This window comes from Pseudomonas sp. GW822-FHT06B12 (assembly GCF_058799675.1).
In genome coordinates this window covers 54,708-167,727 of the sequence record NZ_JBXALR010000010.1, presented here as the reverse complement: position 1 = coordinate 167,727, position 113,020 = coordinate 54,708, and the positions used below count along the sequence as shown (strand labels likewise).

100 protein-coding genes, 4 tRNA genes, 1 pseudogene and 1 riboswitch (2 of these 106 only partly in view) are annotated in these 113,020 nt (G+C 58.4%); of the genes and pseudogenes, 61 read left to right on the top strand and 44 right to left on the bottom strand.

The annotated features are described in order from the left end of the window. Window positions 1–1,398 carry the 5' portion of an IucA/IucC family protein gene (locus AC1RKH_RS21635; RefSeq protein ID WP_493063126.1) on the bottom strand. Its footprint begins 513 nt before the window's first position, so the window shows 1,398 of its 1,911 coding nt (coding positions 1–1,398); the start codon lies at window positions 1,396–1,398; the stop codon falls past the left edge of the window. Between the two features lie 182 nt (window positions 1,399–1,580). Then, window positions 1,581–2,612 (bottom strand): HTH-type transcriptional regulator GntR, encoded by a 1,032-nt coding sequence (gntR, locus tag AC1RKH_RS21630; RefSeq protein WP_123426730.1) that lies wholly within the window; start codon window positions 2,610–2,612, stop codon window positions 1,581–1,583. 215 nt (window positions 2,613–2,827) lie between these two features. Between gntR and AC1RKH_RS21625 the strand changes: the two genes are divergently transcribed. From AC1RKH_RS21625 to AC1RKH_RS21615, 3 genes are all read left to right on the top strand, one after another. Beyond that, complete coding sequence (locus AC1RKH_RS21625; RefSeq protein WP_493063125.1) at window positions 2,828–3,361, top strand: gluconokinase; 534 nt, start codon at window positions 2,828–2,830, stop codon at window positions 3,359–3,361. Window positions 3,362–3,446: 85 nt separating this feature from the next. Further along, entirely contained in the window at window positions 3,447–4,799 is a 1,353-nt protein-coding gene (locus tag AC1RKH_RS21620) for a GntP family permease (protein WP_493063124.1), read from the top strand. A gap of 220 nt (window positions 4,800–5,019) precedes the next feature. Beyond that, window positions 5,020–6,684: a glycosyl hydrolase family 18 protein gene (locus AC1RKH_RS21615; protein WP_493063123.1), complete on the top strand. Its 1,665-nt coding sequence runs from the start codon at window positions 5,020–5,022 to the stop codon at window positions 6,682–6,684. Between the two features lie 86 nt (window positions 6,685–6,770). Here AC1RKH_RS21615 and alaC read toward each other — a convergent pair whose 3' ends face one another. Then, window positions 6,771–7,976 carry an alanine transaminase gene (alaC, locus tag AC1RKH_RS21610; RefSeq protein WP_493063122.1) on the bottom strand — a complete coding sequence of 402 codons (1,206 nt, stop codon included), beginning with the start codon at window positions 7,974–7,976 and terminating at the stop codon, window positions 6,771–6,773. 229 nt (window positions 7,977–8,205) lie between these two features. Between alaC and AC1RKH_RS21605 the strand changes: the two genes are divergently transcribed. The 3 genes from AC1RKH_RS21605 to AC1RKH_RS21595 all read left to right on the top strand — a co-directional run bounded on the left by AC1RKH_RS21605 (window position 8,206) and on the right by AC1RKH_RS21595 (window position 10,246). Beyond that, entirely contained in the window at window positions 8,206–8,868 is a 663-nt protein-coding gene (locus tag AC1RKH_RS21605; RefSeq protein WP_493063121.1) for a LysE family translocator, read from the top strand. A gap of 66 nt (window positions 8,869–8,934) precedes the next feature. After that, window positions 8,935–9,423: a GyrI-like domain-containing protein gene (locus tag AC1RKH_RS21600; RefSeq protein ID WP_493063120.1), complete on the top strand. Its 489-nt coding sequence runs from the start codon at window positions 8,935–8,937 to the stop codon at window positions 9,421–9,423. Between the two features lie 325 nt (window positions 9,424–9,748). Then, window positions 9,749–10,246 carry a GNAT family N-acetyltransferase gene (locus tag AC1RKH_RS21595; RefSeq protein WP_493063119.1) on the top strand — a complete coding sequence of 166 codons (498 nt, stop codon included), beginning with the start codon at window positions 9,749–9,751 and terminating at the stop codon, window positions 10,244–10,246. Window positions 10,247–10,378: 132 nt separating this feature from the next. On the opposite strand, the gene AC1RKH_RS21590 is transcribed toward AC1RKH_RS21595, so the two are convergent. Further along, window positions 10,379–10,984: a pyridoxamine 5'-phosphate oxidase family protein gene (locus tag AC1RKH_RS21590; protein ID WP_493063118.1), complete on the bottom strand. Its 606-nt coding sequence runs from the start codon at window positions 10,982–10,984 to the stop codon at window positions 10,379–10,381. A 33-nt stretch (window positions 10,985–11,017) separates the two neighbouring features. Next, a complete protein-coding gene (locus AC1RKH_RS21585; protein WP_493063117.1) occupies window positions 11,018–11,503 on the bottom strand; it encodes a GNAT family N-acetyltransferase in 486 nt (161 codons plus the stop codon). A gap of 220 nt (window positions 11,504–11,723) precedes the next feature. Between AC1RKH_RS21585 and AC1RKH_RS21580 the strand changes: the two genes are divergently transcribed. The 3 genes from AC1RKH_RS21580 to AC1RKH_RS21570 are packed head-to-tail and all read left to right on the top strand — an operon-like array spanning window position 11,724 to window position 13,820. Continuing rightward, window positions 11,724–12,068, top strand: a complete 345-nt coding sequence (locus tag AC1RKH_RS21580; protein WP_493063116.1) for a YciI family protein — start codon at window positions 11,724–11,726, stop codon at window positions 12,066–12,068. A gap of 25 nt (window positions 12,069–12,093) precedes the next feature. Beyond that, window positions 12,094–12,585, top strand: a complete 492-nt coding sequence (locus AC1RKH_RS21575; protein WP_493063115.1) for an SRPBCC family protein — start codon at window positions 12,094–12,096, stop codon at window positions 12,583–12,585. After that, on the top strand, window positions 12,585–13,820 hold the full coding sequence (locus AC1RKH_RS21570; RefSeq protein ID WP_493063114.1) for an RNA polymerase sigma factor: 1,236 nt from the start codon (window positions 12,585–12,587) through the stop codon (window positions 13,818–13,820). The genes AC1RKH_RS21575 and AC1RKH_RS21570 overlap by 1 nt, the downstream gene beginning before the upstream one ends. A 158-nt stretch (window positions 13,821–13,978) precedes the next feature. Here the strand turns inward: AC1RKH_RS21570 and AC1RKH_RS21565 are convergent, their stop codons facing one another. Further along, on the bottom strand, window positions 13,979–14,833 hold the full coding sequence (locus AC1RKH_RS21565) for a LysR family transcriptional regulator (protein WP_493063113.1): 855 nt from the start codon (window positions 14,831–14,833) through the stop codon (window positions 13,979–13,981). Between the two features lie 89 nt (window positions 14,834–14,922). On the opposite strand from AC1RKH_RS21565, the gene AC1RKH_RS21560 reads away from it, so the two are divergent. Further along, window positions 14,923–15,360, top strand: a complete 438-nt coding sequence (locus AC1RKH_RS21560) for a multidrug/biocide efflux PACE transporter (RefSeq protein WP_493063112.1) — start codon at window positions 14,923–14,925, stop codon at window positions 15,358–15,360. 114 nt (window positions 15,361–15,474) lie between these two features. Here the strand turns inward: AC1RKH_RS21560 and AC1RKH_RS21555 are convergent, their stop codons facing one another. Further along, entirely contained in the window at window positions 15,475–16,233 is a 759-nt protein-coding gene (locus AC1RKH_RS21555) for an SDR family NAD(P)-dependent oxidoreductase (RefSeq protein WP_123426744.1), read from the bottom strand. A gap of 121 nt (window positions 16,234–16,354) precedes the next feature. On the opposite strand from AC1RKH_RS21555, the gene AC1RKH_RS21550 reads away from it, so the two are divergent. Then, the gene (locus AC1RKH_RS21550) at window positions 16,355–17,251 is read left to right on the top strand and encodes a LysR family transcriptional regulator (protein ID WP_493063111.1); all 897 of its coding nucleotides are present in this window, start codon (window positions 16,355–16,357) and stop codon (window positions 17,249–17,251) included. A 118-nt stretch (window positions 17,252–17,369) separates the two neighbouring features. Here AC1RKH_RS21550 and AC1RKH_RS21545 read toward each other — a convergent pair whose 3' ends face one another. The 3 genes from AC1RKH_RS21545 to AC1RKH_RS21535 all read right to left on the bottom strand — a co-directional run bounded on the left by AC1RKH_RS21545 (window position 17,370) and on the right by AC1RKH_RS21535 (window position 20,187). Next, on the bottom strand, window positions 17,370–18,092 hold the full coding sequence (locus AC1RKH_RS21545) for a TylF/MycF/NovP-related O-methyltransferase (RefSeq protein WP_071553741.1): 723 nt from the start codon (window positions 18,090–18,092) through the stop codon (window positions 17,370–17,372). Beyond that, window positions 18,092–18,955 (bottom strand): hypothetical protein, encoded by an 864-nt coding sequence (locus AC1RKH_RS21540; RefSeq protein WP_493063110.1) that lies wholly within the window; start codon window positions 18,953–18,955, stop codon window positions 18,092–18,094. Before AC1RKH_RS21540 ends, AC1RKH_RS21545 begins: the two co-directional genes overlap by 1 nt. A gap of 209 nt (window positions 18,956–19,164) precedes the next feature. Then, window positions 19,165–20,187 (bottom strand): transporter, encoded by a 1,023-nt coding sequence (locus AC1RKH_RS21535; protein ID WP_493063109.1) that lies wholly within the window; start codon window positions 20,185–20,187, stop codon window positions 19,165–19,167. 279 nt (window positions 20,188–20,466) lie between these two features. Between AC1RKH_RS21535 and AC1RKH_RS21530 the strand changes: the two genes are divergently transcribed. The 3 genes from AC1RKH_RS21530 (at window position 20,467) to AC1RKH_RS21520 (ending at window position 23,205) form a co-directional block, all read left to right on the top strand. Beyond that, window positions 20,467–22,092 carry a methyl-accepting chemotaxis protein gene (locus AC1RKH_RS21530; RefSeq protein ID WP_493184050.1) on the top strand — a complete coding sequence of 542 codons (1,626 nt, stop codon included), beginning with the start codon at window positions 20,467–20,469 and terminating at the stop codon, window positions 22,090–22,092. A 112-nt stretch (window positions 22,093–22,204) separates the two neighbouring features. Beyond that, a complete protein-coding gene (locus AC1RKH_RS21525) occupies window positions 22,205–22,645 on the top strand; it encodes a hypothetical protein (protein ID WP_493063108.1) in 441 nt (146 codons plus the stop codon). A gap of 182 nt (window positions 22,646–22,827) precedes the next feature. Continuing rightward, window positions 22,828–23,205 (top strand): hypothetical protein, encoded by a 378-nt coding sequence (locus tag AC1RKH_RS21520; RefSeq protein WP_493063107.1) that lies wholly within the window; start codon window positions 22,828–22,830, stop codon window positions 23,203–23,205. Window positions 23,206–23,300: 95 nt separating this feature from the next. On the opposite strand, the gene AC1RKH_RS21515 is transcribed toward AC1RKH_RS21520, so the two are convergent. Both AC1RKH_RS21515 and AC1RKH_RS21510 read right to left on the bottom strand, forming a co-directional pair. Continuing rightward, entirely contained in the window at window positions 23,301–23,621 is a 321-nt protein-coding gene (locus AC1RKH_RS21515; RefSeq protein ID WP_493063106.1) for a PepSY domain-containing protein, read from the bottom strand. A gap of 214 nt (window positions 23,622–23,835) precedes the next feature. Next, on the bottom strand, window positions 23,836–24,963 hold the full coding sequence (locus tag AC1RKH_RS21510; protein WP_493063105.1) for a glycerophosphodiester phosphodiesterase: 1,128 nt from the start codon (window positions 24,961–24,963) through the stop codon (window positions 23,836–23,838). Window positions 24,964–25,212: 249 nt separating this feature from the next. Here AC1RKH_RS21510 and AC1RKH_RS21505 point away from each other — a divergent pair, with 249 nt between their 5' ends. Beyond that, entirely contained in the window at window positions 25,213–25,542 is a 330-nt protein-coding gene (locus tag AC1RKH_RS21505) for a DUF2025 family protein (RefSeq protein ID WP_493063104.1), read from the top strand. Here the strand turns inward: AC1RKH_RS21505 and AC1RKH_RS21500 are convergent. Both AC1RKH_RS21500 and AC1RKH_RS21495 read right to left on the bottom strand, forming a co-directional pair. After that, window positions 25,530–25,862, bottom strand: coding sequence for an antibiotic biosynthesis monooxygenase family protein (locus tag AC1RKH_RS21500; protein ID WP_493063103.1), 333 nt, complete (start codon window positions 25,860–25,862; stop codon window positions 25,530–25,532). The two genes, AC1RKH_RS21505 and AC1RKH_RS21500, sit on opposite strands and share 13 nt — an antisense overlap. Beyond that, entirely contained in the window at window positions 25,859–26,569 is a 711-nt protein-coding gene (locus AC1RKH_RS21495; protein ID WP_493063102.1) for a CTP synthase C-terminal region-related (seleno)protein, read from the bottom strand. The genes AC1RKH_RS21500 and AC1RKH_RS21495 overlap by 4 nt, the downstream gene beginning before the upstream one ends. A 15-nt stretch (window positions 26,570–26,584) precedes the next feature. Here AC1RKH_RS21495 and AC1RKH_RS21490 point away from each other — a divergent pair, with 15 nt between their 5' ends. Next, window positions 26,585–27,547 (top strand): LysR family transcriptional regulator, encoded by a 963-nt coding sequence (locus tag AC1RKH_RS21490; RefSeq protein ID WP_493063101.1) that lies wholly within the window; start codon window positions 26,585–26,587, stop codon window positions 27,545–27,547. Here the strand turns inward: AC1RKH_RS21490 and AC1RKH_RS21485 are convergent. After that, window positions 27,532–28,062 (bottom strand): DUF1003 domain-containing protein, encoded by a 531-nt coding sequence (locus AC1RKH_RS21485; RefSeq protein WP_493063100.1) that lies wholly within the window; start codon window positions 28,060–28,062, stop codon window positions 27,532–27,534. The genes AC1RKH_RS21490 and AC1RKH_RS21485 overlap by 16 nt on opposite strands. 212 nt (window positions 28,063–28,274) lie before the next feature. Then, entirely contained in the window at window positions 28,275–28,883 is a 609-nt protein-coding gene (locus tag AC1RKH_RS21480) for a TetR/AcrR family transcriptional regulator (protein ID WP_493063099.1), read from the bottom strand. A gap of 203 nt (window positions 28,884–29,086) precedes the next feature. Here AC1RKH_RS21480 and AC1RKH_RS21475 point away from each other — a divergent pair, with 203 nt between their 5' ends. Continuing rightward, entirely contained in the window at window positions 29,087–30,142 is a 1,056-nt protein-coding gene (locus AC1RKH_RS21475; protein WP_493063098.1) for an MBL fold metallo-hydrolase, read from the top strand. An 81-nt stretch (window positions 30,143–30,223) separates the two neighbouring features. On the opposite strand, the gene AC1RKH_RS21470 is transcribed toward AC1RKH_RS21475, so the two are convergent. The 3 genes from AC1RKH_RS21470 to AC1RKH_RS21460 all read right to left on the bottom strand — a co-directional run bounded on the left by AC1RKH_RS21470 (window position 30,224) and on the right by AC1RKH_RS21460 (window position 31,945). Then, window positions 30,224–30,544: a helix-turn-helix domain-containing protein gene (locus AC1RKH_RS21470; protein WP_493063097.1), complete on the bottom strand. Its 321-nt coding sequence runs from the start codon at window positions 30,542–30,544 to the stop codon at window positions 30,224–30,226. Between the two features lie 29 nt (window positions 30,545–30,573). After that, complete coding sequence (locus tag AC1RKH_RS21465; RefSeq protein ID WP_054593632.1) at window positions 30,574–30,891, bottom strand: helix-turn-helix domain-containing protein; 318 nt, start codon at window positions 30,889–30,891, stop codon at window positions 30,574–30,576. 94 nt (window positions 30,892–30,985) lie between these two features. Beyond that, a complete protein-coding gene (locus tag AC1RKH_RS21460; RefSeq protein ID WP_493063096.1) occupies window positions 30,986–31,945 on the bottom strand; it encodes a hypothetical protein in 960 nt (319 codons plus the stop codon). A 214-nt stretch (window positions 31,946–32,159) separates the two neighbouring features. Here AC1RKH_RS21460 and AC1RKH_RS21455 point away from each other — a divergent pair, with 214 nt between their 5' ends. Continuing rightward, window positions 32,160–33,137, top strand: a complete 978-nt coding sequence (locus AC1RKH_RS21455) for a hypothetical protein (protein WP_493063095.1) — start codon at window positions 32,160–32,162, stop codon at window positions 33,135–33,137. Window positions 33,138–33,171: 34 nt separating this feature from the next. Beyond that, on the top strand, window positions 33,172–36,678 hold the full coding sequence (locus AC1RKH_RS21450) for an alkaline phosphatase family protein (protein ID WP_493063094.1): 3,507 nt from the start codon (window positions 33,172–33,174) through the stop codon (window positions 36,676–36,678). Window positions 36,679–36,998: 320 nt separating this feature from the next. On the opposite strand, the gene AC1RKH_RS21445 is transcribed toward AC1RKH_RS21450, so the two are convergent. The 8 genes and pseudogenes from AC1RKH_RS21445 to AC1RKH_RS21410 form a co-directional block, all read right to left on the bottom strand. Continuing rightward, entirely contained in the window at window positions 36,999–37,712 is a 714-nt protein-coding gene (locus AC1RKH_RS21445; RefSeq protein WP_493063093.1) for an HNH endonuclease, read from the bottom strand. A 134-nt stretch (window positions 37,713–37,846) separates the two neighbouring features. Then, window positions 37,847–38,404: a BRO family protein gene (locus AC1RKH_RS21440; protein WP_493063092.1), complete on the bottom strand. Its 558-nt coding sequence runs from the start codon at window positions 38,402–38,404 to the stop codon at window positions 37,847–37,849. A 350-nt stretch (window positions 38,405–38,754) separates the two neighbouring features. Beyond that, window positions 38,755–39,417 (bottom strand): annotated as a pseudogene (locus AC1RKH_RS21435) (ribonucleotide-diphosphate reductase subunit beta); the annotation flags it as partial. Window positions 39,418–39,539: 122 nt separating this feature from the next. Continuing rightward, window positions 39,540–40,610 carry a hypothetical protein gene (locus AC1RKH_RS21430; RefSeq protein ID WP_493063091.1) on the bottom strand — a complete coding sequence of 357 codons (1,071 nt, stop codon included), beginning with the start codon at window positions 40,608–40,610 and terminating at the stop codon, window positions 39,540–39,542. Between the two features lie 20 nt (window positions 40,611–40,630). After that, window positions 40,631–41,821 carry a hypothetical protein gene (locus tag AC1RKH_RS21425; protein WP_493063090.1) on the bottom strand — a complete coding sequence of 397 codons (1,191 nt, stop codon included), beginning with the start codon at window positions 41,819–41,821 and terminating at the stop codon, window positions 40,631–40,633. Window positions 41,822–41,838: 17 nt separating this feature from the next. Next, on the bottom strand, window positions 41,839–45,354 hold the full coding sequence (locus AC1RKH_RS21420; RefSeq protein WP_493063089.1) for a phage tail family protein: 3,516 nt from the start codon (window positions 45,352–45,354) through the stop codon (window positions 41,839–41,841). Between the two features lie 344 nt (window positions 45,355–45,698). Next, window positions 45,699–46,946 carry a ribonucleotide-diphosphate reductase subunit beta gene (locus tag AC1RKH_RS21415; RefSeq protein ID WP_019693172.1) on the bottom strand — a complete coding sequence of 416 codons (1,248 nt, stop codon included), beginning with the start codon at window positions 46,944–46,946 and terminating at the stop codon, window positions 45,699–45,701. A gap of 664 nt (window positions 46,947–47,610) precedes the next feature. Further along, complete coding sequence (locus AC1RKH_RS21410; protein WP_493063088.1) at window positions 47,611–47,874, bottom strand: DUF2790 domain-containing protein; 264 nt, start codon at window positions 47,872–47,874, stop codon at window positions 47,611–47,613. A 415-nt stretch (window positions 47,875–48,289) separates the two neighbouring features. Between AC1RKH_RS21410 and acs the strand changes: the two genes are divergently transcribed. The 6 genes from acs to argR all read left to right on the top strand — a co-directional run bounded on the left by acs (window position 48,290) and on the right by argR (window position 55,089). After that, on the top strand, window positions 48,290–50,245 hold the full coding sequence (gene acs / locus AC1RKH_RS21405; RefSeq protein ID WP_493063087.1) for an acetate--CoA ligase: 1,956 nt from the start codon (window positions 48,290–48,292) through the stop codon (window positions 50,243–50,245). Window positions 50,246–50,943: 698 nt separating this feature from the next. Continuing rightward, window positions 50,944–51,720, top strand: a complete 777-nt coding sequence (locus AC1RKH_RS21400) for an ABC transporter substrate-binding protein (RefSeq protein WP_493063086.1) — start codon at window positions 50,944–50,946, stop codon at window positions 51,718–51,720. A 90-nt stretch (window positions 51,721–51,810) separates the two neighbouring features. Further along, window positions 51,811–52,500 (top strand): ABC transporter permease, encoded by a 690-nt coding sequence (locus AC1RKH_RS21395; protein WP_123426773.1) that lies wholly within the window; start codon window positions 51,811–51,813, stop codon window positions 52,498–52,500. Continuing rightward, window positions 52,497–53,195, top strand: a complete 699-nt coding sequence (locus AC1RKH_RS21390; protein ID WP_493063085.1) for an ABC transporter permease — start codon at window positions 52,497–52,499, stop codon at window positions 53,193–53,195. The genes AC1RKH_RS21395 and AC1RKH_RS21390 overlap by 4 nt, the downstream gene beginning before the upstream one ends. 36 nt (window positions 53,196–53,231) lie before the next feature. Next, window positions 53,232–53,996, top strand: coding sequence for an ABC transporter ATP-binding protein (locus AC1RKH_RS21385; protein ID WP_123426775.1), 765 nt, complete (start codon window positions 53,232–53,234; stop codon window positions 53,994–53,996). Window positions 53,997–54,108: 112 nt separating this feature from the next. After that, the gene (gene argR / locus AC1RKH_RS21380; protein WP_123426776.1) at window positions 54,109–55,089 is read left to right on the top strand and encodes a transcriptional regulator ArgR; all 981 of its coding nucleotides are present in this window, start codon (window positions 54,109–54,111) and stop codon (window positions 55,087–55,089) included. Window positions 55,090–55,130: 41 nt separating this feature from the next. Here argR and AC1RKH_RS21375 read toward each other — a convergent pair whose 3' ends face one another. After that, the gene (locus tag AC1RKH_RS21375) at window positions 55,131–60,182 is read right to left on the bottom strand and encodes a dermonecrotic toxin domain-containing protein (protein ID WP_493063084.1); all 5,052 of its coding nucleotides are present in this window, start codon (window positions 60,180–60,182) and stop codon (window positions 55,131–55,133) included. Between the two features lie 297 nt (window positions 60,183–60,479). Between AC1RKH_RS21375 and AC1RKH_RS21370 the strand changes: the two genes are divergently transcribed. The 7 genes from AC1RKH_RS21370 (at window position 60,480) to astE (ending at window position 68,371) form a co-directional block, all read left to right on the top strand. Then, entirely contained in the window at window positions 60,480–61,700 is a 1,221-nt protein-coding gene (locus AC1RKH_RS21370; protein ID WP_123426777.1) for an aspartate aminotransferase family protein, read from the top strand. 214 nt (window positions 61,701–61,914) lie between these two features. Then, window positions 61,915–62,934 (top strand): arginine/ornithine succinyltransferase subunit alpha, encoded by a 1,020-nt coding sequence (aruF, locus tag AC1RKH_RS21365; RefSeq protein ID WP_123426778.1) that lies wholly within the window; start codon window positions 61,915–61,917, stop codon window positions 62,932–62,934. An 82-nt stretch (window positions 62,935–63,016) separates the two neighbouring features. Next, complete coding sequence (gene astA, locus AC1RKH_RS21360) at window positions 63,017–64,042, top strand: arginine N-succinyltransferase (RefSeq protein WP_493063083.1); 1,026 nt, start codon at window positions 63,017–63,019, stop codon at window positions 64,040–64,042. Next, window positions 64,039–65,508, top strand: a complete 1,470-nt coding sequence (gene astD, locus AC1RKH_RS21355; protein WP_493063178.1) for a succinylglutamate-semialdehyde dehydrogenase — start codon at window positions 64,039–64,041, stop codon at window positions 65,506–65,508. Before astA ends, astD begins: the two co-directional genes overlap by 4 nt. A gap of 142 nt (window positions 65,509–65,650) precedes the next feature. Next, window positions 65,651–66,997 carry an N-succinylarginine dihydrolase gene (astB, locus tag AC1RKH_RS21350; RefSeq protein ID WP_123426781.1) on the top strand — a complete coding sequence of 449 codons (1,347 nt, stop codon included), beginning with the start codon at window positions 65,651–65,653 and terminating at the stop codon, window positions 66,995–66,997. A 63-nt stretch (window positions 66,998–67,060) separates the two neighbouring features. Then, window positions 67,061–67,348, top strand: coding sequence for a topoisomerase II (locus tag AC1RKH_RS21345; RefSeq protein WP_123426782.1), 288 nt, complete (start codon window positions 67,061–67,063; stop codon window positions 67,346–67,348). 12 nt (window positions 67,349–67,360) lie between these two features. Continuing rightward, complete coding sequence (gene astE / locus AC1RKH_RS21340) at window positions 67,361–68,371, top strand: succinylglutamate desuccinylase (protein WP_493063082.1); 1,011 nt, start codon at window positions 67,361–67,363, stop codon at window positions 68,369–68,371. A 133-nt stretch (window positions 68,372–68,504) separates the two neighbouring features. Here astE and AC1RKH_RS21335 read toward each other — a convergent pair whose 3' ends face one another. After that, complete coding sequence (locus AC1RKH_RS21335) at window positions 68,505–69,014, bottom strand: 6,7-dimethyl-8-ribityllumazine synthase (protein WP_019693156.1); 510 nt, start codon at window positions 69,012–69,014, stop codon at window positions 68,505–68,507. 120 nt (window positions 69,015–69,134) lie between these two features. Further along, window positions 69,135–69,305, bottom strand: a riboswitch (FMN riboswitch). A 216-nt stretch (window positions 69,306–69,521) separates the two neighbouring features. Here AC1RKH_RS21335 and ltaE point away from each other — a divergent pair. From ltaE to AC1RKH_RS21300, 7 genes are all read left to right on the top strand, one after another. After that, window positions 69,522–70,526 (top strand): low-specificity L-threonine aldolase, encoded by a 1,005-nt coding sequence (gene ltaE / locus AC1RKH_RS21330; protein WP_493063081.1) that lies wholly within the window; start codon window positions 69,522–69,524, stop codon window positions 70,524–70,526. A gap of 146 nt (window positions 70,527–70,672) precedes the next feature. After that, on the top strand, window positions 70,673–73,294 hold the full coding sequence (alaS, locus tag AC1RKH_RS21325; protein ID WP_493063080.1) for an alanine--tRNA ligase: 2,622 nt from the start codon (window positions 70,673–70,675) through the stop codon (window positions 73,292–73,294). An 89-nt stretch (window positions 73,295–73,383) separates the two neighbouring features. Further along, window positions 73,384–74,625 carry an aspartate kinase gene (locus AC1RKH_RS21320; RefSeq protein ID WP_123426787.1) on the top strand — a complete coding sequence of 414 codons (1,242 nt, stop codon included), beginning with the start codon at window positions 73,384–73,386 and terminating at the stop codon, window positions 74,623–74,625. Between the two features lie 186 nt (window positions 74,626–74,811). After that, window positions 74,812–75,000 (top strand): carbon storage regulator CsrA, encoded by a 189-nt coding sequence (gene csrA, locus AC1RKH_RS21315; RefSeq protein WP_003178872.1) that lies wholly within the window; start codon window positions 74,812–74,814, stop codon window positions 74,998–75,000. Window positions 75,001–75,062: 62 nt separating this feature from the next. Beyond that, window positions 75,063–75,153: transfer RNA gene (locus tag AC1RKH_RS21310), tRNA-Ser, on the top strand. A gap of 108 nt (window positions 75,154–75,261) precedes the next feature. Beyond that, window positions 75,262–75,338, top strand: a tRNA-Arg gene (locus AC1RKH_RS21305). Between the two features lie 72 nt (window positions 75,339–75,410). After that, window positions 75,411–75,487, top strand: a tRNA-Arg gene (locus AC1RKH_RS21300). A 19-nt stretch (window positions 75,488–75,506) separates the two neighbouring features. Here the strand turns inward: AC1RKH_RS21300 and AC1RKH_RS21295 are convergent. Then, on the bottom strand, window positions 75,507–76,019 hold the full coding sequence (locus AC1RKH_RS21295; protein WP_493063079.1) for a DUF4124 domain-containing protein: 513 nt from the start codon (window positions 76,017–76,019) through the stop codon (window positions 75,507–75,509). A gap of 320 nt (window positions 76,020–76,339) precedes the next feature. Here AC1RKH_RS21295 and mgtE point away from each other — a divergent pair, with 320 nt between their 5' ends. Next, window positions 76,340–77,782, top strand: a complete 1,443-nt coding sequence (gene mgtE, locus AC1RKH_RS21290) for a magnesium transporter (RefSeq protein WP_493063078.1) — start codon at window positions 76,340–76,342, stop codon at window positions 77,780–77,782. 165 nt (window positions 77,783–77,947) lie between these two features. On the opposite strand, the gene AC1RKH_RS21285 is transcribed toward mgtE, so the two are convergent. Next, window positions 77,948–78,274: an Arc family DNA-binding protein gene (locus AC1RKH_RS21285; RefSeq protein WP_003178899.1), complete on the bottom strand. Its 327-nt coding sequence runs from the start codon at window positions 78,272–78,274 to the stop codon at window positions 77,948–77,950. Between the two features lie 370 nt (window positions 78,275–78,644). Between AC1RKH_RS21285 and phnN the strand changes: the two genes are divergently transcribed. The 3 genes from phnN to AC1RKH_RS21270 all read left to right on the top strand — a co-directional run bounded on the left by phnN (window position 78,645) and on the right by AC1RKH_RS21270 (window position 80,056). Beyond that, window positions 78,645–79,253 carry a phosphonate metabolism protein/1,5-bisphosphokinase (PRPP-forming) PhnN gene (phnN, locus tag AC1RKH_RS21280; RefSeq protein WP_493063077.1) on the top strand — a complete coding sequence of 203 codons (609 nt, stop codon included), beginning with the start codon at window positions 78,645–78,647 and terminating at the stop codon, window positions 79,251–79,253. A 114-nt stretch (window positions 79,254–79,367) separates the two neighbouring features. Beyond that, window positions 79,368–79,444: transfer RNA gene (locus AC1RKH_RS21275), tRNA-Arg, on the top strand. A 375-nt stretch (window positions 79,445–79,819) separates the two neighbouring features. Continuing rightward, entirely contained in the window at window positions 79,820–80,056 is a 237-nt protein-coding gene (locus tag AC1RKH_RS21270; protein WP_493063076.1) for a hypothetical protein, read from the top strand. A gap of 54 nt (window positions 80,057–80,110) precedes the next feature. Here AC1RKH_RS21270 and AC1RKH_RS21265 read toward each other — a convergent pair whose 3' ends face one another. Then, window positions 80,111–80,842, bottom strand: coding sequence for a hypothetical protein (locus AC1RKH_RS21265; RefSeq protein WP_493063075.1), 732 nt, complete (start codon window positions 80,840–80,842; stop codon window positions 80,111–80,113). Window positions 80,843–81,248: 406 nt separating this feature from the next. On the opposite strand from AC1RKH_RS21265, the gene AC1RKH_RS21260 reads away from it, so the two are divergent. The 4 genes from AC1RKH_RS21260 (at window position 81,249) to AC1RKH_RS21245 (ending at window position 86,537) form a co-directional block, all read left to right on the top strand. Beyond that, entirely contained in the window at window positions 81,249–82,853 is a 1,605-nt protein-coding gene (locus AC1RKH_RS21260; RefSeq protein ID WP_493063074.1) for a response regulator, read from the top strand. Further along, window positions 82,850–83,542 (top strand): sensor histidine kinase, encoded by a 693-nt coding sequence (locus tag AC1RKH_RS21255; protein ID WP_493063073.1) that lies wholly within the window; start codon window positions 82,850–82,852, stop codon window positions 83,540–83,542. Before AC1RKH_RS21260 ends, AC1RKH_RS21255 begins: the two co-directional genes overlap by 4 nt. A gap of 299 nt (window positions 83,543–83,841) precedes the next feature. After that, window positions 83,842–85,083 carry a glutamine synthetase family protein gene (locus AC1RKH_RS21250; RefSeq protein WP_493063177.1) on the top strand — a complete coding sequence of 414 codons (1,242 nt, stop codon included), beginning with the start codon at window positions 83,842–83,844 and terminating at the stop codon, window positions 85,081–85,083. A gap of 71 nt (window positions 85,084–85,154) precedes the next feature. After that, window positions 85,155–86,537, top strand: coding sequence for an MFS transporter (locus AC1RKH_RS21245; RefSeq protein ID WP_493063072.1), 1,383 nt, complete (start codon window positions 85,155–85,157; stop codon window positions 86,535–86,537). A gap of 57 nt (window positions 86,538–86,594) precedes the next feature. Here AC1RKH_RS21245 and AC1RKH_RS21240 read toward each other — a convergent pair whose 3' ends face one another. The 4 genes from AC1RKH_RS21240 to flgA all read right to left on the bottom strand — a co-directional run bounded on the left by AC1RKH_RS21240 (window position 86,595) and on the right by flgA (window position 89,192). Beyond that, a complete protein-coding gene (locus tag AC1RKH_RS21240) occupies window positions 86,595–87,341 on the bottom strand; it encodes a flagellar brake protein (protein ID WP_493063071.1) in 747 nt (248 codons plus the stop codon). A gap of 95 nt (window positions 87,342–87,436) precedes the next feature. Continuing rightward, the gene (locus tag AC1RKH_RS21235; protein ID WP_123426798.1) at window positions 87,437–87,904 is read right to left on the bottom strand and encodes a flagella synthesis protein FlgN; all 468 of its coding nucleotides are present in this window, start codon (window positions 87,902–87,904) and stop codon (window positions 87,437–87,439) included. Between the two features lie 48 nt (window positions 87,905–87,952). After that, entirely contained in the window at window positions 87,953–88,279 is a 327-nt protein-coding gene (gene flgM / locus AC1RKH_RS21230; RefSeq protein ID WP_493063070.1) for a flagellar biosynthesis anti-sigma factor FlgM, read from the bottom strand. Window positions 88,280–88,430: 151 nt separating this feature from the next. Then, window positions 88,431–89,192, bottom strand: a complete 762-nt coding sequence (flgA, locus tag AC1RKH_RS21225; RefSeq protein ID WP_493063069.1) for a flagellar basal body P-ring formation chaperone FlgA — start codon at window positions 89,190–89,192, stop codon at window positions 88,431–88,433. A gap of 84 nt (window positions 89,193–89,276) precedes the next feature. Between flgA and AC1RKH_RS21220 the strand changes: the two genes are divergently transcribed. From AC1RKH_RS21220 to flgE, 6 genes are all read left to right on the top strand, one after another. Beyond that, window positions 89,277–90,209 (top strand): chemotaxis protein CheV, encoded by a 933-nt coding sequence (locus AC1RKH_RS21220; protein WP_123426800.1) that lies wholly within the window; start codon window positions 89,277–89,279, stop codon window positions 90,207–90,209. A gap of 45 nt (window positions 90,210–90,254) precedes the next feature. Beyond that, a complete protein-coding gene (gene cheR, locus AC1RKH_RS21215) occupies window positions 90,255–91,082 on the top strand; it encodes a protein-glutamate O-methyltransferase CheR (RefSeq protein WP_123426801.1) in 828 nt (275 codons plus the stop codon). 388 nt (window positions 91,083–91,470) lie between these two features. After that, on the top strand, window positions 91,471–91,878 hold the full coding sequence (flgB, locus tag AC1RKH_RS21210) for a flagellar basal body rod protein FlgB (RefSeq protein ID WP_123426802.1): 408 nt from the start codon (window positions 91,471–91,473) through the stop codon (window positions 91,876–91,878). Window positions 91,879–91,881: 3 nt separating this feature from the next. Then, window positions 91,882–92,325: a flagellar basal body rod protein FlgC gene (flgC, locus tag AC1RKH_RS21205; protein WP_007937507.1), complete on the top strand. Its 444-nt coding sequence runs from the start codon at window positions 91,882–91,884 to the stop codon at window positions 92,323–92,325. A gap of 15 nt (window positions 92,326–92,340) precedes the next feature. After that, entirely contained in the window at window positions 92,341–93,069 is a 729-nt protein-coding gene (flgD, locus tag AC1RKH_RS21200) for a flagellar hook assembly protein FlgD (RefSeq protein ID WP_493063068.1), read from the top strand. Window positions 93,070–93,100: 31 nt separating this feature from the next. After that, window positions 93,101–94,429: a flagellar hook protein FlgE gene (flgE, locus tag AC1RKH_RS21195; protein WP_493063067.1), complete on the top strand. Its 1,329-nt coding sequence runs from the start codon at window positions 93,101–93,103 to the stop codon at window positions 94,427–94,429. A gap of 308 nt (window positions 94,430–94,737) precedes the next feature. On the opposite strand, the gene AC1RKH_RS21190 is transcribed toward flgE, so the two are convergent. Next, the gene (locus AC1RKH_RS21190) at window positions 94,738–97,632 is read right to left on the bottom strand and encodes a ribonucleoside-diphosphate reductase subunit alpha (protein ID WP_493063066.1); all 2,895 of its coding nucleotides are present in this window, start codon (window positions 97,630–97,632) and stop codon (window positions 94,738–94,740) included. Between the two features lie 732 nt (window positions 97,633–98,364). Here AC1RKH_RS21190 and AC1RKH_RS21185 point away from each other — a divergent pair. Together AC1RKH_RS21185 and AC1RKH_RS21180 are read left to right on the top strand one after the other, a co-directional pair. Next, window positions 98,365–99,090 carry a response regulator gene (locus tag AC1RKH_RS21185; protein ID WP_493063065.1) on the top strand — a complete coding sequence of 242 codons (726 nt, stop codon included), beginning with the start codon at window positions 98,365–98,367 and terminating at the stop codon, window positions 99,088–99,090. Continuing rightward, a complete protein-coding gene (locus AC1RKH_RS21180; protein WP_493063064.1) occupies window positions 99,087–100,697 on the top strand; it encodes an ATP-binding protein in 1,611 nt (536 codons plus the stop codon). The genes AC1RKH_RS21185 and AC1RKH_RS21180 overlap by 4 nt, the downstream gene beginning before the upstream one ends. 144 nt (window positions 100,698–100,841) lie before the next feature. Here the strand turns inward: AC1RKH_RS21180 and AC1RKH_RS21175 are convergent, their stop codons facing one another. Together AC1RKH_RS21175 and AC1RKH_RS21170 are read right to left on the bottom strand one after the other, a co-directional pair. Further along, entirely contained in the window at window positions 100,842–101,567 is a 726-nt protein-coding gene (locus AC1RKH_RS21175; RefSeq protein ID WP_493063063.1) for a 4'-phosphopantetheinyl transferase family protein, read from the bottom strand. A gap of 142 nt (window positions 101,568–101,709) precedes the next feature. After that, complete coding sequence (locus AC1RKH_RS21170; RefSeq protein ID WP_123426809.1) at window positions 101,710–102,501, bottom strand: dienelactone hydrolase family protein; 792 nt, start codon at window positions 102,499–102,501, stop codon at window positions 101,710–101,712. Window positions 102,502–102,740: 239 nt separating this feature from the next. On the opposite strand from AC1RKH_RS21170, the gene AC1RKH_RS21165 reads away from it, so the two are divergent. Then, the gene (locus tag AC1RKH_RS21165; protein WP_493063062.1) at window positions 102,741–103,418 is read left to right on the top strand and encodes a response regulator; all 678 of its coding nucleotides are present in this window, start codon (window positions 102,741–102,743) and stop codon (window positions 103,416–103,418) included. Continuing rightward, entirely contained in the window at window positions 103,415–104,761 is a 1,347-nt protein-coding gene (locus AC1RKH_RS21160) for an ATP-binding protein (RefSeq protein ID WP_493063061.1), read from the top strand. Before AC1RKH_RS21165 ends, AC1RKH_RS21160 begins: the two co-directional genes overlap by 4 nt. Window positions 104,762–104,922: 161 nt before the next feature. Here the strand turns inward: AC1RKH_RS21160 and AC1RKH_RS21155 are convergent, their stop codons facing one another. Beyond that, window positions 104,923–105,921: an AraC family transcriptional regulator gene (locus AC1RKH_RS21155; RefSeq protein WP_493063060.1), complete on the bottom strand. Its 999-nt coding sequence runs from the start codon at window positions 105,919–105,921 to the stop codon at window positions 104,923–104,925. A gap of 320 nt (window positions 105,922–106,241) precedes the next feature. Here AC1RKH_RS21155 and AC1RKH_RS21150 point away from each other — a divergent pair, with 320 nt between their 5' ends. Together AC1RKH_RS21150 and AC1RKH_RS21145 are read left to right on the top strand one after the other, a co-directional pair. After that, complete coding sequence (locus AC1RKH_RS21150) at window positions 106,242–107,576, top strand: dicarboxylate/amino acid:cation symporter (RefSeq protein WP_493063059.1); 1,335 nt, start codon at window positions 106,242–106,244, stop codon at window positions 107,574–107,576. Window positions 107,577–107,721: 145 nt separating this feature from the next. Next, the gene (locus tag AC1RKH_RS21145) at window positions 107,722–108,903 is read left to right on the top strand and encodes a CaiB/BaiF CoA transferase family protein (RefSeq protein WP_493063058.1); all 1,182 of its coding nucleotides are present in this window, start codon (window positions 107,722–107,724) and stop codon (window positions 108,901–108,903) included. Window positions 108,904–109,022: 119 nt separating this feature from the next. Here the strand turns inward: AC1RKH_RS21145 and AC1RKH_RS21140 are convergent, their stop codons facing one another. Both AC1RKH_RS21140 and AC1RKH_RS21135 read right to left on the bottom strand, forming a co-directional pair. Further along, window positions 109,023–109,517: a SprT family zinc-dependent metalloprotease gene (locus tag AC1RKH_RS21140; protein ID WP_123426816.1), complete on the bottom strand. Its 495-nt coding sequence runs from the start codon at window positions 109,515–109,517 to the stop codon at window positions 109,023–109,025. 216 nt (window positions 109,518–109,733) lie between these two features. After that, window positions 109,734–110,336, bottom strand: a complete 603-nt coding sequence (locus tag AC1RKH_RS21135; protein ID WP_054593582.1) for a Yip1 family protein — start codon at window positions 110,334–110,336, stop codon at window positions 109,734–109,736. Between the two features lie 332 nt (window positions 110,337–110,668). On the opposite strand from AC1RKH_RS21135, the gene ttcA reads away from it, so the two are divergent. Both ttcA and AC1RKH_RS21125 read left to right on the top strand, forming a co-directional pair. Further along, window positions 110,669–111,493, top strand: coding sequence for a tRNA 2-thiocytidine(32) synthetase TtcA (gene ttcA / locus AC1RKH_RS21130; protein WP_123426817.1), 825 nt, complete (start codon window positions 110,669–110,671; stop codon window positions 111,491–111,493). Between the two features lie 141 nt (window positions 111,494–111,634). Next, window positions 111,635–112,306, top strand: coding sequence for a DNA-3-methyladenine glycosylase I (locus tag AC1RKH_RS21125; protein ID WP_123426818.1), 672 nt, complete (start codon window positions 111,635–111,637; stop codon window positions 112,304–112,306). A gap of 112 nt (window positions 112,307–112,418) precedes the next feature. Here AC1RKH_RS21125 and AC1RKH_RS21120 read toward each other — a convergent pair whose 3' ends face one another. Further along, the gene (locus AC1RKH_RS21120; protein WP_493063057.1) at window positions 112,419–112,844 is read right to left on the bottom strand and encodes a DUF2069 domain-containing protein; all 426 of its coding nucleotides are present in this window, start codon (window positions 112,842–112,844) and stop codon (window positions 112,419–112,421) included. A 1-nt stretch (window position 112,845) separates the two neighbouring features. After that, on the bottom strand, window positions 112,846–113,020 hold the 3' portion of the coding sequence (wrbA, locus tag AC1RKH_RS21115) for an NAD(P)H:quinone oxidoreductase (RefSeq protein ID WP_019693120.1). Its footprint extends 422 nt past the window's final position; only the last 175 of its 597 coding nucleotides appear in the window; the start codon falls outside the window, past its right edge — the gene reads right to left on this strand; its stop codon occupies window positions 112,846–112,848.

Below are 113,020 nucleotides of genomic sequence, written 5' to 3'. Positions count from 1 at the left end.
GATCGATAGATAGTCACGGAAAAAACGCAGCAGGTCCGGTCTGCTGTCGTCCCCTTGGGCCAACCTGACCCACTGGCGCAGCAAAGGTTGTCCGTGTTCATCGAGGGCGAACAGGCTGCCAACGGGAACGGCCATTTCGCCCGGCTGCAACAAGCTCGACGGGTTGTCCCGGTAAAGCACCGCCAGGTGTCGGGAGCGTTGGTCATCCGTCGGTTGCGGCGCGAAATGCACGCCGATACGTTCCGGCACGATGTTCAACACGGCACGAATCTGTGGCTCCTGCTTGAGCATTCGCAGCAATAAACCGCTGACCCTTGGCCCCATGCGCGCCGAGCGTGGCGAAAGGGTGCGTTGCACGCTGGTCAGTCGCAGCGCCACCGGAAGTTTGACCATCGGTGAACAGCGGTCCGCATCGGGCACCACGGTGCGAAACGACATGGTGGGCTGGCCGTTGAACGCAATGATGGTGGTCATTATCAGCAGGCGGTCGGCAATCTCGCGAGCAAACGAGCGCGGTAGTTCCTCAGCGGCTTGCCACGGATGGACGGGGATGGGCAGGTAGTCATCCGGGTCCAGACCTTTGGCCAGAAGGTGCTGGATCAGTTGTTCGGCCGCGAGCGGGAAATGCCCTTGCCACCAGTTGCGGTAATGCTCAGGTTCGTTCAACGATTCAACGTGAGCCCATTGCCGATGCAAAGCGCACAGGACGACTGGCACGCAGGCTTCGAATTCCGGTGATAAAGCAATGACCTCAGTAGTGCTCAAGCCGAGCTTGGTTTTGTAGTTCGGGTGCCAGGGATGGCCCAGCGTGCCCCACTGTTCAAGCACCGATGTCGGGTTCTGCCGGGAGGGTGTGCCCTTGAGCCAGGTCAGCAGATTATCGTCATCGGCGAGTTTGAACTGTTCACGCAGTTGCCGGCTCCAGCCGTGGTGAAAGGCCTGACACAAGGTGGCGTTGCAGAAGCTGTCATCAAGCTCTTCAGTCAGACGATCGAGCACTTCGGGCGATGCTAAAGGCTCAAGTTGCGCGCAGAGCAGGTTTAGCAACTGCGAAGGAAACAGCAGTTTTTGTGCTGGGCATTCAGAGCGATGCAACGTGATGTCGCCCTGTATGTCCCAGCTGTTCATCCGCGCCGGGATGAGCCCTTCGAAACACAGTCGGGCACCATCGAGCAGCGTAAGCCAATACACCGAACCTTCGGCGTGCAGGTTTTTTGGATTCAGCAGGCCTTCGCGTAGCAGCGCCTGCAACAAGCGCTGAAAGCTTGTGCGGGCGCTGAGTTCGAGCGTATCGGCCAGATGGCCGAGGTTTATCCGGCGAGACTTGAACGCCTCGGTCGCCAGGGCTTCGCTCCAGCGTGAGAGTAACCATTGCTGTTTTTGCGGGTCCGTGTGCATGACATACGACTCCTTGGGGCGATTAAAAGCAGCTCCAAAAAGCCTACGGCAGGCGCAAAAAAAATGATGGCAAGCATTTCCGTCAAGTGTGTAAGACGCATCCTATGGTGATGGCGGGAAGGTCCGAGAGCAGGATTCCAGGGCGTAGGAACTGCCGCAGGCTGCGATCTTTATCCCGACACCTACGTACTTTCGCGCACCTTCAACTCAAAACCCATGTCGACCACCGGTTTGGCGATCGAGTTGCCGGCCATCAAGGTCAGCATGTGCTCGGCAGCGCGGCGGCCAATGGCTTCACGCGGGGTGCTGATGCTGCTCAGGCGCGGCACCATGTGCGCCGAGGCTGGCAGGTCGTTGAAGCCGAGGATGGCCACTTGCTCGGGGATCTTGATCCCGTGGCGCAGGGCTTCGAGCAGGGCGCCCTGGGCCAGGTCGTCGTTGCCGAAGAAGATCGCGTCGACCTGCGGGTGGCTCGTCATCATCTGCAGGAACAGTTCGCCGCCAAGGCCCACCGATGAAGGTCGCGGTGTCAGCAATTCAAGGTCCGGGTCGTACAGACCCGCTTGCTGCAAGGCACGCCGGAAGCCTTCACCACGCAATAACGTGCGTTGGTCGAGTTGTGCGCCGATGTAGGCCAGGTGCCGACGGCCGCGAGAGATCAAGTGTTGTGCGGCGGTTTCGCCAGCGCTCAATTGCGAGAAACCGACGCAGTTCAGGCCGGCGCCCGGGTCCAGGTCCATCATGTAGACGCAGGGGATGTTGCTGGCTTCGATCATCCGGCGGGCACTTTCGGTGCGATCAAAACCGGTCAGCAGCAGGCCGCGAGGCTGATAGGCCATGTAGTTGCGCAGCAGGTTTTCTTCTTCATCGCGGGAATAGTGATAGTTGCCGATCAGCACTTCGAAGCCTTTGGGGCGCAGCACCTGATGGATGGCTTCGAGGGTTTCGATAAACAGCAGGTTCGACAGCGATGGCACCAATACCACCACCGAATGGCTCTGGGCCGAGGCCAGGGCGCGGGCGGCCGGGTTGACCACGTAGTTCAGTTCGAGCGCGGCCTGCTGGACCTTTTCCACCAGTTCGGTGGCAACCGTGCTGATACCGCGCAAGGCTCTGGACGCGGTGATCGGACTGACGCCCGCCAGACGGGCGACTTCGTTGAGGGTAGGGCGGCCAGTGGTGCGAGTATTTTTATCGTTTTTAGTCGAGGTCATCGGGCAGCTTGCCAAACAAAATTCAAGGCACTAAGGTAGCGCTGTCTCGATGCGGCTGCAAATGCTTGAGCAGGGTTTGCCTGATCCCTGCTTTTTGGCGTTGGGAAAGAACGTGCTGCAACCCATAAAAATGACAAGAAGGCGTCGGCAATGCCTGCTTTTGCACTAGAGTTTTACCTGGCAAAGGTAGCGCTGTCTGCGCGCTGAGGTGTTACATGAGTCAACCAATCACCGCCCTGGTCATCATGGGCGTGGCCGGCTGCGGCAAGTCCAGCGTCAGCGAGGCCTTGTGCCTGCTCAGCGGCGCGACCGGCATTGAAGGCGATACCTTTCACCCTGCCGCCAATATCGAAAAGATGAGCGCGGGCATTCCGCTGAACGACGACGACCGTGCCGGCTGGCTCGACAGCCTGTGCGATGAGTTGCGTCGCGTCGATGCCACGGGCCAGCGCCCGGTGCTGACCTGCTCGGCGCTCAAGCACAGTTACCGCGAACGCTTGCGCAGCGCTTTGCCGGGCCTGGGTTTCGTGTTTCTTGAATTGACCCCTGAAGTCGCCGCCGATCGTGTGGCCCATCGTCCGGGTCATTTCATGCCTTCGACCTTGATCGCCAGCCAGTTCGCCACCCTTGAATCACCGGTGGGCGAGCCACTGACCCTGGCGCTCGACGCTTCCACGCAGACTGTCGAACAGCTGGCCGAACAGGCCAATGGCTGGTGGATCGAACACGGGTTGAAACGCCCGGTTTGAGTTTTGTTCCAAGAGATAGCGCTGTCCTATTCGCAGACGGTTTAAACCCGCTTTAATAACAACAACAAACAGGAGATACCCCCCCATGTTTGGCATGTCCCACGAGTCGTTTTTGCTGCTTGATGCAGTGATCACCGTGATCGGATTGATCGTCCTGATCACCAAGTTCAAGCTTCACCCCTTCATTGCACTGATCATCGCCGCCGCTTTTCTCGGGCTGACCTCGGGCATGCCGATTGGCACCATCATCAAGGCGTTCCAGGACGGCTTCGGTGGGGTGCTCGGGTTTGTCGGGATCATCCTCGCGCTGGGCACCATGCTCGGCAAAATGATGGCCGAATCGGGCGGGGCGGATCAGATCGCCCAGACCCTGATTCGCGCGTTCGGTAAAGAGCGCGTGCAGTGGGCCATGATGTTTGCGGCCTTCCTGGTCGGCATTCCGTTGTTCTTCGAAATTGGCTTTGTGCTGCTGATTCCGCTGGTGTTCATCGTTGCCCGGCGCACTGGCGTTTCAATCATCAAGATCGGTATCCCGTTGCTGGCCGGCCTTTCTGCCGTGCACGGTCTGGTTCCTCCACACCCTGGTCCGTTGCTGGCCATTGGGGTGTTCGGTGCGGACATCGGTAAAACCATTCTCTACGGTCTGATCGTTGCGCTGCCGACGGCCATTATTGCCGGCCCGATCTACGGTACGTTCATTGCCAAATACATCCCCGGCCATCCTAATCAGGAACTGGTCGATCAACTGGCCCGCGAGCCTCAGTCCAGCACCTTGCCGAGCTTCAGCATTACCTTGATCACTGTGCTGCTGCCGGTGTTCCTGATGCTGCTTAAAACCTTTGCCGACATCGCGCTGCCGGACGGGCATTTCTTCCGCACATGGATGGACATGATCGGTCACCCGATCTCGGCCTTGCTGCTGGCATTGCTGCTGTCGCTGTACACCTTCGGACATCGTCAGGGCATCGATTCCAAGCGGATCCTCAAACTGCTCGACACCAGCCTGGCGCCAACCGCCGCGATCATTCTGATCATCGGTGCCGGCGGTGGCTTCAAGCAGATGCTGGTGACCAGCGGTGTGGGTGATGTGATTGGCCACATGGCGGTGAGCGCGCAGATCTCGCCGATTCTGCTGGCCTGGCTGGTTGCGGCGGTGATCCGCGTGGCCACCGGTTCGGCGACTGTGGCAACCATTACCGGTGCCGGCATCGTGGTGCCGGTGGTGGGGATGATTCCGGGGGTTAACCGCGAGTTGCTGGTGCTGGCCACCGGCGCGGGTTCGTTGATCCTGTCGCACGTCAACGATGCAGGCTTCTGGCTGGTCAAGCAGTACTTCAACATGACCGTGGCCGAAACCTTCAAGACCTGGACCGCGATGGAAACCATCCTGTCCGTCGTCGCGCTGGGCTTCATCATGTTGTTGTCGCTGGTGGTTTAAGTTTCCCCGGTGCCTGCACGTTGTGCGGGTACTGCATACAGCCTGTCACCCGAGCCGCGAGAGGACACTCAGTCCTGTCGCGGCTTTCTTTTTGCCACCCTCAATCCCTGAGCGCCGTTCGTCGGCACTGTCAACTTTGACAGGTAGGCGCTGTGTCGTGCCCCGCGTAAAAGTTGTTCATGAATTCGTGACTCATTTACGCGTGCAGGGAGAAAACATCATGACCGCAAAAGAAACTGGGTTAACACACGTAGGTCGGGAAGGCAGGGAGAGCAAACTTGTTTTTCCATCGGATCCGGGGACTCTGATTAAACCGGGGGATACTCGAGGGGTTGGTGCTGCTGAAGACACTTATAAAGAAAATACCTACACACCCGAGACCAGAGATGATCAGCTTTCCTTTACTCCAGGGCGAGTGGCAAGAAATGTGTTCAATCAATATGACAAAAATGAGTTCGAGTGCTTTTGTTATTACAGCGATTGGGGGACTTATGACGAACGTTATGAAGATCCGCCTTCCTATAAAGTAGGAGGACGTGGTACCGACTTCATGAGGCTCGAGGGCAAGACGGGAACCTTTGACAAGATCGTTCTTGGTTTTGCAGCGATTGTCGGAGACTTGGGAGTCAAGAGGAATTCTATCGCTACGGCAGCACACTACTGGGACCATATCCCGAGGCCAGGCTTCCCCCCGACTCAGCAACAGCTGGACGCAGCAGAAAGACTCTGGATGTCCAAGGCGATGCTCACCGATCCCTACGGGGACGTTGCGAACTATATCAATTGTGGGTTTCCGAGTTACATCAGCGATGATTACAAAAAGCTCTATGATCCCGACGAGGCACAAGGTGCATTGGGCGCATTACGTAAACTCAAAGCGGCCAACCCGGACCTGCAAATATCCCTCAGCCTGGGCGGCTGGTCGATGAGTGAAGCCTTTTACGATCTCGTCCGTGACTCGGCCAAGAGAGCCATTTGTGTCGATAGCATTGTTGCTATCTTTCAAAAGTTCCCCATGTTCACTGGTATCGATATCGATTGGGAGTACCCAGGGGCTCCCGGCAGCCAGCCTGCGGATTGGGAAACCTGGGAGCCCAATAGGTACGATGACGATGACCCCGCGTATTTTGCGGTGCTGATACGAGAGGTAAAGGCCAGGTTGCCAAATATCAAAATCAGCATTGCTTCGATTGCCGACCCGGTGAAGTTGGCGAAGTCCAATATTCCGGCGTTGATCGAGGCTGGCGTCGAAGGTATCAACCTGATGTGTTACGACTTCTTTGGCACGCCATGGGCCACAAAGCTTCAGCACCATTGCAACCTGAAGCGCAGCAACCCCGCTGATCTTACTGAGAACTCCGTACATTCCGCGGTGCAGTACTTGTTGGGACTGGGTGTGGATTCGAAAAAGATCTTCTTGGGATATGCGGGTTACAGTCGAAATGCTCAACAGGCAGAACTGAAGAGCGTTTCACCGTTGATAGGAACGTACACGCCCCGTCCCGGGACTGTCACGGGTGGCTCATTTGAAAGTGGCGTCACCGAATGGCCAGACATGATTTACAACTATCTGAACCTGGAGACGCAGCAGCCACTCAATGGCTTTATCCTATACACCGACGACGAGGCCGATGCAGACTTTCTCTACAATCCGACGACTGAATTGTTCATCTCCCTCGATACGCCTCGCACGATCAAGGCCAAAGGCGAGTATGTGAAAAAAATGAAGTTGGGCGGCCTGTTCAGCTGGATGGGCGATTATGACAACGGCCTGCTGAACAACGCTGCATGTGAAGGGGTGGGTCGTAAGGTGAAAACCGAGGTGATCGACATGGCACCTTTCTACTACAAAGGCGCGACTGAATTGTTGCCACCATCGCGCTAACGATCAGCTACCCGAAACGAAAAATGCCCCTGTGAGCGCAATCCACTCACAGGGGCATTTTATGTTCCGTTCAGAAATCCGCGAAATCAACCCGCCGCCGCATCCGCCCGGAACATCCCGCGAATGCCACGTACCGCCTGACGAATCCGGTCCTGGTTTTCGATCAGTGCGAAGCGCACATGATCATCCCCGTATTCACCAAAGCCCACGCCCGGCGAGACACAGACCTTGGCTTCGGCCAGCAGTTTCTTGGCGAACTCCAGCGAGCCGAGGTGCGCGTAGGCGTCAGGAATCTTGGCCCAGACGTACATCGAGGCTTTCGGGTTTTCGACCATCCAGCCCAGTTCATGCAGGCCTTTGACCAGCACGTTGCGACGCTGCCGGTACTGCTCGGCGATGTCTTTGACGCACTGTTGATCACCTTCCAGCGCGGCGATGGCCGCCACTTGCAGCGGGGTGAACGTGCCGTAGTCGTGGTAGCTCTTGATCCGCGCCAGGGCGTTGACCAGTTCCGGGTTGCCGACCATGAAACCGATCCGCCAGCCGGCCATGTTGTAGCTCTTGGACAGGGTGAAAAACTCCACCGCAATGTCCTTGGCGCCCGGCACCTGCATGATCGACGGGGCTTTCCAGCCGTCGTAGACGATGTCGGCGTAGGCCAGGTCGTGTACCACCAGTACGTCGTACTGCTTGGCGAGGGCGATCACCCGTTCGAAGAAGTCCAGCTCGACGCACTGCGCGGTCGGGTTGGACGGGAAGCCGAGAATCATCATCTTCGGTTTCGGGATCGAACCGCGAATGGCTCGTTCCAGCTCCGCGAAAAAGTCCACGCCCGGAATCAGCGGCACCGAGCGCACCTGGGCGCCGGCAATCACCGCGCCGTAGATGTGGATCGGGTAGCTCGGGTTGGGCACCAATACCGTGTCGCCCTGATCGAGGGTGGCGAGCATCAAGTGCGCCAGGCCTTCCTTGGAACCGATAGTGACGATGGCTTCGCTTTCCGGGTCGATGTCGACCTGGTAGCGATCCTTGTACCAATTGGAAATCGCCCGGCGCAGGCGCGGAATACCCTTGGACGTGGAGTAGCCGTGGGTGTCTTCGCGCTGGGCGACGGTCACCAGTTTTTCGACGATGTGCGGCGGAGTGGGGCCGTCGGGGTTGCCCATGCTCAAGTCGATGATGTCTTCGCCACGACGACGGGCGGCCATCTTCAGCTCGGCAGTAATATTGAATACGTAAGGGGGGAGTCGATCTATGCGCGCAAAGCGGCGCGGCGAACCTTGTTCGGCCATTGTTGCCTCGAATAACGTAAGCGCCCGGAACCGTCCGAGCGACGCTGGCCACTGCGGTGGCCTGTGGCGGAAGATAAGGGCGTCGATGGCCGATTGTCTAGTGGTGAGGGTCAACTATTTTCGACGACACTGCTGACTGAACACGCAAACTTTTGCCGTGCGTCTGTGTGCGCACGCTTCTTGCAAAAGACCGTACTCACTCAAAAAACACCACCAGACAGGATGAAAAATGGAGTTTTCCAGCGGCTTTTTGCTGAGTCTTTCACTGTGCCTGGATATCGGCGTGGCCAACATTGCGATGATCACACTGGCCATGCAACGCGGGTATTTTCAGGGCTTTGCGCTGGGGCTTGGCACCTGTGTCGGCGACCTGGTTTACGCGGTGCTGGCGCTGGCGGGCATGACGGTGCTGTTGCAGTATTCGGCCGTGCGCTGGGCGCTGTGGATCGGTGGCTCGGCGTTGCTGCTGTACTTCGCGGCGAAGATGATTTACTCGGCCATTCATCACAGTGCGGTGTTGGCAGAGGCGGGTGAGGTCAGTGCGGGTTCCCATCGCCGAGAGTTTTTCCGTGGGATATTCCTGGCGATGTCGTCGCCCAGTGCGATTCTCTGGTTCGCTGCGGTGGGCGGTACGCTGATTGCCCGTTCCGGGGGCGGCAGCGTGACCAGTGCCGCACTGTTTCTGGCAGGGTTCTTTTGCGCCGGGCTGCTCTGGTGCGTTGCCCTGTGCCTGGCGGCGACCCAGGGCGGCAAGCTCTTGGGGGACAAGCTACTGCGCTATTCTTATATGGCATCTGCAGCGATCTTCTGTTATTTCGCAGTCTACGTGATCGTTTCTGGTTATCAGGAATTTATCGTCTCGACGGCTGTTGCAGAACTTCCGGGCCTTTGACTGGGGGAATCCGGTTTGGCTTCTATACTTGATGCCAAACCCATCTTCAGTTGCAGGAGTTGATTCATGGACGATCCAAAAAAGGGCGTGGTCGCTGAGCCGCGCTTCGAAACGGGGCATTTCCTGCTGATCGCCGGGCTGGGCGGGCGGTTTAGTGCGGACACCACCGAAGGCATCCCCAAACTCTGGAAGAAATTCGAACCGCATATCGGCAATGTTCCAGGGCAAATAGGCGAGGTAACCTACGGCATCTGCTGCAACCCGGATGACAAAGGTGGTTTCGAGTACATCGCCGGTGTCGAGATCAGCAAGCTCGATGATCTGCCAGAACTCTACCGCTGGATCGAAATACAGCCCCAGCACTATGCGGTGTTCAAGCACGAAGGTGCGCTGGACACCCTGCCGCAAACCTTTCAGTACATCTGGAAAACCTGGTTGCCACAGTCGGGTCATGAGGCTGCCGATGCTCCGGAGTTCGAGCGCTACAGCGACGACTTCAACCCGAAGCTCAATACCGGTGTGCTGGAAATCTGGGTGCCGCTCAAAACTGCCTGAATGGGTTGAGAGGCGGCGCAGGTTCGCGCTGTCCGCCTCTTCACGTCTGCACTATTTGCCTTTGCTGATTCGGCGCGCTCGCAGCACGTCGATCGACAGCGTGATAAAGCCAAAGGCGCTGATGGTGAACAGCATAAGCAGACCGATCTGAACGCTACTCATGGTGAGTTTCCCTATTTATGGTCAGTGACAGGGACAACAAATAGTCCGAACCTTAAGCGAAAGAAAGCCGCTATACGAAGGCTTTACGGGCTTGCAGATGATCGATATGCAGTCCTTATTAATTTATGATTCGCTCCCTCTTTTTCGCTGACCGGGCCACGCCATGAACTCACCCACGACTGTCATTCGCCAGGTCACGCCGGCTGATCTTGACCGCTGCTTCGCCATCGAAATCGAAGCGTATGAGGGCGATGAAGCGGCCACTCACGAGAAAATCGCCACGCGGATTGCCACCTGGCCACAAGGTTTTATCGTGGCCGAGGTCGACGGTGTCGTCGCCGGGTTTATCAATTCGGGGGCGGCGTATCAGGTAGAAATGGCTGATGAGGCCTTCAAGGAGATGATCGGCCATGACCCGGATGGCCCGCAGGTGGTGATCATGTCGGTGGTGGTGCACCCGGACTTTCAAGGGCTGGGGTTGGCGAAGCGTTTGATGAGCGAGTTCATTGTTCGCATGCGTGATTTGGGCAAAATCCGCATCAACCTGATGTGCAAGGAGCGGCACATTCCGCTGTATGCCGGGTTTGGTTTCGCCTACCTCAAGGCGTCCGCGTCCGACCACGGCGGCATGGCCTGGCATGAAATGGCGCTGGATTTGTAACCCACGACTCCTTATCAGAACAATGGAGATCCAAGGTGGGAGCGGGCTTGCTCGCGAATGCGGTTTATCATTCAACAGCTATGTGGACTGACCCACCGCTTTCGCGAGCAAGCCCGCTCCCACACGGAGTGGTCAGTAGAGGCTGTTGAGTACCCGAGCAGGCGCTTCCAGATCATACGTTTCGGCATCGAACTGGCCATCGTTCAAGCGCTTGTGAAAGGCACCTGCGGTGGGCAGGGCCGAGCGGTCCAGGTACTTTTCCGGGTTCCACAAATCCGAACGGACGATCGCCTTGGAGCAGTGGAAATACGCCGCTTCGACCTCCACCAGAATCACCGTGCGCGCCGGTTTGCCGTTTACCGCAAAGCTTTCCAGCAACTCGGGCTCGGCGCTGATCCGCGCGCGGCCATTGACCCGCAATGTCTCGCCAATCCCCGGAATGATGAACAGCAACGAGATCCGCGAATCAAGGACGATGTTGCGCAAGGTGTCGATGCGGTTATTGCCCGGGCGGTCGGGAATCGCCAGCGTTCGCTCATCGATAATCCGCACAAAACCCGGTGTATCGCCGCGAGGCGAACCATCCATGCCGTCGGGGCCGGCCGAGCTTACGATGACCAGCGGCGAGGCGCGCACCATCGCCTGGTAATCGAGATTGAGGAAGGGGATTTCCTTGCGCACGGCGCGGTCGTGGGGCAGGCCGTAAATCGCTTCAAGTTGTTCGATAGTCGTCAGCATTGTTCATATCATCCATGACAGGTTGTCGGGTGTTCAGAAAGCCAGGGCCATGCGCCGCTCATAGCCGATCCGGCCTTTGTAGGCGTTGCCGCTGTCGACCCAGCCCTGCTTGAGATAGAGCCCGAGCGCCGATTCATTCTGCGCATCCACCGAAAGCTCCAGACCTTTGATTTCCGGCCAGGCCTGACGCGCTACCTGTGGCAGGGCTTGCAGGCAGGCTTTGCCGAAACCCTTGCCTTGGTGGCGGTGATCGACCTGTAGCGCGTGCACGGTTGCGGTGTCGCCATTGGCCCAGTGCGGCAAGAACGGCGGGCGCTTGAGCAGCAGGAAAGCCACGGGAGTCTCGTCAGCCAGCAGGGCGAAGCCTTTGATGCCGTCGCCCGGTGCGGACAACAACGTATGCAAGGCCATATCGATATCGCCAGAGAATTGCTGCTGCTGCGCAGGGATCTCAATGGCTTCCAGTTGCTGGCGCTGAGCAGGTGTCAGCTGTTCGTAGGGAACAAGTTGGGTAGTCACTGGCGGTGTCCGTGTTGCGACAAATTCAAAGCCCGGATTCTAGCCAGTTTACCTCTTCGAAATTTATTTTATTTGAGCTGTCGAATTGGCTTTTGGCCAGACGACTAAGGGTGTCCTCACACAAAAAACACGTTATTCGAGCTGCAACCCTGATCGTCGGGATGTTCGCCAAATGCCCGATCTGCAGCCATAGTTGATCAGCCCGATGATGGAGAGCCTTATGAAATACCTATGCCTGGTCTATAGCGACGAACGGGTTCTGCATACCTCGCCCGACAGCCCGCATGATGCCGAATGCATGGCCTACGCCGAGTCGGTTCAGGGCAGCGGCCGGATGCTCGCCGCCGAGGCGCTGGAATCCGTTCAGACCGCTACCACGGTGCGTATGCGCGGCGGCAAGTTGTCGATCACCGACGGTCCGTTCGCCGAAACCAAGGAGCAATTGGCCGGCTTTTATCTGATCGATGCGAAGGACCTGAACGAAGCCATTCAGGTCGCCGGCAATATCCCGGCGGCCCGGGTCGGCAGCATTGAAGTGCGTCCTGTACGTGAGTTGAATCCCTGATAACAATCAAAAACAGGAGTTTTCCATGAGCATTCCCGAAGCAGGCGGTCAGCCTGCCGAATACGAGTTGTGCATCAGTCGCTTGATTGATGCGCCACGCAGCAAGGTGTTCCGTGCCTGGACCGAGCCGCAGTTGCTCGCCCAGTGGTGGGGGCCTCACGGCATGACCACGCCGGAGTGTGAAATGGACCTGTGGGTCGGTGGTCAATTCCGCACGCTGATGCGCGCACCGGATGGCAGCGAGTACCCGACGTCGGGGGTGTACCTGGAAATCGTAGCGCCGCAGCGGATTGTCTTCACCGATGCCTTCAAACCTGGTTGGATCCCCTCGGGCAAACCGTTCATGACCGCCGAAGTGACGTTCGATGAGGTCGACGGCAAAACGCTCTACACGGCCCGCGCCATGCACTGGTCCGAAGAGGATCGAGAGAGCCATGAAGCCATGGGGTTTCATGACGGCTGGGGGCAGAGTCTGGACCGGTTGGTGACCCTGGTGACCACGGGCATGTCGGACTGATGCCGGGCGAGTCGGTCAAGGCGCTGGTCGAGACGGTTTACCGCAGTGAATCGCGGCGCATCCTCGCTACATTGATTCGCCTGCTGGGCGATTTCGACCTCGCCGAAGAGGCTTTGCATGAAGCCTTCTTCGTCGCGGTCGAACGCTGGCAGCGCGATGGCGTGCCTGACAATCCGCGTGCCTGGCTGGTGTCGACCGGGCGCTTCAAGGCCATCGACGGTTTGCGCCGTCGGGCACGATTTGCCGCCTCGCAAGCGGCATTGGTCGCACAGCTGGAAGAACTCGAAGAGGCCGACTGGAGTGCTGAAGATGTGGAAGACGATCGCTTGCGGCTGATCTTCACCTGTTGCCACCCGGCCCTGGCAGCGGATGCGCAGGTACCGTTGACGCTACGCGAAGTCTGCGACCTGACCACTGAGGAAATCGCCCGGGCCTTTCTCGTTGCACCGTCCACTATCGCTCAGCGCATCGTGCGTGCCAAAAGTAAAATTCGTGACGCAAAAATCCCTTATCAAGTGCCTTCCATTGCCGAGTTGCCCGAGCGTCTGGACAGCGTGTTACGGGTGATTTATCTGGTGTTCAACGAAGGGTATTCGGCGTCGGTCGGCAGCGAGCTGACTCGCGAAGACCTGACCCGCGAAGCGATCCGTCTCGGTCGTTTGCTGATGGAACTGTTGCCGGAGCCCGAGGTGATGGGGCTGTTGGCGCTGATGCTGCTCAATGAATCGCGGCGCCCGGCCAGAACCTCGGCGTCGGGCGAGTTGATCGTGCTCGATGAACAGGACCGTTCGCTGTGGGATGCCCGGATGATTGCCGAAGGTTGCGCGTTGATCGAGCAGGCGCTGAGCACTCGCGGCTTCGGACCGTATTGCCTGCAAGCAGCGATCTCGGCGGTGCATGCCGAAGCCTCGACGCCCGAGCAAACCGACTGGCCGCAGATTGTCGGGCTGTATGACGTGTTGCTGCAGGTGCAGCCTTCGCCGGTGATTGAGCTCAATCGCGCGGCGGCATTGTCCAGGCGCGATGGACCGCTGGCGGGGCTGACACTGATTGAAGGGATTCTGCAGCGAGGCGAGCTGCTCGACTATCACCTGGCCCATTCGGCACGCGCAGAGTTTTGCCGGCAACTGGGGCGTGTTGAAGAGGCGAGGGCGGCTTATTTACGTGCCCTTGAGCTGACTCGGCAAGTGCCGGAACGACGGTTCATCGAGCGGCGGTTGAGTGAGCTCAATTGATTGCAGCGCCTCATCAGCCGTAGGAGCTGCCGAAGGCTGCGATCTTTTGATCTTCAGCACTCTTGCAGACGCCAAAAGATCGCAGGCTACGCCAGCTCCTACGCCGACCGTGTATTCCCGGGATTGATGGATGCACGTCGATCCCCGAGACCCTTTGATCACTCCAGCATCTTGGTCAGCAACCAGCTCCCCGCCGGCCCCGGCGGATGCAGGCGTGACCAGAGCGCGTCGACCGCCACCGGTTTCGGCCAGCCGCGGACCTTGAGCTCCTGCAACGAACCCGCACCAAAGCGCCCGACCAGCCAGCGCGGCAAGGGCGCCCAACCAAAACCGCCTTGGGCCATTTCCAGCAGCATCAGATAACTGGGCGCCGACCAGACCCGGCCTTGGGCGCGGGTTTCGTACGGATTGATGATCGTCGCCAGACGCAACTCGCGGTGCTGCTGCAGGATGTTTTTGTCGACCTTTTGCAGTGTCGCCAGCGGATGTTCGCGCGACACGAACAAGGCAATTTCCGTGCGCTCGTCGAGCGTCGCGCTGTTCAGGTCTGCCGGGTAGTCGGACTGCATTTCGGCGAAGGCAATATTCGCGCGACCGCGTTGCACCAACGCGATCAAATCGTCGCACTCGGCAATCAGGCATTCGAGTTCCAGATCGGGATAACGCTGCTCGAAGTCGCTCAACGCGGCTTCAAATCGGTCGGACTGCCAGGTGTCGGAAATCGCCACCGTCAGTTTCGCCTCAACGCCCTGGGACAGCTGCGCGGCGGTCATTTCCAGACGGCTGGTGGCGGCCAGAATGTCCTCGGCGCGTTGCAGCATGACATGCCCGGCCGAGGTCAGGCTGGGCTTGCGACTGCTGCGATCGAAGAGCATCACGTTCAGGTCGATTTCAAGGCTCGCGACGGCCGCGCTGATGGTCGACTGGCTCTTGCCGAGTTTGCGTGCCGCTGCGGAAAACGAACCTTGGGTCGCCGCCTGGACGAACGCCAGCAGCACTTCATGTGAGGCCATGAACTATCGCCCTGATCGATGGTTAATGGTTATGAAGTATCGGTGTGGTGGTAGATGATGGCAACCACATTCACCCAGGGAGCTTGATGATGAGCACCAATAAATCCTTTATCGAACGTGTTTTTCAGGCCATTGGTTTCGAACTGTTGGCGGTCATGCTGTGTACACCGTTGCTGGCGTGGCTGATGGACAAACCGATGCTCGAGATGGGCGCCGTGACCATTGCCATCGGTCTGATCGCCTTGGCCTGGAACGTGCTGTTCAACGGTCTGTTCGACCGTCTGCTCAAGCGCCTGGCGCTTGTCCCGAGTGCCGCAACCCGGGTCTTGCACGCCTTGTTGTTTGAGGGCGGTCTGGTGGCGGTCAGTGTGCCGCTGATTGCCTGGTGGCTGAACGTCAGCCTGATGCAGGCGTTGATTCTGGACATCGGCGTGTTGCTGTTTTTCCTGCCGTACACCTACATCTACCACTGGGCTTACGACGTGGTTCGTGAGCGGTGGGTGATGCGCCAGTCTTGCGAGGGATAAAAGCAAAGATCGCAGCCTGCGGCAGCTCCTACACCGATCGAGTACAGCCACAATTTTTGCGGATGTATTCAACCTGTGTAGGAGCTGCCGAAGGCTGCGATCTTTTGATCCTGATTACAAAAACATCCCGCCCGAAGCTTCGATACGCTGCCCATTGATCCACTGACTACCCGGCGCCAGCAACAGCGCAATTGCGGCGCCAATGTCGTCGGGTTTGCCGGTGCGCCCCAGCGCCGTATTGCTTGCCACCAGTTGGTTCACCTCCGCGTTATCACGCACCGTACCGCCGCCAAAGTCGGTTTCGATGGCGCCCGGTGCGAGGATATTCACCGCAATGTTCCGTGCCCCAAGTTCCTTGGCCTGGTAGCGGGTCAGCACTTCCATCGCCCCCTTCATCGCTGCATAGGCACCGTACCCCGGCAGGCTGAAACGGGCCAGACCGCTGGAGATATTGATGATCCGGCCACCGTCATTCAGCAGCGGCAACAGGTTCTGGGTGAGGAAAAACGGCCCCTTCAGATGGACGTTCATCAGCAAATCGAACTGGGCGACCGTGGTGTCGGCGAAGTTCGCATGCACGCCGACCCCGGCGTTGTTGATCAGAAAGTCGAAGTGCTGGCGGTCGAAGTGGTTTTTCAGGACATTCCCGACCTCTGTGGTGAAGGCGCCGAAACCTTCGCTCTGACCGACGTCGAGTTGCAGCATGGCGGCGCGACCGCCAAGGCTTTCGATTTGCGTGACTAGCGCCTGGGCTTCGTCGGCGCGGCTGTTGTAGGTGCCGATAATGTCGATGCCCTGGGCTGCCAGATGCAGGGCGGTGCTTTTGCCGAGGCCACGGCTGGCGCCGGTGATCAATGCGATTTTGCGGTTCATGGGACGTTCTCCAGAGCAGTGAGTGATGATGGGAGAAAGTTTATTTATCCGCCTTTAGGTGATAAACAGGCTGAAATCGGAATCACTGGTCGGATAACCCGAACAATAAAGAGTCGGCCTCATGAACAAACTGGAACTGTTGCGCACCTTCGTCCGGGTCAGCGAAATGTCGAGTTTCACGCTCGCGGGCGAAAGTCTCGGCTTGCCTCGTTCCACCGTTTCCGAGCACGTCCAGGCCCTGGAGACCCTGCTCGGCACACGCTTGCTGCAACGCACCACGCGCAAGGTTCAGGCAACTCAGGACGGTCTGGTGTTATACGAACGCAGCAAGGACTTACTGTCGCACATGGATGAAATCGAAGGACTGTTTCGCCAGGACGAAGCCTCGCTGACCGGGCGTATTCGAATCGATATGCCCAACATTCTGGCCCGGCGGGTGGTGATGCCGCGCCTGCCGGAATTCATGGCGCTGCACCCCAACCTGGCGCTGGAAATCAGCAGCACCGATCGTCGGGTCGATTTGCTCAGTGAAGGATTTGATTGCGTGGTACGGGTCGGCGCGCAACCGGATCAATCGGTGGTCGCTCGTCACCTGTGTGACTTTGCCATGGTCAACTGCGCTAGTCCTGCCTATCTACAGCGCTATGGTGTGCCACAACGGCTGGAAGATCTGGCGCAGCATCGGCTGGTTCATTATGTCGGCGTACTGGGTTCACGGTCGGAAGGTTTTTTGTACGAGGAGGAGGGCAAGCTGCATCGAATGCCGATGACCGGCAGTGTGACGGTTAATAATACCGACGCTTACGAGTCAGCATGTCTGGGTGGTTTCGGGTTGATCCAGGCGCCGCTGATGGGGATGCAGCCGTACCTGCTCAGTGGTGAATTGGTGGCGGTCTTGCCGCAGCTGAACGCACCGTCCTTGGAGGTTTCGCTACTCTATGCCCGGCAACGGCATTTGCCATTGCGAGTGCGGGCGTTCATGGACTGGCTGGGGCACGTTATCCAGCCCATGGCCTGAAGAACGACAAATCCCTTGTGGGAGCGAGCTTGCTCGCGATGAGGCCATAACATCCAACATCTATGTCGACTGTTCTGCCGCCATCGCGAGCAAGCTCGCTCCCACAGGAAGTGATGCGTCAGACGTGGAAGTAACCCACGCAGGAGTCGAACGGCAGGCGCTTGAGTTCGATCTTGTTCAGGTCGAAGACTTCGCGCAGGGCTTTGGTTTCGCCCGGGAAGTTGCGATAGGCGACTTCGTCCAGCACCACGATGGCGCCTTTTGGCATGTACGGCAGGAAGGTTTCCAGCGCGACCTTGGTCGACTCGTACAGGTCGGTGTCGAGGATCAGCATCGCCACGACCAGGTCCGGACGGGTCTTGACCCACTCAGGTGCAGTCTTGCAGATGTCGCCCTTGACCAGCTCGCAACGCGGGATGCGGTTGACCGGACGCAGCAGGTCGTTGGCGTCGATCATGTCCTGGATCAGCGACTGGTCGGTGTCGGAGAACATGGTCTCGTTGACGTCGGCCGGGTCTTCGTCCTTGTTGATGCTCTGGAAGCCTTCGAAGGTGTCGAAGCCAACGATCGAACGGTTGATCGCGTAAGGCTCCAGGATCATCGACAGGTGCATGTAAAGCATCAGCGAGTTGCCCTTGTACACGCCGCACTCGACGATCGCGCCCGGGATTTCGGCGACCTTCTTGAACAGTTCCATGCGCGACAATGCAGCGGTCACGCCGATGCGGTTGGCGAACACGAAGGGGGCATCGGCCACGTACTCGGCGTCGACGCGCTTGAGGACACCCGCGCGGGTTTCGTTGTATTGGGCCTCGGCAGGCGTAATGCGACGCTTGGTCATTATTGGATTCCTTGGAAATTCGAGAAGTCGTGGGCGTGGAAATAGTCTTTGAAGCCGGCGCCGACATCCGGGCACGCGCTGTCGACGTTGATCGCGCCGCGCTTGTGCTTCAGGTCGCCTAGGTGCATCAGGCGGAAATCCACGCTGAAGCGGGTTTGTTCGGTGTAATTGGGAACCGTGCCGTGCAGGTGTGAACCGGAGAAAATCAGCATTTCGGCGGTGTTGCCGGCAATGCGGATTTCGGACGCCGCGTCGATGTCCTCGGTCGGTACCGGGTGCTGACGGGCTTCTTCCTTGACGTTGTCCTTGGCGCGCTGGCGTTGCACGCCGATCCAGTCGGAGAGGCTCCACTGTGCCGAAGTGTTCTTCACCGGCTTATCGAAGTACGCCGGGTTGATCATCATGGTCTGGTCCGGCTGGATCGTATAGACCGGCATCCAGGTGTTGATCTGGCAGTCGACGCCGCCGTACCAGGTGTCGCGATGAGGTTTGTACGCATAGCTGACGCCGGCGTGCAGGTAATCGTAGTTGGGCACAACGCGAATCCGCGGCACGTCGAAGATGAACTCTTCGGGGGCTGCACCGATTTCTTCGGTGAAACCACGGATCAACTCTTTGGCCCGCAGACTATTGGTGAACTGGCCTTTGAGCCGGGTTACCAGCACCACGAACTCTTCCACCGGCATCAGGCGGTGCAGGGCCTGGTGGTCAGTCTCGCCGTCAAACGCGGCGGTGATGCTTTCCTGAGCAAAAGCACAGAGTTCTTTTGCTGCATTGAGCTGGGTGTTCAGGAAGATATCGCCAGCGTAGATGGCGCTTTTGAAGTCAGCTTTCTTCTGAAGCTGATTGATGTACAGATTCACGGTTCCCCCTCCTGAATGCATCGGGTCTCTTAAGAGTCGGCACCAAGGTAACAAACTGAAGCCCGAACCAGCGGGTGCTGAACCAAATAGTGCTTAATCCACTGATTTTGCGACGAAATGCCTGAGGCGAAAAGATCGCAGCCTTCGGCAGCTCCTGCAGGTGTACGCAATCCAATGCAGGAGCTGCCGCAGGCTGCGATCTTTTGATCTTAATAATCCGCCCGCTTGCGAAACGCCCAGCGCCCGGCCAGTACGGTAAACGTCGCGACCAGTGCCACCAGAATCCAGAACCCTTCGGGGTCGCCGGAAAGCGGTATCCCGCCGACGTTCATGCCGAAGAAACCGGCAATGATGTTGATCGGCAACGCCAGCACCGTGACCACGGTCAGGGTGAACAGCGTGCGGTTGCTCTGTTCGTTGAGGTTGGCGGCAATTTCTTCCTGCAACAGTTTGATCCGTTCACCCAGCGCCGTGAGATCGTTGATGATCAGCGCGAACTCCTCGGTGGATTTGCGCAGTTCCTTGACGTCCTCTTTCTGCAACCACTGCGGCGGACGATTGAGCAGACGCAGCAACGAACCCGGCTCCAGCGCCAGCAGCCGTTGCAAACGCACCAGCACTCGACGATTGACGCCCAGTTCGGCGCGGTTGGTGGACAGTCGCGATGACAGTAACTCATCCTCGATCTGGTCGACGCTCTGGCTGGTCTTGCGCACGATCTGCGTCAGCACTTCACCCTGGTCGCGCAGTAAATGCACGAGCAGTTCCAGTGGCGAGCGAAAGCATTCGCCAGCCTTGACCGAGGAACGCAGCTTGTCCACCGAGTGCAGAGGTTGCAGGCGCGCGCTGATGATCAACCGACTGCGGGCGCAGACCCAGAGGGTCGAGACGTCCGAAGAAACCATACTGCTGAGGTTGAACACCACGTCGTTGACCACCGCCAGCAGCGCCGAATCGACGTGTTCAATGCGAGTCGAGCGCGAGCCTTCGTGCAAGGCTTCGAAGAATTCCTCCGGCAACTCCAGATGCGCTTTCATCCAGCGCTCGCACGCGGCGTGGGCGAGGTTCAGGTGCAGCCAGAGGAACTCGTCTTCAGCGCCCGGTTGTTGCAGCAGTTGCAGCGCCTTGGCCGAGTCGATCTCGCGGCCGCGTTCGCCGGGGCGAAAGCTGAAACCATAGAGCAGGCCGAACAGGTCGGAATCGCGGTGGCGTTGGTCGATGCTGTGGTTCATGGAGTCTCGCTGAAGGGAGGCGCCTGTCGTACGTTTCACAGGCTCACATGAGCGGCATCATGGCAACGCTGTTTGACGGTTTTGTGACAATTTGATTCGGCTTGTAACCGGGGCTTCTACCGGCGGTCGGGTCGGTTTCAAGAAACCATGGCCTGCGCCGATGACGCCTAGGCAGGATCAGGCACTTTGGTGCCTGGCCCGCATGTTGTTGACAGGGAGGTCCGGACATCCTGCGTGCCCCTTCGGGGCGTGTCTTATCCCTGTCATGAGTATCACTCGATGTTTTTGCAAAAATCCCTGAGAGCGCAAATCCTCGCACTGCTGAGCGGCAGCCTGATCGCGATGTTGCTGATCGCCTTGGCCTGTTTTCACTTTCTCTCCAGCGGGGTGCAGAACTATCGCAACCTGATCGAAGGTCCGCTGCATACCTCGCAACTGATCGATGAAGCCAATCTGCAATTCAAGGCCCAGGTGCAGGAATGGAAAAACGTCCTGTTGCGCGGCAAGCAACCGGCTGACCTGGACAAATACTGGAAGCAGTTCGAGGATCGTCAGGGAGACGTACAGAACATTCTCGGTGAGCTGACCCGCCAACCGGGCATCGAAGCGTCGCTCAAGGCTCGCCTTGAAAGCCTGCGCGATGCGCACCGTGCTCTCGGAGGCGCTTATCAGAAGGGGCGGGAGGCTTTCCTGGCGGCTGGTGCTGACCCTACGGCGGGAGATAGTGCGGTCAAAGGCGTGGACCGCGCCACCAGTGAACAGATGAGCGAGTTGGTCAATGAGCTGCGCAAGCAGGGTCGCGAGCAGTCGACGTTGATCAGCGCCAGTGCCGATCGCACGGTGTTGCTGGGAATCCTGGTGATGCTGGCTTCGGGTCTGTTGATTGGCTTGTTCAGCCTGTGGCTGGTCAACCGCAATCTGGTGGAACCCATCCGCAAGTTGATTGAATACGTTGCGCAATTGAGCCAGGGCCGTTTCGCTGAGCGGGTGGCGAGCGATCGTCAGGATGAGCTGGGCAAGCTGGCGGTCGCGGCCAACACGTTGCGCGATTTCCTTGCGGAAACCTTCAGCCGTTTGCAGCGCAGCGCGTCGGATCTGGACAGCGCCAGCGGCGAGTTGAACTCGATTGCGACGTTGATGGCCCATGGCACCAACGAACAGTTCAATCGTACCGATCAAGTCGCCACGGCAATGAATGAAATGTCCGCCACCGCCCAGGAAGTCGCTCGTCATGCGGCCGACGCGGCGCGGGCCGCCGATGATGCCGATCAGTCGGCACAACAGGGCGAGAAGGTCATGCAGGGCACGATTCACACCATCACCCGGATGCGCGGCGAAATCGCCAACACCGCTACGGTTATCCGCCAACTGGAAACCGACAGCGGACGCATCGGCAAGGTGCTGGAAGTGATTCGCGGCATCGCCGAGCAAACTAACTTGCTGGCGCTGAACGCCGCCATCGAAGCCGCTCGAGCCGGTGAAGCCGGACGCGGGTTTGCCGTGGTGGCCGATGAAGTTCGCAGCCTGGCCCAGCGCACGGCGGCGTCGATCATCGAAATCAACCAGATCATCCAGAGCGTGCAGACCGGCGCGGTGGACGCGGCGCAGGCCATCGAAAGCGGCCAGTCGCGCAGCGAGGAGAGTGTCGAGCAGGTCACCCAGGCCGGGGCCATGCTTGAGCGCATCACCGCCTCGGTGGAGGCGATTCGCGATATGAACCGCCAGATCGCCACGGCAGCCGAAGAGCAGACCTCGGTGGCCGAAGACATTTCGCGCAATCTGACCGAGATCACCAGCATCGCCAGTACCAATCTGGACAACGTGCAGCGCACTGAAGCCGCGAGCAACAACCTGCACGGTTTGTCGGGGCAATTGAGTGCGGTGACGGCGCGCCTGAGCGCCTAGGCAACAAACAGTGTATCGGCACGCTAACCGTGTCGGTACACGATCCCTCTCAAGTGTGGGCGTTGCGCGTCGATGATGGGGCTATCCCTGAACCGCATTGAAGGAAACGCCCATGGTCAGCATCACTTCGGTCTCGATCAATCAGACTCTGTCCACTACCACCAGCAAGACGGCTATCAGCGACAGCACTGACACCACTCAAAGCACCACCGCGACGGGCAGTTCGACTGCCGACAGTGGCAAAGTCGCAGCCGGTGGTGCGCCTGCGTCAGGTGACAGTAGTTCGAGCAGCAGTAGTGAGTCGGATGCGGTAAAAACGCTGCGCAAGCAGATTGCCGAACTGCAAAAGCAATTGCAGGAGCAACTGCAACAACTGCAAGCCGCTCAGGCCAGTCAGGAAAGCGCGGATGCCAAAGCGGCGAAAGTCGCGGCGGCCCAGTCGCAGATCGCAACCACCTCGGGTTCATTGCAGACCGCTACGGCGGCGTTGACGCAAGCGCTGCAAGCGTCAGGCAGCAGTACGTCGGGGTCGTTGGTCAGCACGACGGCGTGATAGTTCGTGCGCCTTTGATGTTCGTACCCCACGAAATTCGTGCCGCTGGTCGGATTCAGGGGTAGAAAAGGCCTTGATTTACCGCTTACCTGTTAGTTCTGACAGTAGACGGGGTGGCGTCCTGAGGGTTGTATGGAATGGTCAGCGCAGCCTGCGCTAGTTTTTCTGTCAGGAGCGATCCCATGTCTTTGAGCAAATCGGAAAAATTGGAAAAGTCGGTGAAATTGGACGTGTGGGAAAAGTTGAAAATCCTAAGCATGACCCCGGCGCCCGGTTACGACGGGCAAGTCGATGAGCCGTCTGGAGCAGGTCTGCCAGCTAAAGTGTCAGGTGGGCAAGGCTATGAAGCAAAAGATCATCTACAGGTGTTCTTCAACACAGTGCGCGTGGTTAGTCGCGATATCACTGACGATGAAGCAGAAAAAGGCGTCAGCTTTAATATAGAGAAAAAATTCGTTACAGAGGGTGTTTACACGGTCAAATATCGCATTATCAACAGTCAGACTGGAGACATCTCCGACTCACTTGAATTGAAGCTCAAGGTTAATTCGGCTACGTAGTACTTGCGCCCTAACTAGCAGGTCCGGCCACCCTCACGTTCAAAACGCAGAAAAGCCGCGGAACCCAAAGGTCACGCGGCTTTGTGTTGGGCGATTTACTTCTCTTGTTTGTTGCTCAGCACCTGGCCGCTTTTTGCATCAAGTTTCACATTCCACTCGACGTTTTTGGCGTCGCGGATTTCGACCTTGTACTCATAAGCGCCGGTTTTGGCGTTGTGCTCAAGCTCGGTGTCCTTGATGTTCGCCGCAGTAGCGCCTGGGTGTTCGGCGAGCGCGGCCTGATTGAGCTTCTCCATGTCCATCACGGTGCCGTCCTTGAGCAGGCCCGGGATCAGGTCCGGGCGCACATCGGCCATGGCGAAACCGGCCGTCAGGGTCAGGGCAACGGCAGTGAAAAGGGCAGTCAGCGTTTTCATGGGGTCATTCCTTGGGTGAGCTGTTCAAGTGGCGTCAGGTTAGCCCGCGCAACTTAATTCACCCTTAAAATTCACTTGAGCCCAATGCAATCCTTAAGGATCAAAATGCGAACCGGCGTAGGAGCTGGCGCAGCCTGCGATCTTTTGATTTTTCGTATTGAATAGAGGATCAAAAGATCGTCCGAACGCGGCCCGAACCTTCGGCAGCTCCTATCTAGAAGCCGTTGTTCTCAAGCAACTGTTCAACGCTGGCTGCTGCCGGGCGCTTGTAATACTTGAGCAGTTCGCTGGCGCGATTGGTGAAGATGCCATCGACACCGGCGTCCATGACCTTCTTGTAGTCCACGGCATCGTCGATGGTGTAAGCGTGCACCAACATGCCTTTGTCGTGGGTGTACTGGTTCATCCATGGCTGCACCAGGTCGGAATAGCTTTGATCGCCGCCGTTGGTCAGCGCCGCCGAAGGTCCGGTGCCGATGGCGCCCTGAGCCTTGGCGTAGTCGATCCATTGCTCGAATTCGGCTTTGTCCTTGGGTTCCTGTTTGGCGTAGTAAGTGGCTTTATCCATGTCACCGGATTCGGCGAAGGTCACCTTCGACTTGGGCTCGATGCTGCCTTCACCCACCCACAGCAGAAGAATCTTCGGCACTTGCGGCATTTCTTTTTGCAGCAGTTCGAGGCTGCTCTTCTCGAAGGTTTGCAGGATCACTTTGCCTTTACCCTGGCCGACGCTCAGCTCACTTTTGGCCAGCTTGGAACCGGCCGGGCTCAGCCAGCCGCGGTCCTGAAGCTTGTCCTTGAGATCACGCTCAATGCCGGGAAACTGCTTTGGTTCTTTGGTTTCGATGTACAGGCCAGGCTTGTGCAGCGGGTTGCCCTGGGCGATATCGATGATTTCGTCCAGGGTCAGGATTTTCAGGCCGGCGTAAGCGGGGCGAGCGCGATCCGGGTGGGCGGTGTTGAACCAGCTGCCGGCGTCGAGGGTTTTAAGTTCAGCGAGGGTGAACGCGTTGGCCGGGCTGTCCTTGCGCTCAGGAAATTTGGTTGCAACATCGGTGGTGCGTTGCAGGTTGTTGTCATGCAAGGCGAACAGCACGCCGTCCTTGCTCCGTTGAAGGTCCATTTCCAGGTAGTCGGCACCCAGGTCACGCGCCAGTTTGTAGGAGGCGGCGGTGGATTCGGGGGCATCGAAAGAGGCGCCACGGTGGGCGATTACCGCCGGGTGCGGGATCCCGGTGGCGGTGGCCAGAGCCGTCGGGCTCTGTTGGCTGGAAGCCTGTGCCTGGCCAAGGCCGAGCATCAGGCTCAGCAACAGGGCACTTTTGGTGTAGGTAACAGGCATAGTCGAGGTCCTTTCGTAAGAAGCGATTTCAAAGAAGTACCTTTTAACAATTGAGCGCCGGATGTGCTATCGCCAAACCGACATAAACGTGTGTGAGGCGTGTTTTTTCCGCGCTTTTGTGCAGCCCTTTGCAGTACGATCGGCCTCGGCAGTTTCCCCGTCAGAGGGAAATCCCGGAACATTCGTCATCCCGCCCTGCGTGTAAACCATCGTTCAGCTGTCCTTCGGGACGCATCCATGAGGTTTACCATGCGCATCACGTCCGAGTTCATCTGCCAGGCCGCCGACCAGCTCAAAGGCTTCGTCGGTTTCAATCGCAAGACTGCTCACTACATCGTCCGCTTCAGCGAAGACTCCTTTGGCATGGACGTCGCCGACGACGCAATCATTCCCGCCAGCGAGTTCGTTTGGGCACCGGCGCAGGGCCAGACCATGACCCTCAAGCGCGAGTTGATCCGGTTACTGCTGGAGCAGAACATCGACGACCGGATCAACATCACCGAACCGCTGCGGGTCTACATGCGGCGTGAGGACTTACCGGAGATCACCGCGCTGCGCAGTCTGGTTCAGGCCGGCTGACGCTCGAAGGCATAAGCGCGTTCGACCTTGCACACCCTTGTCTGAAACGTTTCATACCAGGTCGAGCGCCCACGCTCGCGGGTCGCGCTGTGCTCGGCGTGCTGTTTCCAGGCGAGAATCGCCTCTTCGCTGGACCAGTAGGAAACGGTGATGCCGAGCCCGTCTTCACCGCGAGCCGACTCCACTCCGAGAAACCCTGGTTGGTCGCGGGCGAGTTCGACCATGCGTTGCGCTGCTTGCTGATAACCCTGGTCCACGGTGGTGCGCAGCGACGTGAAAATCACCGCGTAGTAAGGGGGCGACGGTGTGTTGGCGATCATCTGCGGTTCCTCGCGCAGGCCTTGATAAAGGCGTTGATCAAAGGTGGCGGGGTGCCGGCGAGCGCCGCACGTTCAGGTTGAAACAAGGTGGCGACAAAGAACGGATGATCGCTGAGTTCTACGGCCCGTAGATCTCCTGCCGAATCGTGGCCGCTGGCGTTGAGGTTGTGTGTCAGAAGTTGCGCTTCGAACTCGGGATTGACCCCGTAGCGGCAATGGTAGCCTTCTTCAATTTCTTTGGCTGCGTAGGCATTGGCGATCAGCGATCCTTCCATCAACCGGATGCGGTCTACCGCCTCGACCAACGAACAGACAAGTGGCGTGAGCAATGCGCGGGCCGCGTCTGGCGAGGTTTCCCCGTGTTCGGCATCGGCCCAGCCCAGGACGTTGCGCGCGTATTCGAGCACCGCGTGTTGAAAACCACCGCAGGTGCCGAGGAACGGTCGCTGCTGTTCGCGAGCAAAGCGGATCGCCAACAGCGCACCGTCTATGTTGCGGTACGGGCTGGCAGGCACGCACCAGAAGCCGTCGAAACCCGCGAGTTGAGTGCTTGCATCAATACTGTCGGTGGCTAACCACTGAAACCGAACATCAAGTTCAGCGTGTTGTGCGGCCATGTTCAGCGCCAGGGGAATTGCCTGATGGGCGGTGACCTGTGGGTCGTAGTCACCGATCAGTGCAATACGTAGTTGAGGGCTTGTTTCCATGGGGTCTCCCAAGACTTGTTGATTCCTGGAACCCACTATAGATTGGCGTTCACGCAACCAATATTGGCGTTTACCCAAGTGTTCAATGCACCGACGCACTATCGGCTGGATTACCCGGACCTCGCCTTGATTCTCGCTCTGGTGCGCGGCGGCTCTCTGGCCCGGGCAGCGGCACTGCTGAAGGTCGACGTTTCGACGGTGTTTCGTGCAGTTCGGCGCCTGGAAGCTGCGTTGGGCCAGGCGTTGTTCGAGAAAAGTCGCGCCGGTTACTTGCCGACCACACTGGCCCGAACCCTTGCCGAGCAAGCCGAGCGCGCCGAACAGGCGCTGGAAGCGGCGCGGATTGGCGTGGAGCAGGGCGGTGAAATCATCAGCGGTACCGTACGCCTGACCTGCACCGACTCGGTTTTGCATGCGCTGCTGTTGCCGGCGCTGGCGCAGTTCATGCCGACGTATCCGGCGCTGACGCTGGAGCTGAGCACCTCCAACGATTTCGCCAACCTCAGCCGCCGCGATGCCGATATTGCCTTGCGCTTGACCCGCTCACCGCCGGAGCATTTGGTGGGGCGGCGATTGGGCGCGGTGTCGTACCGGGTTTGCGCCAGTACGGCGTATCTGAAATCGGTCGACTCAAGTGATCTGACGCGGCTGAACTGGATCGCCCCGGATGACTTCCTGCCTGACCATCCGACGGTCATCTGGCGTCGTCAGCAATTTCCCGGTGTGCTGCCGAGCTATCGCTGCAACAGCATGCACTCGGTCACCGAGTTGGTGCGTGCCGGGCTTGGCATTGCCGCGTTGCCGGACTTTCTGGTCGAACCAACGCAGGGGTTGCGCGCATTGAGCGAACCCCTGCTCGATTACGACACCAGCCTGTGGCTGCTGACCCGTCCGGACTGTCGCGCATTGCGCTCGGTGGTGACGCTGTTCGACGAGTTGGCGCGTTGGGTGCGATTACCCGATCAGGAGCGTTGCTGATCCTTCAGAACGTGTTGATGCATCTGCAACGTCAGGTTCTCGATGCGCTCGGTCAGCTCTTTGGTCATCTCGGTCAGTCGGGTGTTTTGTTCAAGCAACGCCAGTAACTGCGCGGAGGTCTGCGCGGCTTGCGCTTGCCGTTCGCTGTTGGCAATCGCCAAGGTCTCGCGGTGTAGCGCGTCGGCTTCGGATTGGGCTTTGTCGCGAGCGGCCTGACGGGTTTGCGCGAGCAAAATAAGCGGTGCGGCGTAGGCCGCCTGCAGGCTGAACGCAAGGTTGAGCAGGATGAACGGGTAGACGTCGAACGTCGTTACCCCGGTGACGTTCAGCATGATCCAGACCGCGACGATGAGGGTTTGCGCACCGAGAAAGGTCGGGGTGCCGAAGAAGCGTGCAAAGGCTTCGGCCTTCAAGGCAAAGGTGTCATTGCCGAAGGTCGACGCCAAATGGGCGTGCGGCCGGTGGAAGCGCAAGTGATCGACGGGGACTTTTTCTTCGGGTTTGGTTGAATTCATGATGCTCTCTGCAATGCCATGGGACTGAGGCTCACTATAGCCCGGCAAGCCCTTGGCTGACGCGATCACTTTTTTGCGCCGATCCTGGTACCGGATACTCCTTGAAACACTTTGTTGTGTTTTATTCAGAGCTTCTGTCCATCGGGTAAAACACGTGAATAGTGTCATTTATTCCACATGTACTTATCCGTGCCCTTCAAAGCCACTAATGCCTACCGTTGATAGCAGGCCAGAAACATGTCCAGCGTCGACTCTACGACAGTGGTCTGCATTTCGGGCGACAACGGCGGCAGGTTCAGGGATATCTGCGGCCAGAAGGCAAATGCCTTGAGCATTCCCTGTAGTTGCTGGGCCGCAAAGCCAGGGTCTACAGGCTTGAGGCGACCATCAACTTGTGCGGCGCGAATCCAGGTGGTCAGCCCCTCTTCATGTTCGCCAATTCGCGCCACCATGTCCTGGCCCCGTTCTGGCGAATGGATGGTGGCGGCGATGGCAACCCGCGCCAGATCAAGGAAATTGTTGTCACCCAACAGCTGCAATTTGCAGTGCAGTAACTGGCCGAGCTGTTCGCGCAGCGGCAGGTCTGCGCGATAGCAGTTGTCCTGTTGCGCGGTGACGTTGGCCCACAATCTTTGCAGGATTTCGGCGAACAGCTCTTCTTTACTGGGGAAGTGGTTGTACACCGTGCGCTTCGACACGCCCGCGGTGGCGGCAATCGTGTCCATGCTGGTGATGTCGAAACCGTTGGCACGGAATTCGGCAATCGCCGCCTGAACGATGGCTTCGCGTTTACGGTCGGTAAGGCGCTGTGGAGCTGTCATAAATACGCTTCGGCAGAGAAAAGGGGGGAATTACACTTGGCAGTTTACTTATTCCCGGCTTTGTTGCAATCTTGAAACTACACTGTGCAGTGTAGTTTGTGCAGTTAAAAATAGAGTTTGCGGCTGACGCGTGCGTGCATTGGCCATTTATCGTCCGAAAAAGAAAAGCCGTACCTCGTCGGTTTTTCTGGAGTCACTTGAACATGGCCACTTTCTCTTCCCAAGCTGATAGCGCCACTGAACCGAAAACGTCCCGGCAGGAACAGGGGCACTACAGCAATCATGCGACCGTACCGCGAGAAGGTTTTCGCAAGACCTTACGAATTTTCTGGAACATGCTTTTCCACAAACCGCGTAACACACGACCGGCTGGTGTGATTCCGGTTCAAGCGCTGACTCGCGAACAACTGCTCAGCGCGCCGAATCACAGTGTTTTTCGCCTGGGCCATTCCACTGTGCTGCTGAAACTGCGCGATAAATTCTGGCTGACGGACCCGGTCTTCGCCGAACGCGCATCGCCGGTGCAATGGGCCGGCCCCAAGCGCTTTCATCAGCCACCGATCAGCCTTGAGGAGCTGCCTCCGATCGAGGCGGTAATTTTGTCCCACGACCATTACGACCACCTCGACCATCAGTCGATCCTCAAGCTGGCAGACAAAACCAAACACTTCCTCGCGCCACTGGGTGTGGGTGAGACGCTGATCAAATGGGGCGTCGATGCCAGCAAAGTACGTCAACTGGATTGGTGGGAGGGGACTCAGGTCAGCGGCATTCATTTTATCGCGACGCCTTCGCAGCACTTTTCCGGGCGCGGGTTGTTCGATGGCAACAGCACGCTCTGGGCCTCGTGGGTAATGATCGACGGGGACAAACGGATTTTCTTCAGCGGCGACACCGGCTACTTCGACGGTTTTAAAGCGATCGGCGAACAGTTCGGTCCCTTTGATCTAACACTGATGGAAACCGGCGCGTACAACGTCGACTGGCCGCACGTTCACATGCAACCCGAACAAACCCTGCAAGCACACATCGACCTCAAGGGCCGTTGGCTGCTGCCGATTCACAACGGCACTTTCGACTTGGCGATGCACGCCTGGCATGAACCCTTCGACCGTATCCTGGCCTTGGCCTGGGAACGCAATGTTTCCATCACCACGCCGCAAATGGGCGAAGCGTTCAGCCTCAGCCAACCACAGTGTGGACAGGCTTGGTGGCTGGAGGTTGAGGAGACGACAGATCAGTTGGTCGTTAACAGCTAGGTACGTACGCCTATTCCACGGATTGTTCTGCGCAGATGCTGGTACAGCAGACTCTGCCAGTGTTGGGGGAGGGAACCCCCATCAGGAAAAAACCACTTCAATCCGACCTTCGCGCCTCGATCTCGGCGCTGGTTTGACGATGATCTGTACATCGCGTCCGAGCCGTGAGAGACACTCCATCATCTTGGCTTCACTGATGCCCCGAAATTTCCCGCGCAGCATTTCGGAGAGTTTGGGCTGTGATAACCCCAGGATCTCGGAAGCCTGAACTTGGGTCAGGTGACGGGCCTTTATGATTTCGCCGATCTTTGCCGCGAGCTGGGCTTTAAGGCGCATTTCGATGGGGTTTCGACTTTCCAGGTCGTCATAAATATTTCCGGTGCTTTCTTCGATCTCAATCATGTCTAGATCCTTGATAAGTTTTGCGGGGATCACTCAATCATCGCGTAATCCGCCCGCCCCACCGGGTCAGGTGTAGAGCCTCTGACACTCATGCCTCTGCCCGGTGCAAAGCCCGGGAAGAACACCAGACCTTCGGCTTCAAACCGATAGGCGAGGGCCAGGCGGGTAACGTCGAGCACTTCACCGCCCGCCTCGAACCGTCGGATAGCTTCAACGGTAACCCCGGACTCCCTGGAAAACTCCTCCAGCGACCAGCCCAGCATCGCACGGGCTTGTGCGCTGTGTGCGGGGGTGAATTGGAAAAGGGCGATACGTTCCAGGGTGATTTTCATCGCAAGAGAGGCCATGGTTTTCTCCGGGTTCGAAATGGGTTATTCAATAAGTACTGTGTTTTTGTACAGTTGTTTTCAGCCCGGATCAAACTCAATTTTTTGATTGGTTCTACTTCGCCTCCAACCCCGGCACCTCCCGAATAATGAAGTGATCCAGATTCTCGATATCGCCACTGAACACCCCGAACGTCTGCTCGGGGTTTTTCTTGCTCGGCACTTGTTTCAACTCCGGCGTCACGCCATAGAAAAAGCAATAAAGCTCCTGCTCGCTGCCGATGGCGCCTTTGATTTCCTCCAGGAAGGCTGCGCGTTTGCGGTAGTTCTCGATCAGGTTTTTGCTCAGGTAAACGTTCACCGAGTAGGGCTTTTTGTCGAGCCAGACCTTCTTCTCGAAATCGATGCGGAAGCTGGTGTTGTAGTCCTTGATCGCTTTGATCTTGCCCCAGTAAATCAGCCCCTTGTTGTCCTGCAGGTATTCGATCTTCTTGAAGAACGCGCCGTAAGACGCCGTGTGTTCGCCAATCTTCAGCGGCATGCGTTTGAGCAAGTCCTTGTCATCGAAATTCGACACGAAGCACTCCACCGGGTGAGCGAAGACGCTGGTTTTGTCCGGTACCGATTCGCGGGGCGGGTGCTCGGTGGTGCTGGTCGTGGCAGAAGGTTTCGGCTGATCCCGAGGCGCATCGACATCCGGCACTGGGGTGGACGGCTTGCGCACATACTGACGTCGGGTCAGCAGCAGCTCTGACGGAAAATGCTCCTCTGGTCCGTCGTCCGTTTCTGCACCTTCTGACGTAGGCGTTCTGAGGCTGACATAAGGACAGCCCTCGATATGCCGGGTGCCGGGCAGATTCTTGAAGTGTGGTGTCCGGATGTAATTGACGTTTTTCGCGTTGAACGTTCCCAGCCCGTTCGCCGCATCGAACGCCGCCCGACAGGCATCGTTAGGGCACTGGAAGCGCTCCTTGGCCGAGTCGAAGTCCATGGTTTCGTCGAAGTTCAGATCGCGCACGTCATAGATCGACAGTTTGTCGTCGAGGCTGATGCAGTAGGCGGTGTCGAATTTCATGGGCGCTCGGGTCCTTGAGAGGTGGGTGGCGTATTAATAGCGGGTGGCGCGTGATGGCGCACCTGTTGATTCACGTTCGTCGCATCAACGTCCTCCGCAATTGGACAAGACCCCGTAGCCTGACTAGCGTTGTGAGATGGGTCGCATTGCTCCTTACCTCATCCTGAGGTCTTGTTTCGAGCCGACTGTCTGCTGCATCTACAAGGAGGTTTGGATGTTTGGGTCGGTCGTTCTGGATGCGATTCTCGGGATGTTGGCGCTGTTCACGCTGCTGGGTATTTTCGTCACCACCCTCACTGAAATCATTCAATCGTTCTTCCAGAAGGTCCGGGCGAAGTACCTCTATGACGCTCTGAAGCTGTTGTTTACCGGCAAATTGAAGGGGCTGAACGACAGCGACCTGGCGTTCTTCCAGCAGGTACTCGATCACCCGGTGATCCAGTCCATGGCGCCACCGGGCCAACGCCCCAGTTACCTGGACCCGGCGATGCTGGCGCAGGTGGTGATCACTCTGCTACTGCACAAAGACGACACCACGACCCTCGATATTCCCCTCGACGACCTCAATGCAGCCCTGACCAAAGGCATTGCGCAGGTTCCCTCCGAGCACTTGCGCCGCGCACTGTCGACGTTGCTCGCGGCGGCCCAGGCCAAGGTCACCACGGCCCAGGAACTGCTGTGTTCGTTCAAGACCCGGCTGGAGCACTGGATCAATGCGGTCATGGACCGCGCCGAAGGCTGGATGCGGCGTAATGCCAAAGTCGTGTCGCTGAGCTGTTCGCTGGTGATTTGCCTGGTGCTCAACGTCAACGCGTTCGACCTCATGCAGGGCCTGGTGCGCAATGACACGTTGCGCGCGGCGGGCATGCAGATGGCCAACAATCTGGTGACGAACAACTCGTCTGCGGCGCTCGATCAGCTCTGTGCAAATCGGGACGACAAGGCCCAGTGCCAGTTTGAGTCGGCATTGGGCAGTTTGCAGGCGCTGCCTCAGGGCGCTATCGGCTGGAATAACCAGCCGGCGTTTTTGCATCACGATCAGAAAAACAAAACCGCCTGGTTCGCCTACTGGTTGCTTGGGGTCATGACGGCGGCGTTGGCTGCCTCGTTGGGCGGTGACTTCTGGTTCAAGATGTTGAGCCAGATGATTCGCCTGACGGGCAGCAAAACTGTCCCACAGCCCAAGCCCTGAGCGCGATCGGGCACATCAACTCAGGGAGAGCAGCATGTCGAACAACTGGCCCGACGAGATTAAGCACGTCGTTGTGCTGATGATGGAAAACCGCTCGTTCGATCATCTGCTGGGGGATTACACCAGCATCAACCCTGCGTGCGACGGCATCGACCGTAAAGCGCCCAGCACCAACCCGCTGAAGGACGCCAGTGGCAACTCAGCGATGATCACTCAAACGGCGGAAACTCCAGAGTACTTCGCCCTGTGGGCGCCGCCCGCGCCTTCGCCACCGGCGTTACCGGCCAAGGACAGCGAAGGTTTCGATCTCGGTCACGAGTTCGTCGATGTGGTGAAGCAGCTGGACGTAACGCTCAAGACCAGCCTGACCGCCCCCAAGCTCGACGGCTTTGCGCAAGACGCCTACGACAAGGCCCGCAACGATCTGAAGGTGTACAAAACTTACTCGCAATCCATGGCTCAGCGGGCGATGAACTACATCCCGTTTGGCGCCACGCCCGCCGCCGATCCGCTGCCGGCGATCCAGGGGCTGGCGCGCAACTTCACCGTGTGCGACCGCTGGTTTGCCTCAGTGCCGGGCCCGACCTGGCCGAACCGTTTTTTCGCCATGCTCGGCAGTTGTAACGGCCACTTGCTGATGCCGTCCACGGGCACCGTGCTGGCCGGTATCAAAAGCCTGATAGCGCAGTTCGGCGGCGACAGTATTTTTTCGCTGCTGCGCGACAAGGGCCACGATGTGCGCATTTATTCCGACGGCGCCATTCCGCTGGCGGCGCTGGTCAAAGGTGGTTTGCAGCACATGAGCATCGACGACTTCAAGTCGGATGTCGCTGGTAACAAACTCCCCGAGCTGTCGTGGATAGAGCCGAGTTATGGCCTGCTCAACGGCAAGCTCGGGCCCAACGTGTCGCACCATCCACCGGAAGACCTGCGTTTTGGTGATCAGTTTGTCGGCGAGGTGTTCAATGCCTTGTCGGCCAACACCGACCTCTGGAGCAAAACCCTGTTCGTGCTGCTGTACGACGAGCACGGCGGTTTCCATGACCATGTGGTGCCACCGACCTGCGTGCCGACGGGTTCAACGGTTGATGTCGACTGGCCCAATCCCTTCACCCGACTGGGTATTCGTGTGCCGGCGATCCTCGCCTCGCCATGGCTCAATCCGGGTCTGATTCCGTGGACCGACAGCCTCCAGGCGCAACATTACGATCACACCAGTTTGCTGGCCTTTCTCTGCGATCATTTCCAACTGCCGCGCAGCGCCCTCGGCCCACGGGTGGTGGCGGCCCAGCACTTCGGCAACGCGCCGATCTGGCGCACTGCTGCAAACGTTGCTCCGGCGCCGAAACTGGCAGCCACCGCCGTGCCAAGCCGCGTCGGGCTGCCCTTGATCGAGTCCCAACTGGCGACCCAAAGCCGGCAGGTGGTGGACAGTGCCACCGGTTACCTCGACGGCCTTGATCCAGAGCAGATCTGGAAAAACAGCGCGCAGGGCGTCAGCAGTTTCCTCGACAGCCGCACCCGTGCACTGGTTGATCCCGGTCAGGCCGCCCTCACGTCCGCTGCGCCCAGTGCGGACAGCCTGGAAGCGAAACTGCGGCGTCTGCAGGATTTGATGGCCACCGCCCACGGTCAAACCGTTTCTCCCGTTGCGGCGCCAGCCACCAAAGCCTTGCTGGCTGGGGCAGCGCCGGGTGTTGTGCCCGCGCAACTGCGGGTCTTGTGCCTGCCCGGTGTGGGATTTACCCAGGCCGCCAACGGGCAGGGCAGCACCGACTCGAACTGGCAGGAGCAATGGCGCACGCTGATCCGCAGCCAACTGGCGCAGAACGGTCGCGTCATCGACGACCAGGACATCGACTTTCTATCTTTCGATGACCAACTCAAGGATGGGCCGGACTTCGCCCAGATCACCCGCGGCCTGGCCATGCTGCGGGACGACGCCAGGGGCAAGGCCGACGAGGATTTCGGCAGTTGGGGCCTGCCGGTCAATCAGATGCTGCGCACCAGCGTGGGCGCCATCGTGCAATGGATCGAAGACGCCGAATTGCGCACCGCACTGACCCGGTATCTACTGGACAAAATCGACGCGTTCGCCCCACAGATCATCTTCGCCCAAGGGCTGGGCAGCCTGATTGGCTACGACGCCTTGCGCCGTTCGGTGGCGAAGAAAGGCCCGGCGCTGAAACTCATCGATGGCCGGGTGTTCGTCAGCTTCGGCTCGCCGATCGCGCTGCCGTTGGTGATGCGCGAAGTGTGGGGCGGGCGGGTCATGCGCCTGAGCGAAAACGGCCGAGGCATTCGCCGTTGGTTCCACCTCTACAACCCCAACGACGGCTTGCTGACCCGGCCGATCACCTCGCCAGACTCGGCGCGCGTCGACCTGCAAACCGAGTTCAGCGTGCCGCTGCGTGATGACCTGCTCGACCTCAATCACGCAGCCCAGGCCTACTTGTCGTCCGCCACCAGCCAGACCGGCCTCTGGCCACAACTGGCCCGCGACGTGGTGGCGGCAGGCGTTCTGGAAGTGCCGGCGTTCCTGTCCCGCAGCGGCCAACGCAAACGCCGCGCCCTGGTGGTCGGCATCAACGATTACCCCGAACCGGGCGCACGCCTCGACGGCTGTATCAACGACACCTACCTGATCAGCCGCATGCTCCAGGAAAGCGGCTATGACGCCGGCGACATTCGTTTGCTGCACGACGCCCGAGCGACGCGGGCGAACTTCGTCGAGCGCCTCGAATGGCTGGTGGAAGGCGCCCGTGCCGGCGACGAGCGCGTGCTGTTCTACTCCGGCCACGGCACCCAACTGCCGGCTTACAGCAGCAGCGGCGAAGCCGACCGCATGGACGAAACCCTGGTGCTCTACGACTTCGACTGGGACGACGAAAACACCCACTTCACCGACAAACTGTTCCGCCAGTTCTACAGCCACCTGCCGTTCGACCCGAACGGCCACGGCGCCAAACTCACCGTCATGTTCGACTGCTGCTACGCCGGCGGCATGACCCGCGGCACCGGCCGCGTACGCGGCATCACCCCACCCAGCGACATTCGCCACCGCATGCTGCGCTGGGACCCCTACGCCGGCGACTGGGACCGCCGGGTGTACGCCGCCGACAGCGACGGCCGCGACTTCAGCGAACACGACCACACATCCCGCGGACTCACCCGCACCCGCAGCACCCAAGGCGCCGCCACCGGCCTGCGCCCCGAGAAAAAAGCCCAACTACAGCGCCAAGGCAAACTCTACGGCCACCACGGCCCCTACATGCCCCTGATGCTCTACGCCGCCCGAGAAAACGAAAAAGCCAACGAATACGAAGTAGGCTCCACCAGCTACGGCGCCTTCACCTACGCCGTGGTCGAACAACTGCGCAAGTTGCAGCAGGAGAATGCGACGTTGGGCTTTGATCAGCTGATTGCACAGGTGGGCAAAGTGCTGAGCGCAAGGTCGCTGGGGCAGACACCGGAGATCGTCGGGCCGAGCGGGGTGAGGGAAGCACCGTGCCCATGGCGGATTAGTGGGTTGGGGAAATGACCTCGTAACCCTTGTGACAGTCAAAGAAAAGGGCCGCAGGATAATCCTGCGGCCCTAATAACACCGAATCCAAAACCCACCGCCAATCCCCTGTGGGAGCGAGCCTGCTCGCGATTCGCAAGATCAACGCAGCAATTAAGCCGGCCACCAACCTTGTGGTGAGGGGGCTTGCCCCCGTTGGGCCGCGAAGCGGCCCCAAATTCTGTAACTCGGGAGCATCAGACAAACTGAATTGTGCGGATTGATGACTGCTGCGCAGCCGAACGGGGCGGTGCGGCGTTCCGACAAGCCCCCTCGCCACGGTTTTTTGTTCTGCTCGATTAATCGGGTTTCAACCGTTTCACCTTTGTATAAAGCGAAGCGGTGAAGTCCTCCCGATCACTTGAATGGTGACAACGTCGATGACAGTTCGGGCATAGTGCTACAGCATTGTTAGCTTCATCAGAGCCATGATTAGCCAAGTGCTTGACGTGGTGGACCTCGAGATACGGCAACCCATCAGGTCTCAGGAAAGGGGCTGCTTGATCGCATCCTTCACAGACACCTCTAGATTGCTTCAGCACCCAATTTTTGATCCTCAACGTTCGCGCAAGCTTTGTGCTAGCAGAGCTGGTCCTACTAGGATTCAAGATTCCTTCGGGCACATCGTTGAGTTTGGATGGTTTGAGCTCTACCGGCCAAAAAGTGGTAGCGGGGCTAGTTTGCTTGGTGCTTTTACGAAAAGCCTCAGCATTCCTATCGATAAGGATTTCTCGAATTCGGCCACCCATCTTAGTGCCAATATTTTTTGCGGAGACGTAGCCAACTATTCGCGGCAAATCCATTTGCTCCATTACGGCGGAAATGTTCTGCATACGATACTCAACCGAGGAAGCACTACGTTTGTTTAATGGCCCCTCACGTAGGAGGCGATTTTCCTCAGCCTTCTTAAACGTCTGGCCGCTTTGCTCAAGGCCCAACATCCTCAGATAAGCCTCGACCGAAGCCTCAAGCTCCTGATCACTCCAGCCACTTTTTTCCTTTGGGGTATCCATACAATCGCCGAGGGTTGAAAACCCTCGGACGATACTGAGTGGGCATTACGACGTCTACGAAATTTCCTACGACATGATCAGAAGTAACTCTCAAATTGTCTGAGGAAATCCCATAACCCCATGTCGATGGTCCACTAAAAAACCTTGAATAACCGCGACGCCTTTCGCCACCAAGACGTCTGCGGTTGCAGCTGACCTCCCAGCAACACACAAGGCATATCCCGCAACCGAATCCACGGTTCATCCTGCCAATGCAACAGGCTCAACTGCATCTGTGGCCAATCCATCATACTCAAGGTCGGCCGCTCCACCGCCCGCAACGGCCGCGCATCCCGCAAGGCAGGCACTACCTGATGGGTCAGCCATTCGCGTAGCGAGCGGTACTCCGGGCAATAGTGATAGACCAGCAACGCATACACACCGGATTCACTGAGCATCAACCGCTCTTCTGCGGTGCCATGGGCTTGCACAAGCAGCATCCGCCGCTGATCCGTATCGAGCTTGCGGGACATGCGTTCGTCTAGGTATTTGCCCATCAACCGTCCGATATCGCGTGCGTAAAACCAGGCTTGGTTTTCCAAGAGCAGGGCGTGGAGGTGAATGTTGTGGCGGGTGAAGAGGGTGGAGGTGATGGGCTCCGTTACGTCGTCTGTTAACGAGGAAAAAACATGGGGTAAGACTCGAGTCGTCATATTCCGTGACCTCTACGTATGAATTGGGCAGGGCTAGAACCCAACGTAGAGCGGGCTTAAGAAATCCCAACGAGCTAAGCCTTCCACCGATATCAAATGACGAGCACTCAGGGGCTGTCATTTTCAAATCTGTGCGATGGGCTTGCTTCTACGTTGGGTGTTTCTTAGGCACCTGTCATGGAGCTTAGACGTGATATCGCTGAGCATATATGCGGCATGCTCCCTACTTCGTGTAGGAATTAAGTGTTTTCTATCGGCCACAAAAAAGCCCTGAACACGTTCAGGGCTTTTTAGTTTTTTCAATCCGCCGATTCAGATCATGACCGGCAAATCGCGGCAAGCGCCAGAAATCAATCCCAGCTCAAAGCCCCTCCAGTCTGATACTCAATAACCCGAGTCTCAAAGAAATTCTTCTCTTTCTTCAAGTCCATGATCTCGCTCATCCAAGGGAACGGGTTAGTCGTCCCCGGATACTCTTCTTTCAAACCAATCTGGCTCAAACGACGGTTAGCGATGAACTTCAGATAATCCTCCATCATCGCCGCGTTCATGCCCAAAACCCCACGAGGCATGGTGTCACGAGCGTATTCAATCTCCAGCTGAGTCCCTTGCAGAATCATCTGCGAAGCCTCTTCCTTCATTTCAGCATCCCACAAATGCGGGTTTTCGATTTTGATCTGGTTGATCACGTCGATGCCGAAGTTCAGGTGCATGGATTCGTCGCGCAGGATGTACTGGAACTGCTCGGCGACACCGGTCATTTTGTTGCGACGGCCCATGGAGAGGATCTGGGTGACGCCGCAGTAGAAGAAGATGCCTTCCAGCACGCAGTAGTAGGCGATCAGGTTGCGCAGCAACTCTTTGTCGGTTTCGACGGTGCCGGTTTCGAACTTCGGATCGGAGATCGAACGGGTGTACTTCAGGCCCCAGGTGGCTTTTTTAGCGACCGATGGGATCTCGTGGTACATGTTGAAGATCTCGCCTTCATCCATGGCCAACGATTCGATGCAGTAATGCTATAAAAAAGCCCTGAGCGTATTACATGCTCAGGGCCTCTTTTAGTTCTTTATAGATTACTTGGAAAGGTACTGTTGATACTCATGAAAAAGAATTCGCTGTCCAGGTAAGCCGCCCCTTACGAGTGTTGGTTCAATGGATTCTCCGCGCTGAAGGTAAACGTGAGCTGGCTGACGACTGCCATGGCCTTGGGCTGGAGAGAAGCCACGATCGGCTGATTCAACTCATCATTCCAGGTGTGGTTGACCAACTGCTCTTGCACCGCCCGTTCAAACTCGGCGCCGGTGTTGATCGGATAGCCGAATGTCACTTGCAAGGTGGCGCCCGGCGCGATCTTGATGTTGTCGGGGTTCCAGAACTGGACGGCCAGGTTGGCGCTGTAGCCCGGTGGTAGCGTGAACTTTGCACCGGTCACGATACCATCGTCTGGGATCGTCAATGGGCCGAGTATGATCGGATCCTGGTTGGGCGCTACAGTGTCGCACAACAGGCTGATCTTGGTTCCGGTCAGCCCGCTGGCCGAGATGGAAATGCTTATAAGCGCCGACTTGAAGTTGGTCGGAACATGCAACTGCTGGCGGCGCACCCACTGATTGCCTTCCACCATGGATTGATTGCGAAATCCGAAGGTTGGGGTCTGGCCAATCAGCTTCGCCAGGTCCAACCAATCACTGACCCTGGGCACAGGGTTCGGCTGGCTGCCACTGTTGACCTGGGCGATCAGGTTGAAATAGCTGTCGAGATGGATCGGTGGCGGCGTCCATAGAAACGCTTCCTGGCCGACCCCTATATGCCCGGGGGACGCTGTTACCTCCGATGCCTCGCAGCCCGAGGTGGTACTGAGCAGGTTGCCCTTCCAGCTGGCCGGCAGCATGAAGACTTGCGCCGGGGCGTAGTACAGAGAAAGCGAGTCCGTTGGCGTTGATTTGCCACCATTCATGCCGCGCACGTAATAGTAGTTTTGCCGCGCCCCGGTGGGCTCGACATTGTAGGTTTTTTGCCAACTGTCTACGGAGCTGAACTCGTTCTGAAAATCCTTGACCGGTACATCGCTCTGAATGATGTCGGGGCAGAGCCCCAACGGTGGTGAAAAGGGCACTGCTCCTTTGGAACCCAGGTTGTTACGCAGATAAATGTCTTCGACGCTCTGGGCATTACGGCTGAATAAGTTGACGACGGCTTCGCTCATGACGTGAACTCCTTGTTCGGTTATTTGATACGCAGACCATCGGCACCCAACAACACAAGGGGGCGCGGGCGGACGCTGGCATTAGTAGCGCCGCGATAAGCACTGTGCAAAGCGTGGGACAGCGCAAAGTCCACCAGTCCCCTTTGCAAAGCCTCTTCAGTTTCTTTAACGGTGCCATCCGAGTAGTAAGCAGGGGCGATATCCAACGAAGCCCCCGGGAGGGCTACGGGACCGTTGTTGCGATGCAGGTTGAGGGTGAGGGTTGCGTTATAGCCCGGTTCGAGCCAGCAACGCACGCCGACGAAGTGATTGAGCCCAGGCATGGCGGTGTTGACGATCGAAATGGGGTTGCCTTTGGAGTCAGTTTGGCTGCAAGAGAGGCTGAACGTCCAGCCGTTGTTGTCTGTGTTAGGCGCGAACCCGGTGTTTGTGACCTGCAAGGAATACTCCCGGCTTCCCGGCGTGACATCGTCTGGAATGATCAGTTGAGTATTGATCTGTATCGTCGGCGACTGGGCGGAAATCATGGCCACGTTTCGCCAGCCAAATTGCAGGTTGTTCGTCACCAGAGCGGACATGTCCAGTTGCGTCAGCACATCGGGGAATGCGTTGCCATCATTGTTGAGCCAGGTAATCAAGCAGTAATGGCTACTCCCATTTGTTGGGGGTTGCGGGTTGGCCCAGACAAAGGTGTTAGCAGCCACGCCAATGTTGCCGGGTGCCAGGTTGACAATGGACGACGTGTAGGTCGGCGGTGTGCCGTCCTGGAACTCGATATCGGTGGGGATGGCGAAGTTGGCCCAGTTTCCTGGCCACTGGATGGCGGCGTTAGGCACGCCGTAGAGCTGGACTTGGGTCGTGCGTGGAATAGCCGTGCCGTTCTTGCCACGGACATAGAGGTAGTTGGGGCTACCCTGAGTGATGGAATCGATGGACTGGGTCGCGTAACTGGCGGCAGTGGCCAGTGCGCTCTGGAAATTGGCCACCGGGGTACTTCCGGCGATCCAGATATCAGGACAGCTGCACAGCGGCGAGCCCGCAGGCACCGTCCCCTGGTTGCCCTGATTGGGGCGCATGTAGATACCCTTGTTATAGTTAGTGGTTGCGGCGACGTTGAGCAGTTCGGCGTGCGGTAGAACTGCCGGGCCGCGCAGCAAGCGCGCGTGATATCCATGACCAACGGTGGCTGACTCTTTAGAGACTATTAACATGTCAAACTCCTTTTGACTCAGGCTGGGAGGATGGTGGTACGCGTCGGCGCAGCATCCTTGGTGGGGTGGGTGGTTGCATCACTGACTGCCACCACGTTGAGCACTGTGGTGGCGGTGTAACAAATGGCATCCAGGGCGGCTTGCCCTGCGAGCGAGTAGCCCCCGGTGGTGGCGACCACTTGGGTTAGGCGCAATGGCTTGCAGATTTCCGGGATGCACGGCACGACGTTCAACGCCACAGTCGTGCCGCTCTGGCCAATGCTCGCCGGGATGGCCGCTCCGAGATGGCCCAGGCCATAGATGAAGGTGGCGACCACGCCCAGGTCGTCCTTGTTCTCGGGCATGCGTTTCCATTGCGCGAGAAACACCATGTCCAGCACCAGGCCGACCCAGGTGTAGATCCACAGCGTGCGACCGGCACCATCAGCGGTCGCGCACCCTGGCGTACCGGCGGATAGGAACCACGGGCAGCTGCAAATCTGCGCGGACAACTCGAGCATATAAGCGACGTAGCCGACGATGTCAGGCGGTGCCTGCTCCGGCGGTAGCCCATCGCCCAGGGCCGTAAGGGAACCATAGAAGAAGTAGGAAACGGACCCCAGCACACCCGTCACCAACGCCAGTTCCCTAGGCAGGAAACCCGTCCAGACATCGTCGTTGATCCGATTGCGTACCCGGCCCTTGGCCGATCCCAGTCCGGTAGCGACCAGCAGTCGCTGAGCATTGAGAGCCGTCTTGAACTGCGCGACGCTGTCACTATCGGGGAACGGTGCGACGCTTTTCAGGGTTTTGTAGAGAATCGTGCCCGGTACGGCCAGCACTAGCGCCACCAGGTCCAGGGTGGTCAACGCCGACCCATTGGTAACCAGTCGATAGAGATCGCTGACAAACGGAATCTTCCATTCGGCGTTCAGCAAGCCCTTGATGCTGGTCACCAACGACTGGACCAATTGCAGGAGGGCATCGACCACTGCCCTTACGCCGGACAGTACAGTCTGCAGTACCCCCTCAACCACGCTCATCAAAGCGGCCAGCAATTTGCGGAAAATCTGATCCGGGTTGGTGCCCAGGTCCGACAGGTAGGCCAGGGCATCGGCAAAGGCCTGGGAAGCCTTGGTGACGTCCACCAGGGCCGTCAGCTTGGAGATGAAGTCACTGATTGGCTCGCCAAGTTCGTTGGCCAACACGAAAGTTCCCTGGGCCGATGTGGCGGATGATGCGTTGTTGATCAGGCCGTTGTAGACGATGTTGTTGGCCACCGATTTGCTGGTGGCCGGGTCGTCCGGGGTGTTGGCCTGCTCATAACCCCCCAGGCTGTGGCCACCTGCAATGGTGGTTTTGGCCTGGTTGAACCATTGCTGCAACTGGCTCTGCAAGGTATTGATGCCGGTATCCACCTTGTTCTGGATACCGCCGGCTGCGCCGGCGAGAAAGTCGAAACCGGTATTGACGATGTGCGCCAGTGCCTCATGGGTGCGCAAAATGTCATTCCAGTTGAACAGGAATGCCAGCCATTCATAGAGCTCCTGGAAGAATACCTTGACCGCCGCGAACACCGATTCGGCAAGGTCAAAGGCCTTCTCTACTGTATCGATCAAGGTTTCGAACAGATACTGCACGCCATCGACGATGAAGTGGAAAGCTGCCTGGATCCCACCTACCACCGTGCTGATGACGTAATCGACGACTTCGATTATGCCTTGGGCGATTCCGCTAATGAAGTCACCGATATCTTCCAGCCAGTCAAACAAACCTGCCGATATCGCGCTGCTGCGCAAATACAGAAGCTCGCTATGGGCGGTTTCCGCAGACAGATCGGTAAACAACAGTTGACCGTTGCGCACTGACAGTTGCCAATGTTGACCCTGCACCGTTGCGGAACTCTCAGGTTGAACTGGTTGCGCAGCGTCCGACCGTAGCGAGACACCCGCCCTCGGACGGCGAGGATCAAGGTAAGGAGTGCCCCTCTGCGCCAACATGAACGCCGAATCGGTCATATTCATGCAGCGGCCGATTGCCTCGGCTACCGCGTCGGCGGTCTCCTGTTTGTGGTATTGGCCGGTCAACAAGGGGGAGCCATTCGCCAGCTTGGCATTCATCAGCGCGTTTCCATCAGCCTTGCGCAATGACTCCTGCACATCGGCATTTTGCCGTATTTCGATGGACTCGCCCGACGACATCAGACTGGGAACATTGATCCTTATCGCGGGAATTGCCAGCGCATCGGTTTGCTGGGCAATGGACAGGACGCCGGCGCTGTTGGTGAGCACCCGAACCGGACGCCGGGGCGTGACGTAGTAAACACTGCCGTTGATCGCCAGACGCGAAGCCTCGGCTGTCCACACCTGGACCGGCGTTTCCACCAGTGGTGCTCCGAGCTGATTGAACAATGCCACATCAGTGCTGTAAGACGCGAAGTCCTCGATACTGCCGCTGGCCTGAATCTCCAGTGCTGCGATTTCCCAGTTGCTGCTCTGGGTTTCATGGGTCAGATGTACGACAGTATTCTGTTGCGCCTTGAGGGCGAAGACTTCAATACCGTCACCATTCAGCGTCGCGCAAAACGACTGAGCACCCTTGAAAATCGGTGCCGGAGCCAACCAGCCGGTAGTCGCTTGGGTTGATTGGATCGTGTGGTGCAGGGTGCTGTCGGTCCCCAGCAACAGGCCATTGATCTGTGGGTGGGAGGGCAGCAAACAGACTTGCTTGAATGAAGCACCGATGCTCATCTGTGCCCAGCTATAGGGCTGCGCACCCCCTCCGACCAGGGTGTAGGCATTGCCATCGGCGAGGATCGCCAGAACCTGGGTATTGCCCGCCGAGTCAGTGGCGGCCGCCACATCGATGGTGCGGAAGCTGGCTGCGATCCGCGGGCGCAGGACCTGCCCGGAGCTGACGACATATTGCAGGATGATCGTGTCGTAGACACTGAAGGCCGCGTTTACCTCGGCATTGCCGGTCCAGACCGCATTAAGGGTCTGGATCTGCATGGTGGTGCGGTTCAGGGCCGCTGGCGCTTTATCGTCCCAAATGCCGTAGCTGAAGTTGTAGGTAGTGCCAAAATTGCCGGCCGCTTCGACCAACACGCCGATGTACAGTTTGCCGCTGATCTGTGCGGTGCAGATTTTGGCAATACGCCGAGCCTTGGACGGCAGGGGGACGTGGATCAACCTGGCCGGCGACCAGCGCGTTGTGCTCTGAGGCTGTTCGACGGTGTAGAGCAGGTTGGTTCCCTGAGCTACGAACAACGCAATGTTGCCCCCGGGGGTGAGACCGGTGGCAATCACTTCACCGGCCAGGCCGGTCTGGGTTGAGGCGCTGGCCGTTTCACTGTTGGGGTCGGGGTAGATGTTCCAGACCAAGGTGTCTGATCCACTGGTGAACAGTTCCACGTTGCCCTGCCCGTTCATGATCGCTGACGCCGAACTACCGCCATGAACGGCGCTAGCAATGCGGTAGTTCTGCATGAACTTGGATTCGGGAACGACAGTGACGGAGTTCTGAGGCGACGAGCGTGAGGGTGATCTTTCCATGATATCTCCAAGGAGTGGTTCCATCCGAAGGAGAGCGTAGTGAGAAAGGGGGGGGGTGTAATATCAATTTGAAATTAGGTGTATGCCGTTCTCTCAACGATTTTCTAGTGGCTATAAATTCAATATTTTCCGGTTATTCAAATTAACGGGTGGAAGTCGTCTACTAGCAGATAAATAAAAATGGGTTTGTCGGGGGGGGGGGCGTTCGATTTTGATTTCCTGTCTCGGCGCAAACCGTCTTTTTGATGAGCCATCTCCCACAAAAAAGCCCTGAACAGGTTCAGGGCTTTTTGGTTTTTTGCGATTTGCAGATTCAATTCAAAACTGGTAAGTCCAGCCAGAAATCAATCCCAGCTCAACGCCCCACCGGTCTGATACTCAATCACTCTCGTCTCAAAGAAATTCTTCTCTTTCTTCAAGTCCATGATCTCGCTCATCCACGGGAACGGGTTAGTCGTCCCTGGATACTCTTCCTTCAAACCGATCTGCGACAGGCGACGGTTAGCGATGAACTTCAGGTAGTCCTCCATCATCGCCGCGTTCATGCCCAGCACGCCGCGAGGCATGGTGTCACGAGCGTACTCGATCTCCAGCTGAGTGCCCTGCAGAATCATCTGGGTCGCTTCTTCCTTCATTTCAGCATCCCACAAATGCGGGTTTTCGATTTTGATCTGGTTGATCACGTCGATGCCGAAGTTCAGGTGCATGGATTCGTCGCGCAGGATGTACTGGAACTGCTCGGCGACGCCGGTCATTTTGTTGCGGCGGCCCATGGAGAGGATCTGGGTGAAGCCGCAGTAGAAGAAGATGCCTTCCAGTACGCAGTAGTAAGCGATCAGGTTGCGCAGCAGTTCTTTGTCGGTTTCGACGGTGCCGGTTTCGAACTTCGGATCGGAGATCGAACGGGTGTATTTCAGGCCCCAGGTGGCTTTTTTCGCGACCGATGGGATCTCGTGGTACATGTTGAAGATCTCGCCTTCATCCATGGCCAACGATTCGATGCAGTACTGGTAGGCGTGGGTGTGGATCGCCTCTTCGAAGGCCTGGCGCAGGATGTACTGGCGGCATTCCGGGTTGGTGATCAGGCGGTACACGGCCAGGACCAGGTTGTTGGCAACCAGGGAGTCGGCGGTGGAGAAGAAGCCGAGGTTGCGCATTACGATGCGGCGCTCGTCGTCGGTCAGGCCTTCCGGGTTTTTCCAGAGGGCGATGTCGGCGGTCATGTTGACTTCTTGCGGCATCCAGTGGTTTGCGCAGCCGTCCAGGTACTTCTGCCAGGCCCAGTCGTATTTGAACGGGACGAGTTGGTTGAGGTCGGCGCGGCAGTTGATCATGCGCTTTTCGTCGACCGCAACGCGGGCGGAAGCGCCTTCGAGTTCGGCCAGGCCTTCGGCGACGTCGAGTTTGTCGAGGGCGGCCTTGGCGCGGATGATCGCAGCCGAGTCGGTGGCGGTTACGGCGCGAGCTTCAAGGGCTGCGGCACCACCGGCGCTGTCGAGGCGGTCCATGTTGGCTTCGGTTGCGTGGCCAGCATTGGCGCCTTTGGCGACAACTTCGCCGTCTTCTTTGTCGAATTCGTCCCAGCTCAGCATGACGTGTCGTCTCCTGCGTGAGGGCCAGTCGCCCGTGTGAAAACTCTGATGGTCGGTTTTTCACACGGCTCGGTGGCCGCGTTGTCTCTAAAAGGAATCGTTTGTTGCAGCAGTACGCAGGCAAAAAACAGAAATGTGTACGGGTGTCCTGAAGTCGCTAAGGGCGGAGATGACGTCGTCAGCTCCTGCGGTGGTCTCAGCGTCCTGCATCCTCCTGTAAGGGGATGTTGCAGGCCCGATTTACGGGCGCATTATAGGTGTTTTTTCACGGTTGTGGTGCGACGAAATGGCTCAGAGAACCCTCGGCAGGCCGCGTAATCAAGGCGGAGCAAGGGTTTACAGGGCTTTGGCCGATGAAGATTTTTTTTGAGGATTTTTGGCGACGTGAGAACGGTCTAGACGTCGGTGTTTGCTGCCAAAACGCCGCAAGCCCGATGGCGCGGGACTTACAGGGAAGATGAGGTGTGTTGGTGGGCGAGATTGTGTTCAGTTTTGGGTGGAAATTGTTGATGAGATTTTCTGTTCAAAAAACAACCAAAAATGGCTTTTTACACTACATGTAGTGTTTTGGTTAGGGTTTCTGTGGCTCCAGACACAACGACGCCCGACGAAGGTCGGGCGGTGATGTCGGGTCCGGCAATGAGCAAGACCTCAGCGTTGATGATCAGCCGTTAGAGCAGCCGTTACCCATCACGCTGTAGCGCAGAATATGCCGTTGACCGTTCGAGTCTTCATATTCCATGCGGGCTGGTACCACTTCGCAAACACTTGGAACTTCGCTCATGGAGATAACTTTGGCGATGTCCAGGTGAGTCGAGTAAGTGTATTCCTCTACCGGTACGCTGTTGTTGGCAACATCAGTCGGGATCTCGTCTGCCATGGCGGTTACGCACAGACTGCTGAGGGCCAGAACCAATAAAGCTTTCATTTCAATTTTACCTTTCTGAGGTTGAAGGGGGTCACGCAACCTTTTTGGGGTTGCGTGTGGAACTTGATGACTGAGTGTTGGATTAACTGCCTTCGTGGGGGCTGCAACTGGGTTAATCACGTTTGCCGTGTTGGCGAGGCTGATTTTAGGCGTGGGGGGGGCGCGTATATAGGTGTGCTTTTGATAAAGACTATTGGCATATCCTGTAACAATCTCGTAAAAACGACCTCGTACACTGCGGGGTCGCCTTTCGCAAAACGGCTGAAGCCCGCTGAAACCGGCGGGTCTGAGCGGCTTTACCGGTAAATACGACGTTTTGTAGGGGCTTGTTACTACCATCGTCGAATGGTTCTATAGGCCCGGCCCGGCTACAACGGGGCCATACAAAAACAACTATTCCACCGAGGTAAGAAAGATGAGTGCGGCTTCTCTGTATCCCGTTCGTCCCGAGGTTGCGGCCAACACGCTGACTGACGAGGCGACCTACAAGGCCATGTACCAGCAGTCGGTCGTCAACCCGGACGGCTTCTGGCGCGAGCAAGCCAAGCGCCTCGACTGGATCAAGCCTTTCACCACGGTGAAGCAGACTTCCTTCGACGATCACCATGTCGACATCAAATGGTTCGCCGACGGCACTCTGAACGTTTCCTATAACTGTCTGGACCGCCATCTCGCCGAACGTGGCGATCAGATCGCGATCATCTGGGAGGGCGATGACCCTGCCGAGAGCCGCAACATCACCTACCGCGAGCTGCACGAAGAAGTCTGCAAGTTCGCCAACGCCTTGCGCGGCCAGGATGTGCATCGCGGCGACGTGGTGACAATCTATATGCCGATGATCCCCGAAGCCGTGGTTGCCATGCTGGCCTGCACCCGGATCGGCGCGATTCACTCGGTGGTGTTCGGTGGTTTCTCGCCGGAAGCCCTGGCCGGTCGAATCATCGACTGCAAATCAAAAGTGGTGATCACTGCTGACGAAGGCCTGCGTGCCGGCAAGAAAATCCCGCTCAAGGCCAACGTCGATGACGCGCTGACCAATCCGGAAACCAGCAGCATCCAGAAGGTCATCGTGTGCAAGCGCACCGGTGGCAACATCAAGTGGAACCAGCACCGCGACATCTGGTACGAAGACCTGATGAAAGTCGCGGGCACCGTGTGCGCGCCGAAAGAGATGGGCGCTGAAGAAGCGCTGTTCATCCTTTATACCTCTGGCTCCACCGGCAAGCCGAAGGGCGTGCAGCACACCACCGGCGGCTATCTGTTGTACGCCGCGCTGACCCATGAGCGCGTGTTCGACTACCGTCCGGGCGAAATCTACTGGTGCACCGCCGACGTCGGCTGGGTCACCGGCCACACCTATATTGTCTACGGCCCGCTGGCCAATGGCGCGACCACCTTGCTGTTCGAAGGCGTGCCGAACTACCCGGACATCACCCGGGTGGCGAAGGTCGTCGACAAGCACAAGGTCAACATCCTCTACACCGCGCCGACCGCGATCCGCGCCATGATGGCGTCGGGCACCGCAGCTGTTGAAGGTGCGGATGGCAGCAGCCTGCGTCTGTTGGGTTCGGTCGGTGAGCCGATCAACCCGGAAGCGTGGGATTGGTACTACAAGAACGTCGGCCAATCCCGTTGCCCGATCGTCGATACCTGGTGGCAGACCGAAACCGGCGCAACCTTGATGAGTCCGCTGCCGGGCGCTCATGCGCTTAAGCCGGGTTCTGCGGCACGGCCGTTCTTCGGGGTGGTGCCGGCGTTGGTGGACAACCTGGGCAACATCATCGAAGGCGTTGCCGAGGGCAATCTGGTGATTCTCGATTCGTGGCCGGGTCAGGCACGTACGCTGTATGGCGACCACGATCGTTTCGTTGACACCTACTTCAAGACCTTCCGTGGCATGTACTTCACCGGTGACGGCGCGCGTCGTGACGCAGACGGCTACTGGTGGATCACTGGTCGCGTGGATGACGTGCTCAACGTTTCCGGTCACCGGATGGGCACTGCCGAGATCGAAAGTGCGATGGTTGCGCACCCGAAAGTCGCCGAAGCGGCGGTGGTCGGTGTGCCGCATGACATCAAAGGGCAGGGCATTTATGTCTACGTCACCCTCAACGGTGGCGAAGAGCCGAGCGAAGCGCTGCGCCTGGAACTGAAAAACTGGGTGCGCAAAGAGATCGGCCCGATTGCCTCGCCGGATGTCATTCAGTGGGCGCCAGGCCTGCCGAAAACCCGTTCGGGGAAAATCATGCGCCGGATCCTGCGCAAGATTGCTACCGCCGAATATGACGGGTTGGGGGATATCTCCACCCTGGCCGATCCGGGTGTGGTGCAGCATTTGATTGATACGCACAAGACCATGAACGTCGCTTAATAGCGGTTCTTGAGTCATCGAAAGCCCCGCCCGGTGTTGCGCCTGGTGGGGCTTTTCTTTGTCTGGATGTGCTCGTTCCCACGCTCTGCGTGGGAATGCATCCCGTGACGCTCCGCGTCACAGCGTCAACGGCGGACGCGGAGCGTCCATGGCGGCATTCCCACGCGGAGCGTGGGAACGATCAGGGGGAGGAGAGGGTGAGCCAATAATTATCGACTTCGTTTGTAGGTTAATTCCCACTGTTACCCGGTCCGCCTCAAGTAACTAAATGTGTAACCGCTCGCCCGCTTTCGAGGCATTGGGAAACGCAAAGCCCCGTCTCAGGGCCTGTTCAGACCACCTGAAAAATAAGACACAACGCTGCGCTTGCCGGATTAGAAGGCTTTGCGAATAATAGGCCCGCAATTTGCAACATAGATCGGTTCACTGTCTTTTGCTCCTGCATGAATTTGCAGGGCTGTCAATGTGCTTGGTCGGGTTTCTCGGTGCTTCTGTAATTTGTTGTCGCATTGAAGAAATATCGGCTTCGGGCCTGTCGTTAGAATGCCGATCACTCGCTCGCCGTCGTCTGCGTTGAAATCAGAACTGAACTCAACGCAACAATCCTACGACGCAGCGCAGCTTTCCAGATCCACCCATTCGCATATTGGGCTGTCGCTCACTCTGCCGTTTTCGCCCTATACCGATGGAGTCCTAAGATGAAGAAACTCGTGCTTCTTGGCGCCTTGGCACTGTCCGTGCTGTCCCTGCCAACGTTCGCCGATGAAAAGCCTCTGAAAATTGGTATCGAGGCGGCTTACCCTCCGTTCGCATCCAAAGCACCGGACGGCAGCATCGTTGGTTTCGACTACGACATCGGCAACGCCCTGTGCGAAGAGATGAAGGTCAAGTGCGTCTGGGTCGAACAAGAGTTCGACGGTCTGATCCCGGCACTCAAAGTGCGCAAGATCGACGCGATCCTGTCGTCCATGTCGATCACTGACGATCGCAAGAAGTCCGTGGACTTCACCAACAAGTACTACAACACCCCGGCACGTCTGGTGATGAAGGCCGGTACTCAGGTCAGCGACAACCTGGCCGAGCTCAAGGGCAAGAAAATCGGCGTGCAACGCGGTTCGATCCACAACCGTTTCGCTGAAGAAGTCCTGAAGCCGCTGGGTGCTGAAATCAAGCCGTACGGCTCGCAGAACGAAATCTACCTGGACGTGGCTGCCGGTCGCCTCGATGGCACCGTGGCAGACGCTACCCTGCTGGATGACGGCTTCCTGAAAACCGATTCGGGCAAGGGCTTTGCGTTTGTCGGCCCGGCTTTTACCGACGAGAAATACTTCGGCGACGGCATCGGTATCGCCGTGCGTAAAGGCGACAAGGCTGAGCTGGACAAGATCAACGCAGCCATCGTCGCCATTCGTGCGAATGGCAAATACAAGCAAATCCAGGACAAGTACTTCGCGTTCGATATTTACGGCAAGTAAATAGCTCGCACGTCCATCCGAAATGGCGCAAGCAACAGGATCTCTGAGGTTTGCGCCATTTTTTCATCCCAACTTTCGAGGACCTGAATCATGTTGAAAGGCTACGGGGCTGTCATCCTCGATGGCGCATGGCTGACGCTTCAGCTCGCCTTGTCGTCCATGGCCTTGGCCATTGTTCTGGGTCTGATCGGGGTCGCATTGCGCCTGTCGCCGGTACGCTGGCTGGCCTGGCTGGGCGATCTGTATTCCACGGTGATCCGCGGGATTCCCGATCTGGTGCTGATCCTGCTGATTTTCTACGGCGGTCAGGACTTGCTCAACCGTGTTGCACCGTTGCTCGGCTATGACGACTACATCGACCTGAACCCGTTGATCGCCGGTATCGGCACCCTGGGTTTCATCTTCGGTGCGTACCTGTCGGAAACCTTCCGTGGGGCCTTCATGGCGATCCCGAAAGGTCAGGCAGAGGCTGGTGCGGCATACGGCATGAGCAGTTTTCAGGTGTTTTTTCGGGTATTGGTGCCGCAGATGATTCGCCTGGCGATTCCGGGCTTCACCAATAACTGGCTGGTATTGACCAAGGCGACTGCGCTGATTTCGGTGGTCGGTCTGCAAGACATGATGTTCAAGGCCAAGCAGGCGGCAGATGCCACCCGCGAGCCTTTCACCTTCTTCCTCGCAGTAGCGGCAATGTACCTGGTGATCACCAGTGTCTCGTTGCTGGCATTGCGTCACCTTGAGAAGCGCTACTCGGTAGGCGTAAGGGCGGCTGATCTATGATCTTCGACTACAACGTCATTTGGGAGGCCTTGCCGCTGTACCTCGGCGGCCTGGTGACCACCCTCAAACTGCTCGCGCTGTCGTTGCTGTTCGGTTTGCTGGCGGCGTTGCCGCTGGGGCTGATGCGCGTCTCCAAGCAGCCGATCGTCAACATGAGTGCCTGGCTCTTCACCTACGTGATTCGCGGCACGCCGATGCTGGTGCAGCTGTTTTTGATCTACTACGGTCTGGCGCAATTCGAAGCGGTACGTGAAAGCTTCCTTTGGCCGTGGCTGTCCAGCGCGACGTTCTGTGCGTGCCTGGCTTTCGCGATCAACACCAGTGCCTACACCGCTGAAATCATTGCCGGCAGCCTGCGGGCCACGCCGAACGGTGAGATCGAAGCGGCCAAGGCCATGGGCATGTCGCGCTTCAAAATGTACAAGCGCATCCTGCTGCCGTCGGCGTTGCGCCGGGCGCTGCCGCAGTACAGCAACGAAGTGATCATGATGCTGCAGACCACCAGTCTGGCGTCCATCGTGACCCTGATCGACATCACCGGTGCCGCGCGCACGGTGAACGCTCAGTATTACTTGCCGTTCGAGGCCTACATCACCGCAGGCGTGTTCTACCTGTGCATGACGTTCATTCTGGTGCGTCTGTTCAAGATGGCCGAGCACCGCTGGCTGGGCTACCTCGCCCCGCGCAAGCACTGAAACCACTGACTGACTGTTTTTGTGAGAACCGACAGCATGTACAAACTTGAAGTCCAAGACCTGCATAAACGCTACGGCAGTCACGAAGTGCTCAAGGGCGTGTCCCTGAAAGCGGCAGCCGGCGATGTGATCAGCATCATCGGCTCCAGTGGCTCCGGCAAAAGTACTTTCCTGCGTTGCATCAACCTGCTTGAGCAACCGCACGCCGGCAAGATTCTGCTGAACAACGAAGAGCTGAAACTGGTGGCGAACAAGGACGGCGCGCTGAAAGCCGCCGACCCGAAACAACTGCAGCGCATGCGTTCGCGGTTGTCGATGGTGTTCCAGCATTTCAATCTGTGGTCGCACATGACCGCGATGGAAAACATCATGGAAGCGCCGGTTCACGTGCTCGGCATGTCCAAGGCCGAAGCCCGTGAAAAGGCCGAGATGTATCTGGCCAAGGTTGGCGTGTCTCATCGTAAAGATGCATACCCTGGCCATATGTCCGGTGGTGAGCAACAACGTGTGGCGATCGCCCGTGCGTTGGCGATGGAACCCGAGGTGATGCTGTTCGACGAGCCGACCTCGGCGCTCGACCCGGAACTGGTTGGCGACGTGTTGAAAGTGATGCAGGCGCTGGCCCAGGAAGGCCGGACCATGGTCGTGGTGACGCACGAAATGGGCTTTGCCCGTGAAGTGTCGAACCAGTTGGTGTTCCTGCACAAAGGCGTGGTTGAAGAAAGCGGCAACCCGCGTGAAGTGCTGGTCAATCCACAGTCCGAACGTCTGCAACAATTCCTCTCGGGCAGCCTGAAGTAATCGCTCCCGTTACGCACCAAATTAGGTCATGCTGCGCACCGCGCGCCAGATGGTCTAATTTGGTTGCAGCCGCCTTTGGCTCTAACACTGTTTTCGTTTCGGATTGCCCGCCATGACTGCCCATCGAATTGGTTTCCTGATTTGGCCCAGCACTAAAGCCTTGACGCTGGCGCTGGCCGAGGAGGCCTTGCGTGTTGCTCAGCGCGTGCATCCGGAGGTTGTTTACGAACTCTCGTTCCTGCAGGCCGAAACGCCTGCAGAAGGGGCCTGGCAATTGCCGGGTGAGCCCTGGACCGGCAAGCTGGAAAATTTCCAGAAACTGTTTTTGTTGGCCGATGAGCCGCCGACGGCTTTGGCGCCAGCGCTCAGCAGCGCGCTCAAGCAACTGGTGCGTGCCGGTTGTGTGATTGGCGGTCTGTCGGCCGGTGTTTATCCGTTGGCCCAACTCGGTTTGCTCGATGGCTATCGTGCGGCGGTGCACTGGCGCTGGCAGGATGATTTCGCCGAGCGCTTCCCCAAGGTCATCGCTACCAGTCATCTGTTCGATTGGGATCGCGATCGCCTGACCGCATGCGGCGGGATGTCGGTGCTCGATCTGTTGCTGGCGGTGCTGGCTCGTGATCACGGCGCTGAACTGGCCGGTGCGGTGTCCGAAGAACTGGTGGTCGAACGTATTCGCGAGGGCGGTGAGCGTCAGCGCATCCCATTGCAGAATCGCCTCGGCTCCAGCCATCCAAAGCTCACGCAAGCCGTGTTGCTGATGGAAGCCAACATCGAAGAACCGCTGACCACCGACGAAATCGCCCAGCATGTGTGCGTGTCCCGTCGGCAGTTGGAGCGGATTTTCAAGCAGTACCTCAACCGAGTGCCGAGCCAGTACTACCTGGAGCTGCGCCTGAACAAGGCCCGGCAGATGTTGATGCAAACCAGCAAGTCGATCATCCAGATCGGTTTGTCGTGTGGCTTCTCTTCGGGGCCGCATTTCTCCAGCGCCTACCGCAATTTCTTCGGCGCCACGCCGCGCGAAGATCGCAACCAGCGGCGCAGCAGCAGTCCGTTCGAGTTGTCGTCGGCGCCCTCAGAGCGCGGTTGACGCTTTCAGTTCGGCGTGGGGGGCTGAGCGTCAGCTCCCTGTTACTCTTCGACTTCACTGCTCTCGGAATTCGAAGCCTCCACTTGCGCACGGTTGATGACTTCGTCGATACCGAAGTATTCGCCGGTTCGCTGGAAGTAAGCGATGAATCGTTGCAGGCTTTCTTCGGAGAATGGGTTTCCGCCGAGCTTGATCCTCTTGGCGACATCGACAGGCAGTTCCAGAATATCGCTGGGGATTTCGCTGATCGCGTTATCGGTAAGATTCGCCACCTGCAATGTTGTACGACTCAACAGGCCCGGCGGGATCTCGCTGATGTCTGTGTCATACAGCATGAGGGTCTTGAGTCGAGGCATCTGGCTGATGTCGGCGGGTAAGCTCAGTGGGTTACCGCCCAGTACCAGATGCTCGATATTCTCCAGGCCCGCCAGTGCAGCCTGCGTCTGCGAGGTCAGCGTGATCAGGCAATCGGTAAGCACCAATGTAGTCAGCTCGCCCATGTTGAATACTGGCTCGGGAATCGTGCTCAGTGCATAGTCGCTGATGGTCAGACTCCGCAGGTTGGGGAAACAGCGTAAAAAACCATTGAGGCTCGAGCTCACCTTTTCTTCGCCGTCCATCTGCAGTCGTGAGACATGGCCGAAGTCCGCCGTCAGTTGAGGCAAGTCGCCATTGATGATCTCGTCGGTGTAGAGCTCATAAAGCGCCTCACCTTGCGCATTGACCCCTTCTTGATCGGATTCGCGACGCCAGCACTGCTCTACGGTTTCTTTGAACGCATCGCGGGCGAAGTGCTCCTCTGTCAGCTGCGCGTTGGTGAACGGCTGACCTGTTTGCGGATGCACGGCAGGAAGGTCGGAAGTCCATGCGGCCAGATCGTTGCGCAGCGTGGTGTACTCGGTCTCCAGGCGTGTCAGTTCGGCTCTGCCGACCTCCAGGTTTCCGGGTAGCAGGTAGATGAAGTCGCTGGCTTCCTCCTGGTCCAGAAGCGGGTATAGCGCTTGGGCACGGTCAATTTCTGTCTGGGCGGCCATGACGCCGAAGTCCTGGCGGGTTCGTTTGAAGTAGGTCTTGATCTGTTCACGGTTCGCCAGCGAGAGAGGGTTGTTACCAAAATCCATGCCTTTGCTGGTGCGGGCGGGGAGATTGAAAAAGGCTGGGTCCAGATTGGTTATCTGGTTGTCACAGAGGATCGCAGTGCGCAGATTCTGATGACCGAGCAGACCCTCTGGCATTCTGCTGATGCCTGTATTGGACAGATCGATGAAGTTGAGCTCGGGCATTCCCCGCAGGGTGGGAGAGAGGCCTAGCGGATTATTGTAGAGGTCCAGCGTCACCAGGTTGCTGAAGGAGGAAAGCGTTGCTTGCGTATCCGGGGTCAGCACGATGCCACAGTCGGTCAGCAGCAGCTGATTGAGTTTCGGCATGTTGGACAGGGCAGGCGGGAGTTCGCCCAGGGCAACGCTTCTGAGCTCAAGGCGGGTCAGCCCGTTGAAGTGTTGCAGGAAGCCCATGATGCCTTGCGGGGTGCCGCTGTTCGTCATTGATAGCGTCGAAATACGGCTGAAGTCTGCCGTTATGGTCGGCAGTTCTCCCACGAGCGGTTTGAAAAAACTCAACAGGCACTCGACCCCGTCAAGGGCGTCGTCGGTAATGCTGGCGGTGATTTGCCGACGCCAGCCACGGAGCATCTCCGCCCTGAACGCGATGCGGCTCGCTCTGTTTTCCATCATCTGCGCGACACTGAGCCTGTTACCGGTTTGAGGATCGAGCTGGGGGGCCTGATTGGTCCAGGTATGCAGGTCATGGTTCAGTTGGGTGTACTCGCCTTGCAGACGGGCAAGTTCGGCATGAGCACCGGTGGGGTGGGTGTGCAGGTGTTCGATGACCGCCAGCACTTCTTCCGGGTTGAGTGCCGGGTAGAGCTGGCGAACCCTCTGCACCAGATCCGGTTGGCCCGGCGGGAGTTGATCATAGCCGTCGGCGCCTCCGAGCAGGCGCATGGTGGTCGGGTCATAGGCCGGTTTAAGTATCGGATTCTGCTCCAGAATGTTGCGTAGTTCATTGCGCTCCAGCGGATGCTCGCGCAGTGCTTGTTGGAGTTTTTCCCCTTGATGGGTATTGATCTTCAGTGCGTTGCGTTCGGCGTCGGGCAGGGCATGAAGAATCGCCTGGCTGAGGTCGGTCGCGCCGCTCAGATTCAAGCCTTCGTCGTCATAGGCTTCGTATCGACCATCCTCGCGCCGCACCAGCACTTTGCGGATGAGAGCGTCTTGTTTGCCGATGCGGGTGCGGGTATGGCCGTTGTATGAGTAGTCCTGAACGTCTATTCGGACGTCGGATGTCCAGCCTGGCAGACGCTCAAGTGAATGGAGTCGCAGCAGATCGGTGTCCGGATTTTCCAGCGATGGCAGGTCAAGCCCCTCGTAGGCTCGCGTCAGCCGTACTTCTTGCATCGCCCAGCGGGCAAGGTCTTTGAGGCGTTTCGGTACTTCTCCGGTTTGCAGAAGCCGCAGCTCGGCATCCGTGGCGGTATCCAGCAGTTCGGTCGCCACGCTGAGTGGCAGCCCCGTCGTGGTGTCGAGCAGTTTTTGAAGCGTGGCGTTGTGGGTGCGTTCAAGTGCCCGGTACCGGCTGTCGAACAGTGATGTTCTTTGTCGGGCGGCGGTCTGTGCGAGTTTTTGTCTCAGGGTTGCGGCGCGTGCACTCAGCGAGAGAGGCGGCGAGCCCCGGTCTTCTTCCAGAAGGGTTTTCTGCTCGGTTTCACTCAGGTGGGCAAGCAGGGTTTTGAGCAGGTCGCCATCGGTCAATCGACCTTCCTGAACCTCAATGCCCGACCGTGCAAGGCTGGTGGTTTCCCAGGCAATGTTTTCCTGTGCATCGAGCAGGCTGAGGCCTGTACTGTCGGGCCACAAGAAGTGTTCGGTGAGCAGCTGGAGTTGGGTCTGGGAATCGGCCTTTGAATACTGTTCGTGATGCTCGCTGCCGAGACGGTCGATAAAAGTTTGCAGGTCTTTGTCGATGTTGAGGCGTTTGAGGGTGTCGGCCAGCAGGGACGGCATGGGCTCATGCTCGACATGCATTTTGCGCAGGGTGTTCTCGTGCAACCCGCTGGCCTTGAGTGCATGCTCGCGTTCGACGGGAGAGAGCTTTTCGCTCAGAGGTCCCAGGCGGCGCAATAGCGTGCGTTTGTCCCATTCCAGCGGTCGGTCGAGTTCGGTCTGCCAGGCGCCGCTGCCGTTGTGTTTGAGCGCGGGGCTGTAAGCGTCGGGCCGTGTGGGGTGCTCAATGCGGTAGTCGCCGGTCCGGTCTTGTCTGGCGGCGAAGCGCTTGCCCTCGATGGGGACGATGGTTTTGCCGTTGTGGTGATGCAGTCCTGATGCGTTGGGAATCGAGTGTTGTGGCAAGGTCGCGGTATGTTCGTAGGGGCTCAGGTCGGGTTTCCAGTAAAGGGTTTTGCCGTTGGCCGCCTGCACCGGTTTGAACCGGTCAATGAAGGCGACGACCTCTGCGGGCAGTGCCTTGCGAAACTCTCCTGCGGCAATGACGCCGCCTGCGGCGAAGGCCCCCAACTGGATCAGGGTCTCAACCACCGTCATCAGGTGCTCGAACGCTTCGACGGTCTGCCCCTGCGCCCAGTCGATGATCCCTTCGAATGCATCGTTGACCAGTTGATACGCCATGTAGGCCAGCATCAACTCCCCCAGAAACGGCACAAAGGGCAGGGCGACGAAAGCGGCGAGCTGAACAATGGCTGATGCCACGCCGGTAAAGGAGTCCCAGAGTGCCCAGCGAGCCTTTTGGTCCGCCGTTGCGGTGGAAACCGCGATGACCCGGGCGTCGTTGAGGATTTTGTTCAGTTGTTCCCGGTAGAGATGGGGCCATGGACCGCGATGGATCGGCGCGACAGAAAATTGCAGATTGGGCCGCTCTACCGGCGTTTCACGCCATGATGGCAGCGGGTCACTGTAAGGGCGTTGATGCCAGGTTACCTGGCTCAGGCGATCGGCCAGGTTGCCAAAGAAATGCCCGCGGTCTTCGTGAGCCACAAAGCGGCTGAAAAATTGTTGGTAATCCGGGGTGCGCAGCTGGCGAGTGAGGGTTTGCATCAGCTCGGCCGTCGAGGTGTATTCCTTGATCGGGTGCTCCGGGTCATCGGGGATGTAGACCGCGATTCGTGCAGTATTGCGTGAGCGTTCCAGGTTCGGCGCAAACACCACGATGCCGGTCAGCTTGGCGGACATGATTGTCAGGTCGTGGCACAGCAAGGGCTCGTTGCCGAGCTTGATGCTGTACGAGCCTTCAGCCAGTCCCAGGATCAACTGAAAGAAGTCGTCCTGAATGTCGCCGTTCATGCGCGCCAGTTGCAGCGCCGCCTTCAGTGCGGCTTTCTGGCTGGCCTCGATCCTGGTGCGCAGCACGGTCGCGACCAGCGGGTTGGAGATGCCCAGATTCTCCTCAAGGTAGGCGCGGTACTGGCCGCCGATGTCCAGCTCGCGGCATAACCGGGTAAAGGCCTGGACTGTGATCGTCTGGTTGAGCGCCGGCAGGGTGTCGAACTGTCCGGTCGAAGAAGGCTCAGTGATGAACGTCGAGTCGGGTTCGTAGGCATCCTTGTGGGTTTCCTGTTCTTCAAAGTTGTGCAGCGCCGCATTCAGCAGCGATACCGTCCAGGTGCGAGCGGCGCCTGACTTGATCGGGAACCAGGGAATGGTCGCGGGAATGTACAGGCGCAAGAACGTGCCTTTAACGTCCAGATCCACGCCGAATCGTGCTTTCAGGGCGTTTTTGAGCAGTGGCTCGGCAAAAGCGTAGGCGTCTTGCAGGTTTCCCAGCGCGCGGTCGACATGGTTTTGTGCCGTCCAGTGGGCAGCATTCAGCCGCCCGAGTTCGGCGTGTTGCGGGGCCGGTGCTGCGCGCAGACGATTTGCCAGTAACGGACGTGCCTTCTTCAACGCCAGGCGCCTGGCGGATGATGCGTTCCCGAGCCAGTGGGGAATCGTCTGGGTGAGAGGCGGATAGTGGGTGTCGGTGTGTGCGATATACGTTGCGTCAGCCAGGGCTGTTCGCGTTTGCTCATCGGGTAATTGCATCTTGCAGGTCCATTAACGCTCAAAGAGCGTCAAGGGAAACAAGATGCGCCGTTCACGGTGCGGTACATATTTAGGCACGCAGGCATTCATCTCTCGCCAAGCCTGCCGCAAATCCGCGCCAGCAGTTTAAACTGCGCCTTTGCGACGCTATTTGTCGCATTGCCGTAAACCCGGAGAAATCCGGGGTTTGCGCTATAAGAAGTTGTCGCTTGGCGGCAAGGCCGGGCTGAAAACTGTCCTTACAATCCCCTCATCGCTCGCCAGTTTCAGGCGGGTGTTTCTCATCAGGAGACTCCGATGTCCGTTGAGCACGCTGCGGTACAACGCGCCGATTTTGACCAGGTAATGGTTCCCAACTATGCGCCTGCCGCTTTCATTCCGGTACGTGGCGCCGGTTCCCGCGTTTGGGACCAGTCTGGTCGCGAGTTGATCGACTTCGCCGGCGGGATTGCGGTTAACGTATTGGGCCATGCGCACCCGGCACTGGTCGGTGCCTTGACCGAGCAAGCGAACAAGCTGTGGCACGTGTCCAACGTGTTCACCAATGAGCCGGCCCTGCGCCTGGCGCATAAGCTGATCGATGCGACTTTCGCCGAGCGTGTGTTCTTCTGCAACTCCGGCGCCGAAGCCAACGAGGCCGCCTTCAAGCTGGCCCGTCGTGTCGCTCACGATCGTTTCGGTCCAGAGAAGTACGAAATCATCGCCGCGCTCAACAGCTTCCACGGTCGTACGCTGTTCACCGTGAACGTTGGTGGCCAGTCGAAGTACTCCGACGGTTTCGGTCCGAAGATCACCGGCATCACTCACGTCAAGTTCAACGATCTGGAAGCGCTCAAAGCGGCCATTTCCGACAAGACCTGCGCAGTAGTGCTGGAGCCGATCCAGGGCGAGGGCGGCGTTTTGCCGGCTGAACTTTCGTACCTGCAAGGCGCTCGCGAACTGTGCACCGCACACAACGCGCTGCTGATTTTCGACGAAGTACAAACCGGCATGGGCCGCAGCGGTGAGCTGTTCGCTTACCAGCATTACGGCGTGACACCGGACATCCTGACCAGCGCCAAGAGCCTGGGCGGTGGTTTCCCGATCGCGGCGATGCTGACCAGCGAAGCCCTGGCCAAACATCTGGTGGTCGGCACTCACGGCACCACTTACGGCGGCAACCCGTTGGCGTGCGCCGTGGCTGAAGCGGTGATCGACGTGGTCAACACTCCTGAAGTGCTGAACGGCGTCAAAGCCAAGCACGATCTGTTCAAGTCTCGCCTGGAGCAGATCGGCGCCAAGTACGGCCTGTTCACTCAAGTGCGTGGCCTGGGCCTGCTGCTCGGTTGCGTGTTGAGCGAGGCCTGGAAAGGCAAGGCCAAGGACATCTTCAACGCCGCTGAAAAAGAAGGTCTGATGATTCTGCAAGCCGGCCCTGACGTGATTCGTTTCGCGCCAAGCCTGGTGGTTGAAGACGCGGACATCGAGCAAGGTCTGGAGCGCTTCGAGCGCGCCGTGGCCAAACTGACTCAAGCCTGATCGACCCTTCGACGCCTGATCATTCAGGCGTCGAACCCAATTTTATGCCGGGCCCGCTTTATGTGGGAGCGAGCTTGCTCGCGATGAGGGCCTTACAGCCAACATCTTTGTTGCCTGACAGGACGCAATCGCGAGCAAGCTCGCTCCCACAGGTGTCTCAAAGGCCGGCCCGGCTTATTTTCCTCAAAGAGTTTTTCGAGAAAGGAGTGACACCATGCTGGTGATGCGCCCCGCGCAAATGGCTGATCTGGGCGAGGTACAGCGTCTGGCTGCGGACAGCCCGATTGGTGTCACTTCCTTGCCGGATGATGTCGAACGCCTGAGCGACAAGATCGCAGCAAGCGAAGCGTCGTTCGCTGCCGAAGTCAGCTTCAACGGTGAAGAAAGCTATTTCTTCGTCCTCGAAGACACCGCCACCGGCAAACTGGCCGGTTGCTCGGCCATCGTCGCGTCGGCCGGTTATTCCGAGCCGTTCTACAGCTTCCGTAATGAAACCTTCGTGCACGCCTCCCGCGAGCTGAAGATTCATAACAAGATCCACGTGCTCTCCCAGTGCCACGACCTGACCGGCAACAGTCTGCTGACCAGTTTCTACGTGCTGCCGGAGCTGGTGGGGTCGGCCTGGTCGGAACTCAACTCTCGCGGTCGCCTGCTGTTCGTCGCCAGTCACCCGGAGCGTTTCGCTGATTCGGTCGTCACCGAGATCGTCGGTTACAGCGACGAAAATGGCGACTCGCCATTCTGGGATGCCATCGGTCGCAACTTCTTCGACTTGAACTACGCCGCCGCCGAGCGTCTGTGCGGGCTCAAGAGCCGGACCTTCCTCGCTGAATTGATGCCGCATTACCCGATCTACGTGCCGCTGCTGCCGGACTCCGCCCAAGAGGCCATGGGTCAGGTGCATCCGCGTGCGCAGATCACCTTCGACATCCTGATGCGCGAAGGCTTCGAGACCGATCACTACATCGACATTTTCGACGGTGGCCCAACGTTGCACGCACGTGTTTCGGGGATCCGTTCGATCGCCCAGAGTCGTGTGGTGCCGGTGAAAATCGGTGAGCCGGTCAAAGGCGCCGGTCGTCAGTACCTGGTGGCCAACGCTCAGTTGCAGGATTACCGCGCGGTATTGCTCGAGCTGGATTATGCGCCGGGCAAACCGGTAACCCTGGATCTTGAAGCCGCCGAAGCCCTGGGCGTCGGTGAAGGTGCCAGCGTACGCCTGGTGGCGGTCTGACACCTAGAGAAGCATGCCTGATTCAAGGCTTGAGAGCAGCGAGTTTCACGGGTGGCAATAGCGGCCCGTTTGAGGAGATAGCATGATCGTTCGTCCCGTACGCAGCAGCGATTTACCCGCTCTGATCGACCTGGCCCGCAGCACCGGCACCGGCCTGACCACCTTGCCGGCCAACGAAGAGCGTCTGTCTCATCGGGTTGGCTGGGCTGAAAAGACTTTTCGCGGCGAAGCGGGGCGCGGCGACGCGGACTACCTGTTCGTGCTCGAAGACGATAACGGTCGCGTGGTCGGTATTTCCGCGATTGCCGGCGCCGTCGGCCTGCGTGAGCCTTGGTACAACTTCCGGGTCGGTCTGACTGTCAGCGCTTCGCAAGAGCTGAACATCTACCGTGAAATCCCGACGCTGTTCCTGGCCAACGACCTGACCGGTAACTCCGAGCTGTGCTCGTTGTTCCTGCACGCCGATTACCGTACCGGCCTCAACGGCCGCATGCTGGCCAAGGCGCGGATGCTGTTCATCGCCGAATTCCCGCAACTGTTCGGCAACAAGATCATTGCCGAGATGCGCGGTGTGTCCGATGAAGCCGGCCGTTCGCCGTTCTGGGAAAGCCTGGGGCGACACTTCTTCAAAATGGAATTCAGCCAGGCTGATTACCTGACGGGCGTGGGCAACAAGGCGTTCATCGCCGAGCTGATGCCGAAGTTCCCGCTGTACACCTGCTTCCTCTCCGAAGACGCGCGCAATGTGATCGGCCAGGTTCACCCTGACACCGAGCCAGCGCTGGCGATGCTCAAGAGCGAAGGCTTCAGCTACCAGGGTTATGTCGACATCTTCGACGCCGGTCCTGCGGTTGAATGCGAAACCGGCAAGATCCGTGCGGTCCGCGACAGCCAGGCGCTGGTGCTGGCCATCGGCACCCCGGGTGACGACGCCACGCCATTCTTGATTCACAACCGCAAACGCGAAGACTGCCGGATCACTGCCGCTCCAGCACGCTTTGCCGCCGGTACCCTGGTGGTCGACCAACTGACCGCCAAACGTCTTCAACTCAATGCCGGCGATCAAGTACGTGCCGTGCCGTTGTCTGCTGCTCGGGAGTCGAAATAATGAATTCGCTTTATATCGCTGGTGAATGGTTGGCTGGCCAGGGTGACACCTTCGAATCGCTGAACCCGGTGACCCAGCAAGTGCTGTGGTCGGGGCAGGGCGCCAGCGTCGCTCAGGTCGAAAGCGCGGTGCAAGCTGCGCGTCAGGCGTTCCCGGCCTGGGCCAAACGCTCCCTGGAAGACCGCATCGGCGTGCTGGAAGCCTTTGCCGCCAGCCTGAAAAAACACGCTGACGAACTGGCCCACTGCATCGGCGAAGAAACCGGTAAACCGCTGTGGGAAGCCGCGACGGAAGTGACCAGCATGGTCAACAAGATCGCCATTTCGGTGCAGAGCTACCGCGAACGTACCGGCGAGAAGAGCGGCCCGCTGGGCGACGCCACCGCCGTGTTGCGCCACAAGCCTCATGGCGTGGTGGCGGTATTTGGTCCTTACAACTTTCCTGGGCATTTGCCGAACGGTCATATCGTTCCGGCGCTGCTGGCCGGTAACAGCGTGCTGTTCAAGCCAAGTGAACTGACCCCGAAAGTCGCCGAGCTGACGGTCAAGTGCTGGATCGAAGCCGGTCTGCCGGCTGGCGTGCTGAACCTGCTGCAAGGCGCGCGTGAAACCGGGATCGCTCTGGCGGCCAATTCAGGCATCGATGGTCTGTTCTTCACCGGCTCCAGCCGTACCGGCAACCACCTGCATGCGCAGTTCTCCGGGCGTCCGGACAAGATCCTCGCGCTGGAGATGGGCGGCAACAACCCGCTGGTGGTCGATCAGGTCGCAGACCTCGACGCCGCGGTGTACACCATTATTCAGTCGGCGTTCATTTCTGCCGGTCAGCGTTGCACCTGCGCCCGTCGCTTGCTGGTACCGCAAGGCGCCTGGGGCGATACGCTGCTGGCGCGTCTGGTAGCGGTCAGCGCGACGATCGAAGTCGGCGCGTTCGATCAGCAACCGGCACCGTTCATGGGCTCGGTAGTTTCTCTGGCCGCCGCAAAAGCGCTGATGGATGCGCAAGAACACTTGCTGGCCAATGGCGCCGTGTCGCTGCTGGAAATGACTCAGCCTCAGGCTAACGCCGCGTTGCTGACCCCAGGCATTCTTGATGTCAGCGCGGTTGCCGATCGTCCTGACGAAGAGCTGTTCGGCCCGTTGCTGCAAGTGATCCGCTACGCTGATTTCGAGGCGGCGATCGCTGAAGCCAACGACACCCAATACGGCTTGGCCGCAGGTTTGCTGTCGGATTCCGAAGCGCGTTACCAGCAGTTCTGGCTGGAAAGCCGCGCCGGTATCGTCAACTGGAACAAGCAGCTGACCGGTGCCGCGAGCAGCGCACCATTCGGCGGTGTGGGAGCCTCGGGCAACCATCGCGCCAGCGCCTATTACGCAGCGGATTACTGCGCGTACCCGGTGGCCTCGCTGGAAACCCCAAGCCTGACACTGCCGGCCACCCTGACCCCAGGCGTGAAAATGGCGTGATGCCCAATCGCGAGCAAGCTCGCTCCCACAAGGGCGATGAAATCCCTGTGGGAGCGAGCCTGCTCGCGATGGCCGCGACTCGGTCGCACTGAACAGTTAGTTACTGAAGCCTATAACAACAGATTCTCGTGGAGCCTCGCTGATGAAATCCTATGAAGTCAATTTTGACGGTCTAGTGGGGCCGACCCATAACTACGGCGGTCTGTCCTACGGCAACGTCGCGTCCCAGAGCAACAGTCAGCAGTCTTCCAATCCGAAGGAAGCGGCGCTGCAAGGCCTGGCGAAAATGAAAGCGCTGATGGAAATGGGCTTTCAGCAAGGCGTACTCGCGCCGCAAGAACGTCCGGATGTCGGTGCACTGCGCCGCCTGGGTTTCAGCGGCACCGACGCTCAAGTGATCGAGCAGGCCGCCAGGCAGGCGATGCCATTGCTGGTTGCCAACTGCTCGGCGTCGAGCATGTGGGTGGCCAACGCCGCCACTGTCAGCCCGAGTGCCGATACTGCTGACGGTCGCGTGCATTTCACCGCCGCCAACCTCAACTGCAAATATCACCGCAGCATCGAACACCCGACCACCAGCCGCGTGCTGGGGGCGATGTTCGCTGACCAGAAACACTTCGCTCACCACGCAGCATTGCCTGCCGTGGCGCAGTTCGGTGACGAAGGCGCAGCCAACCACACGCGTTTCTGCCGTGAATACGGCGAAGCCGGTGTCGAGTTCTTCGTGTTCGGTCGCAGCGCGTTCGATACTCGCTACCCAGAACCGCAGAAGTACCCGGCGCGTCAGACCCTCGAAGCTTCGCAAGCGGTTGCCCGTCTGCACGGCTTGAGCGATGACGGCGTGGTGTACGCCCAGCAGAATCCTGCGGTGATCGACCAGGGCGTGTTCCACAACGACGTGATCGCGGTCGGTAACGGCGAAGCGCTGTTCTATCACGAGGATGCTTTCCTCGATACCGAGCAGATGCTCGCCGAGCTGTCGGCCAAGCTTGCCAAGCGTGGCGGCCAGTTCAAGGCGATCTGCGTACCGCGCTCCCAGGTGTCGGTCGAAGACGCCGTGCGTTCTTACCTGTTCAACAGTCAGCTGCTGTCGCGCGCTGACGGTTCGATGCTGCTGATCGTGCCGCAAGAGTGCCAGAACAACCCGCGCGTCTGGCAGTACCTGCAAGAGCTGACCAGCTCTGGCGGCCTGATTCGCGAAGTGAAAGTCTTCGATCTCAAGCAAAGCATGCAGAACGGCGGTGGCCCGGCGTGCCTGCGGTTGCGTGTCGCACTGAATGAAACCGAGCTGGCGGCGGTCAACCCAGGGGTTATCATGACTGCGCCGTTGTATGGCACGCTGACCCAATGGGTCGACAAGCACTACCGTGACCGCATGACCGAAAACGATCTGGCGGACCCACAATTGTTGCTTGAGTGCCGGACGGCACTGGATGAACTGACGCAAATCCTTAAACTGGGCGCGGTTTATCCATTCCAGATCAATTGAAAGCCCGCGTCCTGCTCATGAAGAGTCGGACGCGTTGCTTTATCTCCAGATGAGAACGTAATAATGAGCGATACCCTGCAGCTGATTCTTGAAGACACCGACGGCACTCAACTGGAAACTTCCTGCACCCGCGTTGCGGTCATGTGGCAAGGCAAAGAGTTGTGGATCCAGCAAGACGGCCGTGGCCAGTTGCTGATCGGCGTTGACGTCGAAGAGGGCGATGCTGAATACGCCAACCTGCTGCTGCGCCCATTGGCGACTAATCTGGTAAGTCTGCAACTGGAAATGGAACCGGCTGAAATCGGTGACGAAGACCACGTGCACGGCCCGGATTGCAAACACGATCACTAAGGAATTCGTTCTATGCTCGCCCTCGGCAAACTGCTTGAACTGACCCTCGCCGGCCGTGAACCGGCGGAGAAGACTCAACTGACTGTCGAAGGCGTGCGGATGCGCTGGCTGAGCGAAGGTGCGCTGGAAGTCCGGCCACCGGAGGCTCGCGACAATGGCCTGGACTTGCTGTTGTCGGCCGGCATCCACGGTAACGAAACAGCGCCGATCGAGTTGCTCGATCGCCTGTTGCATGACATCGCCCGCGGTGAGTTGAAGCCGCGCGCACGTATTCTGTTCCTGTTCGGCAACCCCGAGGCCATGCGCCGCGGCGAGCGTTTTATCGAGCAGGACGTCAATCGGCTGTTCAATGGCCGTCATGAACTCAGCAGTGGCTCTGAAGCGCTGCGTGCCTGTGAGCTGGAGCGTCTGGCGGCGAGTTTCTTCAGCCTGCCGGACCGTTCCCGTTTGCACTACGACCTGCACACCGCGATCCGTGGTTCAAAGATCGAGCAGTTCGCACTGTATCCCTGGAAAGAAGGTCGCCAGCATTCCCGTCATGAACTGGCCCGCTTGCGCGCTGCCGGCATGGAAGCGGTGCTGTTGCAGAACAAGCCGTCCATCGTTTTCAGCTCGTACACCTACGACAAGCTCGATGCCGAGTCTTTCACCCTTGAGTTGGGCAAGGCCCGGCCGTTCGGGCAAAACGACGGGGTTAACGTCTCGCGTCTCGAAACCCTGTTGAAGCAGATCATTGAAGGCACCGAGCCGGAGTTGGCAGAACAGAGCCTGGATGGTTTGCAACTGTTCAGCGTGGCACGGGAAATCATCAAGCACAGCGACAGCTTCCACTTGAACCTACCGGCGGACATCGAGAACTTCTCGGAGCTGAAAAAGGGTTATCTGCTGGCCGAGGACATCGCCCAAACCCGCTGGATCGTCGAGGAGGAGGGCGCGCGAATCATCTTCCCGAACCCGAAGGTCAAGAACGGCCTGCGCGCCGGCATTTTGATTGTCCCGACCACTGCCGAAAACCTGGCCTGATAGCCGCTGATCGATCGTTCCCACGCTCTGCGTGGGAATGCAGCCCGGGACGCTCTGCGTCCCTGCCGAAGCGGACGCAGAGCGTCCATTGAGGCATTCCCACGCAGAGCGTGGGAACGATCAGTGCCTGGGTTTAGACGGCTACCGCGCGGTGTTCAGTGCGACGCAGCGCACGCATCTTGTGCAACGTATCGGCGCAGGTCTTCGCCGCTTCCTGACCCTTGTGTACGAAATGCTCGAAGAAGAACTTCTGGTGCTCTTCGCCTGCATGGAAGTGATGCGGGGTCAGCACGACCGAGAACACCGGCACTTCAGTTTCCAGCTGAACCTGCATCAGGCCGCTGATCACCGACTGGGCGACGAACTCGTGACGGTAGATACCGCCGTCAACCACTAAACCTGCAGCGACGATGCCGGCATAACGGCCGGACTTGGCCAGCAGCTTGGCGTGCAGTGGAATTTCAAAGGCGCCGCCGACTTCAAAAAAGTCGATATCCGATTCCTGATAACCCTGAGCGACCATCTCGCTGACGAAGCCCTTACGGCTTTGGTCAACGATTTCCTTGTGCCAGCACGCCTGGATAAACGCTACGCGCTCGCCCTGATGGTTTTTGCTTTTGCTATCGATTGCGGTGGGTTGCATCTGTTCTGACTCCTGTTTGTGTGAAAAACAGGGCGTTATGAATCGAATGGGATTTAAGGGTACGTGCAGGTCAGACGTGCAGTGTATGCGCGCTGCCCACGGACGGCCCTTTGGTGCCAATCCCGTTCTCTCTTCATCCGGACTATGACCGTCGGCCCCGGGATCACACCGGGTCTGCTGACCTTGCCGTCATCTGCTGCCAAAGCATCGGTGACACCAAGCGCTCGCGGGCTATGCGCATTGCGCGCAATTACCGCCGGTGGGGAGTTGCACCCCGCCCTGAGAACGTTTTGCTGCCAGATTTTCTGGCGGCGGAGAGTTTTTAACACATATTTGTGGGCTGCGCATCGCTGCTTTCTGATGATATACATCGGTTTTTCCGTTGGCTTGAGCCGCCTTTTCCTGGCTCAGGCCTTGATTAATCGCGGCGTTGGCCGCAGTAATCCTCTTCGAAACAGATTTCCCTTATCAGCAGCGACGTTAGCGTCCTATTCCGAGGCCTGATTCATGAGCGTTATCGATCTTCGTAGCGACACCGTCACCCAACCGACCGCAGGGATGCTTGACGCAATGGCCAGGGCGGCCACCGGAGATGATGTCTACGGCGAAGATCCGACCGTCAATCTTCTTGAGGCCGAACTGGCCAGGCGCCTGGGGTTTGCCGCGGCGCTGTTCGTGCCGACGGGCACCATGAGCAACTTGCTGGGGCTGATGGCCCACTGCGAGCGCGGTGACGAGTACATCGTCGGTCAGCAGGCGCACACCTATAAGTACGAAGGTGGTGGGGCCGCGGTGCTGGGCTCGATCCAGCCGCAGCCGCTGGAAGTTCAAGCCGACGGTTCGCTGGACCTGGCTCAGGTGGCGGCGGCGATCAAGCCGGACGACTTCCATTTCGCCCGGACCCGTCTGCTGGCGCTGGAAAACACCATGCAAGGCAAGGTGTTGCCGCTGGAGTACCTGGCGCGAGCTCGCCGCTTTACCCATGAACACGGTTTGTCGCTGCACCTGGACGGCGCGCGGTTGTACAACGCAGCGGTCAAGCTGGGCGTTGATGCACGGGAAATCACTCAGCACTTCGATTCGGTGTCGGTGTGCCTGTCCAAAGGACTTGGCGCGCCGATCGGTTCGGTACTCTGCGGTTCGGTAGAGTTGATCGGCAAGGCCCGACGTTTGCGCAAGATGGTCGGTGGCGGCATGCGCCAGGCCGGCATTCTCGCGGCGGCCGGCTTGTATGCGCTGGATCACAACGTGCAACGCCTGGCGGATGACCACGACAACGCGCAGTTTTTGGCTGAAGGTCTGCGCGCGGCGGGGTATAAAGTCGAATCTGTACAGACCAACATGGTTTACGTGCAGATGGGCGATAAGTGCGAGGCGATCAAGGCGTTTGCCGGTGAGCGCGGGATCAAGCTTAGCGCCGCCCCGCGCTTGCGCATGGTCACTCACATGGACGTCAGCCGGGCGCAGATCGAGCAGGTGATCGCGTCTTTCGTCGAGTTTTCGCAAAACTGAAGGTGTTAGCCGTCCAATTGACTGTTTGTATCGTACAAACACACTGTACCTGGTCACTAACGCCGATATAATGCGGCCCTTTGCCGTCGCTTCGTCCGTTGACGATTCGCACAGGCCTTTGGCCGCAGCCTCCGTGGAAGAACCTAATGAAAAGCGCAGAAATCCGTGAAGCCTTCCTTCGCTTCTTCGAAGAGCAAGGCCACACCCGTGTAGCCTCCAGCTCTTTGATTCCGGGCAACGACCCAACCCTGCTGTTCACTAACGCGGGGATGAACCAGTTCAAGGACTGCTTTCTGGGCCAGGAAAAGCGCGCCTATACCCGCGCCGTCAGCAGCCAGAAGTGCGTTCGCGCCGGTGGCAAGCACAACGACCTGGAAAACGTCGGTTATACCGCCCGTCACCACACCTTCTTCGAAATGCTGGGTAACTTCAGCTTCGGCGACTACTTCAAGCGTGATGCGATCACCTACGCCTGGACCTTCCTGACCTCCGACAAGTGGCTGAACCTGCCGAAGGAAAAACTCTGGGTCACGGTCTACGCCAGCGATGACGAGGCGTATGACATCTGGACCAAGGAAGTCGGGGTTCCGGCCGAGCGCATGGTGCGTATCGGCGACAACAAAGGCGCGCCATACGCGTCCGACAACTTCTGGACTATGGGCGATACCGGCCCGTGCGGTCCTTGCACCGAGATTTTCTACGATCACGGCGCCGATATCTGGGGTGGCCCGCCGGGTTCGCCAGAGGAAGACGGCGACCGTTACATCGAAATCTGGAACAACGTCTTCATGCAGTTCAACCGCACCGCCGACGGCGTGTTGCATCCGTTGCCAGCGCCGTCGGTGGATACCGGCATGGGCCTGGAGCGGATCAGTGCCGTGCTGCAGCACGTTCACTCGAACTATGAAATCGACCTGTTCCAGAGCCTGCTGAGCGCTTCGGCCAAGGCCATCGGTTGCACCAACGACAACCAGGCTTCGCTGAAAGTCGTGGCTGACCACATTCGTTCTTGCGGTTTCCTGATCGCCGACGGCGTGCTGCCGTCCAACGAAGGTCGTGGCTACGTGCTGCGCCGGATCATTCGTCGTGCTTGCCGTCACGGTAACAAGCTGGGCGCCAAGGGCAGCTTCTTCTATCAGATCGTTGGCGCACTGGTTGCCGAGATGGGCGAAGCCTTCCCTGAGCTGAAATCCCAGCAGGCGCACATCGAGCGCGTACTGAAAGCTGAAGAAGAGCAGTTTGCCAAAACCCTGGAGCAGGGCCTGAAGATCCTCGAGCAGGATCTGGCCGAGCTCAAAGGCGATGTCGTGCCAGGCGACGTGGTGTTCAAGTTGTATGACACCTACGGCTTCCCGATGGACCTGACCGGTGACATCGCTCGCGAGCGCAGCCTGACCATCGACGAAGCAGGCTTCGAGCGCGAAATGGAAGCCCAGCGCGTCCGTGCACGTTCGGCCAGTTCCTTCGGCATGGACTACAACAGCCTGGTCAAGGTTGATGTGGCCACCGAGTTCACCGGTTACACCGCTCACAGCGGTTCGGCAAAAATCGTTGCTCTGTATAAAGACGGGCAATCGGTCGACGTGTTGAGCGAAGGCGAAGAGGGCGTGGTCGTTCTCAATCAGACGCCGTTCTATGCGGAGTCCGGTGGTCAGATTGGTGATTGCGGCTTCCTCCAGGCTGGCACTGCGCGTTTCGACGTGCGCGACACCACCAAGACCGGCGGCGCGTTCCTGCACCACGGTGTGCTGGATTCGGGCAGCCTGATCGTTGGCTCGCCCGTTCAGGCCCAGGTGGACGCTGACGTACGTCACGCCACTTCGCTGAACCACTCCGCGACTCACTTGCTGCACGCGGCATTGCGCCAGGTGTTGGGTGAACACGTTCAGCAGAAAGGTTCGTTGGTCGACAGTCAGCGTCTACGCTTTGACTTCAGCCACTTTGAAGCGATCAAGCCTGAACAGCTGAAAGCACTGGAAGAAATCGTCAACGCCGAAATTCGCAAGAACTCTGAGGTTGAAACCGAAGAAACCGATATCGACACCGCCAAGCAAAAAGGCGCCATGGCGCTGTTCGGCGAGAAGTACGGCGATAGCGTGCGCGTACTGAGCATGGGCGACTTCTCCGTCGAACTGTGCGGTGGTATTCACGCTAATCGCACTGGCGACATCGGTTTGCTGAAAATCATCAGCGAAGGCGGCGTGGCTTCTGGCGTACGTCGTATCGAAGCGGTGACAGGCGCTGCGGCACTGGCTTACCTGAACGCTGCGGAAGAGCAACTCAAGGAAGCGGCCAACCTGGTCAAGGGCAGCCGCGACAACCTGATCGACAAGCTGTCGGCTGTGCTTGAGCGCAACCGTCTGCTGGAAAAGCAACTCGAGCAGTTGCAAGCCAAGGCCGCCAGTGCGGCGGGCGACGACCTGTCGGCTTCGGCCCAGGACGTCAAAGGCGTGAAAGTACTGGCCGTGCGTCTCGACGGTCAGGACGGCAAGGCGCTGCTGGCGCTGGTCGATCAACTGAAGAACAAACTCGGCCGCGCAGTGATCCTGCTCGGCAGTGTCCATGAGGAAAAGGTCGTGTTGGTTGCGGGTGTGACCAAGGACCTGACTGGCCAACTCAAAGCCGGTGATTTGATGAAGCAAGCCGCTGCGGCAGTGGGCGGGAAGGGCGGTGGTCGTCCAGACATGGCGCAAGGCGGCGGTACTGACGCTGGCGCGCTGGATGCTGCATTGGCCCTGACCGTGCCGTTTGTAGAGCAGGGTATTTAAGGCAGAGTGCCGAGCCCGTCGTCTAGTGACGGGTCCGCAACTGTTTGAGTGATTATTGGGCGCCCTTCATGGGCAGAGGCGGCTTTGAAATGGCTTTGATCGTACAGAAATTTGGAGGCACCTCAGTCGGCACTGTCGAGAGAATCGAGCAGGTCGCCGACAAGGTTAAGAAGTTCCGCGATGCCGGCGATGACCTGGTGGTTGTGCTGTCTGCAATGAGCGGCGAGACCAACCGTCTGATCGATCTGGCCAAGCAAATCAGTGGCGACGATCAACCGGTTCCGCGTGAGCTGGATGTCATCGTCTCCACCGGTGAGCAGGTGACGATTGCACTGCTGGCCATGGCGCTGATCAAGCGCGGCGTACCGGCGGTGTCGTACACCGGCAATCAGGTACGGATTCTGACGGACAGCGCGCACAATAAAGCGCGTATCTTGCAGATTGACGACCAGAAGATTCGCGGTGACCTGAAGGCCGGTCGCGTGGTGGTCGTTGCCGGTTTCCAGGGCGTCGACGAGCACGGCAACATCACCACCCTCGGTCGTGGCGGTTCCGACACCACCGGCGTGGCGCTGGCAGCGGCCCTGAAGGCTGATGAATGCCAGATCTACACCGATGTCGACGGCGTCTACACCACCGATCCGCGCGTGGTGTCCGTGGCTCAGCGCCTGGACAAGATCACGTTTGAAGAGATGCTGGAAATGGCCAGCCTCGGTTCCAAGGTGTTGCAGATCCGTGCGGTCGAGTTCGCCGGTAAGTACAACGTTCCGCTGCGCGTACTGCACAGCTTCAAGGAGGGTCCGGGCACCCTCATTACTATTGATGAAGAGGAATCCATGGAACAGCCGATCATTTCCGGCATCGCTTTCAACCGCGATGAAGCCAAGCTGACCATCCGTGGCGTGCCAGACACCCCGGGCGTGGCCTTCAAGATTCTCGGCCCGATCAGCGCCGCGAACATCGAAGTCGACATGATCGTGCAGAACGTTGCGCACGATAACACCACCGACTTCACCTTCACTGTGCACCGCAATGACTACCAGGCGGCCCAGGCCGTGCTGGAAAACACCGCTCGCGAGATCGGTGCCCGTGAAGTCGTTGGCGACACCAAGATCGCCAAGGTGTCGATCGTCGGCGTCGGCATGCGTTCTCACGCAGGCGTTGCCAGCCGCATGTTCGAGGCCCTGGCTAAAGAAACCATCAACATCCAGATGATCTCGACTTCGGAAATCAAGGTTTCCGTAGTGATCGAAGAGAAGTACCTGGAATTGGCTGTGCGCGCGCTGCACACGGCTTTCGAACTGGACGCTCCGGCCCGACAGGGCGAGTGATGCGTTGCCCAAAGGGCGCGGTCTGACCGCGCCCTTTGTTTTCTTGAGTGGTGCGACAGAAATCTGTTCTTTTGTTCGTGCTGGTCAATACTTAGGCGTGTAGGGCTGCGATCGTTCTGGTTGTAGGTCGAGCGCCTTTTTTTTGCAGACTGTTGTCCCTGAAATGAAATGCGTGAGGAGAAAGGTATGCTGATTCTGACTCGTCGGTGCGCAGAAAGCCTGATTATTGGTGATGGCGAAATCACCGTGACCGTGCTCGGCGTCAAAGGAAATCAAGTGCGTATTGGCGTTAACGCGCCTAAAGAGGTGGCTGTTCACCGTGAGGAAATCTACCTGCGGATCAAGAAAGAGAAGGACGACGAACCAAGCCATTAATTTTTATCGTTTTTTATGTTTGCAAACGGGGAAAAGGTTGGTTAAGATACGCCCCGTGTTGCGGAGAGCTGGCCGAGTGGCCGAAGGCGCTCCCCTGCTAAGGGAGTACACCTCAAAAGGGTGTCGGGGGTTCGAATCCCCCGTTCTCCGCCATTATTTGTTTAGTACGTTGTAATCTGGCTTCTTCGGTAAGTTGTTGAAATTACTAGAAAAAAGCGCTTTACAAAAAGATTCAACGGCCTATAATGCGCGGCAACAAATGCACTCGTAGCTCAGCTGGATAGAGTACTCGGCTACGAACCGAGCGGTCACAGGTTCGAATCCTGTCGAGTGCACCATTTAAGGGTTGTTTGCAGTAATGCAGGTAACCTGGCTTCAACCAGTTGTGATCTGGTCTAAAAACACAAATTGCACTCGTAGCTCAGCTGGATAGAGTACTCGGCTACGAACCGAGCGGTCACAGGTTCGAATCCTGTCGAGTGCACCAAACACCAAAAAGCCTGCGTCTAACGCGGGCTTTTTGCTGTCTGGGATTTGCCTTTTACACATCCCTTCTCATCGAACACGATTTGCGCGCTACGACCTTTCTTGCTGTCGTAGCGATAATTCGTCGTCGCGTTTCGAATACTGATCTTGTCTGGCTTGCCGAGTGCGCTTTCAACGTCCTGCTGGCTCATGCCTGGAATGATCCGCTGATTGATGATTGCTTCGCGACGCTCCTTGGCACTGAGCATATTTCCGCATTTGTCAGTGATTTGGCCTACTACGGTCGGATCTCTCGGTGTGCTTTTAATGCCTGATGTTTCCTGATGGTTGGCGCCGGGGAGCATTGCCTCGAATTTGAAAAGGCTTGGGTTGTAAATGTTCTGCCGTGACAGCGCCTCTCCGGGAGGGCAGCTCAGCGTCGTGTAGGTGATGCGGCCCTTGGCGTCTTCGCATCGATGTACGGTCGTTGCAGTGGCCTGTAGGGGCGGGCAGAGCAGGGCGATCAACAGGATTGCGGGTTTGTTGCCGGGCATTGGGCGTCCTCCATGATGGTCACGATCAAGGGTAGTCACTGCATTTTGCAGCGGTGGTGTGTTTTCTTTTCAGGATGAGTCGTCGCAGTTTCATGAATGCGGACAGCGCTCAGGTTCGTCTCGCAAGCGCTTGTTTCAGGCTGGATTTTTTAACGTTTAAAACCCTCGGGGGGTGTATGATTGCGCCCGTCAGCCCCGCCGGGGCTTGTGGAATACCTCCATGGACTTACCCAGTAGTTACTCAGTATCCCGTTTTACCAATCATGAATTGACTGATTGATCCTTCCGGCGTGCCCCGCTGCTGGGAGTGGAGTTCGCCTATGACTGAAGTTGAAGTAAAGAAAACGCAAGAAAGCTTGCAAGACCGCCTTGCTCAAGTCGTTGAGCTGCTGCAGCGCCAGCGGGTAGTCGAAGACCTGACTCATCGCCAGGAAGGTCATCATCACGATCTGGTCGAGAACCTCGTCCACCGGCAAAACCTCGTCGAGCTGCAACGCAAACTCGATGATCTGCACTCCGCCGACGTTGCCTACATCCTTGAAGCCTTGCCGCTCGCCGAGCGTCTGACTGTCTGGCAGTTGGTCAAGGCCGAGCGCGACGGCGACATCCTGCTCGAAGTATCCGACTCGGTTCGTGAAACCCTGATCGCCGACATGGACGATCACGAGCTCCTGGCTGCGGCCAAGGAGATGGATGCCGACGAACTTGCTGACCTGGCCCCCGAGCTGCCGCGAGACGTCGTCCACGAGCTGATGGAAACCCTTGATGGCCAACAGCGTGAGCGCGTTCGCTCCGCGTTGTCCTATGACGAGGAGCAGGTCGGTGCATTGATGGACTTCGAGATGGTGACGATCCGCGAGGATGTCAGTCTGGAAGTGGTTCTGCGTTACTTGCGTCGCCTCAAAGAGCTGCCGGGTCATACCGACAAATTGTTCGTGGTTGACTACGACGGCGTGCTCAAAGGTGTGCTGCCAATCAAGCGATTGTTGGTCAACGATCCAGACAAGCAAGTCTCGGAAGTCATGGCCAGCGACCCGGTGAGTTTTCACCCGGATGAAGACGCTTACGATGCTGCGCAGGCCTTTGAGCGTTATGACTTGATTTCGGCCCCGGTGGTCGACAAGAACGACAAGCTCATTGGTCGTTTGACCATCGATGAAATGGTCGACCTGATTCGTGAAGAGAGCGAAAACGAAGTTCTCAACATGGCGGGTCTGCGTGAAGAGGAAGATATTTTTGCGTCAGTCTGGAAGTCCCTGCGCAACCGCTGGGCCTGGCTGGCGATCAACCTGATTACCGCGTTTGTGGCATCGCGGGTGATTGGGCTGTTTGAGGGTTCTATCGAGAAGCTGGTGGCCCTGGCAGCGTTGATGCCGATCGTTGCCGGTATTGGCGGTAACTCCGGCAACCAGACGATCACCATGATCGTTCGTGCCATGGCGCTCGATCAGGTCAGTACTGGTAATACCTCGCGCCTCATGCGCAAGGAGCTGGCGGTTGGTTTGATCAATGGCCTGGTCTGGGGTGGGGTAATCGGCGTGGTGGCCTACCTGCTGTACGGCAGTTGGTCATTGGGCGTGGTGATGACTGCTGCCATGACCTTGAATCTGTTGCTGGCAGCGTTGATGGGGGTCTTGATTCCGATGACCCTGGCGCGCTTTGGACGCGACCCTGCAATGGGGGCGAGCGTCATGATCACGGCCATGACCGACAGCGGCGGCTTCTTCATCTTCCTGGGGCTGGCGACAATCTTCCTGCTCTGAGTTTCTATTGCGCGGTGCTGCTCAAACCAGCAGGCCGCGCACCTTCATTTTTCAATCTATTAGCGTAATCTCGATGGCAACTGGACGTGTCGTCGAGAAAACGATTGCCTGAATTTCAGGCAAAAAAAAGCCAGCACATGGCTGGCTTGAACTTTCGGGATGTAATCAGGAAGCGTCTGCGGCCATTTCGGCGTCATGGGCAATCAGCGATACCAGTGCGTTTTGCTGGCGGTGGGAGAGTTGGCGGAAGCGTTGAAGCAGTTCGCGTTCGTGCAGTGACAGTTCGGGGCTGTCCAGGCGCATGCTCAATTCTTCGCCCAGCGCGCCTTCCTGAATAAGACTCTGCTCCAGGCGCGCGATGATCTCGGAATTCATGCTGCGATGATGATTGCGAGCCACCTCGGCAATGCGTTCACGCATCCCGTCTGGCAGACGTACGACGAACTTGTCAGCCGTACGGCTGGAATAAATTGCCTGTTTCAATGGGCGCATATATTTAACCGGTTAGTTCAGGGGAGCGGTTCTCGGAATTGGCCGCAGGATGTCATGTAGGACAAGCTTCGTGACCAAATGTTCAACCTGAATTGATAAGAGGCCCGCATCATGCCTCAAAATTGCCAGATCATTGGCGTCAATTCTGTGACAAATATTGAACTGGAAGCAGGCGTTATGCCAGCACCAATTATCAGAAATGCGGACTGGTTTGAAAACAGTTACCGGGCCCGTACATCTGACCGCGTCCTCTTTGCCGTCAGGTGGGTGCTTGAGCGCCCCTGAACGTGCATGCTATGCGGATACGATCTTCGTTCCTTACCTGATACAGAATAGTGGCAAATGGCCGATTTACTAGGGCGAACATGTAATGCGAGATGATATCGGGACACGCGGCAGACTTATTTACGTGATGGGGCCGTCCGGCTCCGGCAAGGACAGCCTGATCGACGCCGCCCGCGATTCTCTGCTTCACCTCGATTGCGTTGTGGCGCGCAGGGTGATTACCCGGTCGGCTGAGTCGGTCGGCGAAGACGCTTTGGGTGTTTCTACGGCGCAATTTGCTCAGATGAGGCGCGAGGGCGGTTTTGCGCTGTGCTGGCATGCCAATGGGCTCGATTACGGCATTCCCGCAGAGATCGACCAGTGGTTGAGTGAAGGCCGCCATGTACTGATCAACGGCTCACGAGGTCATCTCCCTGCAGCTATGGCGCGTTATCCGACGTTGTTGCCCATATTGCTGACGGTCAAAACCGATGCCCTGCGCAAACGTCTTGAGCGGCGAGGGCGCGAGAGCGCTGAGGAAATCGAAGCCCGACTTGAGCGCAATGCCCAGTTTTCAACGGATGCCCAGGATCACGCAGAGGGGATTTTTCAGCTGGATAATTCTGGCGAGCTTTCCACTGCGGTCGATAACTTGCTGACTCTACTGACGCGGGAGGGTGTCAGCGCAAAAAACGGATCGAATCCGAGTCTGTGATCGAAGCCGGCGCTTGCCTACACTTAATAAGCCTACAGACGACATGACAAAACCGGGCTTGCCCGTTAACATGCACGCCGTCCATCGCGCCGCATGTCCTTGCGGCCGGCCTGTGTCTCAGTAGCTCAATTGGATAGAGCATCCCCCTCCTAAGGGGAAGGTTGGCAGTTCGAACCTGCCCTGGGACACCACTATAAATCGGGCCTCTTCAACCACTTTCCTGGCAGATCATTTTCTCCGTGGCAGCAGGGTGGCAGCAGAAGGTCAAGAAAGCCCCGCCGGGCGATAACCGGGCGGGGCTTTTTTATTCTATTTAAGGGGCTGACAGATACAGCTCGCCATCATCATCCTGGGCATTCGCGCCAAGTCGACTCGCGACTGGCTGATACGTATCGGCTACGTTGCCTGATACAGGTCGAATCCAGACTGTTACCTTCCCGGGCGTGTTGTCACTTCTGCAACGTTCTACAGGCCAATAAAGTAGTGCCATCAGTGTGTTTGCAGGGACGCGAGTGCGTGTGGGCCCTGTTGTCCACTGATCCCCTAATCACGGAAGAGGTGACACCATGAGTTTCGTAACCGTTGAAAAAAACCAGAGCAGCGCCCCGTCGGAAGCCGACCTGAGAAAAGCCATGGTCGAGTCCGGTGGCACGCCGGGCGTGGTGACTGGAAACAACGCCAGCCGAACCCTGACCTATACCGGCACGGTCAATCACACGGTGTATGAGAACAAGCTGATCCAGATCGCCAAAGGCAAGCGAACCAGCTGGAACTTTGTCTGGGCTGATGTCCTGGTGAGTTGAGGCCACGGTGTAACCGCCACACCGGGGGGGCAATCCGGCGGTTGCCCCTTCCGTTCAGGAATCGTCACTGCCACCTTGGGCGAAGTAGCCTGTTAGCGACCGACAGATGGACTCGGCCAGATCCTCTTGGGTGGCGATGCCATAGGGTCTATTGCGATCGAACTGCGCTGACCAACGAATGTGGCCCTGAGCGACATCGATCAAGCGTACCGAGGCCCGGACGCGAGCGGCTTCCACTCGCACGCTGCCCTCCAGGGAGTAGCTGCCTCGTCCCGCCCGTCCCTGGGATGGTGCTTTTACGCTACTGCGTGGCACATTCATCAGCACATGGTTCGCACGGGGCAGCATCTGTTCGAACGACTCGAACAGCCTGCAGCTCAATTCTTCGTACAAGCCCCGGGTAAAGTCGTCGCCATGGCGGGTGATGCAGGTAAACGGCAGGATCTGCAGGACAGGGTGGCGTGTGACGGTCCTCCTGGGCCTGAGTCGCTCGTACGCCAGCCGATAACAACCGGGCGGCACGCTCAGGCGTACCGGATCCTGCTGGCCAAGGGTGGCGTAATGGCTGGTGAGCTTGCGTCGCAACCGGCCGACCTGCACCCGCACCACCGGATCGTCACTGGTGCAGTAGACCGCCGGGTCGCGACGAAACACCGCGATGCCTATGGCATGCTCGGTGAGAGGGGTGTCCGAGCATTGGAGGTCGTGCTCGACCAGGAACCGCAGCAGGCTGCCCATCCGGCTCGACTTGGCAAACAACGGACTGGTCAGTAGACGCCTCAGCACCTGCTCCACCTCTTCCCGGCCGAGAGGCTCGGGCACAGTCTCCAAACTCGAATTGCCAATGCGCTTGATCACCTTCGGCCTGCCTCCCTGCAGCTTGCCGGCTGTCGCTCGCCACGTTCAACGGCCGCCCATGGATCGGCTTGAGCGCTGCCAACTCGTAGCTTAGCAGTTGCAACAGGGCGGGGAAGAGATTGAAGCGGGTCAGTCATACCCAGGGCTTTTTGAGGTTTTTTTGAAGGGCATCCAGGTAAACCCACAATTGTTTGCCGACACCTATAAGGGAACGCCACAAACGGCCGATAACCCGATGGGCCGTTGTCCTGCGCGACGCCTCAATGGGCAGCGAGTTTGAGCTGGTCCCTGCATTTGTCTTTGGGTTCACCTTCTTAATTGCCTGGAATCTTCGATGCTGGCGTACCACCAAAAGAGCTTTTTGATCGTCGATGATTTCTCGGATTTCCGTAGTTCGGTCAGGTCGATGCTGCGTGAGTTGGGTGTCAAGGATGTCGACACTGCCGACACGGGCGAGGTGGCGCTGCGCATGTGTGCGCAGAAGCGCTACGACTTCATCCTGCAGGATTATCACCTTGGCGATGGCAAGAAGAACGGTCAACAGGTTCTCGAAGACCTGATGGTCGAGAAGCTGATCAGCCACGAAAGCGTGTTTCTGATGGTCACTGCCGAGAGCAGTCAGGCGATGGTGCTCAGTGCGCTCGAGCATGAGCCGGATGCTTATCTGACCAAGCCTTTCAACCGCGCCGGTCTGGCCCAGCGGTTGGAGCGACTGGAGCAGCGCAAGACGTTGCTCAAACCGATCCTGCAGGCGCTGGATCGGGGCAATCCTGTTGAAGTGCTGAATGCCTGTATTGCGCTGTGCAAGCAGGACCCGCGTTATTCGCCGCTGTGCCTGCGCTACCGTGCCGATGCGTTGCGCGACATGAATCAGAATGAGGCGCTGGAGCGCTTGTACAACAGCATTCTGGCGGATCGCCCGTTGCCTTGGGCCTATGTCGGTCTGGGGCGATTGATGTTCAAACGTGGTCAGATCGCGCAGGCAAAGGCCGTCTATGAAAAGGCGCTAAAGACGTTCCCGATGATGCCGGCGCTGTATGACGGCCTGGCCGAAGTGCTGGTCGCTGAAGGCGACACCAAGGCTGCGCAGAATGTGCTGGAAGAAGCCGTTCGATTGTCGCCATTGGCGGTGCGCAGGCAGTCGTTGCTGGGCAAGTTGGCGATGACCAACGAAGACTTCGAAGGTGCGGCGAAAGCCTATCGTCAGGCGGTCTCGCAAGGCGCACAGTCACGCTTCAAGGACCCGGAAAGCAATCTGGGTCTGGCGCATGCACTCATCAGCAAAGGTAGCGAAAAAGGTCTGGATACCCGCACTCGACTGGAGATCAACCAGACCCTGAGCGCCGTTGCCAAGGAAAACATCAACGATCCGGGGTTGCAGATCCGGGCACGTTTGATGAAAGCCACCAGCCTGCTGCTCAATGATGCCGAAACCGCCGAGAAGCTGACGGAGCAGGCACTGACCCGTCTGGATGGCATGGAGCAGTTCATGAGCGCCGAAGCGGCGCTGCTGGTCGCCAAGCAGTTGAAGATGCTGGGGCAGGCAGACGCCGGCAATTCGATGTTGAAAAACTGCGCAGAGATTTACGGTGACGATCCGGTGGTAATGCAGGGCATCGCCAAGCAGACCGACGACCCGGCGATTCTCAACTCCGGCAATGCGGCGGCAGATCTCAACCGCCAGGGCGTTCGCAGTTACAAGGCGGGTGCGCTCCCCGAGGCGCGGGAGCTTTTCCGCGGTGCACTGTTGTTGCAGCCGAAGAACATCAGTATTGCGCTCAACATGGCGCAATCGCTGTTACATGGGGCCGATGCCAACCTCGACGCAGCGCTGCTGGAAGAGTGCCGCACGTGCCTGAAAATGGTGGGCATGATGCCCGAGAGCGACGCGCGTTATCCGCGTTATCAGAAGCTGCGAAGCAAGGCGTTTGGCGAATGAACAGTACGGATGAGGGGCTCGACTTTTCCACGGTGATTGCCTCCACCGTGCACGACATGAAGAACTCCCTGGCCATGCTCATGCAAGCCCACGGACAGTGGCTTGCGCGTTTGCCTGATGCTCAGCAGCAAACCGCCGAGCAGGGTGTGATCGACTATGAGTTCGCTCACCTCAACGGAATGCTGGTGCAGTTGCTGGGGCTCTACAAGCTCGGCGTCAATCAGTTGCCGCTGCGTCCGGACTATCACGAGCTGGACGATTTCATCGAAGCGCAGTTGGCGGCTCATCAGGACGTGTTCAAGAGTCGCGGCATTCTGGTGACTTATGAGGTCGATCCCCTGAGCCCTCTCGGGTTCTTCGATCGGGAGCTGATTGGAACGGTGCTGGCCAACGCGATCAACAACGCCATTCGTCATGCCCGGCATTCGCTGTTGATCAGCGTGGGTGAAGAAACCGGGCAGTTGGTAATGACGATCAATGACGACGGCGAGGGGTTCCCGGCCCCGATGATCGAGCGTCAGGCGGATTACGTGCAGGGCATTAACCCGGCCAGCGGCAGCACCGGCCTTGGCCTGTACTTCGCCGCGCGCATTGCACAACTGCACCAGCGCAACGGTGAGCACGGGCGTACCGAAATCCGAAATGGCGGCCCATTGGGCGGCGGATTGTTCAGTCTTTACCTGCCCTAATCGAGCACAACTTCTGTAGGAGCTGCCGAAGGCTGCGATCTTTTGATCTTCCGTCGTTATCAAGGACGCAAAAATCAAAAGATCGCAGCCTTCGGCAGCTCCTACATTTTTATGTGCCAGTGCTTGATATTCCGAACGGCTGGTGCCTATTTTGTACACGTCGCCGTTCGCGGCTTGCGCACTACAAGGATAGAGTCATGACGACCGATGGCCAGCGTTCACTCGCGCAGCGATTGACGGGCATTGATGAGATTGAATGTGTCACTCCGGATCTCAATGGCGTGCCACGCGGCAAGGTAATGACCGCCGAGGGTTTTCTCGAGGGGCGGCGTTTGCAGATGGCGCGTGGCGTACTGCTGCAATGCATTATGGGCGGTTATCCGCCTGCGCGGTTTTACGGCAGTGACGACGGCGACCTGGCGCTCAATGCCGATCCGAAACAGATTCACCGTCTGCCCTGGAGCAAGCAGCCGCGCGCGTTGGCCATTTGCGATGCTGATGAGTTGACCGGGGAAAGCTCGCGTCTCTCGACGCGTGGCCAGTTGAAAGCGGTGATCGCCCGTTATGCGGCGCTCGGTCTGGCGCCGGTGGTGGCGACCGAGATGGAGTTCTTTGTCTTTGCGCCGAACACCGACCCGACCCAGCCATTCCAGCCGCCGGTTGGGCTGGATGGACGTCGCGAGGAAGGTCATTCGGCATTCAGTGTCAGCTCCAACAACGGTTTGCGTCCGTTCTTCAATGAAGTCTATGAATGCATGGCAGCCCTCGGTTTGCCGCGCGATACCTTCATGCACGAGATGGGTATCAGTCAGTTCGAGATCAATCTGCTGCACGGCGATCCGCTGCTGCTGGCCGACCAGACATTCCTGTTCAAGCACCTGCTCAAGGAAGTGGCACTCAAGCACCATCTGACCGTGGTGTGCATGGCCAAGCCACTGGCGCATACGCCGGGCAGCTCGATGCACATTCACCAGAGCATCGTCGAGATCGGCACGGGGCGGAATGTGTTCAGCGATGACGCTGGACAGCCGAGCGCAATCTTCCGTCACTTCATCGGTGGTCAGCAGGCGGGTATGGCGGATTTCACTGCGTTGTTTGCGCCGAACGTGAACTCTTATCAGCGTCTGTGCCATCCTTACGCATCGCCGAATAACGCCTGCTGGTCTCATGACAACCGGGCAGCAGGTTTGCGGATTCCAGCCAGTTCACCGCAGGCGCGCAGGGTCGAGAACCGTCTGCCCGGCGCCGACGCCAACCCGTATCTGGCGATTGCCGCAAGCCTGGCGGCCGGGCTGCATGGCATCGAAAACGAACTGGAACCGACACCGGCGATCCAGGGCGAGTTTGAGGTGCCGGAAAGTTTGTCGTTGCCTTGTACCTTGCATGCGGCTCTCGAGCGTCTGAAACGTAGCCAATTGGCGAAGGAACTGTTCGGCAAGGAATTCATCGAAGGCTACATTGCTTCGAAGACCATGGAGTTGACCAGTTTCCTTGATGAAATCACTCCCTGGGAGCGGCGCGTTTTAGCAGCCCAGGCCTAACCGATCCGTCGCCGTCGGGCTATCGTTGACGGTAGCCCGATACTCACTGCAAGGAGCCGCTCGGAACGCCGATGCGCCAAATCTGGAAATCCTTTCGAGCGCTTTATTTCGCCTCGCTGATGATGTTGATCGGCTCCGGCCTCCTCAGTACTTACCTGGGCTTGCGCCTGGCGGCGGACCATGTCGACAGTCTGTGGGTCGGTGCGCTGATGGCGGCCAACTACTTCGGCCTGGTGCTGGGTGGGAAAATCGGCCACCGGTTGATCGCCCGGGTCGGTCATATTCGAGCCTACTCGGCCTGTGCCGGAATCGTCGGCGCGGCAGTACTGGGGCATGGGCTGATCGACTGGCTGCCGGCCTGGCTGGTGCTGCGGATGATTGTGGGCCTGGGCATGATGTGCCAGTACATGGTCATCGAGAGCTGGCTGAACGAGCAGGCCGATACCAAGCAGCGCGGGGTGGTGTTCAGCGGCTACATGATCGCTTCGTACCTGGGGCTGGTGCTGGGTCAGTTGATTCTGGTCATGCACCCGTCTCTGGGGCTGGAGCTGCTGATGCTGGTGGCGCTGTGTTTTGCACTGTGTCTGGTGCCGGTCGCTCTGACCCGGCGCATTCACCCGGCTCCCTTGCACCCGGCGCCGATGGAGCCGCGCTTCTTTTTGAAGCGGGTTCCGCAGTCCCTGAGTACGGTACTCGGTGCCGGACTGATCCTCGGTGCGTTCTATGGTCTGGCGCCTTTGTACGCGTCCCAGCAAGGGCTTTCCACTGAGCAGGTCGGTCTGTTCATGGGGTGCTGCATCTTTGCAGGGTTGCTGGTGCAATGGCCGTTGGGCTGGTTGTCGGATCGTTATGATCGGGCGCTGTTGATCCGCAGTTTTGCCTTTTGTCTGGCGTTGGCGGCGTTGCCATTGGCGATCATGCCGCAGGTGCCGCTTGAGGTGCTGTTTATGGCAGGTTTCCTGTGTTCATTGATGCAGTTCTGCCTGTACCCGCTGGCGGTTGCGTTCTCCAACGACCACGTCGAGAGCGATCGGCGGGTATCGCTGACGGCCATGCTGCTGGTGACTTATGGGGTGGGGGCGAGCATCGGGCCGCTGATGGCCGGTGTGCTGATGAAGCTGTTCGGCAGCCAGATGCTGTATGCATTCTTCAGCTTCTTTGCATTGGTGCTGGTATGGCGAATCCGACCGAAAGCAGTCACCAACCTGCATCAGGTGGATGATGCGCCGCTGCATCACGTGGCCATGCCCGAAAGCATGTCCAGCTCACCACTGGTGGCCGCACTTGATCCACGAGTCGATGAGCAGGTTGTGCATGATCAGATGCAAAATGGTGCGAGTCCTGATCCGTATCCCGAGCGGGATGGAAAGGTGGATGCAGACGAGGCAGCGGACACAAAGTCTGACGACTCCGGGCCGGAGCATCCGCAAAGTTTTACCGAGGCCAGACCTTAGAGGCAAAAAAAACGGGCAGTCACCGAAAGGGACTGCCCGTTTTTTCAAACGTGTGGATCAGAGATCGTCTTTGTCGAAGCGGCGTGCTTCGCGTTGCAACTGATAGACGAAACGCTCGACCTGACGCTGCACCAGTCCGCTCATGTTGTGAAAGCGTACACCGGCAAAGGTGGTGTCGATTTTCTCTTCGTGATGCAGATAACGCAGCTCGACCGGTGCCGTCATGCTGCCGAAGGGCAGGGAGGCGATGAAACGTTCATAGACCTGACCCAGTTGAAGCCCGCTGGTAATGTCGCCCTCAAAGCGCAGTTTGCAACCCGTCGCCGAGATGTCCAGCAGTTTGCCTTTGACGGGCGTCTTGAGCTTTTCGCCACCGAGTTCGATGTTCACCAGTTGCGCCAGTTTCAACGCTGCGCGAAACGCGTTGCGACGCTGGTGATAAACCACTTCATCGGGCAGCGTGCCACGGTAGCAGCGGCCACCGTTGGACTCGTCGATGGTCAGTGTGCCGTTGCTTTCCCAGGCAATGCGTACGCCATCATGAAAGCCTTCAACCCGAAAGGCTTCGCCAGCAAGCAGGAAGCGTTCGCCATCGCGAGGGATCATTTCGTCGAGGGCGATCATGTTGCTGTCGCGATCGATATCGATCAGGTAGCTCTGAAAGCGCTGGCTGCGTTCGTGGAACGTGATGATCAGGGGATCATGGCTCTCTTGCAGCATCCGCAGGTTGCCGGTGATTTCCAACGGGGTGCTGAGCACCTTGGGTGGCTGCGGAGCATCTTCCGCGCTTAAGGCGTTGAACACGGTTTATCAATCTCCAGACAGAATACGATCACACGCAAGAGCTAGCATTCTGCCAGCATGTTTCGCGGCTTGATAGAGCGCGCTTATTTATGAGTTCAAGCCTGACTGAGCGCGCGCGGCTTCACCAGCATGGCGGTTGATCCGCGAGCGTCATAAAGGGTCGGAGGCTCGCCACCGTTGAGGATTTTCAGCTGATTGGCGGTGGTGGCTTGTTGCACCTGGATCGAGCGGCCATTGAGCTCGTTGGCGGCTTGGCAATCTGCAAGAAGTTGGGTCAGAGCATCGCTTTGGGTCAGCAACTGATCGCCAATACTTGAGTGAGCGGCGAACTGCTCCAGACCTGCGCGGTTGGCAGGAAGGTTCAGGCTCGCGAGAATTTCGCTGCGTTTGCGGCCATGCTGTTCCAGCAGAATGATCAGTGCCTGTTTCTGCGCCAGAATGTCTTCGAGCAGCGGCATGTCACGGCCGTGCAAGGCGAGGGATTCTGTCTTCAGCAGCTCCAGCAACTGTTGAGCTGGAGCAAAGTCATCGGTGATCAGTTGCAGTAAATTAGTGTCGTGCATGGCTGGCCTTGGGTTTTAAGCGTCCAAAAGCCTGGCGCAGGCCTTTGGCTAGCGCTGGGCTTCGAAGTTGAGCAGTTTGCTGGCTACACGGTTGCTGTCGACCTTATAGCTGCCGTCGGCAATCGCTGCTTTCAACTCGGCCACGCGGGCGTTGTCAACGGCAGGCTGATCGCGCAGCTTGTCAGTGATCTTCTGCAACTGTTGAGCCTCATTGCTGAGGTGTACCGATTCCCCGCTTTTGGCGGCACCGACCTGTTCGGTCGAGGTACTCAGCGGCGCGGATTTGCCGGCATCACCGGTTTCCTTGTTGGCGCTGGTACGCGTGCTGCTGGTGAGCGTGGGGGAGCTGTTTAAACGGCTGAAATCAATGACCATGATAAAAAAACCTCTGGGAATTTGGACGCTTGCCATGTTTTCGGCCATACCCGGAAAAACTTTAGGCTCAATAAGTGATGAGCTCGGGCGCGTCGGTATTTGCCCTGCGTGAGGCACAGTTTAGGGAACAGGACGGTTGTGCGCCAGTAATCTACATGGAGACTTCCACCTGGCCCGGGGCCATGATTTGCGCCTTGATGACCCGTTGGGAGTTGAGGTTTTTGACCCGAATCTGTTCGTTCAGACCGCCATTGGACAGCGCTTCGCCAGGCATTCGCACGCTGAGCGTGCCGCTGCGGGCGGTGATGACTACCTGATCGCCCTTGCGCACGACTTCTGCCTGCTCCAGATGAACGAGGGTAATGACCTGATCGGTGACCATTGGTCGGGCAAGTTTTTGTCCGATGGCTTGATCGACGTTCGTCAGATATCCCTGATTGATCTGGCTGATATCGCGCTCACGCAATGTCACGTCATGAGGCTCGATGATCCCGGCCCGATTGAGGGGGCGAGTGGTCGTGACGACCGCGCGAAACAGGCGGACTTGAGCGGGTACGAAGACCGTCCAGGGGGAGGCGCCATCGCAACGGACTTTCACCGTAACCCGGCCTATAGGCCTGGCCGGACTTTCCAGTGTCGCTGTCAATTCCTTGTCGCACGCCGGCATGTGCATGCGCGGGTCGAGTTTGTTGACCTCGATTTCGTAGCGCCCTTCGGTTTGACTGGTGGCCAAATAGTCTTCTACGGTGAATTCAAGAAAGCCCTGAGTGACGCCGATAAGTAGATCAGGCAAGGTAACCGGGTCAGCAAAGGCAGGGCTGCCAGCGTTCAACAGGCATACGGCTGACAAAGCGCCGAGGAATTTGCGGCACATTGATGTCAGGCGTCGGGAAAATGTCGTTTTTGCGTTCATAACAGTTAAAAAGCAAGCGCCGTGCCGTTTAGTGATGAATGTGCGTCGCAACACACTTAGCGTTGGTGGTGTAGGAGTCTGGGCATGGCTGGTGTAATGGATTCGGTAAACCAGCGCACGCAACTGGTAGGGCAGAATCGCCTGGAGCTGTTGTTGTTCCGTCTCGACGGCCAGCAGCTTTACGGGATCAACGTGTTCAAGGTTCGGGAGGTGCTGCAATGCCCCAAACTGACCCTGATGCCCAAGTCCAGTCCTGTCGTGTGCGGCGTGGCGAATATTCGGGGGGCAACCATTCCGATTCTGGATCTGGCAATGGCGACCGGCTCAGGCGGGTTGCAGGATCAAAGCAATCCCTTCGTCATCATCACGGAGTACAACACCAAGACCCAGGGGTTCCTGGTGCGGTCGGTCGAGCGGATCGTCAACATGAACTGGGAAGAGATCCATCCACCGCCCAAGGGCACGGGTCGCGATCATTACCTGACCGCTGTGACTCGAGTCGACAATCAGTTAGTCGAAATCATCGACGTGGAAAAGGTCCTGGCGGAAGTGGCGCCGACGTCGGATGTGATTTCGGCTGGCGTGATCGATGCCGAAACCCAGCACAAGGCGATTTCCTTGCGAGTGCTGACGGTCGATGACTCGTCGGTGGCACGCAAGCAGGTCTCGCGATGCCTGCAGACAGTGGGGGTTGAAGTCGTTGCGTTGAACGACGGTCGGCAAGCGCTGGATTACCTGCGCAAACTGGTCGACGAGGGCAAGAAGCCGGAAGAAGAGTTTTTGATGATGATTTCCGACATCGAAATGCCCGAAATGGACGGTTACACCCTTACCAGCGAGATCCGCAGCGACCCTCGCATGCAAAAGCTCCATATCATCCTGCATACTTCGTTGTCAGGTGTGTTCAATCAGGCGATGGTGAAGAAAGTCGGAGCTGATGACTTCCTTGCCAAATTCCGTCCTGATGACCTGGCATCCCGGGTAGTCGACCGGATCAAAGCAGCAGACAACAGCTAGTGGCCTTCGCTCCTGGCGTTCAACACGATTTAAGAGGCGGCATCATTGTCTACGGGTAATTTGGATTTCGAACAGTTCCGGGTCTTCCTGGAAAAAGCCTGTGGCATTTTGCTCGGTGAAAACAAGCAGTATCTGGTGTCGAGCCGTCTCAACAAACTGATGGAACAGCAAGGCATCAAGTCCTTGGGTGAGTTGGTTCAGCGCATTCAGACCCAGCCGCGAAGTGGTTTGCGCGAGATGGTGGTGGACGCGATGACGACGAACGAAACCCTCTGGTTTCGCGACACCTATCCGTTTGAAGTCCTGAAGAACAAAGTGCTGCCCGAGTCCATCAAGGCCAGTCCCGGCCAGCGTCTGCGGATCTGGTCGGCGGCTTGCTCGTCCGGACAGGAACCGTATTCGCTGTCGATGTCGATCGACGAGTTCGAGCGGGTCAATATGGGTCAGTTGAAGATGGGGGTGCAGATCGTTGCCACCGACCTGTCCGGGACCATGTTGACCAACTGCAAGACCGGCGAGTACGACAGCCTGGCGATCGGTCGCGGTCTTTCGCCGGAGCGCTTGCAACGTTACTTCGATCCGAAAGGGCCGGGGCGTTGGGCAATCAAGGCGCCGATCAAGAGCCGGGTAGAGTTCCGCTCGTTCAACCTGCTGGACAGCTACGCCAGTCTCGGCAAGTTCGACATCGTGTTTTGTCGCAACGTGCTGATCTACTTCTCTGCTGAAGTGAAGAAAGACATCCTGATGCGTATTCACAGCACGTTGAAGCCGGGCGGTTATTTGTTCCTGGGGGCTTCCGAAGCATTGAACGGTTTGCCGGATCATTACCAGATGGTCCAGTGCAGCCCGGGGATCATCTACCAGGCGAAGTGATTGGCCGGTAGTCGGTACTGCATAAAAGACGGGAGTCCTCAGGGGCTCCCGTTTTTTTTTGCCCGACAATCACCAATGATCTGCACGGTCCACTGTGGGAGCGAGCTTGCTCCGGGCGGCGTTCCGACGATAGCGTCGTATCAGTCGACATCAATGCAACCTGCCGCACCGTTATCGCGAGCAAGCTCGCTCCCACAGGGGCCGGTGTTGTTCTCCCGAGCCGTGACAAGCGGCAGAAAAGCGGCAGGCGCCGGAAATCCGTTGCCGCTTTTCTGGCATTGCCGCTTTGCCGCCACCCGCAAAGCCCCGGTTCATGGGGTTTTATAAGCTGGCACGGGGCTTGCTATAACCCTGTTACGAAAAATCAGGTCACCCAAAGGTTTCCGACATGAGCATCAGCTTCGATAAAGCGCTCGGTATCCACGAACAAGCCCTGGGCTTCCGCGCTCAGCGTGCCGAAGTCCTGGCCAACAACATTGCCAACGCCGATACCCCGAACTACAAGGCTCGGGATCTGGACTTCTCGTCGGTTCTGGCCGCCCAGAACGACAAGAACAAGAACGGCACTTTCGCTTTGAACATGACCAATAGCCGTCATATCGAAGCCCAAGGCCTGAGCAGTGGTGACGAGTCGTTGCTGTATCGCACGCCGATGCAACCGTCGATTGACCAGAACACCGTGGACGCCCAACTGGAACAGTCGAACTACGCGGAAAACGCGGTCAACTTCCAGGCCAGCTTCACGCTGCTCAACAGCAAATTCAAAGGGTTGGTATCAGCCCTGCGCGGGGAGTAACCCATGTCTCTGTCCAGTGTTTTCAACATTGCCGGTAGCGGCATGAGTGCTCAAACCACTCGCTTGAACACCGTCGCCAGTAACATCGCCAACGCCGAGACCGTCTCTTCGAGCATCGATCAGACCTACCGTGCCCGTCACCCGGTGTTCGCCACCATGTTCCAGGGCGGCCAGTCCGGTGGCAGCGATTCGCTGTTCCAGAACCAGGATGCTGCGGGTCAGGGCGTGCAAGTACTCGGCGTGGTGGAAGATCAAAGCAACCTCGAGGCACGCTACGAGCCGAACCATCCAGCGGCTGACGCCAAGGGTTACGTCTATTACCCCAACGTCAATGTGGTTGAGGAAATGGCTGACATGATTTCCGCCAGTCGTTCGTTCCAGACCAACGCGGAAATGATGAATACCGCCAAAACCATGATGCAGAAGGTCCTGACCCTCGGTCAGTGATAAGGGGCGATTTTTATGAGCGTTACCGATTCCACCGGCGGCCTGAGCATGACCGATCTGCTGGCGAACTCTTCGGTCAAGACCAGCAGTTCGACCAGCAATAGCCTTGCGGCGGCAACCCAAAGCGCGACCGGCAGCAAGGCGTTGGGCAAGGATGCGTTCCTGCAACTGCTGGTGACGCAACTGAAGAACCAGAATCCGCTTTCGCCGCAGGACAACGGCGCATTCGTTGCTCAACTGGCACAGTTCAGCAGCCTTGAAGGGATCACTTCCCTCAATACGACCGTGAGTTCCCTGGCCAGTAATTTCAACTCTTCCCAGGCCTTGCAGGCTTCCTCCCTGGTTGGCCGTTCGGTGATTGCGCAAACCGGCACTGCCCAGATCAGCGATGCGAGCAAGGGGCTGACCGGTACGGTCAACCTGGCATCGTCGATCTCCGATGGCACGGTGAAGATCAGCGATGCAAGCGGAAATGTCGTGAGAACCCTCAATCTGGGCAGCCAGCCTGCGGGCAGCGCCAGCTTCAGTTGGGACGGCAAGGACAGTAGCGGCACTTTGGTTCCAGCGGGCACGTACACCTTCAAGGCCAATGCTCCGGTCAATGGCACGGCGACCGATCTGGCCACCTACCTGCCAGCGACAGTCAACAGCGTGACCATCAGTCAAACCGGCGGCGAGTTGATGCTCAACCTCGCAGGTCTGGGCTCTATCGCCCTGTCCAAAGTTCAAACCATTGGTATATAGAGCCGGCTAACGCGGCATAAAGGAGTGGAATATGTCTTTCAATATCGGCCTTAGCGGTCTCTATGCAGCCAACAAACAACTGGACGTGACCGGCAACAACATTGCCAACGTCGCGACCTCCGGTTTCAAGTCCTCCCGTGCAGAATTCTCGGATGTCTACTCGGCGACCAAGCTGGGTAACGGCAGTAAAGTCGTTGGCAGCGGCGTGCGCCTGGCCAACGTTTCCCAGCAGTTTACCCAGGGTGATATCAGCAACACCGGTAACGTGCTGGACATGGCCATCAACGGCTCTGGCTTCTTTACCCTGAGCAATAACGGTTCGACGTCCTACACTCGTGCTGGTACGTTCAAGGTCGACAAGGATGGTTTCGTTACCAATACCGATCAAACCGCCCGTTTGCAGGGTTACGGTGTCGATGCCAACGGCAAAGTCATCAACGGTGTGTTGACCGACCTGAAAATCGATACCTCGAACCTGGCACCAAAACCGACTTCGACCGTGTCCTCGACGATCAACCTGAACTCGACCTCTCCGGTGATTGACGACACGCTCCCGGCTAACAAATTCGACCCGGGCACCCTCGCCACCTATACCAAATCGTTCAGTACGCCGATCTATGACAGCCAGGGCAACTCGCACGTCATGGATCAATACATGGTGAAGACCGGTGCCAACACCTGGAAGACCTACACCCTGGTAGACGGTCGCAACCCGGATGCCACTGGCAGCGACCCGAAAGTCACCCCCCCGGTTGCTACGACCATGACGTTCGATACGACTGGCAAACTGGTCTCGGTGGCAACACCACCGGCGACGCCTGCGGCACCTAACGCAACCAACACCGTGACGTTGGCCAGCTGGGTGCCGGGTACTGTCACCAACGGTGTGTGGGCGGCCAACGGCGCGGCACCAAGCGCTAGCGGCACGACCATTTCGATGAACAACACCACACAGTTCAACGCTGATTCGGCTCGCTCCATCCCGGCTCAGGACGGTTACGCCACGGGCGAAATCACTAACCTGACCATCGACGGCACCGGCACCCTGTTCGCCAACTTCAGCAACAACCAGAACAAGGCGATCGGCCAGGTCGCCCTGGCCAGCTTCACCAACGAGCAAGGCCTGCAAGCCGTAGGCGGTACCAGCTGGAAAGAGACGTTCGCCTCGGGTATCCCGGGTTATGACGCGCCAACCACCGGTACGCTGGGTTCGATTCAGTCCAACTCCCTGGAAGAGTCCAACGTCAACCTGACCAATGAGCTGGTCAACCTGATCAAGGCGCAGAGTAACTACCAGGCCAACGCCAAGACCATCTCGACCCAAAGCACCATCATGCAGACCATCATTCAGATGACCTGATGTTGGTTGGTTGATAGCGCTTCACAGAAAGCCCCTCGCAAGAGGGGCTTTTTTGTGGCCGGGATTTTTGTCAGGAGCTGAGGTTCTGGTTGCCTGTGCTGGCCCCATCGCGAGCAAGCTCGCTCCCACATTGGATCTCCTGTGAATGCACTATTTGTAAACACCAGAGATCATTTGTGGGAGCGAGCTTGCTCGCGATGGGGCCAGTACGGTCACCGCTTTCCTGGAGACAAAAGAAAACCCCCGATCAATCCAGAGGACTCATCGGGGGTTTCAGATAAGCGCCTTGCGGCGCTTACTGGCTCAGCTTATTGGCAAGCTTCGCAATCCGGCTCGTCGATGGCGCACGCCTTCGGCACTGGAGCAGGACCTGCCGGAGCGGCCAGGACCGAGTCGTCACCGTGGTTGCCGCCGCTGGAAACAGCGTTCAGCTTACCGGTGTTGATGGTCGACTTCTCGGTGCTGGTCGCGGCCAGGGCGCGGAGGTAGTAAGTGGTTTTCAGGCCACGGTACCAAGCCATGCGGTAGGTCACGTCAAGCTTCTTGCCCGATGCGCCGGCGATGTACAGGTTCAGCGACTGGGCCTGGTCGATCCACTTCTGACGACGGCTGGCAGCGTCAACGATCCACTTGGTGTCCACTTCGAACGCGGTCGCGTAGAGCTCTTTGAGTTCTTGCGGGATGCGTTCGATCTGCTGCACGGAACCGTCGTAGTACTTCAGGTCGTTGATCATGACCGAGTCCCACAGACCGCGAGCCTTGAGGTCGCGAACCAGGTACGGGTTGATCACGGTGAATTCGCCCGACAGGTTCGATTTCACATAGAGGTTCTGGTAGGTCGGTTCGATCGACTGCGAGACGCCGGTGATGTTGGCGATGGTCGCGGTCGGTGCGATGGCCATGATGTTGGAGTTACGAATACCTTTCTGTACGCGAGCACGCACCGGTGCCCAGTCCAGGGATTCGTTCAGGTCAACGTCGATGTACTTCTGGCCACGCTGATCGATCAGGATCTGTTGCGAATCCAGCGGCAGGATGCCCTTGGACCACAACGAACCCTGGAACGTCTCGTAAGCGCCACGCTCGTCAGCCAGGTCGCAGGAAGCCTGGATCGCGTAGTAGCTGACCGCTTCCATCGACTTGTCGGCGAACTCGACGGCAGCGTCGGAACCGTAAGGGATGTGCTGCAGGTACAAAGCGTCCTGGAAGCCCATGATGCCCAGACCGACCGGACGGTGCTTGAAGTTGGAGTTCTTCGCTTGTGGCACCGAGTAGTAGTTGATGTCGATCACGTTATCGAGCATGCGAACGGCGGTGTTCACGGTGCGTTCAAGCTTGGCGGTGTCCAGCTTGCCGTTGACGATGTGGTTCGGCAGGTTGATCGAGCCCAGGTTGCAAACGGCGATCTCGTCCTTGTTGGTGTTCAAGGTGATCTCGGTGCACAGGTTCGAGCTGTGAACCACGCCAACATGCTGCTGTGGGCTGCGCAGGTTGCATGGGTCTTTGAAAGTCAGCCATGGGTGGCCGGTTTCAAACAGCATGGAGAGCATTTTGCGCCACAGGTCTTTGGCCTGGATGGTCTTGAACAGCTTGACCTTGCCCGGGTACTCGGTCAGGGCTTCGTAGTACTCGTAACGCTCTTCGAAGGCCTTGCCGGTCAGGTCGTGCAGGTCTGGAACTTCGGACGGCGAGAACAAGGTCCACTTGCCGTCATCGAAGACGCGCTTCATGAACAGGTCAGGGATCCAGTTGGCGGTGTTCATGTCGTGGGTACGACGACGGTCATCACCGGTGTTCTTGCGGAGCTCGATGAACTCCTCGATGTCCATGTGCCAGGTTTCCAGGTAAGCGCAGACAGCGCCTTTGCGCTTGCCACCCTGGTTAACGGCGACAGCGGTGTCGTTCACCACTTTAAGGAACGGTACAACGCCCTGGGATTTGCCGTTGGTGCCCTTGATGTACGAGCCCAATGCGCGGACCGGAGTCCAGTCGTTGCCCAGGCCGCCAGCGAATTTCGACAACATGGCGTTGTCGTGAATCGCGTGGTAGATGCCCGACAGGTCATCCGGCACGGTGGTCAGGTAGCAGCTCGACAGCTGTGGACGCAGGGTGCCGGCGTTGAACAGGGTCGGCGTCGAGGACATGTAGTCGAAGGACGACAACAGGTTGTAGAACTCGATCGCACGGTCTTCCTTGTTCTTCTCTTCGATCGCCAGACCCATGGCCACGCGCATGAAGAAGATCTGTGGCAGTTCGAAACGCACGCCATCCTTGTGGATGAAGTAACGGTCGTACAGGGTTTGCAGACCCAGGTAGGTGAACTGCTGGTCGCGCTCGTGGTTGATCGCCTTGCCGAGTTTTTCCAGGTCAAAGGTGGCCAGGACCGGGTTCAGCAATTCGAATTCGATACCCTTGGCGATGTAGGCAGGCAGGGCCTTGGCGTACAGGTCGACCATTTCGTGGTGAGTCGCGCTTTCGGCGACTTCCAGGAAGCTCAGGCCTTCGGCGCGCAGGGTGTCCATCAGCAGGCGTGCGGTCACGAACGAGTAGTTCGGCTCACGTTCAACCAGCGTACGGGCGGTCATCACCAGTGCGGTGTTGACGTCGGTCAGTGCCACGCCGTCATAGAGGTTCTTCAGGGTTTCGCGCTGGATCAGGTCACCGTCGACTTCTTCCAGGCCTTCGCAGGCTTCGGTGACGATGGTGTTCAGGCGGCCCATGTCCAGTGGAGCAAAGGTGCCGTCGGTGCGGGTGATACGGATCGACGGGTGAGCCTGTACCGCTTCCTCGGCAGGCGCGCGGGTGGCGCGTTCCTTGGAGCGGCCGTCACGGTAGATCACGTAGTCGCGAGCGACTTTTTGCTCGCCGGCACGCATCAGGGCCAGCTCGACCTGGTCCTGGATTTCTTCGATGTGGATGGTGCCGCCCGATGGCATGCGACGCTTGAAGGTCGCGGTGACTTGTTCGGTCAGGCGGGCAACGGTGTCGTGGATTCGCGACGAGGCAGCAGCAGTGCCGCCCTCAACTGCGAGAAACGCTTTGGTGATGGCGACGGTGATTTTGTCATCGGTGTAAGGAACGACAGTGCCGTTACGCTTGATCACGCGCAGTTGGCCTGGCGCGGTGGCGGACAGATCCGAATTCGAATCAGCGGCCATCGGCGCGGTGCCCTGCGGGTTCTCGCGAGTTGTGTCGGTTTGCATGGGTGTCTCCACGTTCTCTATGTTTGTTTGGGCACCATGAAGGTGCCCACCGTTCCGTCCTGAAGCACTACAACCGGCAAGCGCCGGGCATAACAACTTCGGGACAGTCAGGAAGGGGGCTGTTGAGCGCCGCTTCCTTGCCGAAGTCTTTGGTCTCAAGCCTGGGGCCGAAAACCGAATTCCGTTTGGGCGACAGTTATTGACTGCAACACCCGTACCGTTTTCGCCGTTGGGGGCTGAAAAACAGTCGCCATCCGCAGGTGCGGTTTGGGCTTCTGAAAATGCGTTTGGTTCAACCAAAAACATGCAAGAAAAGCACTTGAGTTTCTTGTCTGATTTGTGTTTGGTTTTTCGTGCAAAACCCTACATGTAGGGTTTTTTTGAACGCGAGCTACAAGATAATGCGTTTGGGGGGGTGATTGCAACGTACTACCTGTGGATAAAGCTGTGCGTAAAATGTGTATGAAACTGCCAATCAGCGTGTAGGCCGCGACCCTGCTGGGGTAGACCGTTTGTCATAGAATTTCGCCCTGAAAAATAGCCTGGGGCGGATTTTTGCGGGCGCGAACCCTATCACAAAAAAACGCAGTTACCGAGCGCATTTGCCAGCTTGTGTTCTCAAGGGGAGGCATTGCTACAATCGGTCACTGCATACGCAGTCTTATCCACTTCAATCATTACAAAAAGACCAGTGGATCCTTCCTTTAATAGTGTTCGGCAAAGAGGTCACCCGTGGAGCAAGAAGCCTGGCAGGTATTGATTGTCGAGGATGACCAGCGCCTGGCCGAGTTGACTCGTGAGTACCTGGAAAGCAACGGTCTGCGGGTCACCATAGAAGGCAATGGAGCGCTGGCGGCGGCGCGGATCATTACCGAGCAACCGGACCTGGTGATCCTTGACCTGATGCTCCCCGGTGAAGACGGCCTGACGATTTGCCGCAAGGTTCGTGATCGCTACGACGGGCCGATCCTGATGCTCACCGCACGCACTGACGACATGGACCAGATCCAGGGTCTGGACATGGGCGCCGACGACTACGTGTGCAAACCGGTGCGCCCGCGTTTGTTGCTGGCGCGGATCCAGGCCTTGTTGCGACGTAGCGAAGTACCAGAGCCTGCGGCACCGGAAAAACTCCGTCGTTTGCAGTTCGGCCCGCTGGTCGTCGACAACGCCCTGCGTGAAGCGTGGCTGCATGACAACGGCATCGAATTGACCAGTGCCGAGTTCGATCTGCTCTGGCTGCTGGTGGCCAACGCCGGGCGGATTCTGTCCCGCGAAGAAATCTTCACTGCGCTGCGAGGCATCGGTTACGACGGTCAGGACCGCTCGATCGATGTACGCATTTCGCGGATCCGGCCGAAGATCGGTGATGACCCGATCCATCCGCGGCTGATCAAGACCATTCGCAGCAAGGGTTACCTGTTCGTTCCTGAAGCCTGTGTAGACCAGCCCCTGTGAACTCGATCTTCCTGCGCATTTATGGCGGCATGTGCGCCGCGCTGATTCTGGTGGCGGTGCTCGGCGTACTGGCCTTGAACTTGCTCAATCAGGTGCGCAGCGAGCAATACCGCGAACGCCTGGCCCATGGCACGTTTTCCTTGATGGCCGACAATCTGCAACCAATGAACGAGACCGAACGTCATCGCGCGTTGCTGGTGTGGGAGCGTTTGCTGGGCATTCCCTTGACCTTGCAAACCTTCGCCCAAACCGACCTCGACCTGAGCCAGCGTACACGGGTGCTGCACGGCCAGGCATTGGTCGAACAGACCGGCCCGCACGCGGCGAAGGTCTACCGGTTGGTCAGCGATAAAGAACAGCTGGTTCTGACGGGGGAAGTGCAGCAGATCAGCGAGCAACTGGCGCGGGCGACGATTTATCTGTTGGCCGATGAGTTGGTGCGTTATCCGGTGGTCGAGCAGCCCAAGCGTCTTGAGGCGCTGAAGAAGGAGAAGGGGTTTGGCTTCGAGCTGCAACTGATTACGGTCGATCAGGCCGATATGGACGAAGACCAGAGCCGTCGGGTTTCTGAAGGCGACACGGTGATGGCGCTGGGCAAGGGTGGTGACTCGATCCGGGTGTTTGCCGGGATGGTCGGTACGCCCTGGGTACTGGAAATCGGCCCGCTGTATCAGATGAACCCTTATCCACCGGAGTGGCTGGTGTTGATTGCAGCGCTGGGGCTGAGCCTGATCGGGTTGATCGTCTATTTGTTGGTGCGTCAGTTGGAACGCCGCTTGAGAGGTCTGGAGTCGGCCGCCACGCGGATCGCCAAAGGCAGCCTGGAAACCCGTGTGCCGGCACGTGGGGCGGACTCGGTGGGACGATTGGCCGCGGCGTTCAATGGCATGGCCGAGCACTTGCAGCAATTGCTGGCGATTCAGCGTGAACTGGTGCGCGCGGTGTCCCATGAGCTGCGCACGCCTGTCGCGCGGCTGCGTTTTGGCCTGGAGATGATCAGCACGGCGAACACGCCACAGGCGCGGGAGAAATACCTGGAGGGCATGGACCACGATATTCAGGACCTCGACGGCCTGGTGGACGAGATGCTCACGTATGCGCGGCTGGAGCAGGGTTCGCCGGCGCTGAACTTCCAGCGCGTCGATCTGGATGCCTTGGTCAATCAGGTCATCGGCGAACTGGCGCCGTTACGCGCTAACGTGACAGTTCAACGCGGCCTGTGTCTGTCGGCTGCCGATTGCGATGACGCCTGGGTCGAGGCCGAGCCGCGTTACCTGCATCGGGCGTTGCAGAATCTGGTGAGCAACGCCATGCGTCATGCCCAGTCCCAGGTGTCGATCAGTTATCAGGTGGGGCAGCAGCGTTGTCGCGTCGATGTCGAAGACGATGGGCCGGGTGTGCCGGAAAGTGCCTGGGAAAAGATTTTCACGCCGTTTTTGCGTCTGGATGACAGCCGCACCCGGGCGTCCGGCGGGCACGGTCTGGGATTGTCTATCGTGCGTCGGATCGTTCACTGGCATGGCGGCCGAGCGTTGATCAGCAAGAGTAAAAACCTGGGTGGGGCATGTTTCAGCCTGAGCTGGCCACGCAATCAGGAGAAGCCCTGAGATCTTTACCTTCTGTAAGGGCCTCATCGCGAGCAAGCTCGCTCCCACATTTGATCTGTGTTGTTCACAAATATTGTGTACACCGAAAATCCAGTGTGGGAGCGAGCTTGCTCGCGATGACGGTCGAATAGGCACTGAAACTCTTCAGGCCTTGATACTGACCAGGCTCAACAACTGTCCATCGCGCACACCAAACTGTGCGTCCAGTTCCGTGCCGTAGTGCCATTCGCTGGAGAGATCGGTCAACAAGCGCAGGCGCACGTGCCCGCTGTCGCTCCACTCCAGCACCTCGGCATGTTCGAAATAGAAGCGTTTCTGCACGATGGGGTAGAGCGCCTTGAACAGGCTTTCCTTGGCCGAAAAGGTCAGGGTCACCCACAGTGCCAACTGATCACGAGGGCCGGCGGCCATGCGTTCAAGCTCGGGCGGGGTGAGGATCTCGCCGGCCAGACGCTCGGCACGTTCGGTGTCGAGCAGGTTTTCCAGGTCCATGCCCAAACTGCGCCAATGTGTCGTGTGTGCAACGATGGCCGCGGCCCGGCCGGTGCTGTGAGTGATCGAGCCACAGATATGCGCCGGCCATACGGGGGCGCGATCCTCGCCAATCGCCGGAATGCAGTCCAGACCTTCCAGTTGCCGCAAGGCGGCCCGGGCGCACACTCGCCCTGCGAGAAACTCGGCCTGACGTTTGGCGACCGAGCGCTGGATGCTGGGGGGCGGTTCGATCGTGCTGCGCTGGAAGTCGTCGAACGCCAGCAATGACGGATCGAAACGAGTGCTGAGCAGCACCGTGTCGGGCAGCACGTCAGGCAACGGCCAGTGGGCGTCGAGCGGCGTGCAGCAGGCGGGAAGAGCGGGGAGCGGGTTCATCCCGGCATTTTGCCGGGTTGACCAAGAGCTGGATAGCCTTGCTTAAACCTACGCATCGTAGGAGCTGCCGCAGGCTGCGATCTTTTGATCTGCTGAAAAGATCGCAGCCTGCGGCAGCTCCTACGTTGGTCTGGGCCAATTATCAGCCAAATATCTTCTTGAAGAATGCTTTCATATCCGCCCACGAGCTTTCATCGGCGGCTTTGTTGTAGCCGATATCCGGGCCGCCGTGCTCGCCGTGGCTCAGGCGATCAGCGTCCGGGTTGCTGAAACCATGCTTGGCACCTTTCAGGCTGACGAACTTATAGTCGGCACCGGCCTTGTCCATCTCGGTTTTGAACGCTGCCACTTGGTCCGCAGTGACCATGCTGTCCAGAGCGCCGTGCTCTACCAAAAGCTTGGCCTTGACGCTGCCGGGTGTCGCCGGGGTGCTGGTTGCCAATGCGCCGTGGAAACTCACCACACCCGCCAGCGGTGCCCCTTGGCGTGCCGCATCGAGAACGATCTTGCCGCCGAAGCAGTAGCCGATGGCCGCGAGTTTGTTCGGGTTTGTCTGTGGTTGCTTCTTGAGCAAATCAAGCCCGGCATTGAAACGAGCACTGGCCGTCGCGCTGTTTTTAAGCGCCGCTTCCATGAACGCCATGGCGTCGTTCGGGTGCTCGGTGTTTTTACCGTCGCCATACATATCGATTGCCAGCGCGCTGTAGCCCAGCCCGGCGAGGTCGCGGGCCCGGCGCTTGGCGTAGTCGTTGAGACCCCAGAACTCATGCACCACCACCACGCCCGGGCGAGCCCCTTGAATGCTGTCGTCATAGGCGTAGTAGCCAATCAACTCAGTCCCGTCGGCACTTTTGTAAGGGATCTCCTGAGTCTTGATTGCCGCCTGGCTGAGGCCGCTCAAGGCCAGGAAAACGAGTGCGATAAATACGCGCATGGTTGATGCTCCTTTAAAAGATGTGCAGACAGCCTAGTTGATCCTGTTCAGTCCGAGTTCAGCGGGTTGTGGTTAACCTACAGTCACAACTATGGTATCGGTTACTTCGTCAGGGTTGGCCGGGATGATGCAGCAGGTTTTGCCAAGCGCCTTGGTTGAACCGGGTTACCGTTACTGGCGTATTAGCAATCGAGGTGCGAGATACCTGTGGAGACGTTGATTTTGCCTGGGAGAGCGTTATGAAACTGCTGGTCGTCGAAGACGAGGCGCTGCTGCGTCATCACCTGCAAACCCGCCTGATCGACAATGGCCACGTGGTCGAATCCGTGGCCAACGCCGAAGAGGCCTTGTACCAGACCGGGCAATTCAACCATGACCTGGCAGTGATCGACCTCGGTCTGCCGGGCATGGGTGGGCTGGACTTGATTCGCCAACTGCGTGCGCAAGGCAAGACCTTTCCGATCCTGATTCTGACTGCGCGCGGCAACTGGCAGGACAAGGTCGAAGGTCTGGCCGCCGGCGCCGACGATTACGTGGTCAAGCCGTTCCAGTTCGAAGAGCTGGACGCGCGCCTGAATGCCTTGCTGCGCCGCTCCAGCGGTTTTACCCAGTCGACCATCATCGCCGGGCCGTTGCTGCTGGACCTCAATCGCAAGCAAGCGACCCTCGACGAGCAACCGTTGGCGTTGACCGCTTATGAGTACCGGATCCTCGAATACCTGATGCGTCATCACCAGCAGGTGGTCGCCAAGGACCGTTTGATGGAACAGCTCTACCCGGACGACGACGAGCGCGATCCGAACGTGATCGAAGTGCTGGTCGGCCGTCTGCGGCGCAAGCTCGAAGGGCCGGCCGGTTTCAAACCGATCGATACCGTGCGTGGTCTGGGCTACCTGTTCAATGAGCGCTGCCGGTGATTCGTTCGCTACGCCTGCGCTTGATGCTCGCCGCTACCACGCTGGCGGTGCTGTTCATGCTGGCGTTGTTGCCGGCCATGCAGGGCGCGTTCAGCCTGGCGTTGCAGGACTCGATCCAGCAGCGTCTGGCCTCGGATGTCACCACGCTGATTTCCGCAGCACGGGTTGAAAACAACCGTTTGGTGATGCCTACGCAGATGCCGGATGAGCGCTTCAACCTTACCGACAGTCGCTTGCTGGGCTACATCTATGATCGCGAAGGTCATCTGGTCTGGCGTTCGAGGGCGACTCAGGAAGAGGACATCAACTACAGGCCGCGTTACGACGGGCACGGCAATCAGTTCGCACGGATTCGTGAGGCCAACGGTCAGGAATTTTTCGTCTATGACGTCGAGGTCAAATTGCTCGGCGGTAAAAATGCCGCGTTCAGTATGGTCGCGCTGCAGCCGGTGCGTGAGTACCAGCAGACACTCGAAGGCCTGCGGGAAAATCTCTATCTGGGTTTTGGCGCCGCGTTGCTGGTGTTGCTTTCGCTGCTGTGGATCGGCCTGACCTGGGGCTTGCAGGCCTTGAAACGCTTGAGCCAGGAACTGGACCAGATCGAGAACGGTGCCCTTGAAAGCCTCAGCGAAGAACACCCCCGCGAACTGTTGCGCCTGACCGGCTCCCTGAACCGTTTGTTGCGCAGCGAGCGTGAACAACGCAGTCGCTATCGCGACTCTCTGGATGACCTGGCCCACAGCCTGAAAACTCCGTTGGCGGTCTTGCAAGGGGTCAGTGAGGACATGGCTCAGCGACCGGAAAATCGTGAGCAAGCGTGGGTGCTGCAATCGCAGATCGAGCGCATGAGTCAGCAGATCAGCTATCAGTTGCAACGCGCGAGCTTGCGTAAAAGCGGTCTGGTACGCCATCAGGTGCGGTTGCGACCGGTGCTGCAAAGCCTTTGCGATACCTTGGACAAGGTCTATCGCGACAAGCAGGTACGGACCTCTGTCGACCTGCCGGACCCGTGCTACGTGCCGATCGAGCAGGGTGCCTTGCTGGAAATGCTCGGCAACTTGCTGGAAAACGCCTATCGCCTGTGCCTGAGTGAAGTGCGTGTCAGCCTGCGGCAGACCATGAGTGGCGTTGAGCTGTGTATCGAAGATGACGGCCCGGGCGTGCCACCGGATCAGCGTGCGCGGATTCTTCAGCGCGGCGAACGTCTGGACCGCCAGCATCCGGGGCAGGGTATCGGCCTGGCGGTGGTCAAGGACATCATCGAGAGCTACGGCGCACAGTTGACCTTGGGGGATTCAGCCCTTGGCGGCGCGGCATTCCGGATTCATTTCCCGGTGGTGTGACCGGAAGGTGCGGAATGCTTTTGGGGCCCCATCGCGAGCAAGCTCGCTCCCACAGGGGATCTACTGTGAGCACATTAATTGTGAACACCTGAGATCAAATGTGGGAGCGAGCTTGCTCGCGATGGGGTCAGTGGGAACATCCAGAATATTAGCCCTGAAACTCAGTTCTCTTGTTCGCGATAAGCGCCTGGCGTCAATCCCGTCCACTTCTTGAACGCCCGGTGAAACGCCGACGGTTCTGAAAAACCCAGCTGTTCGGCGATCTGCTGCAACGACAGATCGGCACGGCTCAGGTGATAAATCGCGATGTCGCGGCGCAGATGGTCTTTCAATTCCTGAAAACTCGAACCCTCTTCACGCAAGTGCCGACGCAAGGTCTGCGGGCTGATGTGCAGCTGCGCGGCGACTGTTTCCAGGTCTGGCCAGCGCGCACTGTCGCTGCTGAGCAGGCGCCGTAGCTGGCTGCTGAGGCTATCGCCGTCATCCGGGCGCGACAGCAGATCGGCGGGTGAGCGCTCGAGGAAATGCTTGAGGGTCCGTTCGTCCTGCAGCAACGGCATGTGCAGGTATCGGCTGTGGAACAGCAGGCTGCTCTGTTCGGCCGAGAACACCATAGGGCAGGGGAACAACAGGTCGTACTCGGCGCCGTGCTCGGGTTTCGGGTAGCTGAAACAGGCCTGTTCCAAACGAATGCGCTGACCGATCAGCCAGCTGCCCAGTCGATGCCAGATCACCAACTGACATTCGCTGAAAAAGTGATCCGGGTCCCACAGCTGTGAATCGTCCAGGCTCAAACGGACCATTTCGCCCTCGCGGCTCAGGGTCAGGCGCGGAGCATCGGGGAATAGGCTATAAAATAATAAGCCGCGACTGAGTGCTTTCTCGAGCGTGCGGCAGTGAATCAAGGCATGGCACATCATGGCGAAGGTGCCGCGCTTGCTTGGGCCATGGGCAAAGCCCAGGTATTCGTCATCCAGCGCTTGCCAGAGCCCTTGCAGCAGGCTGGTGAATTGTTCCGGGGCGATCCTCGCGCGGGGCTCGTCGAGCAATTCGGTGCTGATCCCCAATTGCTGCAGCAGGTCCGAGTAGTCATAGCCGCGCCGGCGTGCGCCACGGAGGGCCGCACGAGCAAAATGACTGGCGATGGTACGTTCGCGCATTGGGGTCTGGTCCGTCCATTGAGTGGCGGATCTTAGCCACGGCCTCGTGGCGGGACAAGGCGGATATCCGCCAAATTGCAGGACGAGATCCGGCTGATGGGCGGGAATCCGCCACCTGGATCGGGCAAGTCAGAGGCAAGGAACCTTCTGCAGCCCTGATGGCAAAAGGCTTTTGGGGGATTTTGGCAAGGTGGCACGGGCTTTGCGATAAGGGCAACAGCTCAACAAAACAAATCCCTCCAGCGCAGGAGGGTTCGCACTTTAGGTGTCGCATGCGTCAGATGGATGATTGCAGCGCGGTGCTCTTGAGGAACTTTGCAATGACGACTCGTCAGCCACTGTACAAATCCCTGTATTTCCAGGTGATCGTTGCCATCGCTATCGGCATTCTGCTCGGTCACTACTATCCGCAGACCGCCGTGGCACTCAAACCACTGGGTGACGGGTTCATCAAACTGATCAAAATGGTCATTGCACCGATCATCTTCTGCACCGTCGTCAGCGGTATCGCGGGCATGCAGAACATGAAATCGGTTGGCAAGACCGGCGGTTACGCGCTGCTGTACTTCGAAATCGTTTCGACCATCGCATTGCTGGTGGGTCTGGTGGTGGTCAACATCGTGCAGCCAGGTAACGGCATGCACATCGATGTCAGCACCCTGGATGCTTCCAAAGTGGCTGCTTATGTCGCTGCCGGTGCGGATCAAAGCGTCGTTGGCTTCCTCCTGAACGTTATCCCGACCACCATCGTCGGCGCGTTCGCCAACGGCGATATCCTGCAAGTGCTGATGTTCTCGGTGATCTTCGGCTTCGCCCTGCATCGCCTGGGTTCGTACGGCAAGCCGATCCTGGACTTCATCGATCGCTTCGCCCACGTGATGTTCAACATCATCAACATGATCATGAAACTAGCGCCAATCGGTGCCCTGGGCGCCATGGCCTTCACCATTGGTGCCTATGGCGTTGGCTCGCTGGTGCAACTGGGTCAGTTGATGGCGTGCTTCTACATCACTTGCATCGTGTTCGTTCTGGTCGTACTGGGCGGCATCGCCCGCGCTCACGGTTTCAGCGTGCTGAAAGTGATTCGCTACATCCGTGAAGAGCTGCTGATCGTGCTGGGTACTTCCTCTTCGGAGTCGGTGCTGCCACGCATGCTGATCAAAATGGAGCGTCTGGGCGCGAAGAAATCCGTTGTGGGTCTGGTGATCCCGACCGGTTACTCGTTCAACCTGGACGGTACTGCGATCTACCTGACCATGGCCGCGGTGTTCATCGCTCAGGCGACCGACACCCATATGGACATCACGCACCAGATCACCTTGCTGATCGTGCTGCTGCTGTCCTCCAAAGGTGCTGCCGGTGTGACCGGTAGCGGCTTCATCGTACTGGCCGCCACTTTGTCTGCGGTCGGTCATCTGCCGGTTGCCGGCCTGGCGCTGATCCTGGGTATCGACCGCTTCATGTCCGAAGCCCGCGCCCTGACCAATCTGGTGGGGAACGCGGTTGCGACTCTGGTCGTGGCCAAGTGGGTCAAGGAACTGGACGTCGACCAGATGCACACGGAACTGGCTTCCGGTGGTCGTGGAATCACCAATACCCATGGCGAAGACGATCTGCAGGTGGCTGAAGGCCAAACCCCGACTTCGCTGAAGTAATTCATCGAGTTGATGAAAAACCCGCTTCGGCGGGTTTTTTTTGTCCTGCGGTTTGAGCGCAAAGGTCAGTCCGGCTGATGCTTAAGGTGATTGCTGCCAGGCCATCGGCTGCCTAGGCTTCAGGTATCGCTTAAGGAGAACGCCCATGCAAGGCCCACTGGCATCACTCAAGGTTCTGGATTTCTCGACGCTGTTGCCGGGGCCGTTCGCCTCGCTGTTGCTGGCGGACATGGGGGCCGAGGTGTTGCGCATCGAGTCGCCGACGCGCATGGACCTGCTGCGGGTCCTGCCGCCCCATGATCAGGGCACTTCTGCCAGCCACGCCTACCTCAATCGCAACAAGCGCAGCCTGGCGCTGGACCTCAAGCAGCCGGCAGCGCTGGAGGTGGTCAAACAACTGCTGCAAGACCACGACATCCTCATCGAGCAGTTTCGCCCTGGGGTGATGGAGCGTCTGGGCCTGGGTTATGAAACGCTGAAGGCGATCAACCCGCGACTGATTTACGTGTCGATCAGCGGTTACGGCCAGACGGGCCCCTACAAGGATCGCGCCGGCCACGACATCAACTACCTGGCGCTGGCAGGCGTGGCCAGCTACACCGGGCGCGAGGACAGCGGGCCATTGCCGTTGGGAATTCAGGTCGCGGACATTGCCGGCGGTTCGCTGCATGGGGTGATCGGTTTGCTGGCGGCGGTGATTGCCCGTCAGCACAGTGGCCAGGGGCAACATCTGGACGTGAGCATGACCGACTGCGCATTCAGCCTGAACGCCATGGCCGGCGCGGGTTTTCTGGCCTGCGGTGTGATGCCGGGGCGCGAAGATCAAATGCTCAATGGCGGCAGCTTCTACGACTACTACCGCACCCGCGATGGTCGCTGGATGTCAGTCGGCAGCCTGGAGCCGGACTTCATGCAGCAGCTGTGCACGGCGCTGGGTCTACCGGAGCTGGCAGTGCTGGGTTTGTCGCCCAGTCCCGAGCAGCAAAAGGCGCTCAAACTGGCGTTTCAGATCGAGTTCGAAAAGCATGACTTTAGCGAGCTCTGCCAGTTGTTTACCGGGCTCGATGCGTGCGTTGAGCCGGTGTTGAGCCTGGCCGAGGCGGTCGATCACCCGCAGCTGAAGGCTCGGGATCTGGTCACCCAGGTGCCACGCAACGACGGCACCACCCAGGCGCAGATGGCCTGTCCCTTGAAGTTTTCGGACGGTTTGCCCGCGCCACGAAATATCGGCGCGGCGTTGGGTGCGCATACCGATCAGGTGTTGGGTGAGTTGGGGTATAGCGCTCAGCGCATCGAGGAATTGCGGCGTAACAAGGTGGTTTTGTAGGGGGGTTGAGGGCCTCATCGCGAGCAAGCTCGCTCCCACATTGGATCTGCGTCGTTTACAAATCCCCTGTGGGAGCGAGCTTGCTCGCGATGGCGTCCGAATGAACACCGGAAATCTCACTACTCGACCCGCATTTCCCCACTGAACACCAAGGTGCTGCGGCAACGTCGACACAAATACCGTCGCCCTTGTCGCACCAGGCTATGGCGCTGGGCCGAGAACGGGAAATCGCTGTTGGCGCAGGGGCAGCGGTAGATGTAGCGGGTCACGCTGCGGCGCTTGATTGCGTAGGTGTGGCACCGGTTGGGCGGCAGTTCGTACACGCCGCGCATGATCAATTGCCATTCTTCGCCGTGCGGCTGGATGCGCTCGCCAAACAGCTGGTGGGCGATCAGGTGCGCGACTTCGTGGGCCACGGTCTGCTTGAGGAAGTCTTCGGTATTTTCCCGGTACAGCTGCGGATTGAAGCGCAGCAGGTTTTCATGCAAGTGCGCAACGCCGGCTTTCTGGCCGCGCAACTTGAGGCTGACCACCGGGCGTTTGAAGGATCGTTTGAAAAAGGATTCGGCTTGTTGGAAACAGTCTTCGACGCGGGTATTGAGTTGCTGAGGCATGCTTAACGGATCTCCAGAGGCGTCGAGTATGCTGCAAACCCTGTTCATTGCGAATCGCTCAGGCGCCGAATGGTCGTCGCACAATTCAGAAGTTAGAAGGCCGCCTTGCGGCGGCCTGTGTTGACAGATCCTTGTTTGTTTTGTTGGCGGCGTCCTTTGCTCGCTTCAGCGGCTCGAGTTTCAGGCTTCAATTGCCCCTTTTATTAGTTGCCCGTTCTAATTGGTATAGACCGGGCCGACGCCCAGGCCCCAGACAATGACGGTGAATGCCATGATCGCAACCAGCACCACCAGCCCTACGGCGAGCACTGAACTTGAGAATAGAAAACCCTCATCAGATGGAATGTTCATGAAGGTCGGCAGCCCCACATACAGCAGGTACACGGTGTAGCAGATGGCTGCGGTGCCGACGACCATGCCCAGCCACATGTGCGGATACAGCGCCGCCAGACCGCCGATGAACAGTGGCGTAGCGGTATAGGTGGCAAACGCGACACAGCGCGCCAGGCTCGGGCTGGCGTCATAGGTGCGGGCCATCCAGTGTATGAACGCCCCCATCACCGCGACCCCGCCGAGCATTGCCAGGTACGACATGATGGTCATCCATAGCGCGCTTTCCTGGGTCAGCATGACCGGCGCACGGCTACCGATGACCCAGCCGACCTTGGTGGTGCCGATAAACGCCGAAATGGCCGGTATTGCCGCCAGGATCAGCGTGTGGGTGAGGTACATGTGGCTGATGCTTTCCTCTTGGTCGCCACGGATTTCTTTCCATTCTTGATCAGGGTGGGTGAAAAGCCCCACGACGTGATGGATCATAGTCAGTCACTCCTTCGTGATTGCTATCGCCCCCCAGCGGAGCGCCTACGGGCCAGCGGCCAAGTAAGTAGAGGTCTGAAATGCGTGCGACCTTATGTCGCAGTATAGAAAGGACTTGCTGTCACAGGTGGGGGGCTTTAGAGCAAATCGCGCTGTAAACCCTGGGGTTAATCGCTGTTGGATAGCAAAATCAAAAGATCGCAGCCTGCGGCAGCTCCTACACCGGTTCCGTAGGAGCTGCCGGAGGCTGCGATCTTTTAGGGCTCTTCGCCCGGTCAGCGTTTTTGCGTAAAATGTCGGCCTTTCGTCACACCTCGCGGATTTCAAGCGCCATGGGCACTCTTACGGTCAACCAGAACAAACTGCAGAAACGTCTACGCCGGCTGGCCGGTGAGGCCGTCGCCGATTACAACATGATCGAAGAGGGTGACAAGGTCATGGTCTGCCTGTCCGGCGGCAAGGACAGCTACACCATGCTCGACGTGCTGATGCACCTGCAGAAGGTGGCGCCGATCAAGTTCGAGATCGTCGCGGTGAACATGGACCAGAAGCAGCCGGGTTTCCCTGAACATGTGCTACCGGCCTACTTGAAAGAGCTGGGCGTGGAATACCACATCGTCGAAAAAGACACCTACTCGGTGGTCAAGGAGCTGGTGCCGGAAGGCAAGACCACCTGCTCTCTGTGCTCACGCCTGCGGCGCGGTACGCTTTACACGTTCGCCGACGAAATCGGCGCGACCAAAATGGCCCTCGGTCATCACCGCGACGACATCGTCGAGACGTTCTTCCTCAACATGTTCTACAACGGCTCGCTCAAGGCCATGCCGCCGAAGTTGCGCGCCGACGATGGCCGTAACGTGGTGATCCGCCCGCTGGCCTACTGCAACGAGAAAGACATTCAGGCCTACTCGGACTTCAAGCAATTCCCGATCATCCCGTGCAACCTCTGCGGTTCTCAGGAAAACCTGCAACGTCAGGTGGTCAAGGAAATGCTTCAGGAATGGGAACGCAAGACGCCGGGCCGTACCGAAAGCATTTTCCGTGGTTTGCAGAACGTCATTCCGTCGCAGCTGGCGGACCGTAACCTGTTCGACTTCACCAACCTGCGTATCGACGAAACCGCTGCGTCGCGTTTCGTCAACGTCGTCAACCTCTGAACAAATGGTGGGAGCGGGCTTGCTCGCGAATGCGTAGTGTCAGTCGACAACAATACCGGCTGACATACCGCCATCGCGAGCAAGCTCGCTCCCACAGGTTCTTATGGCAGGCCGTTTTCAATTCAATCCTCAGGAGAGGGCATGCGCGATTACAAGTGGCTGCACGAATACTGTCTGAACCGTTTTGGTTCTGCAGCCGAACTGGAAGCCCATCTGCCCGTGCCCAAGACCCCGGCACAACTGCGCAAGATCAGTGACGATCGCTACCTGTCGACCCTGGCGTTGCGGGTGTTTCGCGCAGGCCTCAAGCACAGCCTGGTGGACGCCAAATGGCCGGCGTTCGAAGAAGTGTTCTTCAGGTTCGATCCGGAAAAGGTCGTGCTGATGGGCGCCGAGCACCTTGAGCGACTGATGCAGGACACACGGATCATCCGCCACCTGGGCAAGCTCAAGAGCGTGCCGCGCAATGCGCAGTTCGTGCTGGACGTGGCGAAAGAGAAGGGCAGCTTCGGCGAATTGATCGCTGAGTGGCCGGTGACCGACATCGTTGGCTTGTGGAAGTACCTGGCCAAGCACGGGCATCAGCTGGGCGGGTTGTCGGCACCGCGGTTTCTGCGGATGATCGGTAAGGACACATTCGTGCCGAGTTATGACGTAGTCGCGGCGCTGAATGCGCAAGAGATCATCGACAAGGTGCCGACCAGTTTGCGCGATCTGGCGACGGTGCAGAACGCCTTCAACCAGTGGCACGCCGAGAGCGGCCGGCCGATGTGTCAGATTTCGATGATGCTGGCTTACACAGTGAATCATTGAGACCGTGTCGCCTCCATCGCGAGCAATCGAGCGTCGACCGGCTGCTCCCACATTGGATCTGCGTCGTTCACAAATCCCCTGTGGGAGCGAGCTTGCTCGCGATGGCGTCCTGTCAGGCGACAGAGATCTCGCCTTCGCCGGCCAGCTTGCGATTGAGCTGAAACCGCCAGCGCACATACAGCAGCGCCGAACAGAACACCGCCAGGCTCGCGACCATCTCCAGCAGACCAAACACCTGTCGATTCGGGTCGAATGCGGCAATCGCGCCTTTGATGAAATACAGGTTCACCACAAAGCACATCCATGAATGCCCGCGCGCGCTGGCGCTGATCATGCCCGGCGCCAGCAACAACAACGGCACCAGTTCAATCAGCAGGATCACCCACGGCCGCGCACCATGCAGGTCGGCGATCACCAGGTAATAGGCGCAGAGCAAACCCAGCAGGCCGAAAAAGCACAGCAGGCTGATGACGCGCATCGCCCGAACTCGTGGTTCGAGCCATTCGATGGAGGGCAGAACCTTCGGCTTCCTGGCCACGTTAGCGCTCCAGTTTCAGGGCGGTTTTCGCCAGACGCAGGCCCAAGGCCCGGCACAGCGCGACTTCATGCTCGTTCAAACCGCTTTTGCCGTCAGCGCCGGCGTGATGGCTGGCGCCGTAAGGCGTGCCGCCGCCGCGAGTTTCCAGCAGTGCCGATTCGCTGTAGGGCAGGCCG

What these genes read in the sequence shown, in the direction of transcription:
- gntR (WP_123426730.1), bottom strand. Translation starts at nt 2,612, where the DNA reads ATGACCTCGACTAAAAACGATAAAAATACTCGCACCACTGGCCGCCCT.
- AC1RKH_RS21625 (WP_493063125.1), top strand. Translation starts at nt 2,828, where the DNA reads ATGAGTCAACCAATCACCGCCCTGGTCATCATGGGCGTGGCCGGCTGC.
- AC1RKH_RS21620 (WP_493063124.1), top strand. Translation starts at nt 3,447, where the DNA reads ATGTTTGGCATGTCCCACGAGTCGTTTTTGCTGCTTGATGCAGTGATC.
- AC1RKH_RS21615 (WP_493063123.1), top strand. Translation starts at nt 5,020, where the DNA reads ATGACCGCAAAAGAAACTGGGTTAACACACGTAGGTCGGGAAGGCAGG.
- alaC (WP_493063122.1), bottom strand. Translation starts at nt 7,976, where the DNA reads ATGGCCGAACAAGGTTCGCCGCGCCGCTTTGCGCGCATAGATCGACTC.
- AC1RKH_RS21605 (WP_493063121.1), top strand. Translation starts at nt 8,206, where the DNA reads ATGGAGTTTTCCAGCGGCTTTTTGCTGAGTCTTTCACTGTGCCTGGAT.
- AC1RKH_RS21600 (WP_493063120.1), top strand. Translation starts at nt 8,935, where the DNA reads ATGGACGATCCAAAAAAGGGCGTGGTCGCTGAGCCGCGCTTCGAAACG.
- AC1RKH_RS21595 (WP_493063119.1), top strand. Translation starts at nt 9,749, where the DNA reads ATGAACTCACCCACGACTGTCATTCGCCAGGTCACGCCGGCTGATCTT.
- AC1RKH_RS21590 (WP_493063118.1), bottom strand. Translation starts at nt 10,984, where the DNA reads ATGCTGACGACTATCGAACAACTTGAAGCGATTTACGGCCTGCCCCAC.
- AC1RKH_RS21580 (WP_493063116.1), top strand. Translation starts at nt 11,724, where the DNA reads ATGAAATACCTATGCCTGGTCTATAGCGACGAACGGGTTCTGCATACC.
- AC1RKH_RS21575 (WP_493063115.1), top strand. Translation starts at nt 12,094, where the DNA reads ATGAGCATTCCCGAAGCAGGCGGTCAGCCTGCCGAATACGAGTTGTGC.
- AC1RKH_RS21570 (WP_493063114.1), top strand. Translation starts at nt 12,585, where the DNA reads ATGCCGGGCGAGTCGGTCAAGGCGCTGGTCGAGACGGTTTACCGCAGT.
- AC1RKH_RS21565 (WP_493063113.1), bottom strand. Translation starts at nt 14,833, where the DNA reads ATGGCCTCACATGAAGTGCTGCTGGCGTTCGTCCAGGCGGCGACCCAA.
- AC1RKH_RS21560 (WP_493063112.1), top strand. Translation starts at nt 14,923, where the DNA reads ATGAGCACCAATAAATCCTTTATCGAACGTGTTTTTCAGGCCATTGGT.
- AC1RKH_RS21555 (WP_123426744.1), bottom strand. Translation starts at nt 16,233, where the DNA reads ATGAACCGCAAAATCGCATTGATCACCGGCGCCAGCCGTGGCCTCGGC.
- AC1RKH_RS21550 (WP_493063111.1), top strand. Translation starts at nt 16,355, where the DNA reads ATGAACAAACTGGAACTGTTGCGCACCTTCGTCCGGGTCAGCGAAATG.
- AC1RKH_RS21545 (WP_071553741.1), bottom strand. Translation starts at nt 18,092, where the DNA reads ATGACCAAGCGTCGCATTACGCCTGCCGAGGCCCAATACAACGAAACC.
- AC1RKH_RS21535 (WP_493063109.1), bottom strand. Translation starts at nt 20,187, where the DNA reads ATGAACCACAGCATCGACCAACGCCACCGCGATTCCGACCTGTTCGGC.
- AC1RKH_RS21530 (WP_493184050.1), top strand. Translation starts at nt 20,467, where the DNA reads ATGTTTTTGCAAAAATCCCTGAGAGCGCAAATCCTCGCACTGCTGAGC.
- AC1RKH_RS21525 (WP_493063108.1), top strand. Translation starts at nt 22,205, where the DNA reads ATGGTCAGCATCACTTCGGTCTCGATCAATCAGACTCTGTCCACTACC.
- AC1RKH_RS21520 (WP_493063107.1), top strand. Translation starts at nt 22,828, where the DNA reads ATGTCTTTGAGCAAATCGGAAAAATTGGAAAAGTCGGTGAAATTGGAC.
- AC1RKH_RS21515 (WP_493063106.1), bottom strand. Translation starts at nt 23,621, where the DNA reads ATGAAAACGCTGACTGCCCTTTTCACTGCCGTTGCCCTGACCCTGACG.
- AC1RKH_RS21510 (WP_493063105.1), bottom strand. Translation starts at nt 24,963, where the DNA reads ATGCCTGTTACCTACACCAAAAGTGCCCTGTTGCTGAGCCTGATGCTC.
- AC1RKH_RS21505 (WP_493063104.1), top strand. Translation starts at nt 25,213, where the DNA reads ATGCGCATCACGTCCGAGTTCATCTGCCAGGCCGCCGACCAGCTCAAA.
- AC1RKH_RS21500 (WP_493063103.1), bottom strand. Translation starts at nt 25,862, where the DNA reads ATGATCGCCAACACACCGTCGCCCCCTTACTACGCGGTGATTTTCACG.
- AC1RKH_RS21495 (WP_493063102.1), bottom strand. Translation starts at nt 26,569, where the DNA reads ATGGAAACAAGCCCTCAACTACGTATTGCACTGATCGGTGACTACGAC.
- AC1RKH_RS21485 (WP_493063100.1), bottom strand. Translation starts at nt 28,062, where the DNA reads ATGAATTCAACCAAACCCGAAGAAAAAGTCCCCGTCGATCACTTGCGC.
- AC1RKH_RS21480 (WP_493063099.1), bottom strand. Translation starts at nt 28,883, where the DNA reads ATGACAGCTCCACAGCGCCTTACCGACCGTAAACGCGAAGCCATCGTT.
- AC1RKH_RS21475 (WP_493063098.1), top strand. Translation starts at nt 29,087, where the DNA reads ATGGCCACTTTCTCTTCCCAAGCTGATAGCGCCACTGAACCGAAAACG.
- AC1RKH_RS21470 (WP_493063097.1), bottom strand. Translation starts at nt 30,544, where the DNA reads ATGATTGAGATCGAAGAAAGCACCGGAAATATTTATGACGACCTGGAA.
- AC1RKH_RS21465 (WP_054593632.1), bottom strand. Translation starts at nt 30,891, where the DNA reads ATGGCCTCTCTTGCGATGAAAATCACCCTGGAACGTATCGCCCTTTTC.
- AC1RKH_RS21460 (WP_493063096.1), bottom strand. Translation starts at nt 31,945, where the DNA reads ATGAAATTCGACACCGCCTACTGCATCAGCCTCGACGACAAACTGTCG.
- AC1RKH_RS21455 (WP_493063095.1), top strand. Translation starts at nt 32,160, where the DNA reads ATGTTTGGGTCGGTCGTTCTGGATGCGATTCTCGGGATGTTGGCGCTG.
- AC1RKH_RS21450 (WP_493063094.1), top strand. Translation starts at nt 33,172, where the DNA reads ATGTCGAACAACTGGCCCGACGAGATTAAGCACGTCGTTGTGCTGATG.
- AC1RKH_RS21445 (WP_493063093.1), bottom strand. Translation starts at nt 37,712, where the DNA reads ATGGATACCCCAAAGGAAAAAAGTGGCTGGAGTGATCAGGAGCTTGAG.
- AC1RKH_RS21440 (WP_493063092.1), bottom strand. Translation starts at nt 38,404, where the DNA reads ATGACGACTCGAGTCTTACCCCATGTTTTTTCCTCGTTAACAGACGAC.
- AC1RKH_RS21430 (WP_493063091.1), bottom strand. Translation starts at nt 40,610, where the DNA reads ATGAGCGAAGCCGTCGTCAACTTATTCAGCCGTAATGCCCAGAGCGTC.
- AC1RKH_RS21425 (WP_493063090.1), bottom strand. Translation starts at nt 41,821, where the DNA reads ATGTTAATAGTCTCTAAAGAGTCAGCCACCGTTGGTCATGGATATCAC.
- AC1RKH_RS21420 (WP_493063089.1), bottom strand. Translation starts at nt 45,354, where the DNA reads ATGGAAAGATCACCCTCACGCTCGTCGCCTCAGAACTCCGTCACTGTC.
- AC1RKH_RS21415 (WP_019693172.1), bottom strand. Translation starts at nt 46,946, where the DNA reads ATGCTGAGCTGGGACGAATTCGACAAAGAAGACGGCGAAGTTGTCGCC.
- AC1RKH_RS21410 (WP_493063088.1), bottom strand. Translation starts at nt 47,874, where the DNA reads ATGAAAGCTTTATTGGTTCTGGCCCTCAGCAGTCTGTGCGTAACCGCC.
- acs (WP_493063087.1), top strand. Translation starts at nt 48,290, where the DNA reads ATGAGTGCGGCTTCTCTGTATCCCGTTCGTCCCGAGGTTGCGGCCAAC.
- AC1RKH_RS21400 (WP_493063086.1), top strand. Translation starts at nt 50,944, where the DNA reads ATGAAGAAACTCGTGCTTCTTGGCGCCTTGGCACTGTCCGTGCTGTCC.
- AC1RKH_RS21395 (WP_123426773.1), top strand. Translation starts at nt 51,811, where the DNA reads ATGTTGAAAGGCTACGGGGCTGTCATCCTCGATGGCGCATGGCTGACG.
- AC1RKH_RS21390 (WP_493063085.1), top strand. Translation starts at nt 52,497, where the DNA reads ATGATCTTCGACTACAACGTCATTTGGGAGGCCTTGCCGCTGTACCTC.
- AC1RKH_RS21385 (WP_123426775.1), top strand. Translation starts at nt 53,232, where the DNA reads ATGTACAAACTTGAAGTCCAAGACCTGCATAAACGCTACGGCAGTCAC.
- argR (WP_123426776.1), top strand. Translation starts at nt 54,109, where the DNA reads ATGACTGCCCATCGAATTGGTTTCCTGATTTGGCCCAGCACTAAAGCC.
- AC1RKH_RS21375 (WP_493063084.1), bottom strand. Translation starts at nt 60,182, where the DNA reads ATGCAATTACCCGATGAGCAAACGCGAACAGCCCTGGCTGACGCAACG.
- AC1RKH_RS21370 (WP_123426777.1), top strand. Translation starts at nt 60,480, where the DNA reads ATGTCCGTTGAGCACGCTGCGGTACAACGCGCCGATTTTGACCAGGTA.
- aruF (WP_123426778.1), top strand. Translation starts at nt 61,915, where the DNA reads ATGCTGGTGATGCGCCCCGCGCAAATGGCTGATCTGGGCGAGGTACAG.
- astA (WP_493063083.1), top strand. Translation starts at nt 63,017, where the DNA reads ATGATCGTTCGTCCCGTACGCAGCAGCGATTTACCCGCTCTGATCGAC.
- astB (WP_123426781.1), top strand. Translation starts at nt 65,651, where the DNA reads ATGAAATCCTATGAAGTCAATTTTGACGGTCTAGTGGGGCCGACCCAT.
- AC1RKH_RS21345 (WP_123426782.1), top strand. Translation starts at nt 67,061, where the DNA reads ATGAGCGATACCCTGCAGCTGATTCTTGAAGACACCGACGGCACTCAA.
- astE (WP_493063082.1), top strand. Translation starts at nt 67,361, where the DNA reads ATGCTCGCCCTCGGCAAACTGCTTGAACTGACCCTCGCCGGCCGTGAA.
- AC1RKH_RS21335 (WP_019693156.1), bottom strand. Translation starts at nt 69,014, where the DNA reads ATGCAACCCACCGCAATCGATAGCAAAAGCAAAAACCATCAGGGCGAG.
- ltaE (WP_493063081.1), top strand. Translation starts at nt 69,522, where the DNA reads ATGAGCGTTATCGATCTTCGTAGCGACACCGTCACCCAACCGACCGCA.
- alaS (WP_493063080.1), top strand. Translation starts at nt 70,673, where the DNA reads ATGAAAAGCGCAGAAATCCGTGAAGCCTTCCTTCGCTTCTTCGAAGAG.
- AC1RKH_RS21320 (WP_123426787.1), top strand. Translation starts at nt 73,384, where the DNA reads ATGGCTTTGATCGTACAGAAATTTGGAGGCACCTCAGTCGGCACTGTC.
- csrA (WP_003178872.1), top strand. Translation starts at nt 74,812, where the DNA reads ATGCTGATTCTGACTCGTCGGTGCGCAGAAAGCCTGATTATTGGTGAT.
- AC1RKH_RS21295 (WP_493063079.1), bottom strand. Translation starts at nt 76,019, where the DNA reads ATGCCCGGCAACAAACCCGCAATCCTGTTGATCGCCCTGCTCTGCCCG.
- mgtE (WP_493063078.1), top strand. Translation starts at nt 76,340, where the DNA reads ATGACTGAAGTTGAAGTAAAGAAAACGCAAGAAAGCTTGCAAGACCGC.
- AC1RKH_RS21285 (WP_003178899.1), bottom strand. Translation starts at nt 78,274, where the DNA reads ATGCGCCCATTGAAACAGGCAATTTATTCCAGCCGTACGGCTGACAAG.
- phnN (WP_493063077.1), top strand. Translation starts at nt 78,645, where the DNA reads ATGCGAGATGATATCGGGACACGCGGCAGACTTATTTACGTGATGGGG.
- AC1RKH_RS21270 (WP_493063076.1), top strand. Translation starts at nt 79,820, where the DNA reads ATGAGTTTCGTAACCGTTGAAAAAAACCAGAGCAGCGCCCCGTCGGAA.
- AC1RKH_RS21260 (WP_493063074.1), top strand. Translation starts at nt 81,249, where the DNA reads ATGCTGGCGTACCACCAAAAGAGCTTTTTGATCGTCGATGATTTCTCG.
- AC1RKH_RS21255 (WP_493063073.1), top strand. Translation starts at nt 82,850, where the DNA reads ATGAACAGTACGGATGAGGGGCTCGACTTTTCCACGGTGATTGCCTCC.
- AC1RKH_RS21250 (WP_493063177.1), top strand. Translation starts at nt 83,842, where the DNA reads ATGACCGCCGAGGGTTTTCTCGAGGGGCGGCGTTTGCAGATGGCGCGT.
- AC1RKH_RS21245 (WP_493063072.1), top strand. Translation starts at nt 85,155, where the DNA reads ATGCGCCAAATCTGGAAATCCTTTCGAGCGCTTTATTTCGCCTCGCTG.
- AC1RKH_RS21235 (WP_123426798.1), bottom strand. Translation starts at nt 87,904, where the DNA reads ATGCACGACACTAATTTACTGCAACTGATCACCGATGACTTTGCTCCA.
- flgM (WP_493063070.1), bottom strand. Translation starts at nt 88,279, where the DNA reads ATGGTCATTGATTTCAGCCGTTTAAACAGCTCCCCCACGCTCACCAGC.
- flgA (WP_493063069.1), bottom strand. Translation starts at nt 89,192, where the DNA reads ATGAACGCAAAAACGACATTTTCCCGACGCCTGACATCAATGTGCCGC.
- AC1RKH_RS21220 (WP_123426800.1), top strand. Translation starts at nt 89,277, where the DNA reads ATGGCTGGTGTAATGGATTCGGTAAACCAGCGCACGCAACTGGTAGGG.
- flgB (WP_123426802.1), top strand. Translation starts at nt 91,471, where the DNA reads ATGAGCATCAGCTTCGATAAAGCGCTCGGTATCCACGAACAAGCCCTG.
- flgC (WP_007937507.1), top strand. Translation starts at nt 91,882, where the DNA reads ATGTCTCTGTCCAGTGTTTTCAACATTGCCGGTAGCGGCATGAGTGCT.
- flgD (WP_493063068.1), top strand. Translation starts at nt 92,341, where the DNA reads ATGAGCGTTACCGATTCCACCGGCGGCCTGAGCATGACCGATCTGCTG.
- flgE (WP_493063067.1), top strand. Translation starts at nt 93,101, where the DNA reads ATGTCTTTCAATATCGGCCTTAGCGGTCTCTATGCAGCCAACAAACAA.
- AC1RKH_RS21190 (WP_493063066.1), bottom strand. Translation starts at nt 97,632, where the DNA reads ATGCAAACCGACACAACTCGCGAGAACCCGCAGGGCACCGCGCCGATG.
- AC1RKH_RS21175 (WP_493063063.1), bottom strand. Translation starts at nt 101,567, where the DNA reads ATGAACCCGCTCCCCGCTCTTCCCGCCTGCTGCACGCCGCTCGACGCC.
- AC1RKH_RS21170 (WP_123426809.1), bottom strand. Translation starts at nt 102,501, where the DNA reads ATGCGCGTATTTATCGCACTCGTTTTCCTGGCCTTGAGCGGCCTCAGC.
- AC1RKH_RS21165 (WP_493063062.1), top strand. Translation starts at nt 102,741, where the DNA reads ATGAAACTGCTGGTCGTCGAAGACGAGGCGCTGCTGCGTCATCACCTG.
- AC1RKH_RS21155 (WP_493063060.1), bottom strand. Translation starts at nt 105,921, where the DNA reads ATGCGCGAACGTACCATCGCCAGTCATTTTGCTCGTGCGGCCCTCCGT.
- AC1RKH_RS21150 (WP_493063059.1), top strand. Translation starts at nt 106,242, where the DNA reads ATGACGACTCGTCAGCCACTGTACAAATCCCTGTATTTCCAGGTGATC.
- AC1RKH_RS21145 (WP_493063058.1), top strand. Translation starts at nt 107,722, where the DNA reads ATGCAAGGCCCACTGGCATCACTCAAGGTTCTGGATTTCTCGACGCTG.
- AC1RKH_RS21140 (WP_123426816.1), bottom strand. Translation starts at nt 109,517, where the DNA reads ATGCCTCAGCAACTCAATACCCGCGTCGAAGACTGTTTCCAACAAGCC.
- AC1RKH_RS21135 (WP_054593582.1), bottom strand. Translation starts at nt 110,336, where the DNA reads ATGATCCATCACGTCGTGGGGCTTTTCACCCACCCTGATCAAGAATGG.
- ttcA (WP_123426817.1), top strand. Translation starts at nt 110,669, where the DNA reads ATGGGCACTCTTACGGTCAACCAGAACAAACTGCAGAAACGTCTACGC.
- AC1RKH_RS21125 (WP_123426818.1), top strand. Translation starts at nt 111,635, where the DNA reads ATGCGCGATTACAAGTGGCTGCACGAATACTGTCTGAACCGTTTTGGT.